Below are 115,343 nucleotides of genomic sequence, written 5' to 3'. Positions count from 1 at the left end.
ATGACCCCCAATACGATACCCGCGAGGATCTGTAATACAAGATTTCCATTGGCATAGCGGGCTACTAGACCTGTGCTTTGCATTGTGTCTGTCCTTTTATCATGTTATTTGATTGATGTGTGTTTGCAGGTCAAATAGTATCCTGACAAAATTATGTGTCCAGTTATAAATGTTAGTTAGATAAAATTAATGTAAATTGAGGTAAATCTGGTGAGTTGTGTTGCATAAAGGTTAAGGATGCAACAGGTTCGCTAAGTGATTAAAAAGCCTCCAACTATCGAATGATCAATTGGAGGCTTAGGTGTTTGAAGGCTATATATGGGGTGACTTTCCATGGGTAGCGATTTCTTGCACTATTTCTTCTGCCAAATATCGGTTTCAATGTCTTCTTTGCCTTCACTCTTTGTTATCTTTATATATTTGATTCTATTGACCCATCCAGAACTGACAGCAATCTCCAACTCAGCGGCAAGCGACAGCGACTTTTCGTATCTAGGCAGTTCATCGGCATTTGGCAGTGTTGTATCCATGTTTTTTGCCATTTTGGTAAGTGCTTCATAAACCGCTTGTTGAAGTGCGTCTTGGTCAACTTCCTGGAACCATGAGACTTTTGCTATGTCGGCCTCTTTGTCTATACTTTCCAATGTTAATGTCATTTTTGCTGGAATGGGGTCTCCCCCGAATATATTCGGTGAAACGCCATCATATACAATAGGTTCATCTAAGTTGTACTTGACTCCCGATGCAACAAAATAAAGCCGAACGCTACGGGTGGTAATATTAATCGCTTGCTCTTTGGTCTCGTACATTGACAAAATTTGTTGTTTTACAGCTTCTAATTGCTCTTTAGATAAGACATCTTCCTTACTAAGAATGCTCATTAGATTATCAACTATCGTAAAAACCCTATCTCTCATTTCTGCCCAGTTTTTAACGTCAAGAAGCTCACCGTAACGGTTAACAACCAGTTTCATCTCAAATCCATTAAGTATATTTGTAATTGTTAGTACAATAGGATTTTCGGTTATCGTAGGATCATCAAATGTTGTTTCACCAAATTTCCAGCCCAATAGATATCCATCGCCTACTCGTTCTAAGACCGAAATAGTGATATCTGAATTAGTTGTGACCTCATAAGGGTCTCCACGAAGAGAAATCTTGCCTATTTTGGTTACGGTATAACTCTGACTGTCACCTACCTTCCAGTTCAGTTTGCTATCAAATGTATTTTGCTGTGCTGAGACCGAGAGTGCGAAACTAAATAGAGAACACAATAAGAAGAAAGCGTATAGGGACTGTTTTATGTGGTTATCGATAATTTTCAATTTTCTATCTCCACTGTCGTTGCATCGTATTTATTACCAACTTTAAGCTTCGACTTTCACAAGTAAAGTGGTTTTCCTATTGTGGTGCGTACTCGATTGAAAATAAGAAAATTACTACTCCAAAGGGCTGATAAAATTCATTTAAAATGCCGCAATACTGACAAAATAATGTGTCTGGTTTTAAGAGAGTGTTAGATAAAATTAATTAAATGGGGGCGGATTTGGTGGACCGACTCGCGTAAACGTTAAGAATGTAACCGGTTCGCTAAGTGATAAAAAGCCTCCAACTATCGAATGAGTCAGTTGGATACTTGGGTGTTTGGAGCTCATTAGCTTACCATCTCTAAAGAATTGTACGCTTATTCGGTTTTAGCGTTCAGCCTGCTAAGCCGCTATATTGGTAACAGTTTTTAATTAATCTTGTAGCGTCACTATTATGCCTAGCTCAATCAACATAAGCAGCTCCTACAATCTTGCGCCATTTCTATTATATTTTGAGAAAAAGGGTATTGAGTGGAAGAAAGTCGCCTTTGAGTATGGCTTCCCAGAAGATTTGAAGGGAAGCAATTATTGGTTATCGTCATTTCAAGTGATGAGTTTTCTGAACGCTATGATGAGGCAATCAAATCAAAATATTGGCTACGATGTTGGACGTTTGATTACAATAGAGCAGATTTCGCCGCAGCTTTTAGACCAGTTTGCACAGTGCAATGACTTGGTTCAGGTGATTCACCGTCTCATGGATGTTATGCCGACCTTGAACAATTATGTTGTCGTGTGGACCGAGAAAATTGATGACAAATGGTACTTATGCCATCGAGGACCTTACCATCCGTCTTTGCCAGGGTACGATCAAGCAGAATGGTTTCGTACCTTTGCGTTAGTGTCTTTGTGCCGCTCGTATATTGATAATGCATGGGATCCAGCTTCGATATACATGAGCTTTTCAAGTCACCTAGCAAAGGGCTATGCCCAGCCATTAAATTCCACAGCGCTATATTTTGGGCACGCTTTTGGTGCGATAGAGATCCCCTTACCCAATGACTTTTCTGCTATCCATTGGGTCGGCAATCAAAACTGGCTAACCGATATCAACGCTTTGATAAGCACTTATGCGGTATTGCCTTGGTTCAATATAGAATGGCTATCACACCTTATTGGCAGTTCGTCTCGCTCGTTGCAGCGCAAACTTGCCGAGCAGGGGCAAACCTTTCGCTGTTTAAGAGACGAGGCTCGCTGTCGGGTAGCAACGAGATTGCTTAGCGAAAATCTCTCCCCGTCTGAAACTGCATGGCGATGTGGCTACAATGACTTATCTAACTTCAACCGCGCTTTTAAAGGGTGGGTCGGGCAAACACCTGCCCAGTATCAAAGACAGGCGAGCAAATAGGAAAAGAACCGTGCCTTGTTAATGAGGTGGACGAATACAAACTATAAAAGCGCCCTTTCTAAATTCAGAAAGGGCGCTTAGTTTTAAAATGTGGCTTAGGAAAAACTAGTTTGCCACTTCACGTCGGATAGCTTGACCCGGCGCGACCTCGGTGAGCAGCTCACCATTTTTCACCACAAACTCACCATTAACCAGTACGGTATCTATACCGGTAGAGATGGCCGAAGGTGCTTGATAGGTCGCTTGGTTATCTACCGTTGCGGGATCAAAAATCACAATATCAGCGTCCATTCCTTCTTGAATACGACCTTTCTTTGCCATTTGTGGTACAAATCCATCGAGTACTGTTGCTGGCATGTAGCTCATTTTACGTATTGCTTCCTCTACCGTTAACAGTCCTCTTTCTCTTACGTAAGAGCCCAAAATCTTGGTAAATGTGCCACTTGATCTTGGGTGTGCAAACGCTTCTTCTGGCAACGGCCACTGGTCACCCTCGTAATAGCTTACTTTACCGTCATCAATCAGCATCCAAGGCATGGAGTCTGACTCAATTAATACATTAGGGTGGATAATTGAGCGATCTAATGCTGACAACTCATTTGGGATGGCTTCGTCTAAGAAGTGCCAATTGATTACCGTGCCGGGATCGCTTTGCTGTCTAGCAAGCATTTGCTCATTGTCTAGGCGCTCAGTGCCTAGCTGAATGCTTTCTTCTTGAAAACCTAAACGCTCTTTCCATTCAGGACCGCTAAACATGGCCGCTCCAATTACAGTACTCGCAGCGCCCCAAGGATAAGCTCCAGCTGTCACGTGATAGCCTTGCTTAGTGGCTTCATCAAACAGCTCTAGGGTTGCATCAATGTCTTTTAGCGACGTACTGTTGATATGATTGATGTGCATTTTTGCACCAGTAAGTGCGGAGTTTGCAATCAATTCTTGAATCGCCTCAAAGCTGCTGCCGGGCTCTAGCATGCTGGCGTATCGTACATGAGTGTATGTCGCGACATTGTGTTTTACCGCCAATTTTGCCAGTGCATGATACTCCTTGCGACCATAACCTGGTGCGTATCCTGCGTTAATACCAATGCCAATTGCGCCTTCGTTTAAGCCCTTTTCAACGTAGTCGATGATCTGTTCAAATTGTTCGTCAGTGGCGATATCATTTTTCCAATTATCGAGCCCTTGTGCCGCCTGGAAGTACTGCAAATTGGCTTCTGGCTCAGTGCCAGTAAAGGTGGCAACACGAGCAAAAGTCCAAGCCGCTGATGCGCCATAGTTAATGGGCAGGTTCTTTTTCGCCTGACCGTCATACCAATCGCCAATAGGCAAAATACCCGACTCTAGCTCCAAAGCGGTTGTCACACCTTGCTGAGCTTGCATGCGGTAGCCACTAATGTTTTGACCGTGGTGGTGAAGATCGATGAACCCTGGTGACACAATGTGTCCACTGGCGTCAATGGTTTGCTTACCCGTTAAAACGTCTTGGCTGATGACTTCAATGGTACCTTTATTAATACCGATATTTCGGACATCGCTAAGACCAGTTTCTGGGTCGATGACGTGACCTCCAGAAATCACAAGGTCGTACGAGGTCGCCAATGCACTGCCGCTCGTGGCGATGAGTATCAAAGGCATTGTGATGACTGGGATTGATCGTTTCATAATGTATCCTAATAGATCGTTACGTGAATGGGGGACTTGCAGGCTCTAAGAGGCTTAGCTGATGACTCCGCATCTAAAATCAGTAGTTTCAAAAACGATGATGTCTCAATGATGACGGGATCATTTAATCAACAAGAACTGGCATACCAAGCGTTTTAACTACTCTACATAGTTGACGGTCGTTGCTTTCATTGTATAGCCAGTACTGACTACTTCGGTGCCATCAACAAATGAAATCGGTAAATCTTGTTCGTAGGCTTTTATGTCGCCCGACACGGTGATGACTTTGTACAAGTCTTGTAAGTTAAAGCCTTGGTCAATATCGACAATTATAGTTTGGTTAGCCGGTGGAGGCGGTGTATGAATACAGGCTCCTGCAATGGGCACCAGCAAAAACTTGGTGGTGAGCATGCCATCCATCTCTAACGGGACAACAAAGCCTGGAATGGTGACCTTTCTTAAATCCAACTTGGTATTTACCGAAGTAAGACGCTGATGCTCGATTTCCAATGCTCGCGCTCGTAGTGCAAGCAATGTATTGGCATCGAATCCAGCTTGTTTAAGTTGTAACGTGTTGTGTTGTAGATCGCGCTTTTCGTCTTCAGTTAGCGCTCGTGTCTGACTGTTGGTTTGATGATTTAATACCGCAAACAACTGGTTCACTTGCTGTTGATTAAGTGCTGGAACCTCAATATTTTCTGACGGAGGAGGAATCAAGTCTTCCCACATGATCAGTTCGTTTGACAGGGCGCAGGTACTCAATAATACAGTCAGCATTGAGCAAAATTTGTAAATAGTGTTCATAAAGTCTCCGAATTCATTAGCAACTTAAAAATCCGTATCCTTTGCTGCGGTATAAGAGAATGTTAGTGGGTATTTGAGAGCTTGCGTAGGTCATTTTGCGCCACAATGCGGAAGTTAGATACACCACCAAAATCAGGACAGGCATATTAAAAGTAAATCTAACAACAACTCCAAATCCATTTTCCTTAGATTCTAACGTATGGTGTTTCTGAGTAAGGTTAAGCTAATAACCTTAAAAAATGAGGGAAATGCTAGAATGACAGCCACGCGAAAGCTCAGCTTTCGTTGCTGATGCCAGTTAGAGGGTTTATCAATGACGTTACGTTATCCAAGCGAGTAGCCACACATCCGCTGCCGTTGCATCTTCGCTATTGCTGATGGAAAGCTGGCTTTGCTGCCAACTAAAGTCGCTCGCTGTCTTTCTAGTTGAGTACACACTTTGAGCCACTCTTGTTGCGTAAGGTTTAGCCTTTCCAAAAGTGGCGGTAAGTCGGCATTAATACTCGTTCTTCCTTGCCTAAATTCTCGTCCAGTCCAGTCGACCAGTTCAAGATAATCCATCAGTCTGAAAGGGATCCCAGCTAACGTTTCATGGGTTGCGTTTCCAATAAATGGGTGAAGACACGGAGCGGTGGGTTGCCCACGATTTAGAGCCTTGAGGCGGTCTTGAACTGAGGTATAGTCTGATGTTTCTGGCTTTTTAGCCGTGCCTGCTCGAACAGGATTTAAGTCGGTATAAGCCATGGCAGCAAGTAGCGCTTTTTCGTCTAATAGTGCCTGACTTTTGTAGCGACTTTCCCAGAAGTGTCCTGTGCAGTCCTCCTCTCGATTCGCCTTCATCGCAATGTCAAAGTTCAGCTCGCGCATGAACCAGCTAAGGCTGTATAAGCGCTCTCGCCACTGCTCCACGATTTCATTGGCTGCGTTTAACTCGGCAACACTTTTTATCTGATTTGAAAGCAAACGCTGGATTAGCACGGGTTTTGTATGAAGCTGACTCCACCGCTCTATCACATCAAAGTCCGACAATGCTTCCGCCTGTTGTTGGTTGATATGTACCACCACATGATAGTGATTACTCATCACAGCATAGGCACAGATGTCGATACAAAAAACTTGGCTTAGTTGCTTGATTCTGGACTGTATCCAGCCCCGTCGATGCTCATAACTGGTTTGTGACTGCTCATCATAACCGCACAGAAATGTACGGCGAACACAGCGGGAAACGCAGTGATAGTAAGGTGTGGCGTCTAAACACACTTGCTGACTTCTGGCTTGGGTCATGATGGGCTCCAGCGGTGGAATTTTCACCAATATAGCCCGCCAGTTGATAAAAATCTGAATCACCACAGAGTTTTACGAGTGAGTTTGAAGTTTTATGAAATAACAGTTTCATATTTCATAATATGCCTGTCCTTTTTGGTGTTTAGTCCTTTTGGGTTTCTTTTTTTGGGCTTGTCCTTTTGGGTTTTGGCTTGCACTAACTTACGCCAGTTAAATTAGCAAGGAGGGTTTAAATAAACAGCATGATGCAACCATTTTTTTTTTGCATGACAAGCTTTAAAACTTTGTCGTGACGGTGGATACATTTGAACTTGCACGGATATCTGAAAAGTTTGGCTGTTATATAGGCGGGGTGCGGAAAATATAATGAAAATTAAAAAATATATAATATTATTCTTACTGTTTAGTATTTTTGGCTGTCAGTCTGAGTCGGAAAAAGATGATAGTAACATAGTAGACGAGGCATTACCGGTGACGATTAATGCACAAAATTTTGTGGTCACCTCTAAATCTGCTCAGTCCTTTACCGTTAATCTAGAGCCTCAAGTTGTGGTGTCGGATGACAGTGAGTTTTCTATCACTCAGGTTGAACGGTTAACCAACGGCAGTGCAGATTGCGCTGCGCCACAAATCCGCAATGCAACCTTGTTGATTCCGTCGCCATCCGACACGGCCACCGCGGTGTGCGACTATCGCTACACCGTCGCCAGTGCCGCCCCTATCACCAACGACTCTGTCACCTCTGGGGTGATGCGTTTGGTCACGCCATCTCCTCGTGCTACCGTCACCGTGGTCGATATGATGCCTATCAGCGCGGCGGTGTTGCTGGAGGGTGGGGCGCAGACCATTAATGTGGGCAGCTTATTGACCGACATGGGCGAGACGCTTACCGGTTTTACCTTGCTATCAACCTATTCACACGCTTATCCTTATTCGGGTGGTGTGACGATAAACGCCAGCGCTCAAACCTTAACCTACACCCCGGCGTCCACCGTGGGTCACGACCGTATTTTATTTACTTATACCAATACCACCAGCAATACCAACAAACTGGGCATCCTTGATGTGGTGGTCGGCGAGGGTAACAACCAAGGGTTGACCATTAAGCCAACTTGTTACCATCCCACTCCAGTGTTGCCCAATACCAACACCCTGATTGATATTAGCGGTTGCGTGACGACGGATCATGACAGTAAAGACTACGGTCTGAATCGTGTGGATTCGTTTTATGCCACCGTCTCCATCGCTTCAGCAGCATGGAATGAAAAACGCCTTAACTTTCAAGCCAGCGAAAGCCGCTATCATGATGTCACTTATATGGTGGATGATGGTAAGGGTGGGACGGAAATGGGGATCCTCCGTGTCGCGGTGGGTGACCCAGACCAGTTGCCGGGTTGGGAGGGTATTGAGATTGGCGTGATCCAATATTTTACTGCCCCAAAGAGTGTTTTAGAGTCGCTCTATTCTGATACCGTCTATTCCGAGTTACTCACCGATAACAGCTATTCTCCTGCCATTGATATCGCGGGTTATCATACCAGTGAAGCGATCGCCTATTGCCAAGCTTTAGGCGCAAGCTTACCGACGACGGCGGCGATGCAAGATTTGGTGAATAACCCAGCAGGCAAACCAAAAGTGCTAAAAGATTGGCCAATAACACATCACTACCTGGCCAACGATGGCACCACGGCCGCGCCAGATTATCGGACCGTGAACCTTGATGATGGGACGGTTGGTTCGGTTGTAGCAGGGCAAGCGTATCAAGTAACCTGTTATAAAGAAGGGTATTTTGCTTTGATGCCAAAACCGAGCCGCTGCGCAGCACCTGGGTATACCGCTAATTTTGAAACCACTGTAATAAAAGGGAGCGGTACACCTTATGCCAGTGAGTACGTCAATTTATCGCTACCACCTCTGTCAACCACGGCGGAGTTCAATCCCAAAGAGGCGGGCGATAACTACTTTACCGATGCCAATGGTCAGTTTGACTTTGGTGTACAAGATAGCACGGAAGGAGAGGTTACCATCACAGCTACAGCCGGAGGTGCAACAGCGTCCAACGGGGCTTATTTTGGGTATGTTGATATTGTACCCCAAAAGCATGGGTATGCTTTTAGTGCGATTAAACCAGACCGGACAGTAGAGAGTTGGGGGTTCTTCGTTGGCAATCCCAATCCACCCGCACTACAATCGCAACTCACAAATGTCGATAAGATTTTTCCTAGTGATGGCGGGGTTTTTGTTGCATTAACCTCGGATGGGCGTGTCGTGACATGGGGGCATAGCGGTAATGGTGGCGATTCATCAGCGGTACAATCGCAGCTCACGAATGTGAATTCGGTTTTTTTCACGGTGCTTGGTGGAGCTGCCGCATTAAAGTCGGATGGGAGTGTCGTGACTTGGGGCGATTCTACTAATGGTGGTGATTCTTCCGCGGTGCAATCGCAACTGACGAATGTGACGACGATTTTTTCTGGTTGGCGGGCGTTTGCGGCATTAAAGTCGGATGGGAGTGTCGTGACTTGGGGCGATTCTACTTATGGTGGTGATTCTTCCGCGGTGCAATCGCAACTGACGAATGTGACGACGATTTTTTCTAATCGATATGCGCTTGCCGCCCTAAAGTCGGATGGGACAGTGGTGACTTGGGGCAATTCTAGTTATGGTGGTGACTCATCCTCTGTACAATCGCAGCTTACGGGTGTGGATACTATTTTTTCTGGTCACTATGGGAGGGCTTTTGCTGCGTTAAGGTCGAATGGAACGGTCGTGACATGGGGGCATAGCTCTTATGGTGGCGATTCATCTGCGGTACAATCGCAACTTATGGGTGTGAAGACGATTGTTTCTACTAGTCAGGCATTTGCCGCCCTAAAGTCGGATGGGACAGTGGTGACTTGGGGCAATTCTAGTTATGGTGGTGATTCCTCCGCGGTGCAATCACAGTTGACGGGAGTGGATACGATTGTTTCCGCCCATCATGGTGCATTTGCCGCCCTAAAGTCGGATGGGACAGTGGTGACTTGGGGGCGCTCTGATTATGGTGGTGATTCATCCTCTGTGCAATCACAGCTTACGGGTGTGGATACTATTTTTTCTAGTGACTATGCGTTTGCGGCCTTAAAGTCGGATGGGACCGTGGTGACTTGGGGTCTTTCTACTTATGGTGGTGATTCTTCCTCTGTACAATCGCAGTTGACGAGTGTAGATACGATTTTTGCCATTGGTGGTGCGTTTGTCGCACTAAAGTCAGATGGGACGGTAGTGGGTTGGGGGAGAAGTGGGGGAACCTCTGCGGTAGATTTGAATTGCTATTAAGCGGATGAGGTCATCACTAGGCAACAATTAGATTCACTGAGACAGACAAGGTCATCGATTTTTCAAGTGTGAGTTGCTAAATAATGGTCGCACTCAGAAGTATAACGATAGTCAGTGACATAGGGCTAGGGAGGCTGTCTTTTACTTGTTTCGATGAAGCCATGAGCAAAACATAAACCCAAATCCACCTCACTGAACTTGGTCGCTTGAGGTGGTTTGGGTTTATCAGTGCCTAGAACCCTTTTTTACGGTGACGACTTTCCGATTGTACCGATTTAATATACTTACCAAATTGCTTAGCGTTGCTGCGCTTTTCTGCCAAGGAGGCGCTGTTGCGGGCTTGTTCGCGGAGCAGTTTGAAGTAGTTGTCTAACCGTCTTTCCTCAATGGAGCCTTGTTGCAAGGCTTTGCGAACAGCGCAACCCGGTTCGTTTTGATGCTGACAGTCACTAAAGCGACACTGTTCTATCAAAGATTCGATATCCGCAAAGGTTTCAGCGACGCCAGTCTCATTACCGGCGAGTTGTATCTCTCGCATGCCCGGCGTGTCGAGTAGCAAGCCGCCATCGGGCATTTTGTGCATAGAGCGTGAAGTCGTGGTGTGACGCCCTTTACTGTCGTCTTCACGAATCCCACCCGTGGCTTGGGCTTGATTACTCAGCAAGCTGTTGACTAGAGTAGATTTCCCCACACCGGACGATCCCATAAAGGCGACGGTTTGGCTCTGTCCACACCAAGATTTTAGCCCCTTGAGTGAATAGTTATCTAAGCTGTTGACCGTTTCAACTACCATAAATGGGTCAAGGGATTGGACCTGTTGACGCATTGATTCAACGTCAGGGCACAGATCCATCTTGGTTAATACGATCACGGTTTGCGCTTGTGACTCATTGACTAAAGCCAGATAACGCTCGATGCGACTAAGGTTAAAGTCGTGGTTGAGTGAGCAGACAATAAACACGGTATCGACATTAGCCGCAATAAACTGTTGCTCTAGCTTTGAGCCGGGCGCTTTGCGACTAAACAGAGACTTGCGCTCTAGTAGTCGTTTGAAACGAAGCTCACTGTCTATCAATATCCAGTCTCCCACCGTCATTTGAGGGTGCGAGATATGATGCTCAAGGTGAAACTCCTGAGTCTCGGTTGCGACAATATAACCACTGCGGTGGTGAGCAATGATACGGGCGACTGAAGTGTCCTCGTAATCATCGAGAGTCAGTTGTTGTTGAAAAAATGATTTCCAACCAAGTTCGGGTAGCGACATTGGATATGAAAAATGAGATGACATTGTAAGTCCTATTGATGGCATAAATTAATTGCGTAAATCAGCAAAAATTCAAAGGGTCAGGAGCTTACTTTTTTGTAAGTGTGCCAAAACTTGTCAGTTTACGAAAAGCGGTAAGTTGACTAAAAGCACGGAGACCCCGGTTATAAACACCGGGTAAATGGGCAGGTAGGATAAGCGACATTGTTGTAAATAGAATGAAGTAACAAAGATTCGCTAAATTAATTAAATAACCGCCACTTTTACCGGGTGGGTGTGCATTACAATCATGAAATCCTCCTAAGCTATGTTTATAAAGAAAGTTTATAAAGAAAGTCTATAAAGAAAGTTTATAAAGAAATTATTATAAACAAGGTGTCAATTGACCACGGGATAATAGCATTCTGGTGATGAATTGCCAGCAGTCGCCCACCGAGGGGAGTGATGATATTGATTATTTATTGTTATTGAGGCTGTCCTTGTTGCTATGCTGGGGTTATGTCTGGAAAAAATCACAAGGCTTACAAGGAGGTACTATGTTTTATCGTTTAAGGTTAACGACACTATTTTGCACGTTATTGACCGCGACGCCGATGGTGACGTACGCGCAACAGAGTGCGGATGCCGTTGCTCCAGAATCATCGACCGAGTTAACCACTCAGCAGTCGGTGACAGGGCAGGATTGGATGGTTGCATCAGCCAATCCATACGCCAGTGAAGCGGGTGCTCAAATGCTGCGTCAAGGGGGCAATGCGATTGATGCAATGGTGGCGACCCAACTGGTATTAGGGTTGGTCGAACCACAGTCTTCGGGGATTGGTGGTGGTGCATTTTTGGTTTATTGGGATCAAAGCCAAAAAGCGATCACAACGTTAGACGGTAGAGAAACCGCCCCGCTTGCCGCGACGCCTGAGCTGTTTTTGGATAAAGAAGGTGAGCCACTGAAATTTTATGATGCCGTGGTGGGAGGACGTTCTGTCGGTACTCCGGGCACAGTGAAATTGATGTGGGATAGCCACCAAAAGTATGGAAAATTACCTTGGGCGGATCTGTTTAAACCAGCGATTGAGTTGGCAACGGCAGGTTTTACGGTTAGCCCTCGGCTTGCCGCGTTGGTGGCGAAAGATCAACAGCGTTTGCAACAGTCAGCCTCAACCAAAAGCTATTTTTTTAATCAAGATGGTGAGCCTATCCAAGCGGGAGCAACACTAAAAAACCCCGCTTATGCCAATACGCTGACGGCGATCGCTCAGCAGGGAGCGCAAGCTTTTTACCGTGGAAAAGTGGCGGAAAATATTGTCAATACGGTCAGCAATCATAGCACTAATCCAGGTGTTCTTAGCCTGACAGATTTAGCGATTTATACCACTAAACAGCGCCCAGCCGTATGTGCTCCTTATCATCAATATTCTGTTTGTGGCATGGGACCGCCTAGCTCTGGCGCGTTAACGTTGGGGCAGATTTTGGGAATGCTTCAACACTACCCATTAGCTCAATATGGTGTCGATAGCATTGATAGTTGGCGTCTTATCGGTGACGCTTCGCGCTTGGCGTTTGCCGATAGAGGTCGCTATATGGCAGACAGTGATTTTGTGCCTATGCCAACAGCGGGCTTGTTAGATGCGGATTATTTAGCACAACGAGCCAAGTTGCTGGCAGAGCCAAAAGCTCTCGCTTCGGTCGCCGCTGGTTCGCCTCCCTGGTCGCATGCACAAAACTATGCCTTAGATGAATCAATAGAGCTGCCATCAACCAGTCATTTTTCTATTGTTGATAGCGAAAGGAATATGGTGTCGATTACGACGACGATAGAGAACGGTTTTGGTTCTCGATTAATGGTGGATGGTTTCCTGCTCAATAATGAATTAACCGACTTTTCTTTCCGAACCCATAAAGAAGGCAATCCAATTGCCAATCGCGTTGAGCCGGGTAAACGACCTCGTTCCTCTATGGCTCCGACCATAGTCTTGAAAGAGGGTCAGCCTTATCTGGCTATTGGATCGCCGGGAGGCAGCCAGATTATTGGCTATGTCGCTAAAACTCTGATTGCGCATTTGGATTGGGGGCTCGATCTTCAGCAAGCGGTGAATCTACCGAATATGAATAATCGTTTTGGTACTTTTGAGTTGGAGAAAGGAACAGACGCAGAGCGTTGGGCGCCGAAGTTAGAGCAGATTGGCTTTAAAACTAAAATTCGGGATTTAAATTCCGGCGTTCAAGTCATTCAGTTGCAAGATAAACAGTTGGTTGGCGCAGCGGACCCACGTCGAGAGGGACTGGTTGTCGCACAATAGCGATCCTTGCCATTGATTCAATAGTCGTCGCGCCTGTTAAATATAAAGGTAACAGGCGCTATTTTTATCAACCTACTGGTTTTGTTTCTGGTCTCAAGTTTATGAATCCAAGCTTTTAAATCAAATCAGCGATCACCTCGCCTTTTCTTTAACATAATCCGTCACGTTATCAGCCTCTTCTTTGCTCAAATACAGCCCCAATTTAGTTCGTCGCCACAGCACATCTTCCCCCGTCATCGCCAGTTCTTGCTGAAGCAGATAATCGATTTCACATTGATAAACGCCGCCGGCCTGTTGCGAAAAGCACAGTCCCAGTTCACTGCTGCAAGTTATGCCGTAAAGCAGGGAATGAACATGGCTGCCGAATTGGTTGAAATATCGGTGTAGTAGCTTTTCATTTAGCCATGGATAACGGGTTGTGAGCGTTTGCAGATACTGCTCTCGACTCATCCCTAAGTCGCCTCCGGGGAGAGGTGTGGCTTGTGTGCAGTTATTGAGCATGGCAGGAAAGCAGGGGCGAAGTTTCTCCGTCGCTGCCATAGCAAGCTTTCGATAGGTGGTGAGTTTGCCACCAAATATGGAGAGTAGTGGGGCTTGCAGCTCACCTTGGTCCATCTCTAAGGTATAGTCGCGAGTCACGGCTTGGGCACTGGATGACTCATCTTCGCACAGCGGTCTTACTCCACTAAAGCTCCAAATAATATCGTCTCGGCTCAGGGTTTGAGTAAAGTGTTGATTGACGACGTCGAGCAAGTAGTCGGTCTCTTGATCCGTGATAGTGACTTGATACGGGTCGCCTTGGTACTCAACATCGGTGGTGCCAATCATCGAAAATTGATCAAGATAGGGGATAACAAATACGATCCGTTTATCGGCATTTTGCAGGATATAGGCCTCTTGTTGTTGAGCCAGTCGCGGCACAACGATATGTGATCCTTGAATCAGGCGAACGTGACGAGGAGAGGCTAATTGGAGTTGTTGCTGAAAGAGATCCTCAACCCATGGACCCGCGGCGTTCACGACGGCTTTAGCGCGAAAACTTGATGACTGTTTGGTCATTTGATCAGTGACTTCAACCTGCCAGAGGTCTCCTTCTCGCCTTGCTTGGTCCACCCTTGAGTAGTTGCAAACCCATGCGCCATCATTTTTGGCTGCGAGGATATTGAGCATCACCAAGCGCGCATCATCGACCCAGCAATCTGAATATTCAAAGCCGTCGGTGAACTCACTTTTAAGTGGAGTGTTGGTTGGGAAACGGATCTGCTGACTCGCAGGTAAGGTGGTACGTTTTCCTAAGTGGTCATAGAGAAACAGCCCACAGCGGATCATCCATTTCGGTCGTAAAAAAGGTCGATGAGGGAGACAAAAGCGCATCGGGTAGGCGATATGGGGAGCCTTTTGTAACAATACTTCCCGTTCAGCCAGTGCTTCCGACACTAATCTAAATTCGTAATGCTCTAAGTACCGCAGACCGCCATGAATCAGTTTGGAACTGGCGGAAGAAGTCGCGCATGCGAAGTCTTTCGCTTCAAACAGCGCAACTTTTAAACCTTGCGCTGCACATTCCGCAGCAATCCCTGCGCCATTGATACCGCCACCGATAACAATAATATCGAAGCTTTTTATTCCGGAACTTTTTGTATCGTGGCTTTTAGTATCCTCGCTTTTTGGGTGTCCTGTTGTTGCGTTTAATTGCATACTTTCCCCCAGTCACTTTTTAATATTGATACCTAAGTGGATGGCTTTTACATCAATATCCGTGCATCAATATCCATGTATCAATAGCGATACATCAGTCTGCATTCTTAGCCCAAAACTGCGCACATTTGATCGCATGTTGCCAGCCTTGATAGCGACGCTGTCGTTTGTCATCGTCAGGATGAGGTTGAAATAAGGTGTCAATCTCAGCCTTGTTTTCCAGTTCTTCAAGAGCTTGCCAATAGCCAACAGCGATACCGGCAAGGTAGGCAGCGCCTAGTGCGGTCACTTCCGTTACCTTAGGGCGCTCGACGAGAGTGTTCAGTAGATCCGCTTGGAACTGCATAAGGAAGTTATTGGCGACGGCACCTCCGTCTACCTTGAGGTGGGTTAGGGTAATATTGGCATCCGCTTGCATCGCTGTTAACACATCATGGGTTTGGTAGGCGATACTTTCTAGCGTCGCTCGAATGATATGATTGGAATTGGTGCCTCGCGTCAGACCGACAATGGTTCCTTGAGCATGGGGTTCCCAGTGAGGCGCTCCCAAACCGGTAAAGGCGGGAACCACATAAACGCCATCGGAAGAGTCGACCTTGGTGGCAAAGTATTCAGAATCTTTCGCGTCGGCGAGAAGTTTCATTTCGTCTCTTAACCACTGGATGGCAGCGCCTCCCATAAACACCGACCCCTCAAGCGCATAGACTGGCTGCCCCTGTTTATCGCAAGCGAGCGTGGTCAGCAGACCGTTTTGCGACAGCACTTTTTCTTTGCCAGTATTCATCAGTAGAAAACAGCCAGTTCCATAGGTGTTCTTGGCTTGACCTGCCTCGACACACAGATGTCCAAATAGCGCCGCTTGTTGATCTCCGGCGATACCCGCGATAGGAATATGCGCGCCGCCTTTACCTCCGAGGTTGGTTTGACCGTAGAGGCATGATGAGGCTTTGACTTCTGGCATCATGCTTAGAGGGATATTGAGTGCATCAAGTAGCGTTTGGTCCCAGCAATGTTGGTCAATGTTGAACAGCATAGTGCGTGATGCATTAGTGTAATCCGTCGCGTGGACACGCCCTTCGGTGAGTTTCCAGACTAGCCAAGTATCCACGGTGCCAAACAGCAGATCGCCGGCGTCCGCCAACTCTCTGGCACCCTCAACATTGTCTAAAATCCACTGAATTTTTGTGGCGGAGAAGTAAGGGTCCAGCAGTAAACCGGTCTGCTCTCGGACATAGTTCTCAAGCCCCTGACTTTTCAATTGGTCGCAAATATCCGCTGTACGACGACATTGCCAGACAATCGCGTTGTATATCGGCTTTCCAGTATGGCGATTCCAGACAATGGTGGTTTCTCGCTGATTGGTAATACCAATCGCCGCCACTTGGTTATTGTTGATACCGGCTTGCGCTAACGCTTCGACGAGTGTTGAGCTTTGAGTCGCCCAAATTTCCATGGGATCATGTTCTACCCACCCTGCTTGAGGATAGAGTTGGCTAAACTCACGCTGTGCGACGCTGACAATATTGGCATCGTGATCGAGGACAACGGCTCTTGAACTGGTTGTGCCTTGATCAAGTGCCACAATATAGGTTTGCTGGGTCATAACTACCCCCTTGTTTTTATACTTCTAGTCTAGCGAGAACAGGGCAAACTTATAGCCAAGCAACTCAAAGATGTGAGTTTTAACGAGATTTACTTGGCTGATAAGTTTGGCTGATAAATAGAGAGTAGTAACGACTTCAAAAGTGGCTGATTTAACATCGCATTTTAGTGTTGGGTAGCATTTTCACATGCACTTTTCTCACGCATGTTTTTCACGTTTTAGGATACGGTCGGTCGACGCACCACGAGGTCAATCTCTACCAAGGCATCGTATGCTAATCCAGTGACTCCAACGCAAGTGCGTGCGGGTAGGCATCCCTCGGCAAAATAGGTTTTGTATTTTGCGTTAAAGCGAGCATAGTCTTGCTGGAAACGAGTAAGAAACACTCGAACCATCACCACATCTTGCAAGCCAAGTCCTAAGCCATCCAGTACTGTGCTGAGATTGCTCATCACATTGTCGGTTTGCTCTTCAATTGTATCGGGCAAGACGCCGGGTGTGCCGGGCTGATCGGGCATTTGACCTGTTACAAAGACAAAGCCTCCAGATTCTGTGGCATGGCTGAATGGTGCAACGGGGGTGGGACCGTTTTCAACCATGTGAAAGGTGATCGCATCGGTAGACATAATAGTAACCCTATTTGAATTTAGATGGAGTTAACTAGGCAATGACTATGCCAAGGTGCGAAATTGAGGCTCTATGGGATGAGAGAGCTAGGTGATTGTATTAAATAAATTTTATTGCACTGTTATTGAGCAGTAATCGTTGTTGTTGCGTCAGTGATGCTTCATCTTCATACCCGCCATCACCTTTTTCACCGGCACCTGTAACGTCACCGTTTCATTGTCGGCAAACGTCAAAGTGATCGCTACCTGTTGCCCTTCTTTGAGTGGACCCAGTAGATCCAGTAGCATCACATGCAGACTGCCTGGCGCCAGCGCAACGGATTGGCTCGCGGGGATGCTAATGCGGCTAATTTGACGCATTTGCATCATATCTCCGTCCATGATGACATCATGAAGCTCGACCACTTGGGCTAAATCTGTCGTTGCACTCACCAGAGTTCGGTCGCGGTCGCTGTTGTTGTGAATGGTAGCAAACATGGCGCTGGTGGTGGCGTGAGGCGGTGTTGCTCTGACATAAGCATTCTCAACCTCCAGCCATTGCGTGGCATTGGCGAATGGACTTAGGGCTAATAAGGTCAGGATAAGGGAGTTGAGCTTCATAAGTGATCCTATTTTTGTGCTTGGCTACTTTAGTTTTAGGTGCATTATTTTTGGATGTATTGTTTCTGGATGTATTGTTTTTGGGTGACGCGACGTATTGCCTCAAGCAATGGAGCGGGTGTCAGGGTATGTGGTACTTTTTCGATTAGCGAGCCATCGGGTTGTAAAATATAGAAATATGAGCTGTGGTCGAGTGTATAGCCCAACTTGGAGTCTTCGAGTTCGGTTTTGCGAAAAATCACACCGTACTGATGAGCAAGCGGTTGAGTAATGTTTAACGGTGCCGACAGACCATCAATTCGTGGATGGAAATATCCGGCATATTCGGACGCGGCTTCTGCGCTATCACGCTCAGGATCGAGTGAAATAAATATCGGCCAAATTTGATCAAGAGTGTCGACCTCCAATTGATTTAGCGCGCCAGCTAACATAGCAAGAGAGGTTGGGCAGACATCGGGGCAGCGGGTAAAGCCAAAATAGAGAATACGGATTCTTGGATCGCTTGCGGCAAATAGCGTGACAGGTCGGTTGTGCTTACCATAAAGCACAGAATCGGGTACTTGCGCCAGTTGATCCATTTTTTTCTGTTGGGTGTGATAATCAAGATAAAGCTTGCTCGAAATCCCTAAAACAAAGGCCGCGAGTGCCAATAATAACCACTTGAATTTCATCGCTCTTTCATCCTCAATGCGGTTTGTACGGTTTTTTGACCATCAGTAATCGACCCATACCAAGTCATTTGCGATTCACTGCAAATAGGGAGCAGGATATCTCCTTGAAACACATCAGGTTTGATCATGGTTAGCTTGACCTGCACTTGTCCCATATTCATTTCAACACCTTGTAAAGACATCGACAGTTCGTCCGTGGTTGCGTTTGGCCAGAAGACCTCGACAGGGGTTGCGGTCAGTGGATGGACATAGACATGGTCGAGCCTGATTTTGACCTCACCTTGCTGACAGACTTGATCAGAGAGCATGCAGTATTGACTGAGATCCGGAGTCGGTTCAGAGATGGATTGCCACACTGTGGGCAGAATAAAACCCAGTCCAGTGGCGAGTACAAGCAGTATGAGTATGTTTTTAATGTTCAATTTGTTATCAAATAGGCAATAAAAAGTAAATCGATACTAACATGCTCGCTGGTCGAGGTAAGAGAAGTAGTTAAAAAAACGGAGCGTTTTGCTCCGTTTTTTGACCCAGTGCTAATAAAAAGCACTATGTTAGGTTCCTTTGTATTAGGTTTCTTTGTCGCCTAAGAATCCACCGGTTTGGTGAGCCCAAAGTTGAGCGTAAATACCTTTTTGTTCAACGAGTTGTTGATGTGTTCCCTGTTCAACAATCTCGCCTTTATCCAGCACGATCAATCTATCCATCGCAGCAATGGTAGAGAGTCGGTGCGCGATAGCAATCACGGTTTTTCCTTCCATTAACTCGTTTAAGCTCTCTTGAATGGCGGCCTCGACTTCGGAATCCAATGCCGAGGTTGCTTCATCCAGAATCAAGATTGGCGCATTTTTCAGGAGTACGCGTGAAATAGCGATACGCTGACGCTGACCACCGGACAGTTTCACCCCGCGCTCACCTACTTGAGCTTGATAACCTTGATTACCAAACGGGTCGCTAAGGGTTTCGATAAACTCGTGAGCATGGGCTTGTTGGGTTGCAGCTATTAGCGCCTCATCACTGGCATCGGGATTACCGTAAAGAATGTTATCTTTAATTGAGCGGTGCAGCAGCGAGGTGTCCTGTGTCACCATGCCGATTTTACTGCGCAATGAGTCTTGGGTGACGTCGGAAACCGGCTGACCATCAATACGGATTTCCCCACCCTCAACATCGTGGAATCGCAACAGCAAGTTGACCAGCGTTGATTTACCCGCGCCAGAGCGACCCACTAAGCCCACTTTTTCTCCGGGTTTGATGTTGAGATTAAGGTGGCTGATGACGCCTTTTTTCTCGCCATAGTGGAAACTGACATTATCAAATTCAATACCGCCGTTATCGACAGCCAGTGGTTTCGCTTGCGGTTTGTCTTGAATATCGACGGGTTTTGATAGGGTTTTCATACCATCAACGACGGTTCCCATATTTTCAAACAGCGCGCCGACTTCCCACATTATCCACATCGACATACCGTTGATACGCAGAGCCAAACTGATGGCAATGGCGATAGAACCCACGGTAAGCGCGCTGCCCATCCATAGCCAGATAGAGATGGCGGCAATAGAAAACAGCAATACGTAGTTGGCGATCTGCACACAGACGTCAAATCCTGTGACTAAGCGCATTTGACGGTGAACGGTATCTAAGAAGCCTTCCATTCCTTGTTCGGCATAGTCCGTTTCTCTGCGGCTGTGAGAAAACAATTTGACGGTAGATATGTTGGTGTAGCTATCGACAATACGTCCTGTCATCAGTGAGCGAGCATCGGCTTGTTCTGAGGCTACTTTCTTTAGCTTGGGGACAAAGTAGATCTGAATACCGACATAAGCGAATAGCCACAACAACATAGGCATCATCAAGCGCCAATCTGCTTGCGCTAGAATAACCAGCATAGAGGTAAAATAGACCGACACATAAACAAATACATCCGCGGTTTTCATCACCGTTTCACGTACTGCCAAAGAGGTTTGCATTACCTTGGTGGCGATACGCCCAGCGAAATCGTCTTGATAAAACGACAAGCTTTGCTTAAGCAGGTAGCGGTGAGCTAACCAACGGATCGACATAGGATAATTGCCGAGCAATGTCTGGTGCGTTAGCAGCGAGTAGACCACGATAAGTATTGGCATGACCAGCAAGATGACTAAGCCGATACCAAGCAAGGTGCTGCCGTTTTCTGCCATAAAGGTTTCAGGATTACTGCTGGAAAGCCAGTCTACTAGCGTGCCCATAAAGCCAAAAAGCGCGACTTCAATGATGGCAACTGTGGTGCTCAGTAGCGCCATAATGACCAAGGGGATCTCGAACCCGCGGGTATAGTGACGACAAAAGGCAAAAATTCCCTGAGGTGGTTGAGAAGGTTCTTGCTTTGGAAAGGCGTCCGTGAATGATTCAAAGCGTTTAAACATGATTCACCTAGTTTAACAAAGGAGAGAGTACTGGTAGCAAGGCTTCCAGTGTGTTATTCGGGTTAAAAATCTATCATCAAAGTTGCTAATAATCTGAATTATTTTTGGTTCCTCTTTCTGTTTCCTTTTAAGGAGAGGTAGTGGAAACATTGAAGTCAAGGAAGAGCAACAAGGGAATAGATGGAGTAAGTGTATAGTTTCCGAACAAAAGCAACAACAAATTCGCTTAGCCAAAGTCGCTATCTCCGCGACCATAAATCGCAGGCTTTTGGTCAGAAGACAAAGTCTCGAGGTCAGAAAAGAAGGCTTTCTCAGCCTAAAATTACATGGATTTGTGCTGGCTAGCAGTAATATTGCTCGTCAATTCGTCATAATTCCGCAAAAGTCGTCACTTAGCCTGCATATTGACGATGATTTCAGTCAATAACCGCGCTTGGGAGCATCTAGAATTTCTAGTAATGATCAATTTCCATTGGATGGACATGTAATGAAGCAGGGAATATTAGCTCAAACCAAACCTTTCATCGGTCAGAGTCGTCAATCGATCCGCCAAAATGCCGACTGTGTAGTGATGGTGCCACCGAAAGAGTTTGGCTTTAATGCCCAGACGGCACAAGACAATGAGTTCCAAACAAGAAGTTCCCTTGATCAAGGGACACTGCGTGCCCAAGCGATGCATGAGTTTGATGCCATGGTTTCTGGCTTACGTGCAGAAGGTGTGCAGGTTGTTGAGTTTGATTATCCTCTCAGCGAGACCCAGACTCCGGATGCGGTATTTCCCAACAACTGGTTTAGCACCACACAAGATGGCGTCTTTTTTTCTTTTCCCATGGCGTGTGAAAATCGACGAGAGGAGGTCAAGCCGGACGCGCTTGTTTCAACTTTGGCACAAGCGGGAAGAGTGGTGAAACAGCAAGACTCTTTAGTTCAGTATGTTGAGCAAGGCAGTTTTCTGGAAAGCACCGGTGTAATGGTGATGGATCATCTCTCTAAAACAATATACGCGGGACTGTCTCAGCGCTGTGAGCGTGAGTCACTACAAGATTACGCTGAGCGTATTGGCTATCCTCATGTGGTGTCATTCCAGACGCAATTACCGTCCAATCAACCGGTCTATCACACCAATGTTATGATGGCGGTCGGCGAACGTTTTGCGGTGATTTGTCTTGAAGCGATCCCTGACTATGAGCGTCGTTTTGTCGCCAAGTCGTTGGCTAAGTCGAAGCAGGTTATTGATATTACCATCGAGCAGATGAATCAATTTTGCGGCAATATCTTGCAATTGGAGACGGTGACGGGTGATAAGGTGATCGCCATGTCCAAGTCGGCCTATATGGCTTTTTCACCCGCTCAGCGTAAGCAATTAGCCAGTCACGGCAAACTGTTACCCTTTGATGTCTCGACTATTGAATCTATTGGTGGTGGCAGCGTTCGTTGCATGTTGGGTGAGGTCTTTCTTCCACAATCCTAGCCGAGTAGTGTTATTGGTTGCAATGACAAAAAGCTTGCCTTACTAGTTAACAAGGCTTCACAAATCAATATTCCTTACATTTATTATGGTTAAATTTTGAGCTAGATAACATCAAAGTGTCAGATTAATGTCTATCGTTTAAGTGGGTATTAACAGCAAGAGGGAATAGTTATGAAATACAAACATATTCTGGTTGCACTTGACCTTTCGGACGAAAGCAAAACGCTGATCGATAGAGCTGTTTTTCTTGCCAACCTTTTGGACGCTGAAGTCTCATTTTCCCATATAGATGTGAGTCACGGCGATCTCTCCATGGGTTTGCTGGATCTTAACTTGTCGCAAAATCAGCAATTGCTTGATGGTGAGACAATGAGTACCCATAGAGTCTTTATGGAGTACGCACAATGCCCAGTGAAACACTTTATTATCGGGAGTGGTGACTTATCCGAACAGCTAAGAGATACCGTTCTTGAATATAAAGTGGACCTTGTGATTTGTGGTCACCACCAAGACTTCTGGAGCAAGATCATTTCTTCCTCTCGGCAAGTTATTCATAGCTCGCCAGCAGATATTTTGGTTGTCCCAATCGAAACCTAACGGTTAAGGTCACTCTAAGTCAAAAGCACACCTTAATCGGTGTGCTTTTTGTTTATTTACTTTCTTTGTTGTTACTGTTGTGAACGGCAATATTCAGTGTGACGGTCTACCCGAATTATTTAAAAATAGCTGCCATTCATAGAGAGATGGACGGCAATGCTTGCCGCATAGCCAAGCATAATGACGGGTGCCCATTTTAGATGTCCAAAGAAGGTGTACTTCCCGTGTGCGGCACCCATCAAGGCGACGCCCGCGGCAGAACCAATCGAAAGCATACTACCACCGACGCCCGCAGTGAGGGTAACCAGTAACCAGTTACCCATGGACAGTTCTGGGTTCATGGTGAGAACGGCGAACATTACCGGAATATTATCAACAATAGCGGATAGAACCCCAACCATAATGTTGGCGGCGATAGGATCCCATTGGGTATACATTACTTCAGAGATCACGCTCAAATAGCCCAGCAGGCTTAAACCACCGACGCACATCACGACGCCATAGAAGAACAACAGCGTGTCCCATTCGGCGTGTGAGACACGGCGGAAAACATCAAATGGCACAATCGAGCCTAAGCGCTGCAGTGCGGCATCATCTTGATTAGCGATAGCAATCGCTTTTTTCTTGGCAATAGAACGAGGAAGTGTTTTCTTGAGGAAAAAGCCAAAGAACTGTAAATAGGCCAAGCCCATCATCATGCCGATAACAGGAGGGAAATGCAGTACTGCATGAAACGCTACTGCGGTTGCAATCGTTAAGATAAACAGACCAACGATGCGGTATGCGCCGCGCTTAAGTTCCACTTCAAGATGCACCGTATCGGGTTGTAGCTTGGGGACAAAGAATGACATGATGACAGCGGGAATCACGTAGTTGACCACCGAGGGAATAAACAAGGGCATAAATTGTGAAAACTCAATATGACCTGCTTGCCATACCATTAAGGTCGTAATATCTCCAAACGGACTAAACGCGCCCCCTGCATTAGCGGCAACCACAATGTTAATACAGGCGATATTGACAAATTTAAGGTTGCTGCCACCGACTTTAAGTACCACCGCACACATCAGCAGCGCTGTCGTCAGGTTGTCGGCAATTGGTGAAATAAAGAAAGATAAAATACCGGTCAGCCAAAATAGGGTTCGAAAGCTAAACCCTTTACTCACCATCCATGATTGCAGCGCGTCAAACAGGCGACGTTCTTCCATTGCTGAAATGTAAGTCATGGCAACTAATAAGAACAGCAGCAGTTCCGCATATTCGAGCAGGTTATGCTCAAGGGCGGCTTTGGCAACGTCAATTTGTCCTGCTTGTTGATACACAAAGCCGATCATTATCCAAATAATGCCAGCCGCGAGCAGTACCGGTTTCGACTTTCTGAGTTGCAGATACTCTTCCAGCATCACCAACGCATAGGCGACACCAAATACGATCAGGCAGACGTAACCGACGGTGGATTGGGTCAGGTTTAACATTCCTTGGGTAGCGCTTTCTGAAGCAAAAGTAGACGTGGCAAAGAAAAGGCAAAAAAATAGGGTTGGCCATCGACTCATTGATAACATGGGTAATCCTTAAAACGTTTCGAACTATCAATTGTTAGTATATTGTTACTTTGGTCGGGCTATTTTAGGAGTTTTCGACAACTTTCTTTGTGAGCTGACTCGAAGTGTTGCAAAATGGTAAAAAATGTAGACTTAGATGTAGCAATAAACGCGGGAATGGAAAATGATGGCGAAAAGAGTGATGAAATTCGGCAGGTTACCGTATTGAAAGCGGAGTCCTTAGATTGCACTCCGCGGGTCGAAAAATAACTTAATAGGCGTAAACACCAAATTCGCGAAGAAGTTTAGGCAGTTTTTCATCCAAGTCATGAAGATCGTTTGGATAAAGCTCAATAAGATGAAAATTATTGTCTTGGTAGACTTGTCGAATCTGTTGCCGTTGTTGTAATTGTTTTTCTGACTTTTCTTCGGGCCAAAACTGAATATAGATTTTGCTTTGAGGCAGATAAAAATCGCTGACAATATCGGCATCAATAGGCAGTTGACGGTGATAAGCGTGCAGCAGCCCTGCCATATAAAGCCAGTTATCAATAACGAGTTCTCCCTGAGATTGCACATAATGACCATCTAAAGTTCGAAATTTAGCAGAGAACTTCTCACGAAAGCTTTCAAGTGATTGGTCGGTCGAACGGCGATCCGCATTGGTCCCTTTAAATTCATGCACCGTCTGTTTTAAGCGAACATTCCGCACAACACTCGCATGCCAAACTACATACTGAGATTGCTTGTTATATTGAGATTGCTTGCTGCTGTCATGACGAATAATCGCGCCGGCTCGAATACCGCTCGGGGTTGCCACCCATTGTTGATCTTCGCGGTTTATCCAGCCGAGTTCATTGAATAGTAAGTTGATTTTTTTGGCAGGCAAATCAAAGTGAGCACCTACTTGCGTGGCGGTTAAGGGAGAGTCACTGATCAGATTTTCGTCAATAACGAGCTGCGGTGGCCAAACAATAAAGCGACCGTACTTTTCACTCTCCACATAGTGTCCGCCAAAGCGACGCCCTGTATCGGTAAGCAGCCACTTAGAATCATGCCAAGTAATATAGTTGGCATGTTTCAATTGGGTGAGAAGCTCCTTGGTCGAGACGTTGAGCTTCTTGGCAAGTGCGGATGCAGAGAGTGCTTGCTGCATAAGTGACCTCAGGTTAAATGGCTTGCATGTATGACAGTATCATAATGCCGATGGCACAAGTAAAGGTAGATACCACCGTAGTGAGGGCAATAATGTTAGCCGCTAAGATTGAGTTGCCACCCATCGCTCTCGCCATGACGTAGCTTGCCGCCGCGACGGGGGCGGCATTCATAAAGAAGATGATACCAAGCTCGATACCCCTAAAGCCAAACAAGTAAGCCGCGGTGGTAATGGCGACCGGAGCAAAAACCAATTTAAACAGGGTCGCAAACCAAGATGGCTTCTGATCATTTTTCATCGTACGCAGATCTAGGGAACCACCGGTACATAACAGGGCTAATGGTAGAGTCATACGAGCAAAATAGTTGCCTGCATCCACGGCAATATCGGGAACGGGGATAGAAAGTACATAGAAAATCATTCCAAGAACAATCGCGATCACTAATGGATTTTTAGTGAGGGTTGTCAGCATAACTTTGCCCGCTTGTAGGCCAGAGGTTTCCCCTTTAGGGGTTAGACAGATAACGGCTTGGATATTATATAAGAAGGTATGAGCTGCAACATAAAGTGCTGCGGTGGCAACACCGGAATCGCCATAAGCGTTGGCGACGTAAGCAAGACCAATGATAGCGGTGTTGGCTCGATAACCCCCTTGCACAACCACGCCCTTGTCTGCCGATCCCTTGAAAAAGAGATTGACGCAGAGTGTGGTGAATATAAAAAATAGAATACTGGCAACGATACCAAAGAGAACGAATTGACTTGCCGCAGAGAAGTCATGTTTGGCGGTCACAATGCTTAGAAATAACATCGCAGGTAGAGTGACTTTAAAAACTAACGCAGATGCCACGTCAATAAAGTTTTCATTGATCAAACCGATGCGTTTGAATACCACACCTAAAATAATCATCAGGCAGATAGGGCCTGCAATAGAAATCGAGAAATAGAGCTGATCAAGAAAAGTCGCCATTAGTGAGTCCAAATTAGTCAATAGAACGGAACTCGGTTATTATTCCACGCTTTGTCAAACAATAAAATATAACTCAACCACTTAATTCGATAGGCTGTTATACCTATACTATAAATCGAAGTCACTTTGTTTCTTTGAGTAATATGAGTATAGCTTTTCGTCACTCAGCTCAAAGAGTGAAACATGGAGTGGTTCTAAAGAAAGTCAGTAAAGGATGATACGTCATGAGTGACAAGATTTATTTCAATACCTCCAATAAACTCAATTTTAAAAAACGGGTAGTGAACTTAACGACGCGCGCCCACCATAAGCTTGCCCCCAATCATGCCAAGCGATCGGCAAAGAATCTCTTGTTGACTCCGGTTCGTTCAAAGCCGAAGAACCAACAGCCAGAGGGGTTGATTAAGGCAGAGGTGCATACCTCTGAGGGCGTACTCAAAACTTATCGGTTAGGTTCGGGACCGGTTTGGTTGTTTACTCACGGATGGTCAGGCACCGCCAGCCAGTTTTATCCGTTGATGTCCTATGTCGCTCAACAAGGCTTTACCGCTTTGGCTTATGATCATCCCGCTCACGGAGAAAGTGAGGGCTTATATGGTCATATTCCAGCCTTTGTTGCGGGCTTAGAAGGCTTGTTAGATAGCGAAGACAATGTGGTTGGTTTGATCGGTCATAGTATGGGCACGGCAGCGGCGATTGAATGTAAACACGCCAAGCTGCAAAACATACCGTTGTTGTTGATTGCGCCAGTTCTGGACTATGTCGATAACCTGTTTGGCAGTGTTGCACGTTCAGGGTATTCCATGCGACTGTTTGAAGCGGTGGTGGGGGATATTCAAGATCAATACCGCTTCCCGATTCAGTCTATCGATCCTTATGGAAAGCTCGCCAAAAGAGTCGCGCCGACGGTCATTGTGCACGATGAGCAGGATCGTTTTACTAATTACGAGGTCTCGCGACAAGCCGCTAATGAAATGCCCAAAGTGACTCTGTTGACGACGCAAGGACAGGGGCATGGGCGTGTTATGCAAAGTTCAGAGGCGCAACAAGCTTTTGATCTTCTCTCTAAATAGTATGATTTCGAGAGAACTGTTTAGAGAGCAATGTTTAGAGAGCAATGTTTAGAGAGCACTGTTTAGAGAGCACTGTTTAGAGAACATGGTTGAGAAAGTGTGATTTAGATAATTTGTTAAAAATATAACCACAATGTTGATATGGTTAACGTTGTGGTTAATTTATAGTGTCGAGATTTATCAAGTTATGGGAACATTGCTGCAACTCATACGCTGGTCATTGATAGAGTCAAGCAAATCGACATCATAATTCATAACATCCTGCGCTTTGCTGCCTGACTAGTCTCTTTGAGGGTCTGTTATCCAGACAACGAATCTTTCCTCGGAGCCGACGTCTGGGTAGGAATTTATGCAGCTTAAGGAAGTTATCGTTATGAACAAAAATGATAGTGTCCCTCTCCCCTCCAATACCCGTGAATGGTTCTTTAACCGTAATAGTCTGATCGTAATCGCTGACATCCTCCTTTTTATGGTGCTTTATCGCACTTTACCTTTTGAAAGTGATGTCGTGCTTGGGATGAGTATTTTGGTTTTTATCGCTGTACTTTGGCTTACCGAAGCACTTCATGTGACGGTGACAGCGATTCTTGTCCCTGTCATCGCAGTATTGTTTGGGGTTTTCGATACTCAAACCGCACTCAACAACTACGCGAACTCAATCATCTTTCTATTCCTTGGTGGTTTTGCATTGGCGGCGGCTATGCATCGGCAGGGGCTAGATAAAGTGATTGCCGACAAGGTGTTGCTATTGGCGCGAGGCAAGATGAATGTGGCTATTTTCATGTTGTTTGGTGTCACGGCTTTTCTCTCCATGTGGATCAGTAACACCGCTACAGCCGCCATGATGCTGCCTTTGGTGCTCGGTGTATTGAGTAAAGTCGACCAAGAGAGTGAGCGTAATACCTACGTGTTTGTGTTGTTGGGGATCGCCTACAGTGCCAGCATTGGAGGCATTGCTACGATGGTTGGCAGTCCGCCCAACGCAATAGCAGCAGCCGAAGTTGGTTTGGATTTCTCAGACTGGATGGCTTTTGGTCTGCCTACCGCTCTGGTACTACTGCCCATCGCTTTGTTTGTGCTTTATACCGTTTTAAAGCCCAAGTTGAATGGGGCATTTGAAGTGAGTCATGAGCCCGTCGATTGGGATAAAGGCAAGGTGGTGACCTTAATAATTTTCTCCGCGACGGTATTTCTTTGGATTTTCAGTAAACCCATCAATGCCATGCTGGGTGGTTATGCCAAATTTGACACCATTGTTGCCTTAGCCGCTATTGTCGCCGTTAACTTCGCCCGAGTTGTTCATTGGAAAGATATCGAAAAAACCGCAGATTGGGGTGTCCTGTTACTGTTCGGTGGCGGTATCTGTTTGAGTAATGTTTTGAAAGCGACGGGTACTAGCGTTTTTCTTGCCAATGAATTGAGTGCGTTGATCGCTCATTTTGGTCTGCTGTTTATTATTTTGATCATCGCATTGTTTGTGGTGTTCCTGACTGAGTTTGCAAGTAATACCGCCAGTGCTGCATTGTTAATTCCGGTATTTGCGAGTGTCGCGGAAGTATTGGGGCTTTCTCCTGTGGTGCTTTCTGTGTTGATCGCGGTATCGGCGTCTTGTGCCTTTATGCTGCCAGTGGCAACACCGCCGAATGCCATTGTTTATGCAACAGGACATATTAAGCAGCAAGAAATGATGCGTATCGGGATCTTGCTCAATATCGCGTGTATTTTGGCTCTCACATTCGTGGTGATGATGCTGTGGGCGTGAGTTGTTTGAGATAGAGATGCATCTGAAATAGAGATGCATTTGAGAGAAAGAGGTATTGGAAACAAAGAGATGTGAAAGACAGAAAGGGCACCTTGCGGTGCCCTTTGTCGTTTTATGTTGGGTATATGTCGTTTTATGTTGGGTATAGCAGGTTAGCCGCTTATTGCTGGTTAACGTATTGCTTAAAGCGGGCTTTGGTTTGGTCATCCGCTTTGTTGTACCAGAACATCAACATCTCTTCCGCGGTATTACCTGCCGCTGGCGCGTTTGACGCGACCGGTGCAGTGGCTACTGTCGCGGTCGTTGCTACAACAGGCGCAGCTGTGACGGCGACGGTCGCACCGAGTGGCGCGATCGCGGCGACTCCGCCCATTCGGTTGTAGTCCTCGGCTTCGCGACTGTAATCACGACCAAGTTGCACGCCATCCTTAGATAGAACGTCGACAACCACAGGGATAGTGTTGCCTGCTTTGTCTTTCAAAGACCAAGTCATCGTTTTGATGTTAGCTTCTGCTTCGCGAGCATTTTTGTACTTAGGTACATCAATCATTAGCTCAACATCTGACGCCTCAAAGCGCGCGATGATGGTTTCGCTCGATACGGTAGCACGCTCATCTCGACCAGAGTCAAAGTAAGGTTGGTACTTGAATACCATCTGATTGACACCATCTGGCATGGTGATCGTCTTACCTGACGTGAATAGCCCACCAGAGGTGACATTCGGCTTTGCTGCATTGATCGCCAATACATCAATAAGGTCGTTGGTTTTTAGCGTCACTTCCGCTGCAGCCATGGTGCTGAAGCCTGCAATAAGCGCACAAGTTACAATCTTTAGTGCTTTCATATATCTATCCTGAATAATGGAGCCAGTTTTAAGCGTACACTAGCTTGCCTATGTTACTGATTGATTGCAATACTTTAGCTTTTTCTTTAGCTAGAGCTCTGTCTTGAGCCAGAGTTTTGTTTTTAGCAAAAGCTTTTCTTTAGCAATAGTTTCGTCTTTAGCGATAGTTTTGTCTTTCGCTAAAGCTTTAGGGTCGAACTGGGGTCAAAATGCAAGATTGCCATCGACATCGGAGCTTGAAGTATTTCGCCTTCAGCATGACCGAGCTCGGTTTCGACAATATGAGTATCACATATTGTACTCCATACTTGGTCACGGTCTTTTGGCAGGGTGAAGCGGGCTGGCGCTTTCGTTTGGTTAATCAAATAGAGCAGTTCTTGTCCATCTTCGCCAATGCCGATATGTAATGCGACGCTACTCAAATGGTTCCAGTCATCCATGCTCATTAATTGACCATCAACGCGACTCCAGAAAATACGATTATCATTACGCTTTTCACCGCTGAAAGCGCGAATAAATGGCACCATATATTTCTGACGAGCTTCAAGCATATCCGCCAACCACGCTTTAAAGTGACTTTTGGCTGGGTTCATATCCCAATTCAGCCAACTGATATCGTTGTCTTGGCAATAGGCATTGTTGTTACCGCCTTGCGAGTGCGATAACACATCAGCCATCAACACGTGGGGAATACCGAAAGAGAATAACAAGCTAGCGGCAAAGTTTCGCTTTTGTCTTTCTCTCGTCGTTTGGATAAGCGGGTTATCGGTAGGACCTTCTTCTCCGTAATTATCTGAGCGGTTGTCGCCATGACCATCGCGATTATTTTCGCCATTGGCTTCATTATGCTTGTGTTTATAGGACACCAAATCCTGCATGGTGAAGCCGTCATGGTAGGTAATATAGTTGACGGTCATTTTGTACGGCCAGTTGGCGGCACTGTAGAGATCTCGTGAACCCATAATACGTGTAGCAAACTCTTTGAGATAACCTTGGTCACCACGCCAGAAGCTGCGAGTAATATCACGTAGGCGATCGTTACACTCATTCCAACCAAACGGAAAGTTACCGACTTGATAACCGTTAGGACCAATATCCCAAGGTTCGGCGATCAGTTTTGTCTGTTTGAGAATGGGATCTTGAGCGACAGCGCGGAAAAATGCAGCTTGAGGATTAAAATTGTCGCCATTACGTCCAAGGGTTGCCGCTAAATCAAAACGGAATCCATCAATATGGAATTCACTGACCCAGTATCTTAGGGTGTCCATCACTAGATTGAGTGTCGGTTGGTGATTGAGATCAACCGTGTTACCGCAGCCAGTAAAGTTGGCAAAGTACTCGCCATGGCGCAGATAGCTTTTTGAATCTAGGGCTTTAAGGTTGAAGATAGGACCGTTGTCGCCCCCTTCTGCCGTATGGTTGTACACCACATCGAGAATCACTTCGATGCCATTGCGATGCAACTCACGAATCGCGGTTTTTAGTTCGCTAACGGCGTCCTTGTCTGCATATCTTGGATCGGGTGCCATGAACACATAAGGGTTGTAGCCCCAGTAGTTCACTTTATTCATCGACTCTTCAAGTAAATGAGGCTCGTGCATACATGCGGCAACAGGAAGAAGTTGTAGCGTGTTGATGTTTTGCTGTTTATAGAAAGAGAGCATTTGCTCGCTAACTAACCCAAGATATTTGCCCTGCTGTTTAGCAGGTACTTCTGGATTAAGTTTGGTAATGCCTTTCACATGAGTTTCAAACAGCACCATTTCTTCACGAGGAATACCGGGTTTAGTCACGCCTTGCCAATCAAACTCGTCTTTGACGACCATACACTTTGGCAATTTAAAGCTGTTGCATGCATTAAAAGGGGGCAAATAGTGCAGTGAACTGTCGAGCGCTTTCGCATATGGGTCAGCGATGTAATAGCGCTGTTTAGCTTTTACCGTTGGGTTGGGGGGCAGAGTCTGTTTGGCGACCTCTACCACATAGCCGTATCGTTGCCCAGACGTGATGCCTTTGAGATAGATGTGTCTTATATCGGCGTATTCGTTAGGCAAATCATAAAGCGTTTGACTACCATCATCAGCATAGAGCGCAAGCTTTATGTCTGGACTGTCGGGTGCATAGATAGAAAAGTTGCATCCGTGATTGTCTAGGGTAGCCCCTAGCGGGTATGGGCTAGATTGTTCTGTTGTCATAGTGTTGTCGTTTTTGTTTGTGAATGACACTGCAAGCCTTAGTTAATCGCTTTGTCAACTCTAGGTCAAGGGTAGCATGCTCAAATTTAGCGTAATTTAATTGCATTTTATTAACGTTTTTTCGCCTTTTTGCCGAAAATTTGCTCGCAATACAGAGTGGCAAGCATAATTTAGACCATGTTTATTGGTCCGTTATTTTTGATTTTAGATGAGCTAGCTCAAAAATTGTCACAACTTATGCCGTTTATTGCACCGAAATCTATTTATACCCAAGTTACCTCTGAACTCTGCATCTTGAGGTAACTTGGGTATAATTGTGTAAACAGATTCAACTTATTGCTTAGGATGCCGATACTGAGTATAGAGTTGGGATTGATAGTCCTTTACACTAACCTTCCACTAGGTCTTATGACCGTAAATGAGAATGTTTGTTCACTATGTCGACGCTTGCCATTGCTATTGCTGCTACTTCTCTTTCGCTAATGCTATTTGTGATATGGATGGTGTCGTTGACGCTGCGGAACAAGCGCATTGCTCGTGAGCGCATTGAGCGTGAAGCGAGATACCGTAGAACCATAGAAAAAGCACGCCAGCAGGAACGCCAAGAACGTCAATTTAAGGCGGAAACCGGGCATATTCCCACCATCTTATATCTCGCAAAAGAAGCAGAACGCACCAATGTGAACGAAGCTCTCTATTGGTATAGCAAAGGTGCGGGTTTAGAAAGCATCAATGCAATGCATGGTTTTATTCGTGTTGCGCAGAAAAAGCCGGACGATGTCGTGGTGTGTGACCAAGCTGGCTACTGGAAACTCTGGATTGACGCCAGTGAGGGTAATAGACAGGCAAAGTTTGAAGCGGGTAAAGCCTGCCTTAATGGACGAGGAACCGAGCAGGATGTCGAAAAAGGTCTTCGTACTATCGAAGAGGCCGCGAAAGAAGGTCTCATGGAAGCGATACTATTTATGGGTGATTGGTTTGTCTCTACAGATAACATGAATCCATCCCCAATAGCATCGACCCAATGGTTTAAACGTGCAGCGGTTCGTGATAACGAAGAGGGTATGATTAAGCTTGGACTGAATTATATCAATGGGATTGGTGTCGAGCCGAATCATGAGCGAGGCTGTTACTGGCTTGAGCGGGTTGCAGAACATGGTAACGCCACCGCGATGTACTATGTAGGCGATGCATGGAGAAACAAGAAACCTAATGGTAACTCTATTGCCTATGTATGGCTTTATATGTCGGCATATCTAGGATTTGATGATGCGCGTCCCCTTCGTGACCTTGTTGGCAATGATCTCGGTGTTGATCTGATCGTTGGTTTACAGTCAATCGCTAAACCTATTTTGAAAAAGATGGAATACGGAGAAGTGGCAAAGCACTCTCTGATTAAGGTGTTTAATCGTATATATCGTCGTAATATTCCTCTGCTTGGAGAGAATGACGGAGACGATGAACGAGAATTAGCGCAATCCGAACAGATACAATCGGCAACGCTGCTAGATGATATATCTGCAGAAAATAATGCTAGCGATTACGCTACGGATAATTCAAATACTCAACACGACCCAATGCCTGCCCCGAAAAAGCCTGATTATTCGATGAATTTCAGCTAGCAATAACGCTAAGCGATTCAAAAGCGCAGGATTCAGAATTGGCGCTGGGGAGGATGCCTGACAATACACGCTCTGTTGACGTGCGGATATTGCAAGGGGCGATCCCTTTATCGCCTTGAGTTGAGCCTCCTGTCGCACTATGCTTTTTGAAGCAACCACACAAATAATACTGACTTAGGTTATTGTTTTTTGCTCAAAGCAAGGTTTTTTGCGTAACGTAAGGTTTTTGGCTTAAAGCAAAAATTTTAGCTGAGAGCGAGCTGATTTTTCCCTGTCAGGGTATAGGTCTAAGTTATGGCTAATGAAAAGTCTAACGACAAAACTAATGACAAAGCACCGACGCAAAGATCATCCCAGTTCAAAACCTCGATGGCACGTCGTCGCTTTTTACGTGATGCAGCAAGAACCGCTGTTGGGGTAGGTGCGGCCGCAACCCTATTAGGTTTGCAGTCTCGACAAGGTCAAGCCGAAACCAGCGGTGGGGTGCCAATTCCTCCTCCGGGTGCGCTCGAGGGGAACTTGTTTGACCAAGCTTGTTTGCGCTGCGGTTTATGTGTTCAAGCTTGCCCCTATGACACCCTGAAACTTGCCACTCTTCTTTCTCCCATCGCTTCAGGTATGCCCTATTTTACTGCTCGAGATATTCCTTGTGAGATGTGTGACGATATTCCTTGTGTCGTTGCTTGCCCAAGCGGTGCACTCGACCATAGTTTGACCAATATTGATGATGCGCGAATGGGGCTTGCGGTCCTTATTGACCATGAAGAGTGTCTGAATTGGCAAGGACTACGTTGTGACGTTTGTTATCGTGTCTGTCCTCTTATCGATGAGGCGATCACGTTAGAGCCAATCCGCAATCAAAGGACGGGCTATCATGCCAAATTCATCCCAACGGTACACTCAGACTTCTGCACGGGTTGCGGCAAGTGTGAACAAGCCTGTGTCACTGAAGTGCCTGTGATCAAAGTGGTGCCTATCGAACTGGCAAAAGGGCAGATGGGTGAGTATTACCAGTTGGGATGGGAAGAAAACGTTGAGTTGCGTGATGGCAATTTCCCATCGACCGATGAGAGTCCTGCAATTGAGAGCTTAAATCTCAATAAGGGGAACAAATAATGGCGAAGAACTTTGCTAAAGACGCAGGTAAAGAAGCTCGGTTTAAGCTGGGCTGGTGGCATGCCTATCGCTTTTTGCTCGCGAGACGTCTGTGTCAACTTTCCATTATGCTGTTTTTTATTATGGGACCGACATGGGGCATTTTGACGGGCAATTTGTCGTCTAGCATGGTGCTGGAGACTATCCCTCTTAGCGATCCATTGATTGTACTGCAAACCATCGTGACCGGGCATTGGCCCGAAGCAACAGCGCTCATCGGCGTTGCGTTGGTGGTCGCTTTTTATGCCGTACTTGCGCCAAGGGTGTTCTGTGCTTGGGTCTGTCCTGTCAATATGGTCACGGATTTGGCGGCTTGGATAAGACGTAAGCTAGATATTAAAACCGGTTTTCAATGGTCACCAACGCTGCGTTATTGGCTCATTCCGGTTATTTTATTGGGCAGTGCTATTTCAGGTTCCCTGTTGTGGGCTTGGATCGACCCAGTAGCCAGCTTGCATCGCGGGTTGGTTTTTGGCATCGGTTCGGGTTGGATACTCGTGGTGCTTGTGTTCTTGCTAGACTTGGTTCTGGTTCAACATGGCTGGTGTGGGCATTTATGTCCATTAGGCGCGACTTACGGCGTAATAGGTCGAAAAAGTATTCTCCGTATCACCGCCACTCAGCGAGAGGCTTGTACTAAGTGTATGGACTGTTACAACGTCTGTCCTGAACCACAGGTGTTGCGGCAACCGCTTAAAGAGGGCGACCGCAAAGTGATGAGCCAAGATTGCATTAGTTGCGGTCGCTGTATTGAAGTGTGTCCAGAAGATGTGTTGCAGTTTAAATCTCGTTTAGGATCTTCCCGTGATAAGAGCTAGCTGCATTACGATTTGGACTTACTTGAACTCACCAAATGCGCCAACACACATTTAATATCGCTATAACTGAACTCTTCATTTAAGGCTTCGAAAAGCTCTTTCAATTTTTTGTTCTCAAAGAAATCAACCTGTTGAGCCATATTGGCGATGGTCTCTATTTGTTGCTCCGTTAAGGTGACAACTTGAGACAGTTCGCATTCGCCGATCTCGATGGCTGCGGCAAGATGGCTGACCACGGTATTGAGCGATAACTCGCGACTTGCTGCAGTTTGTTCGACACTGGATAATTGATGGAAAAGCTGCACTGTTTTGCGTTGTGTTTCTGTCAGGGTGTCTGATGCGCCCGTCTTTGAGGTGATTACTGAGATAAAGCGCTCACCATATTTCTCGATCTTTGTATCACCAAAACCGGAGATGGCGTGCAACTCGGACAGCTTTGAAGGGCGCTCTTTAGCCATTTGTTTGAGGCTGGCATCGTGACAGATTATATAGGCAGGAACATTTTGCTCTTTGGCTAACTCACTGCGCACACTCTTCAAAGCGTCAAATTGTTGCTGGTCATCAGCGGAAAGATCACCGATAGCGCGTTTTTTATTGGTCGACTTTGCTTTTGATTGACGCAGTTCTCTTAGCTCGACCTTTTGTTTTCCCTGTAAAATCGGGCGACACTCAGCGGTTAAAGAGAGTTGGTTATATTCTCCTGTCACCTTAAGTAAATTCATGGCGATTAACTGACGAAAGACGCCTTTCCATTGATTAGCGTTCAACTCGGTGCCAATACCAAATGTTGAGATCTTGTCATGTCCAAAGCGAGTGATGCGTTGATCTGCCTTACCGAGTAGCACATTAGTCAAATAGGTCACGGCAAAGCGTTGATCGCAGCGGTAGACGGTAGACAGAGCCTTCTGTACCGCTTGGGTGGCATCCCAGGTTTTTGGTGGCGCTAGACAGTTATCGCAATTGCCACAGGGCTGCTCAAGAGATTCACCAAAATAGGCAAGTAGACTTTGCCTTCGACAGCTGATCAACTCGCAATACCCCAAGAGCGCATTTAACTTCTGAAGCTGAACCTGCTTGTACTGTTCGCTGCCCTCGGAGTTTTCCACCATCTGTCTTTGTAACACCATGTCTTGCATACCGTAGGACATCCAAGCATTGGCGGGTTCACCATCGCGTCCTGCTCGACCGGTTTCTTGATAATAGGCCTCAATGGTTTTAGGTAGGCTAAGGTGGGCGACAAAACGAACATCAGGCTTATCAATACCCATTCCAAAAGCCACGGTGGCGACGATGATAACACTGTCCTCACGCAGAAAGCGGCGCTGATTTTCTTCACGCTGGGTCGAGTTCATACCCGCATGATAGGGCAGAGCATGACGACCTTGTTCTCTCAACCATTGAGCTGTTTCATCGACTTTTTTACGTGATAAGCAGTAGACCACGCCCGCATCTTGGGGGTGGTTTTCGTTGATGAATGACCAGAGTTCATTTCTTGCGTTGCTGGATTCACTAACATGGTAGCGAATATTGGGTCTGTCAAAACTATGACTGAACACTTGGGCATTGTTAAGACCAAGTTGGTCAATGATTTCCTGTTTGGTCTTTTGATCGGCGGTTGCGGTTAAAGCAATTCTTGGTACTGAGCTAAATCGCTGCTGCAATATCGAGAGTTGCTGATATTCCGGTCTAAAATCATGCCCCCATTGACTCACGCAGTGGGCTTCATCGATAGCAAACAAGGAAATTTGACACTGAGACAGCAGATTGAGCGTGCGTTCCATTAATAGGCGTTCAGGCGCAACGTAAAGAAGTTGTACTTCACCACGATAGACTAACTCTTCGACTTGCTGTTGCTCATAAGGGTCTAAGCTGGAGTTTAAGTAAGCCGCTTGAATGCCGAGTTGCTCAAGCGCGTCAACCTGATCCTTCATCAATGCAATAAGAGGCGATACCACAATACCGACACCCGGACGCACAATAGCGGGTATTTGGTAGCAGAGAGATTTACCGCCGCCTGTCGGCATCAAGGTTAGGACATCTTCACCGGCAACTACACTATCGATAATCGCTTGTTGCTGATGACGAAATTCATCATAGCCAAACACTGAGTTGAGAACTTGCTTTGCCGACAATGTCATACCGATGTTTACCTCTAGTCTGCGTAGATAAAATTTGCTTTGCCATTGTAATGATATTTTGTCGTAACGACAGGGCAGCGTAATAAAAAGCAGTGTATGTTTCGATAAGGATCTCGTGATTTAAGACTTTATAAACATAGATTTACTAAATATAGAGTTACTGAATATAGAGTTACATTCGGGTGCTACGTCTTTATCGGAAATAAACTTGTATTTGATTTGTGTTTGATAAAAAAATGCTTTCGGATTGGAACAGAAAAACCCTTGGCTTTCACCAAGGGTCAGAGTCTTGAACCCGCTTTTTTAGCGATATCGCGGTTTAAAAATCCACACGATACACGGTCGTTGTGCCGCTGACTTCGTTACCTACGGCAATAAAGTGCTGCCCGTAGCGGGTGATGTGAGCGATAGATTCTGGTGCTAAATCACCGGCTTTGGGATTGAATTCGTCATTGTCGCAATCACCGCCATCCACCTTGGTACAGACCGGTTGTTCGAAGTCTCGGTTATTGTGGTAGGCAACAAACGAGGCTTGGCTTGGGTTAGTCACGTCATACACCATGATGCCGCCTTGACGCTCTAGTCCAATAAACGCGTAGAAGCGTCCGTTGATAGCGATTACCTTAATGGCCTCTGGCTCGCTGCCTTTATCATCGCTGCGATCATCTGCAGAATCATTGTTATCACTAGTGCTGTTGAAGTGATCTTTGTCAGTTTCTAGCACTTTACGAGCGAATTCATCACCGCTGTCAAAAACTAGGTTGCCTTTTTCATTCCAAATAGAGAAAGATCTTGCTCCGTAGGCTTGGATAACTTGGTCTGGCTGAACCTTCTGCCTTGGATTGATGACTTTTAATCTGGCGAGTTGCTGCTGATCCTCTAATGCTGCGGAGAGTGGGTGTTCAGGGTCAACGTCAAGTTTCTTACCACGGATTTCATCAATATACGCGATACAAAAATCGGGTTTATTGTCGTAGTCCGCCGTGCCTCTATAGTCGCTCCCATCCCACTCGAAACCTTGCTCGTCGCACTGTTTTTGCGTGGTATCAAAGCCATATTCTCGGCCATCCCCTTCATTTGCAGTGACGATATAGGTTGTGCCATTCACTGTGTAGCTATCAATACTATCCGGCATATATAAACCTTCAAGTTGAGGGTAGCTTTGTAGGTTGCCGATGATTTTATCTTTGTTTGAAGCATCCAATTGAGCGGTTTGCCATGACTTTCCGCCCAGTCCATAAATGGCATCAACCTTAGCACTGGCGACATCAATGACCGCGAGAGCGTTATTCTCTTGCATCGCGACATAGAGTTTACCGTTGTCGGCAAAGGTTAAGTACTCTGGTTCGAGATCTTGAGCAACGGTGGCATTAGGCGCTGAGATCCTGACTTTCGAATCCAACTCACTGTGTCGAGTACCACCTTGGTTGAAGTCTAAAAAGTCAATGTTGGTCACAGATGCTTTGCTAATGCCTGTTGATAGGTCGATAAGAGTAACACTGCCTTCTGGATCAATACGGTAATCCTGACTTGGTTCGCCTTCATTGGCGGTGGCGATATAACGCCCATCGGCTGAAAATGACACCATGTCGGGCAGTGCGCCAGTTTTGTAGGTGGTAATGAGATTAAGATTATCGGAACGGTATAAGGCGACAATGCCTTCTTGTTGTTTGTCGTTGTTTTCGATGGCGATAGCGACTAAACCATGGTGAGTGCTGACACTATTTGCAGCGCCAATCTCGATATTTGCATGTTTGGCAGCGGCGGATAGATCAATATGAAATGCAATGCTTGGGGCAGAAATGGCATCTAGAGTCATAACGTCCACTCTTTGTGCCTGTGAGTTCACCACAAACAGGCTATCGCTGCATTGATCATAGCTGACAATCTCTGCCGCGGATGAGTCGAAAGGTGCATCCGCAATTGCAGTACCAAGCTTAGTGATACCTGTAACTGGCTTGTCACTGATTTGCATCGTAATCGCTTGCTGACATTCTATTTTAAGGGCCGCAATTTCTGCTGCAATGCTGGGATGAGTTTGGGCGGTTGTTGGTAGCGAGTGTATTGCTGCGCCCATTAATGGGAGCAAAGTCCATATCTTATTGTTCATAAATCCTCCAATTTAATTCAACGGAAAACTTATATATAAATTGTTACATTTATTGAGGATAAGTGTGAACTATATATGTAGCGAGTGATATAGGTTAACTATATCGCTGAACCTCGCATCTTGAGGTAACTTGGGTATAAAAGATAAGTTGAGACTGTGGCTGGCAGAGCAGAGTGGGATAAAGCAAAAAAGTGAGCTTTGAGAAAGCCCACTTCTATTGGTGACTTAGGAGGAGAACATGAACACACCGCAAGAAGTAGGCTTAATATTGTTATCTTTTTCAAACACTTAATTAACTATGAACTATTAATTAAGGTGTTGAGTCAGTTTTCGTTGTTAAGCCGCATGTGCGTGAGTCAAATCTGCCTCGTTGCTGTGGTTGTGGTTCCACATTTTTTCGTGGAAGAAGTAGGCAAAAGTATTAATGGCTGGTTCGATAAGTGCCATTGCACCACCTGCAATAAAGTCACCTGTTAATAAATAAACCACACCGAATGCAACACTGTAGTGTACCGTTGCGAAGCTGACGGTTTTGATACGTTCGTTGCGCGCCAACGTTTGCAAGAATCGGTTCTTTTCCCACGCTTTTTCATGGAAGAAAAAAGCAACCGTGTTGACGGCGGGTTCTAACATAGCGATTAAGCTACTTAGTAAGATTTCACCTGTTAATACATAAGCAACAGTGAATGCGATAGTAAAATGGACGGCTGCAAAGCTAATTGTCTTTTTCATGATGTTCTCCTTTTGTTTGGTTGAGTTAATAATAGTTCTCAATTGCATTTATGTTAATTCGATTGAATCTCTCAATTCAATAGGTATTTCTTATCAAAATAAACAAAGCGATGGCTGAAGAAGTTATCAATCTCTCGTATCTGTATTTATTACTTTGCATTAATCTTAAAGTCGGTTAACGTCGACCCTCCCGAGAAAACGGGATGGATAGCGTAGACTACGCTTAAGATATAGTGATTAACTCGTTGCGCTCTTGAAAAGCTGCGCGGTGAACAAGTGATGTGGAGTAAACTCATTGGAAAGACATGAGGATGTTCTGGTCTCGTTGCGACAGATAATTCGCGCAATAGATTTGCACTCGAAAAAACTGAGTAAGGAAGCGGGTTTGACCGGCCCTCAGTTGATATTAATGCGCTCGATTAAAGAGTTAGGTGAAGTGACTATTCGCCAACTGTCTAATCACACCAATATGAGCCCAGCCACGGCAACGACGATACTTGATAGATTAGAGCGTAATGGCTTGATTGAGCGAGTAAGAAGCACGATGGATAAACGTAAAGTGCATGCAGTTCTTACTGAGAAAGGTCATCAGACATTGATGGCTGCGCCTATGCCGTTGCAAGACCACTTCATCAATAAGTTTCAGAATCTTGAAGAGTGGGAACAAACCCTTTTACTCTCTTCCGTACAGCGCATTGCCAGTATGATGAATGCTGAAAGCTACGATGTAGCGCCCGTATTGGAGCTAGGTAGTATTACCGCCCCCGCTGAACCCAGTAAATAGATCAGTCACTTCACCTCGACTATTCGACTATTCGACTATGCAGAAGACGCAGCCAAATTGGCTGCGTTTTTTTTGGTCAAAACAAAACACAATCAATCAAAAGGATAGAGTTGAAACTATTATCCATATTGATAATAAGCGTAATGTTTGCAATCAAATAATTAACACATCGTTCTATTTGTGTTTTTGCTAGCAAATACAATAAGTTATGGTTTATATTTGCTTGGTTAATTTATACATTTTTTCACATTATTTCATCCGCTACAGATGTCAGAAGTTAATAATCATTTGAGTTCGAACGATTTGTTCTATATCCTAAATAGGATTCTTGATAGAAAATAGTTGTTTATAAGGACTTATTATGAAATGGAAGTTAGCTGCGTTAGCACTAGTAACGAGTGTCAGCGCCAACGCTAGTGAGTGTGGCACTGTCACTATCGCCGACATGAACTGGAACTCTGCCAGTCTCCTCGCCAATATCGACAAGTTTATTCTTGAGCACGCCTATGATTGTGATGCCGAACTCGTTCCAGGCGACACGATGCCGACGACTACCTCTATGGTTGAGAAGGGTCAGCCAGACATTGCCCCTGAGCTTTGGACCAATGCGGTTAAAGAAGCGATAGATATGGGTCTAAAAGAGGGCAGACTTGTCAATGCGGGTGAGTCATTGATTGATGGTGGTGAAGAGGGCTTTTGGGTTCCAGCCTATATGGTAGAAAAATACCCTGAGCTAAGCACGATTGAAGGGGTGAAAAAACACCCTGAACTGTTTAAGCACCCAGAAGATCCTTCTTTAGGCGCATTCTATGGTTGTCCTGCAGGTTGGGGTTGTCAGATCTCAGGCGGTAACTTATTTAAGGCGCTTAAGCTAGAAGATGCCGGTTTTGAAGTTGTCGATTCTGGTTCAGGTGCAGGCTTGTCCGGCTCTATCGCTAAAGCTTATGCACGCGAAGAGGGTTGGTTTGGTTACTACTGGGCACCGACGGCTATCTTAGGCAAGTACGACATGGTTAAAGTCGATTTTGGTACTGGTGTTGATGAAGAACATTTCTTGGAATGTGTTGCGACAGACACTTGTGAAGAACCAAAACCGACGATGTTCCCTAAATCGCCAGTAAGCACCATCGTTGCTACCGAGTTTGCTAACAGCCACCCGGTTGCAATGGATTATCTGGGCAAACGAGGTATCAGTAATGCTGACCTTAACAAGCTTCTAGCTTGGATGGAAAATGAGCAAGCGGATGCAGAAGACACCATGTTCTATTTCTTTGAAACTTATCCTCAAGTTTGGAAGGCATGGCTAAGTGATGAAGCAGCGAAAAAAGTCGCGGCTAAGCTGTAATAAGCTGTAAAAAAAATAAATTAACAGGACCAGAGCCATTGGAGACGGTGGCTCTTTATTAATTATAGGATGATGTAATGGCTGATAGCAGTTGGTTGACCAGCTTTCCCGAGATGGACCGTTCTAGCCTAAGAATGATTCGTAAAACTCTTGATGGCGCATATAAAGAGTTTTCTCGTGAATATGGTGACTTTATCGAAGGCCTTTTTGACCCCCTTCTCTCTTTTCTTATTTGGTTTGAAAAACTTTTATTAAGTACCCCTTGGTGGATTGTGCTTATCGTCTGTACCGGGTTGGTGTATGCCGCCAGTCGTTCGGTCAAGCTGGCAGCCGCCTGTGTGGTGTCGTTACTTTTAATTGGCTACTTTGGCATGTGGGAAGATACCATGCGGACGTTGAGTATTATTACCGTCTGTACCTTCCTCGCGATTATTCTAGGTATTCCTATTGGTATCGCGATGGCGCGTTCTAATCGTGTGCAGTCAATCGTGACCCCAATGCTGGATGTGATGCAGACCATGCCTGCGTTTGTTTATTTGATTCCAGTGGTGATGCTACTGGGCATCGGTAAGATCCCAGGTCTGATTTCGGTGGTGATTTATGCGATTCCACCGGTGATTCGTCTAACAAACTTAGGTATTCGTTTGGTCGATAAAGAGGTGATGGAAGCCGCCACCGCATTTGGTGCCAGTAAATGGCAGCGCCTGAAAGGCGTACAGTTGCCTCTTGCGATGCCTACCATTATGGCTGGTATTAACCAGACGATTATGATGGCGCTGTCTATGGTTGTTATTGCCTCAATGATCGGCGTAAAAGGTTTGGGACAGCCTGTACTTAAGTCCATTACTAACCAATACTTTACTTTAGGCTTACTCAATGGTTTCGCCATTGTTGCGTTAGCTATTTTGTTCGATCGCGCTTCTCAAGCATACGCGAAACGAACTCAAGCGCATTTAGGGGACCAAAAACATGACTAAACCACTGATCAGTATTTCTGGCTTATATAAGATATTTGGCCCGAAACCGGAAACCGTTCTGCCTCTAGTAAAGCAAGGTCTGAGTAAAGAAGAAGTCCTTGAGAAAACAGGTCACACTGTAGGTTTAAAAGATATCAACCTCGATATTCATCAAGGCGAAATTTTTGTCATCATGGGACTGTCTGGCTCAGGTAAGTCCACCATGATTCGACACTTCAACCGTTTGATTGACCCGACCGCGGGTAAAATTGACGTTGAAGGCACCGATGTGATGCAGTTCTCTGCCAAGGAACTTGAGCAGTTCCGTCGCCATAAAATGTCGATGGTGTTTCAGCGTTTTGGACTACTGCCACATAGAAAAGTGATTGATAACGTTGCCTACGGATTAGAAATCCAGAACATCGACAAACAAGTGCGCTTGTTGAAAGCGCAAGAATGGCTTGAGACGGTTGGATTGAAAGGCTATGAACAGCAATATCCATCGCAACTTTCTGGTGGTCAGCAACAGCGTGTGGGTCTTGCTCGCGCACTAAGCACTGACGCTGAGATTTTGTTGATGGATGAAGCCTTCTCGGCACTTGATCCACTGATTCGTAGTGAGATGCAAGACCAGTTGATCGAACTGCAAGAAACTTTGCATAAAACGATCATCTTCATCACCCACGATCTTGATGAAGCTCTTCGTATCGGTGACCGTATTGCGATCTTAAAAGATGGCGAACTGGTCCAGCAGGGTGAACCCGCCGAGATCTTACTTGAGCCAGCCACCGATTATGTTGAGGCATTTGTACGCGATGTGAACCGTGCGCGAGCGCTAACGGTTGAAACGGTGATGCAAAAACCGTCTATGCGTATAACGGCAACCACCATTGCTGAAGCGCAGAAACAGATGAAACGCACACAGCACGACTACGGCTATCACGTTACCAAAGATGGTTATCAAGGTTTGATTACCGAAGAGAGTTTGCAAGCGGCAGATGATCCAAGCGAAAACATCGAGTCGAGCCTTTATGAAGATGTACCGACAATCTCACCTGAATCTGCCATTGAAGAAGTATTAACTGATACTATCTCATCCGACTATTCTCTTCCTGTTGTTGACGAAGACGGCAACTTGAAAGGAGAATTGGAGAAAGAGAAAGTAGCGGACATTTTCCTTGAAAAATCCGCTAGCTAAGGAATAATCCGTTAGATTTAACTTGGATAGCAGTAGCAACTTAGATAACAGTAGCAACTTGGATAGCAGTAACGTATGACTCAAGTAATGAAAGCCATTGTGACAACCGGTAACGGTGGTTACGACAAGTTGGTGTACAAAGATGTGCCCATGCCTATCGCAGAGCATGATGAAGTTGTGATTAAAGTGCTTGCCGCAGGCATGAATAACACCGAAATCAATACTCGCCTTGGGTGGTATTCCTCGTCTGTCACCGACGCCACCAATGAGGTGTCTGAAGAAAGTGGACAACCGATCACCGAGAAAACCGATGGCGGTTGGAATGCCGCGACCCCGTTTCCTTTTGTTCAAGGCACCGATTGCTGTGGTGTGATTGTCTCCGTTGGCGCGGCAGAACATTCAGATTTGGTCGGCAAGCGCGTTTTAGTGCGCCCATGCACGCGCGCAACGGATTTTACCTCGATGGACAACATCTGGATGGGTTCGGATTTCGATGGTGCGTTTGCTCAATATGTTAAAGTTCGTGCCACAGAAGCGTTTGTTATCGAATCTGATTGGAGCGATGCCGACTTAGGCTCTATTCCTTGCGCCTACGGTACGTCAGAAAACATGCTGCACCGCGCTCAATTACAAGCCGGAGAAGTGGTGCTGGTTACTGGTGCTTCCGGTGGTGTTGGCTCGGCAACGATACAACTGGCGAAACGTCGTGGCGCTAAAGTCATTGCCGTTGCCAGCAAAGATAAGCATGCCAATCTTGCACAACTTGGAGCGGACCAACTTCTTGACCGTCACGATGATCTGATCGCTATCCTAGGAGAAAGCAGTGTCGATCTCGTGGTGGACAATGTAGCCGGTCAGGGTTTCCCTCAGATGCTAAAGCTGCTGAAAGTCGGAGGACGCTTAGTTTCCTCAGGCGCGATTGCGGGTCCAATTGTCGATTTGGATATGCGTGATATGTATCTAAAAGACATTCGATTAATCGGTACTACCGCATGGGATGAACCGGTATTTGGCAATTTGGTTGGATACATTGAACGCAACGAGATCCAACCGCTCGTGGCGAAAACCTTTCCATTGCAACAGATTGCGCAAGCTCAGCAGGAGTTTGTCACCAAGCAGCATGTTGGTAAGTTTGTGTTGATTCCTGAGCATTAAAGCGATTTTAAGTTCTTACAAATAAAGCTCTTACAAATAAAGCGCTTAGCAATACAGCTAAACGAATTTCTAATAGTCAAAGGGTACACCGTGAATGGTGTGCCCTTTTTATTGCTAGCTGTCTCTTGTTAGCTGTTTATTGTTAGCTATCTATTGTTCGCTATCGCGCGGGGTTAATTTTTTCTACGCTGCACCAGCGCAGACAAAGAAAACCCGGTCACGAGCTTTGTCCCGGTCAGTACCAAAATCGCGCCAACGATGGTGTTTATACCAATCGGTTCATCAAGAAATAGATGTCCCCACAATATGCCAAACATCGGGATCAAAAAGGTCACCGACAGCGCAGAAGCCGGACCAATGTCGGTGATTAGGCGGAAATAGAGTAGATAAGCGATGCCGGTACAAAGCACCCCTAATAGCATCACGGATGTCCAAACTTCACTGCTTGGGACTTCTCTCATTGGAATAAAAGGCACCAAAGGCAACACGATTAGGCAAGCCGCCCACATACTGCCGTGAGCATTATTAAACGCCGAGACCGAAGGCGCATTCTTGGCGTAGTTGGTGGCGATGCCGTAGCAACAGGCGGCCATTACGCCAGCAATAATGGGCAGTGTTGCATTCTCTTCAATGCGCATCGCATCCCAACCCACCAAGATCGCGACGCCAATAACACCAATCAGTAAGCCAAGGATTGCGGCACCATTTAATCGGTTTCTGTGCCAAATCAAGCCGATCACTGCACCCCAGATGGCTGCGGTGGAGTTAAGGATCGACAAGGTTGATGCATTGAGGGTTTGCGCGGCATAAGCAAACAAGAGAAATGGCAGCGCAGTATTAAACAGCCCAATGGTGAAAAAGTGTCGGATGTGAGCAATAAAAGGTAGCTTGCGTTTTAGATACACACTCACGATTAACAGTGCGATTGCGGCGAAAAGCACTCTCAATTCAATCAGTACCGCTGGACCCATCACCGTCGCTGATATGCGCATAAAAAGGAATGAACCACCCCAAATGGCGGCGAGGACGATAAGTTGTAAAACACTGCGGGACGTCATAGGGATAAGCTCAGGTAACGAATTGAAACTTAAGTAAAACCCATAACGCTTTCAGGGGCAATAGCTATATCAAAGACAATAGCTATATCAAAGACAATCGCTATATTAAGGACATTAACTATATGAAGGGCAATTGCTATGTTTCAATCGCTGGGTGAGCGGAAACAAAAAAGCTTTCCCAATTGAGAAAGCTTTTTGTTAATCACGATGGGTTTTAATCGAGACGAACGACACGAACATCCGCCGCACCACCATCAATACTATCGTTGGTAGAGTATGAGGCGTTAGAGTCAGGGTGGAACGCTTGTAGATATTCGGCAAGCGCATCTTGCTCGCTACCCGTTTCAGCAAATGAACTCAACTGTGGATCGGTCGTCATATCGTCACCCAGTTGTACTTGGTTAGTACAATCATCGCCATCACACGGGTAAGGGGCAGAAGACGCAAGGTAATCAAGAGAAACTGTACGATATACCGACGAACCCAACATCATAGTGCCGTCTTTCATTACCACATCATCGCTTGCTTCGTCACACACGCCATTACCATCGGTATCAACAATGATGGTTTGAACTCGCTCACCAGGAGTCGTGACAACATCGGTTTCAGCATCAGCAACACGTGCCGTTTTGCTTGCGTCATAAGTGAAACACACACCGGCAACTTGGTGGAAAGAACCCGAGATATTTTCAACTCCGGCGACACCGTACTCAAGGATATCCCAAAGTTCACTGCCCGTTAGGTCGAAAACAGACAGACCGTTGTTAAACGCGAGAGCCGTTTGAATATCGTATTGAGAAATATCACCCTCTTCTTTACCCGCTGCGGCGTAGGCTGCTGGTGGGTAGTACGTTAGGTCTTCTGGATCTGTCGAACCCGCAGGGTAAGCAGAGTAGCCGATATCAGCACGGATACCGCCACCATTTTTCAGTGACATCAAGACCGTATTGTCATGTAATTGCGCATACCAAAGATTCGCATCGGCAGATAAGTTACCAAGGTTTGTCTCTTCTGTTCTTACATAACCACGCGTACCGTTTAGGTAAACGTCAGTGTGACCGACAATGTTAGATTCACTGGTCACAAGCACATCGTTGATGGCAGTAACAATCGCATCAACCGAGTCATTGGCGACCGCGCCTTCTGTTGCTGCCACCATTTCGTCATCGGTAATCACAGGACCGCTTGTGTCAGAGGAGATAGTATCGGCAAGCAGGTTACCCTCGGCATCAAAACCGACCACTAAGCGACCAAGGTATTTGTAGTCAGCGTCAACGTTGACGACAGCAACATCGTTGCCATTGGCGTCCGTTTTCATAATTGGGTAGCTATCTGCAGCCGTATCGCCATCCCATAGGCGGTCATCATCGTTGGCGAGTAGCGTATTTGAACCGCCTGCAACAATAATATCGACATCTTTAAGTAGCTCGGCTAGCTCAAGCTCGTAGCTGATAGATTGCATGTGGGCGAGAGCAATAATCTTGTTGATGCCCGCCGCAGTTAGCGCATCGACTTCGGTCTGGACAATAGCGGCCAAGTCATTGATATCGTCGTTAGCTGGATAGACAGTGATGTCGTCAACAGTAGTAATATCGTCATTGGTTGGGGTAGTAATACCGACAATACCGATTTTTTCACCATTTACTTCAATCACCGTGCTGGCGGTCAGTTTATTACTCAGATCGGATGCATCCATTCCAGCATCAGCAACAAGACCTGCCGTGTTGCTATCGGTGGTGAAATCTAAGTTCGCACTTAGGTACGGAAACTGTGCGCCGGGATAGTTACCGTCTTGCGAAATAATAGAGGCAAATTCGCTACTGCCACCATCAAGGTCGTGGTTACCCACAGCAGAAGCTTGCAAGCCCATAGCGTTTAGCATCGCGATGTCGGCACGAGCCACTCCGGGAACTTCGATACCCGCAACACTTGCCATTGAATCATCATCGGCAGCATCATAACGAGAGCCCGGGATATAGTTATCGCCCGAGCTTAAAAATAGTGTGTTGTCTGCGTTTTGGCTGGTGAAACCCTCAACCAAAGCGGCGAAGTTGCCCGCGTTTTCCAAAACCGTTGAATTAGAACCATCCATATCTGCGACATGAAGCAACTGCAAAGTAAAGTCGGCAGTAACTCCCTGACTATTGTCATCATCATCTGAGCTACATCCTGCGAGCGCAACAATCACTCCCAAGGCGACCAAACTATGCTGCATCTTATGTTTCATTATAATTATTCCTTTATATTAAATAGACGAACAAGACAATAGTCACTGAATAAGACAATTCGATTACATTTATATTTAATATATTTGTTAATTATAATTTGGTTGTGTTTGTTTCTTATTTGAATTGCTTGATTATTGGGAGGAAAATTCATTGTTTTTATTCTAAATATGGAGAGTGGTTTTATCTTATTGATGGTAATTAATGAAATTTAATTATTGGCTATATAGCCACTATCCTGAACAACGCCGTTATCACCAAGCTTGCTCGTATGTTGAGCTGAAAAATTCAGATTTGGTGCTCGGCAGATAGAAACCGTGGTAGGCGCAGCAATGTTGCCTCGATACAGTAATGTTGCCTCGATAATGCCCCCACTTTGATACGCCTCAGATGCATTTCTGGTTAAATTTCATCAAGATTGTTCACTTGTTGTTCGAACGATTGCTCAAAGCACAGTTTCTTGCTACTAAAGGCTATACAAGGGTTCATCCCTCGGTTAACATCGTTGACCTAGACTGTAAGCTTGGTCATATTGAGCTTAAATTCGATGCCGAGATGGTGAAATTGGTAGACACGCTAGCATGAGGTGCTAGTGCCTTTGGTGTGAGGGTTCGAGTCCCTCTCTCGGCACCATTCAACTTTAGACAAACTTCTATGCCGAACACAGGAAGCCGTTCACCGCAACTTAGTCCGTCTAACTCCTCATCAAGCCTATTATTGCATGAGGTGTCTCTTCACGCCTTGCTCCATCTGGAATTCAAAAAACGCACTTTAAAAACAGGTCAATGCGACCCTGCTTGGTGTAATGATATTTTGATAAAATGGCTGAAACCTAAGCTGAAAAGCCACAAGTATAAAGGCATCAGAAAACAGCTTAAGACGCTGACATTACAGGCGAAAAAGTCCCAAGTTGATTTAGAAAACGTGCTGCTTATTGGCATTGAAGCCAAACCCGAAATTCAGCAACCTCACCTTGATAATTACCTGCTACTGATTCGAGAAATTGAACGTAAGCTAGGAACCACGGCTCTATTGTCCACTCCAGAAGCGGTCGATTTGAAGCATGATGAAAGTGGCTGCTTGCTGTGCGTGCTTTCTTCCGATCTGAATGCCCATTTTGGGCGCAAAAACCAACTGGAAAAACCCATCTCTATTTTGTTTAGAGGCACGGTCAGAGAGAAGCATCTTTTCCTTGGTGCTATCTATGCAAACCCAGTATTCAGCTACCAACTTCAATACGAAGATGAAAACTTCGTCAGAATTATTTTGCAGCTCGCTTAAGCATAAAGTTAATTTTATTTATTTTCTAATAACCGCCTAAATATTAATGATATTATCGTGGTTAATTAGTGATGAAATAAAAATATATCAAATAATTCATGTAATCGATTTCAGCTTAATTGAAATCGATTACATGTTAATTCGCAAACGTTTGCCAGTGTTTTAATTATAGTTCCCATTGCCTAATAATATTGGGAAATAGTTTGTGACATTTAAATTTAACAAAACTCAGTAACCCTAATTCTTTCAAAAGCACCTAAAAATATCACTCAGTCATGCACGGCACACATCATGCTGTTGAGCTTAGTGTGGTGCTCATTATTTTACTAAAAATATTATTCAAGGAATTAGAATGAACAAGTCGCTTATCTCTTGCTCAATTGCGCTCGCTTTGACTGCGCAAGCGCAAGCGAACATTATGATCACAGAGTACGTCGAAGGCAGCAGTTATAACAAAGCGATTGAACTGTATAACCAAGGTTCGGAATCCGTGGATCTGTCAAGCTATTCACTGGTTCGCTACAAAGATGGTGACACATCACCAACTAGCATGGTGACGCTATCGGGAACATTAGCTGCGAACGAATTGATGGTGGTTTATCACTCTTCTAGTGACATTCCTAATCAGGTGGATCTGAGTGGCGTAGCGACTCTATCTACAGGCAATCTTGCCCACAATGGCGGCGATGCAGTCGCTATTTTGAATGGCGATGTTGTGGTGGATATTGTCGGTGATGTGCCAACGACATCGGGATGGGGCAAAGAGGTCACACTGCGTCGTATTGGCGAGACCGCAAGCACGGTATTTGATGAATCAGATTGGAATACCTATGCGCAAGATACGTTTGATGGTTTAGGCAGCTTATCGGACGAGAGCGAAGAGCCGGAAGTGCCAGAGGCGATAGATGCCACCATCATGGAAATTCAAGGTGATGGTTGGTCGTCACCGATGATTGAATCCGGTTATGAGTCAGAAGATTATTATAAAGTGACCGGCATAGTCACCGCGATTCAAGAAGTCGCACTGGGTAGTCATTTGACGGTTGGATTCTTTATTCAAGATCCGGACGGAGATGGCGACGCCAACACTTCTGACGCGATATTTGTACAGAGAACTTCTGTGTCGGATGTCACGGTTGGCGATAGCGTGACAGTGCAGGGCAAAGCCTATGAGAACTACGGCTTTACTCAGCTCACCGATACTTATATCCATAGCGTTGAAGCGACGGATAAGGTGGTGACGGCGACACCACTACGCGAATTGGAAACGGATGAGAGTTTTGATTTTACCCTTGAACGTCATGAAAGCATGCTGGTTGAACTTGATGCGGAAGCCGATATGCGTGTCACGCGTACCTTTAGCTTTGATTATGACTCATACCGTAACAACATGGTGGTGTCTCAAGGTCGAGTCAATCTTCACCAAAACCAACAAAATGTGCCAAATTCAGAACAAGCCCTGACTCAAGCTGAGGAAAACGAAGAGAAGCGTCTATTTGTCGAGTCGTTTGAACAAGCTGAGAATGGCGTTGTGCCTTGGTATCCAGATTTCCTAACCGCCAGCGCGGTGCCAATGGAAGACGGCACGACCACCAGTGACGATTATATCCGTGTCGATGATACTCTCGATGGACTGCAAGGTGTGTTGGGCTATTCATACAGTGAATATCGCCTTTATGTGACCAATGAAGCGACTAAAGAGAACTTTATTCGTAACAATGCACGTACTACAGCTCCAGAGGTTGCAGAGGGTGAACTGAAAGTCGCGACATTCAATGTACTCAACTACTTTAACTCTGAGTTTGGCGGGGCAGAAAACCCATTCGGTGACAATCGTGGTGCCGATACGGAAGAGGAATTTACTCGTCAGGGCGATAAGATCGCCAAGGCGATTATTGCTCTCGACGCCGATATTGTTGGTTTGATGGAAATTGAAAACAACGGCTTTGGTGAAGATTCGGCGGTCAACCATCTTGTTACTAAGATCAATGGGTTGATAGAAGATGAAAGCCAGCACTATCAGTATGTGTCCGGTGATGATGAGTATATCGGCACAGACGCGATTGCCAACCATGTCATTTTTAAACCTGCCAGCGTTTCCCTAGAGACCTACCGCATTATTCAGATGCCAGAACAGCACGCGACCGAAGGTGACGATACCGACAATTACCAACGTGATGCAGTGACGCCAACCTTTACGATTAACCGTACTGGCGAGAACATTACGGTTTCTGTGAATCACTTTAAATCGAAGGGCTCAACCTGCTGGGAAGACGTCAATCTACAAGATGAAGAAGACGCGGATATGCAGGGAAGTTGCGAGAACTTCCGTGTTTCTGCTGCTCAGCAACTTGGTACAGAAATGGCAAACATCGACGGCTATAAGTTGATTCTTGGTGATCTCAATTCCTATGGCAGCGAAGATCCCATTCTCTTGCTGACTGAAATGCCAGAAGGCTACTCGGTGACGCCAGCTCGCGATACCTTTATCGGCGACGAAGAGATGGATGGTTCTGAGCCAAGCGCGTTAACCGAATCGTTTGGTTATATCAATGCGATTGAGGCGTACCATCAAGGTTCGTATAGCTACTCTTACAACGATACGTTAGGGACTTTGGATTATATCCTAGTAGATGCAGACACTATCAACTATGTGATTGATGCCGCCGATTGGAATATCAATGCTTCAGAATCTAGCTTGGTGGATTACAGCACTCAGTATTCTGGTGATTTGACTAAGTACTCCGATATGTATCGCTCTTCTGATCACGATCCTGCGATTGTAGTGTTTGAGTTTAGTGATGATGAAGACGTTCCAGAGTTGGTCGTGCCACCAGCAACACCGGTCGATTTGCCGCAAGATGTGCCAGAGCACGTGAGTCAAGCTGAGCAAAACCAACCGCTAAGTGTCGTTATGTTGTTGACTGACCTTGACGATTTCGATCTTCACGTTGGTGACAAAGCGATGTTAGTAGCGAACAAAACCGAAACCATGCTAGAAAAAGGGACGTTCGCTGCCACGGTCAGCAGTACTGAAACTGAATCGGTTGAACTGACACAGGAAATGATTCAACAGGGTTGGGTTGAACTCTCTACAACACTGGATGAAAGCGGTGACTATCAAGTCAGCAAAGTCATTGAAGGCTATGCAGGGACATACACGTCAGAAGCGATGGATGTGACCGTAGCAGAACAAAGCAGTAGCGATGACTCGGACTCAGGTGGCTCAACAGCGCCATTGGGTTTAGGGTTATTGATGGCGCTGGGTTTGATGCGTCGCAGAAACCGTTAACGTTTGATAAAAGCTGATGTTTGATAGAAGCTAATGTCTAATGAAAGCTTAATGTTTAATATAAGTTAACGCCCGATAAAAGATAGCTTAGAGACAAAGGCAGCGACGATGGAGTCGCTGCCTTTTTTATTGCAGTTAATATCGGAGAGGAGAGCGCCTTTAATGTTAATTAGAGAAATCTAATTAAATAAAAAATAAATTAGACATTGCTAATTATAGGTTTTATTATCATCTTCAGTGTATAAATCTAAGGGTGATGATAATGACCAAAATTGTGATTGTTGGTGGTGTAGCAGGCGGAGCATCTGCCGCGGCGAGAGCGCGTCGTCTTAGCGAAGATGCTCAAATCATTATGTTTGAGCGCGGTGCGTTTGTTTCCTTTGCCAACTGCGGGTTGCCGTATCATATCGGTGGTGACATTACCGACCGCAGCAAACTGTTACTGCAAACCCCAGAAAGCTTTTTAGCGCGCTTTAATGTTGATGTGCGAGTGATGAATGAAGTCGTTGCGATTGATCGACAAGCCAAGCGTGTGATGGTCAAAAATCTACTTGATGGCAGCGAATATCATGAGAGCTACGACTTTTTGTTATTAAGCCCAGGCGCTGCACCCATCGTGCCTCCTATCGCAGGTATTGATAATCCCCTGACGTATTCACTGCGTAACATTCCCGATATGGATCGTATCATCAATGGCTTGGCTGCCCGAAAGGTGCAGCATGCAACGGTTGTCGGTGGCGGTTTTATTGGTCTTGAGATGATGGAAGCATTCCACCAAAGAGGCATTGCCACCACACTGATTGAAATGGCAGACCAAGTGATGATGCCAGTTGATCGTGAAATGGCGGGCTTTGTTCACCAAGAAATCCGTCAAAAAGGAGTGGATTTGCGTCTCAATGTGGCGCTGGAATCTATGGAGTATCTGGCGGGCAAGCAGCAGCTTGAATTGCATTTAAGTAATCAACAGAGCTTGACGACCGATATGTTGATCATGGCAATCGGCGTGCGACCAGAAACCAAACTTGCCTCAGAGGCTGGGCTGCAATTGGGGGCTTTAGGCGGCATCGCCACTAATGACATGATGCAAACCAGTGATCCCTTTATCTACGCAGTCGGCGATGCGGTCGAAGAGCAAGATTTCGTGACCAAGCAGCAGGCTTTGGTTCCCCTTGCGGGTCCCGCGAACCGTCAAGGTCGAATGGCCGCAGATAATATGCTCGGTCGTGAGCAGCGTTATCAAGGCACTCAAGGCACGGCGATTTGTAAGGTATTCGACTTAGCGGTGGCCTCGACTGGCAAGAATGAGAAACAGCTCAAACAGCAGGCAATTGCCTACCAAAAAGTCTATGTGCATACTGCCAGTCATGCCAGTTACTATCCGGGAGCAGAGACCGTCTCTTTCAAGATGCTGTTTGATCCGATCAGCGGCAAAATTCTTGGCGCTCAAGCGGTCGGCAAAGATGGCGTCGATAAACGCATTGACGTGATGGCGGTGGCTCAGCGCGCCGGAATGACGGTTGAACAGTTGCAACATCTTGAGCTCACTTATGCGCCGCCATTTGGCTCAGCTAAAGATGTGATCAATCAAGCGGCATTCGTTGCCAATAACATTATGCAAGGTGACGCGGTGCCCATCTTCTTTGATGAGATTGACGATTTGAATGATGATCAAGTATTGCTCGATGTTCGTAATCCAGCAGAGCTTAAGAGCGTGGGCTATATTGACGGCGCTATCAACATCCCTGTTGACCAACTTCGTCAACGCATGGATGAACTGCCAAAAGACAAAGAGATCATCATCTATTGCCAAGTCGGCTTACGCGGTAATGTAGCGTATCGTCAATTGGTGAATAATGGCTTTAAGGCGAAAAACTTGATAGGTGGTTATCTCAGCTATCGGGTTGCGAATATTTAAGAAATAGGCAATAGGAACTAGGTTGTAGAAACTAGGTTGTAGAAACTAGGGGAGCGTCAAAATTGTTAGACCATCATCCGTGTTCGTGGTCTATTGATTTGAAACAGCAAACGCTCCCCTTGTCCTGCTTCACTTTGCATTCATTGATTAGCAGCGTTTTTAGCTCAATGCGTGCTCGGCGTAGGCGGGCTTTGGTGGCGGGTAGGCTCAAGCCATGTGAGGTTGCATAGTGTTGTTGCGTCATGCTGTTAAGGTCGCACTGCTCTATAATATCGCGCTCTTGGTCGGAGAGTTTTACCAGCACTTTCGGCAGGCAGCGCTGCAACTGCACCATTGCGGGCGTCACCTCGCTGGGTTGAGCCAGTTCGTTGATTTCTTCCGATTGCACCTTACGTCTTAGCTGGTCGATAAACAGATTTTTCGTCATTTTGAATAGCCAAGACTTGCCATCTTGCAAGGTACAAAATCGTTCGCTGTTACTCATTGCCTTTAGAAACACTTCCTGCATGATGTCTTCGGTTTCATGGGCGTTGTTTGTCTGTTTTAGCAGCCAGCCATATAAACTGGCTTCAGCGTCATCCCAAGCAGTCATTAAGCACTTCATGATATTCCTTCTCGTGAAATAGGACGCCCCTTATGTTTACTATCCATAGTAATCATCAGGGCGTTTTCATCTTAAGCTATGTTTATTCTAAGCTATGTTCATCTTAAGCTATGCTCACCCTAAGCTATAGCATCTTGCGACAGCAATTCACGAACCAGATCAATACTTGGTACTGAACCGGTATGCTTTACTTCGCCATCAATACCCACGCCCGGCGTTTTCATGATGCCAGCTTTCATAATAGCTTCTAAGCTGGTGACTTTCTCAATCTGGACTTGTTGCCCCATTTCCTGTGCCACGTTTGCGAATCGCTCTGCGGTCACGGTGCAGTTTTTACAGCCAGAGCCGTAGACTTGAATCGTTTTCATAATGTCTCCTTATCAGGATAGTGTGAGTTTGGTCATGTAATTAAGGTCGATAGACCAAGGGTTAATAAAAAGCGTTAAACAGCCATCCCACAACAGAGATAGCAACAAACAGGTAGCCAACGAGTATCGCAAGCAGACGCCACTGCATGACTTGTTTCAGCATCATAAATTCGGGCAAACTGACCGCGACAGCGCCCATACAAAAGGCGAGTGTGGTTCCTAACGGCATCCCTTTATCGATCAACGATGCCATGATGGGAACAATGCCCGTGGCATTGGTATAAATAGGGATCGCGCTGATGGTCGCTACCGGGACAGTCCACCATTGCCCTTGCGATAGATTCTGTTCAAACCATTGCGCAGGCACAAAGCCATGAATAAACGCGCCAATACCGACACCAGCAATCACCCAAATCCAGATCCGTTTGACGATGGTTTTGGTCTCGTTGACGGCAAACTCATGTCGCTGACTAAAACTCAGCGGATTTACCGTAGAGGCGGAAGCAGGCGTATCTTGGCCGTTGCTGGCATTTTGATACGCTTCGGCGAGAAAAGGCTGTAACCAACGACTGGCATTAAGTTGATCAAGCACCGCTCCGGCAATAATGCCTAATAGCAAACCAGCAGCGATGTAGCTCAACGTGAATTTAATCCCCAGCGCGCTACCGAGCATGATCACCACCACCTCATTAATCAAAGGTGAGCTCACCAGAAACGAGAGGGTGACACCGATAGGAATACGCGCGGAGACAAAACCCATAAACAGCGGTATCGAGCTGCAAGAGCAGAACGGGGTGATTGCGCCAAACGTCGCGCCAAGCAGATACCCAGTTGCTCTATGCTTGCCTTGCAGATAGTTGCGCACTCTCTCTACGTCGAGATTGGCACGCAGTATGGAGATACAGTAGATGAGGATCACCAGTAACACTAAGATTTTACTGGTGTCTTCAATAAAAAAGTGCAGCCCATTAGAAACGGCAGTATCGGGAGGAAAGCCGAAAACTTGGTATGTTAACCAGTCGGCAAATACGGTAAAAACGTGCAACATAACGGCATCCTATTAGTCATCTATTCCTATCACGGATAGCGTCTTAAAAGGATGCAGAAAAAGTGAAAATAATTTGCCGCTAGCTCGCAGCCTTAGCTGATGCCACAAATGCTTGAATATGTTGATCGTTCACCGATGAGTCTCGCACCACAATATTGATCTGCTTACTCACCCCATGCTCCCCAAGGCGCACTGCCTCGATGTTTAATGTGTTTTGGTAATCGTCTACCAGCCAGAGAGGCAATGTGGTCACGCCTCTCCCAGCGGCGACCATCTGTAACAACATATCCGTGTCTTCTATGGTCTTATGTCGCTTGGGTTGGCAACCTGCGGGTAACAGAAACTGTTGGAACACATCGAGCCTTGTGGCTTCGATTGGATAGGTGTAAAGGGTTTCGGAGGTGAGCGCTTGTGGAGTGATAAAGTCTCGCCCTGCAAGTGGGTGCTCACTGGCAACAACTAATACTTGTTCGTAAAGAAAAACCGGCAGGTGTGTGATGCCTGAAGCGTAAACAGGATCCGGAGTGATCAGAATGTCCACCTCATTGTTAAACAGTGCTGCAACACCGCCGAATTTGAAGCGTTGATTGATGTCGATATCCACCCCTGGCCACTGGAGCAAAAAAGGTTTGATGACTTGTTGTAGCCAGTGATAGCAAGGGTAGCACTCCATACCGATGCGCAAAGTGCCTTTCTCGCCCGACGCAAATTGATTTAAGACCTCATCAATGCGCTCCAACTGTGGCAAGACGCGAGTTGCTTCACGTTGCAGGTACGCACCGGCTTGAGTCAACTTGAGCGTTCTGCCCTCTTTGACCCATAAAGGTGTACCCAACTGATGCTCCAATTTTTTGATGGTATGACTGAGAGCCGATTGGGTGAGGTACAGGCTTTTCGCCGCCGCCGTTAATGAACCTTCGGTCTCAACGGCTTTTAAAATACGCAGATGGATTCTTTCGATCATAAAATAACTCATGAGTAAAAATAATCATTTAATTAATTTATACCATTATTCATCATGAATCGACTCAATTAGTATCAATAACAACAACAGTGAATGGAGACACAGAAATGGCATTGATACACAACCTTGGTTTTCCCCGCATTGGCGCGCAGCGTGAACTCAAATTTGCACTAGAGAAGTTTTGGAGAGGCGAATCCAATCAAACCGAATTACAAAACCAAGCACAACAATTGCGTAAGCAACACTGGCAAGTACAGCAATCTCTCGACTTTGTCCCAGTGGGAGACTTTTCCCTTTACGATCATGTATTGGACACCAGTTTTCTTGTCGGTAATGTGCCAGAGCGAGCGCAGCAATTATCAGGCAGCGAGTTAGATAACTATTTTCGTGTTGCCCGTGGACGCTCCGCTGATGATACGCCGTGCCAGCAGATCTTCGCAGGCGAAATGACCAAATGGTTCGATACCAATTATCATTACATCGTGCCGGAAGTGACGGCGGATACGCCGTTTTCTCTGAACTCAGATAACCTGATTGCCCAAATTGAACAAGCAGAACAACTTGGAGTGAAGGCAAAGCCTGTGATTGTTGGACCACTGACTTACCTTGCACTGAGTAAGGAAAAAGACGCCTCTAGTCGACTTGAATTATTGCAGCGCTTACTGCCGGTTTACCAACAATTACTCAATCAGTTGTCACAAAAAGGTGTGCTGTGGGTACAAATCGACGAGCCGATTCTGGTGACCGAATTAGACAGCGACTGGCAAAACGCCTTTCACACGGTGTATAACGCGTTAAGTGCCTGTCCCATTAACATCTTGCTGGCGACCTATTTTGGCACTCTGCAACAAAATCGACAGTTGGTAGCGGAACTACCGGTTGCTGGTTTCCATTTAGATGCAGTGCGTGGGCGACAAGAAGTGGAGGCATGTGTCGAGCAGTTATCTTGCCATCAGGTACTCTCTTTAGGGGTGATCGATGGACGCAATATCTGGAAAACGGACCTCAATGCTGTGCTGGATTGGTTAGAGCCCATCAGTGAAAGCTTAGGTGATCGTCTGTGGTTAGCGCCATCTTGTTCGCTGCTTCACGTACCCGTTGATCTAAATAGTGAAGCGAAATTAGATGCGGAGATTGTTAACTGGCTTGCGTTCGCAAAACAGAAATTGCTGGAACTTGAGGTGCTGGGTAAGGCGCTTAATCAGGGCAGAGATTCTGTCGTCAACGCGTTGGCAGACAATGCTGCTGCGATTCGTAGTCGGCAGACATCGAGTCGGGTACACAACCCAGCGGTAAAGCAAGCGGTCACTGAGGTGACATCGAATTGGGGGCAGCGTTTATCACCCTATGATCAACGTATTGCACAGCAGCATCAGAAACTGGATTTGCCACTGTACCCAACAACAACGATTGGTTCGTTTCCCCAAACGCCAGAGATCCGCAAGATTCGACGAGCGTTTAAAAATCAGCAAATTTCAGCCAACGAATACACTGATAAAATGCGTTCAGAGATTGAATATGCGGTTCGAGAGCAAGAAGCACTAGACCTAGATGTATTAGTTCATGGTGAAGCGGAACGTAATGACATGGTGGAGTACTTTGGAGAGCAACTGGATGGTTACGCCTTTAGCCAATTGGGTTGGGTGCAATCTTACGGTTCTCGTTGTGTCAAACCGCCGATTCTATTTGGAGATATCAGTCGCCCGCAACCGATGACGGTCGCTTGGACTCAATACGCGCAATCCATCACCGATAAGCCGATGAAAGGCATGTTGACAGGACCGGTAACCATACTTAATTGGTCTTTTGTACGCGACGATCAGCCAAGACGTAATTCTTGCTTGCAACTTGCCTTAGCGATTCGCCAAGAAGTGCAGGATTTGGAAGCGGCAGGAGTGAATATTATCCAGATTGATGAAGCGGCACTGCGTGAAGGATTGCCTTTGCGACAATCGGAGTGGCCGTCCTATCTTGATTGGGCAGTAGAATCCTATCGAGTATCCGCGAACGGTGTCGCGGACACGACTCAGATCCACACTCATATGTGCTATTCGGAGTTCAATGACATTATTGAAGCGATTGCCGCCATGGATGCCGATGTGATTACCATAGAAACCTCTCGCTCTGACATGGAACTGTTAGATGTGTTTGAGCAGTTTGACTACCCTAATGAGATTGGTCCTGGTGTTTATGATATTCACTCTCCCAATACCCCCTCAGTTGAACAGATGGTGAAACTGATGGAAAAAGCAGGGCAACGGATACCCGCTGAACGTTTATGGGTTAATCCAGACTGCGGACTGAAAACTCGCCAGTGGTCAGAAGTGCGACCGGCGCTCAGTAATATGATTGATGCGGCCAAGCAGTTACGAAAACGTGCCGATAAAGACCACGACTCGGCGCAGTCAAATATTGAGTCACAGTGTGTAAGCTAACACGAGTCATCGTGGATCGCTGTTTGGAGTATTGCACTGATTGCATGCAAGTTGAACTCACTTAATAGAACCGCCTGAAAGGGCGGTTTTAGCTGTTTTGGCAGGGATAGAGACTCGTCTATTGCCGATTCACTGTAAATTATTGTAAATACCTCTCATTTTTATCCAATGTTCACTATCTTTGATTGAACAAAAATATAAAAACGATCGTACAAATGTCGGCTCATAACGTTACAACAATCAAAGAGGAAGAAAAGGATGTCAGACCCTACTAAAGATAAAGCTCAAACCGAACCGCGAGTGATCCCACAAGAAGCATTCGATTGGTATGATGAGTACGCGCATGGATTGATCGACCGTCGCGAGTTTTTCTCGCGCCTTAGTGGCTTGGTTGCTCTAGGTTTTACCATGACCACATTAACCTCAGCACTGATTCCAAACTATGCCGCCGCCGAGCAGGTGTCTTTTAATGACCCGGCGATCAAAGCTAGCTATGTTAAGTTTGATTCTCCAAAAGGGCACGGTGCAGGGCAAGGCTATTTAGTGGTGCCGCGTGAACTTAAAGGGACGGCACCCGTGGTGTTAGTCATCCATGAAAACCGTGGTTTGAATCCTTATATCAAAGACGTAACACGAAGACTGGCGATGAAAGGCTTTGTTGCCTTTGCGCCCGACGCACTCTATCCACTTGGCGGCTATCCGGGTAATGATGATGAAGGGCGAGCCATGCAAAAAAGCATGGATAAAGCCAAGATTGAAGAAGACTTTCTTGCCGCGGCAACGTTCTTAAAATCTCACGAACTCAGCAACGGAAAGTTGGGAGCGGTGGGTTTCTGTTTTGGTGGCTACGTCGTCAATATGCTGGCTGCAACGATTCCAGACCAGTTGGATGCGGGTGTCCCATTCTATGGTACGCCAGCCGCTGTCGATCTTAGAAAGAATGTCAAAGGTCCGTTAGTGGTTCAACTCGGCAGCCTTGATAAGCGTGTTAATGCGACGTGGCCCGACTATGAAGCCGAACTAAAAGCGATTGGCGCTGACTATACGATGTATATGTATGAAGGTGCCAATCATGGCTTCCACAACGACTCCACGGGTCGATACTCCGAGCCAGACGCGGAACTCGCATGGACTCGAACCGTCGACTTCTTCGCAGACAAGTTAAAAGCGTAAAAGTTGGAACTTGAACAAATCACAAACCGCTCGAAAGAGCGGTTTTTTACTTTAATAGCATTACAATCAATAACATAACTTCGCAATCAATAACATAACGTCATCCCTTGCGAAGGCAGGGACCTACCCAAAGCGATCGCCAAACACCCCCAGTCAGTGATCATCTGCCTAAATTAACCCAATTTCCCCCACACGATAGTAGAAAATGAATTGGGCAACGACTACAATTCCACTCTTCTTATATTCATCAGGTTAATACAATGAGCGAAAACAACGCAAAACCCGCTTTACCGGATCATCTATCAGGCGACCCTCGCAGCCCACACTTTGTTGAAGAGTGTTTTCAGCATGAGATTGGTATTCGTTTAAACGGTAAAGAGCGTAACGACGTTGAAGAGTACTGCGTCAGCGAAGGTTGGGTAAAGATCCCATCACCAAAAGCGAAAGACCGTTGGGGTCACCCAATGCTGATTAAATTGAAAGGTGAAGTAGAAGCTTTCTACAAGTAAGCGCTAATTCATGGTCAGCAATACCGTTTAAGCTGAGCTAAACGGTATTGCTGATTCTTAGTGGTTAAATGACCGCGATCTTTTGTCAAAATACGAAAAGCGTGAAGTAACCAAGCCATAAAGCAATGATCACAAAAAGTATGCTGGCTACGGCTTTCGTGATCTTCTCTTCAAGATCAACAAAGGATGGGTAGAGATAAGCTAAGAATAACCCGCTCGGCAGCCCCGCAAACAAACTGCCTATTCGACTGTTCGTTGGGATCTCAATGAGAAAGCTCACAGACAATGCGTATAGGGTGTAGATTACACATACTAGCACTTCATCTTTCTCAAGTTTCTTTGGAAAGAGGACAAAAACAACCAGCAAGGGCAGTAAAGTTAGAATCATTTCAAATTACTAAAACGGTTAAATATTGATATCACCCACCATTGCGACACACGTTTTAACAAACGTGAATGACAGCAGATAAGCACTTTTTTAGGCAAGCTTGGCCGACTTCAGAGGCACTCTATATCAAACCGATGTTAAAATCATTTTGAATTCTCATAATAAACATAATAACGACTATTCGATATGTGACTTTGGTTTCCAATCACGGGGAATGACACAGGTTTTGATCAGCCACCGCCCATAGGTAGTCAAAATAATAATGCTCCAGTTTCAATAAAAAAAGGCCCCATAAATTGATTATGAGGCAAATATATAAATACAAACAAAGGGAAAGAGTTGTCAATCAGCTAAGCGCTAGAAATGTTATCTTCATATAAAATACCACACTGCGCTTAAACTAAAATTAAAAATAGTAAGTAATACCTACACGGGTACGTAATTGACGACTGCGATAGTCATCACCACAACCGCTACTAGAGCTACATTGGATGTTACCTAATTCAAAGTAAGGACGCCATTTCCAATCTTTCTGCTTATAACCGACTTTCAAGTTATAATCCCACTCATACTCTGCGTTGGTTCCTAGCTTCCACTCTTTATTGATAAAGTCTTCAACATAGTTACCCTCTAATCCAAATTGCCAATCACCCAACTTCCAGTCTAGGTTTGCGGTCAATTTACTGCTGTTAAGAACAGAGTGTTGTTCACCGTCGCGCCCTGTGGTGCTGTTGTCTTCAGCGTAGTTTCGGAATTGGTGGCGGTAACGCAGTTTAGCGACCACGCCACTATCAAATTTGTACTGTACGCGAACTTGCGGTTTAAAAGTGACATAACCGCTAGAAAAAGTAATCGGCATTGATGGTGTAACGCGCCATTGCTTATCTAGGTCAAATCTATAACCATATTCAAATTCATTATCGCCACGTTCCCAATCGGTAAAAGGTTTACCTTTTTGCTTGGCTTCTAAACCAAAGAAATGTTTGCCAACACTTGCGCCGATTTTAACTCGGCTTTGATATTGGTCTTGGTTATCTTGCTCATTTCTATATTCTTGACGAAAGTCTACGGATGCTGCTGAGAGACCAGTGCTTATAATTGTTGCTGCTATTAATGTAGCGATCTTATTAAATTTAAACATTATAATTTCCTTATTTATACCCGTGTCTTAAACACGCAAAATATCCTATCAAATAAAAATTAATATTAAATACTTGGCGGATTTTAATGACAGGAATGTAATATCAAAAATTAAATAGCCAGGCTTATATGACAAAAATGTCATGGTTTAGTACAGCGTGATCGCCACACTCGCTGCATCACTCAAACCCTTTTACGATACGGGGAATGCGCTTTTACTTAGCGAACCGAACAGTACTCAGTGAACCGAATTGGAGAGATGCGATGATCAAATTAACCAAACTTGCCTTAGTGACGGCAATGGGGTTAGCCAGTCTAACCATGCACACTACGGCTATGGCTAACGATGTTAAACCACGCCCTGCAAAGCAATACAATTTGAAGCAAGCTATGTCGGATAGAGCGCAACTACACACTATCGCGTTTGCGGGTCTTGCCTTTATTACTGGCGACTTTGGCTACGATACCTTTTTGCCACCCGGTAAAGTCTCCGACTATTTTGGCTTCCAATATATGCGCGATATCGACTCGGGCAGCAAAGGGCATAACACCTCCTTCTTAACCACGATCGCCAACAATACCCTTGCGGTTCTCAACGATAGCCAAAAACAGCAACTGCTGGATCTTGCCGAGCAGCAACAGGCGGATATTGAGCGTTTTGCGTTGCTACGCTTGCCTTTAATTCAAGCTTTCCGTCAAAACCTAGAAGGTGAGTTTGCCGACAAACCGATGCAACTTGATCAGCAAGCGGTGATGCAATATTCCGCAGAACTTTATGAACTGGATGGTGAGTTAGCGTATCAGCGCGCCAAAGTGATGGGAGACATTATTGTTTCTTTGAGTGATGAACAGAAACAGGCGTTAGATAAACTCAAATTTGGTGATTCAACGACTTGGCCACAGGTTGAACGTCAGTTTAAAAGGCGTGGTCAGCCTCATCTGGTCAATGTCGCAGTGATGACTTATGCCAGTGAGATGTTCTCATGGTATGCAGGCTCTTTAGAGGCTGATACCTATTTTTGCCCTGAACGTCATGGGATGTATTTTGGTGGCTTTGGTATGAAAACTGCTCCGGCGATGGGTAAGAAAGACTACGCGATCAGCACTTCTTTAACTGGAGATAGTGGTCGAGACTTCTTAACCGTTCTTAATCCTGAGCAGCGTCAAGACATTACTCAAATCATTGAACTTCAGCGTCAGTCACTGACTGAGATCGCCAAGGTTCGTCGTGACATCTCACAAGAGTTGCGTCTGTTCCAACAGGGCAAGACCGCTGACAAGCAAAAAGTGATCGCTTGGTCTAAGCGTTACGGAGAGTTGGATGGTGAGCTTTCTTACCTTTACGGTGATGCTTTTGCCAAGGTTGGACAGACCCTGACCGATAAGCAAAGAGAGCTATTGATGAGCATGAGAGCGGATAATCCAAAGGATGTGAAAGGTCCATTCCTTTATTCGCGTCCGTTGAAAACCACTCAGACTATCGAATCGGAGTTTTTGTTTTCTCCGAGTAAATAAGCGAACCAATTACCGTCTAATTGATAGCCGTTGATGTAACACGTTGTGATGTAAAGAGTAGTACAGGGGTTAATGATGAGTGTGTTTGCCACGTTCGGACGCACAGCAAAATGGTTGAGCTGTGGTTGGTGTATTTTATGTGTCAGTTTTGCGAGCGTCGCAGAGCCTAAAAAAGTCAAAAAGCTTAAGGGACCGCCTCAGCCAGTCCCACAAGCGGTGCCCTATCAAGATCTGGATGTGATCTTGGGAGCAATAACGGATGATGCGGTGACGGTGAGCTTGCTTCGCTATGATAGCAGCGCCCCTGTAACGATTCTTATTGGCGAGCGTTTGGATAACCTTGCAATCGAGTCTGTGGTTGAAAATATCACCAAAGGCACTCCCTATGAGCATAGGATTGACGGTCTAAAAGCCAACACTCGCTACTACTATCAATTACAAGATAGCGGGCAGTTACAAGATAGCGGGCAATTACAAGATAGCGGGCAGTTACAAGATAGCGAGTCGAAGCGTTTATTCGCTCAAGGTAGCTTTGTTACTCAGCGTGCCAAAGGTGAAAACTATATCTTTACGATTACCGCCGATTCTCACCTCGATCACAATGCTGATGTCCCGATGTATCTGCAAACGCTGCGCAATGTGGCGAGTGACCGCTCAGATTTCCATATCGATCTGGGCGATACCTTTATGACACGCAAACACGCCAACCGCGACAATGCTATGCAGCAGTATTTGGCACAACGACACTTTTTTAGTCAGTTGCAAACACCGCTCTATTTAGTGTTGGGCAACCATGATGGTGAGAGTGCCAAAGAGCGTCGCGGCGGACCAGACAGTTTGGCGAACTGGGCGAGCAAGGTGCGCACCGATTATTTTCCTAACCCGACGCCTGACGGTTTTTACACGGGCAACACGCAATCGCAGCCGCATCTAGCCAACCTAGAGGACTATTTTGCTTGGGAATGGGGAGATGTGTTGTTTGTGGTGCTTAACCCTTATTGGGAGGCACAACACAATAAACGCGCAGGGCGCTTTGCGCTTTCTTTAGGCGGGCTGCAATATCAGTGGCTTAAAGAGACGTTAGCCGACAGCCAAGCTAAGCATAAATTGGTGTTTATCCATCAATTGATAGGCGGCATTGATCGTCAAGGTCGAGGCGGTGTTGCCGCGGTGCCCTATGGCGAGTGGGGAGGTAAAAATGCGGATGGGACGGAAGGGTTTGCTCAATATCGTCCTGACTGGGATATGCCAATCCACGCGCTACTAAAGAAACACGAGGTTGATGCGGTTTTCCACGGGCATGATCATCTTTACGCTAAGCAAGAGTTAGATGGCATTATTTATCAAACCGTGCCACAACCTGCCCACCGAGGCATGTCAGTCCCTCAGGATTCGGCGGAGGCTGGTTATACTTCAGGAACGATACTTGGCGGCTCGGGACATTTAAGAGTGACGGTGAACGCTGATAATCTCGATGTGGAGTTTGTGCGCTCTGCTCTTGAAGACAACGGGCAGAATCACAATCAACAAATCTTGGATCAATATGTTATCCAGTAAGTAAAACCGGCATCTTGTCGTTGGGGGAAATAAGCAATGGCGATACAATTCTCTCACTCTCTGCCATTCAGAGTGAAACTGAGTAGAAAATGTCGTTAGGTTTAAGGGAAACAATGAAGGTTTTGGTAATAGAAGATGAGCAAAAAATTGCTCATCTAGTCACTGAAGGGCTAGAGGCAAGAGGCTTTAGCGTGACGCAATGTGCCGATGGTCAGTTGGGGTATGAACTCGCGCTACAGCAGCAACATCAGGTGATTGTCCTCGATATTATGCTGCCTAATCGAGATGGTCTCGATATTCTCGGTTCCATTCGAGCGCAGAAAATTGCGACGCCGGTGATCTTGTTGACCGCCCGCAATGAGCTTGGAGACAGAATCAAAGGCTTGGAACTTGGCGCAGATGACTACTTACCCAAACCGTTTTTTGTTGAAGAACTGGTGGCGAGGATCCAAGCAGTATTGAGACGAGTGGAGGGCGTGCAAGAGCATATCTTGACGGTTGGTGAGTTGAAACTCGACTGTATTAGCCGCAAGGCTAGCTGTTATGGACACTCTGTCGATCTAACCAGTCGAGAATTTTCATTGTTGGAGTACTTGATGCGTTCACCAGAACAGATCTTCACTCGCGGTCAAATTCTTGAGCATGTTTGGGGCTATGATTTTGACCCTTGTACCAATGTTGTGGACGTCTGTATCAAACGGATTCGCGCTAAAATTCGAGCCATTGATAATCAGGGAAAAACATCCGGTGCTATTCAGTCGGTGCGCGGCACTGGCTATCGCTTAATTCCTCGTTAGGCTGCTTATTATGTCTTATCGTTTTCGACTGTTTATCACTTCAAGCTTGATCGTCAGTGCTGTGCTGGCGGTGGTGCTTTTGTTCGGCTGGAATCGAATGCTGAAGTATGAAGTGGCAGGTCTCGATACCCAGCTTTGTTACGAAGCGAAGCGACTCATTACCCTGAATAAACACCAAGCGACTAATGACGGGTTTATTACCGATTTGGGTCGAAAGTTGGGGCTTAAAGGTCCTCAACAATTTTTGATGTTACTGGAAGGCCGAGACGGGAAAATCAAAACACAGTTAAACAACTGGCCTAAGGGAATGACGTTAAATGATTTTAGCTGGTCAAAGCCAAAGCCCTTCAAGGCACAAGAGAGTAATGGCACATCGGTAGTGAGTGATAGCAAAGAAACGTGCCAGCAAACTCTGTTTCAAGTCGGAAACAGCGATTGGCGCGGCAGTCTTTATGTGCGAAATCACAGTCGAAGTTTTATTGCGGTTGATCTACAAAATACAGAAACAGAGCTCAGAGGCGCGATGCACTCCGCCTTGATTGTGATTGTGCCTCTCGCTTTGGTGTTGTGTGCCATCAGTGCTTGGTTGATCGCCATGATTACCGTGAAACCAATCAACCGTCTGACCCGAGCAATGCAAAGCGTCAATCATAATGAACTCTCCCAACGCTTGCCGATTACCGATCAAGATGACAGGGAGTTTCAGGTGTTGATTGAGTCCTACAATCGGATGTTAGAGCGTTTGGAATTGAGTTTTCTACAGTCCTCGCGTTTTTCTGCCGATGCTGCTCATGAACTAAAAACGCCGTTGACGATTTTGCGGGGCAAACTTGAGTTGGCGATCAATCAGCAGCAGAATCAGGAGATTGATCTGCCAAGCCTGCTGGATGAAGTGGGTCGACTATCCTCAATTATTCGCAAACTGCTGTTGTTATCGCAAGCGGATGCGGGAACCTTATCGCTCCATCTCACCACGATCAATTTGAGCGATGGGTTAAATGAGTTGCTGGACGATTTAACGCTCTCCTTTGATGACGAAATCTTTGTTCGCAACATCGATCAAGACATTGAATTGTGCTGTGACGAGCTATTATTAACACAGTTGCTCAACAATATTTTGAGTAACGCGGTCCGTTATAGAGTCCCTGATACTTCTATTCAAATCGAAGCGGAAAGCGTTGGACAAGAGATAACGGTGTGCGTGATCAATCAATGCCCAACCTTGTCTGAAAAAGTTAGGGCGCAACTGTTTGAGCGCTTTTATCGCGGTGAACATGCTCAAAACCAAAAAATTGATGGTAGTGGGCTTGGCTTGAGTCTATCCAGAGAAATTGCTCGAGCGCACAGCGGAGAGTTGAGCTTGCTAGAGAGTCAACCCGATGAGTTTAAAATATTGCTGCGATTACCTATCGCCGCTGGTGACTAACTAAAACGGTGTCAGTGCTTGTTGTACCTGTAAAGAAAAGACCATTTGGGTATAGAAGCACGATTATTAATGTCACCCCAGCCTATCAAGGCACACTCGCTTGATGGGTTTTATTGATTCAATAAATAGGAGAGAACATGGTTATTCGTCGCTTCACATTTGCGTTAATTCTCTTAGTGTCTCCGATGATTTCACAGGCGGCAGACAGTGAGATGATTCGAGATATCAGTCAGATGCAGGTCAGTGAAAAAGCCCTGAATGATGCCGTTGCGTCCCGAACCTTATCTTGGTTGACGGGAAGTTCATCCAATAATGACTATATGTCCGTGGGACGCATGGCCAATTACTTCGGTTTTGTCGGACTGCGCGTTGCCAGTGGGCACAGTTTATCTCGTAGTCAGGTTGCTAAGCATACCCTTGCGGTGCTTGATAGTGATCAGAGAGAGATATTGATTGAGTTGGTTACAGAACAAAAAGCGCCATTTAATAAAGCGGTTGCCAGTCGCTCTGCGATGAACCGAGCGCTAGAAGGGCTACTGGTAGGAGAAACGATCTCCGAAGCGGCGTTTATCCGTTTGGGTGAGACCTACGGAGCCGATGAGGCGTTACTGGGGCAAGTGATTGCTCAGCGCTTAGGCGAGATTATTCAAACGCTGGATAACGATCAAAAACAGCAATTGAATCAGATCCGCGATGCTTATCTTAACGGTAAAGGTCAGGATTTATCTCTGTCTAGCAGCAAAATTAAAATGAGCAAAGCGGATAAGAAAGAGTTGGTGAATTTGGCGGCTCGCTTGCTAAGTTGGTCAACAGGTGATCAAGAGTTTAATGATTTTGAGGTGGTGGGCAAACCGAGTCAGCACTTTGGTTTTGTGAGTTTGCGTATCGCATCGAATCACGGCATCAAGCGCGGTCAGGTCGCGAAAGAAGTGAGAAGCCTGCTCACGGAACAGCAGAACGCGTTGTTGCAGCAATCAGCCCAAAATAATATCGCAGAATTTAACGACTTTCTTGAGCAGCGCGGACAGTTGATGCGCACGCTTGAGGCGGCACAGCAAGGAAAAACCATCTCCACAGATAAGGTGGTAGAGTATGGTCAAGCAACCGGTGGCATTGAAGCCAGCATGACATGGGATCAGGCACAGGCAATGCTTAAAGTGAGGGCGCTACTCACAGACTCTCAATCACAAACGCTACTCACGATACGCAATAAATACACTGCTGGCGGTAACGACACCTTACCAGAGAACAGTATTGAGCGTGGTCGCCAACTTTACTCACAATGTACGCTTTGTCACTCGGAAAACTCGTCGATTGCCCCTAACATGAACCAAATTGTCGGGCGTAAAGTCGCCTCAGACGACCGTTATCAAAACTATTCAAAAGCCATGTTGGAGTTTGCTGCAAAAAATCCAGTTTGGAGTGAATCATTGATCGAACAGTTTTTAGCGTCGCCGAAAGATCTGATCCCCGGGACTTATATGGGCTACACCGGTCTAAAAAACAAACAGGATAGACAAGCCATTGTTGAGTATTTGAGTACTTTAGATTAGCGCAATGGCGATTGATTACTGATTGTTAGGGGCGACCCGATTTTTGTCTGAATAATGGCCTGAGCTATATACATGAGCTATGTACCGAGGTTGGGGATCGGAGTTTTGTTTCCTTCGATGCTAACCGCTTCCGTTAGTCGATGAGGTTAAGCGTTTTTCTTAAGCCAATGCGATAGTGTCCTTTAGGAAAATTATCAAAGCGACTAAATTCAACAAACCCTAGGCTCTGGTAAAACGTTGGCGCTTGCCAGCTTTGCGTCCAGAGCCACAATCCCGCGAGTTTTTCTTTACGCGCATATTGTTCCGCATGCTGCATCAGTTTCTTGCCCATTCCCTTGCCACGGCACGCGTCATCGACCCAAAGTTCATCGATGTATAACCAGTCCCAAAGCAAATGAGAAGTCAATGCGGCAATCAATTTGCCTTGGCTGTCTTGCAGCATCCAATTGAGTTGTTGCTTCTCATAGCTGGGCGCTTGCTGAAACTGGCTATGATGGTCGAAACCAGCACTCAGTTGCTGCTGCAATTGGCTATCTAGTTCACCGGAAGAAAATTCAATTATGGGCATGGTAGAAACCTTAAAATGGTAGAAAATCTAAATGAACGATCGAGGCTTTAAATTGTGAGCATTTAAATTTAGTGAGATTTTAAATATAGTGATTAGAGTCAATAGCTCGCCAAGTAAGCCTAAATAAAATAGCAAGCCATGAATATAGAGCTTGATTTTATTCTCCGAGATTATTGTGAGAACTTGCAATATATTGCAAGTTCTGTGAGCAATTAGCCAACAAAAAGGACGTTATGATGTGGCTTTACCCGATTGAACTAGAAGCAAAAACGGTCAAATTAGTGACACTAGAAAAGGGGCATGCATCCGCACTGGTTGCCGCGGCCAGTGATGGTCAGTTATGGGATCTCTGGTATACCTCAGTGCCTAGTGGAAGGACCATTGAATCGTATATTCAACAGGCTTTGGATAGCCAACAGCAAGGGACAGCGTTGCCTTTTGTGGTTATCGATAAATTGACTGATACGGTGATTGGAACGACCCGCTTTTGCAATGCAGATAGTGCGAATCAGCGAGTGGAAATTGGGTATACTTGGTATGCTCAATCTTATCAACGCTCAAGTGTTAATACGGAATGTAAGCAGTTACTTCTTCGTCATGCCTTTGAAAATCTTGGTGCTATTGCTGTTGCGTTTTGTACACATTGGCATAATGAGAAGTCTCGAACGGCGATCGCTCGACTGGGCGCTAAACAAGATGGTGTGCTTCGTCAGCACCAAAAAATGGCGAATGGTGGCTACCGTGACACCGTAGTGTTCTCCATCATTAATAGTGAGTGGCCTACCGTGAATCAGCATCTTAGCGAAAAACTGAAACGTTAGTTTTTATTGCCAAAAGGCGATGTTCGAAGCACTGCTATGCAAGCAAAATAACGCTCTCCAAACAAAACAACGCAAGCAAAACTACCGCGACGAAAACTCTGTAATTGACGGGGTAGAATGATTGTTCTACCCTGCAGGGTAGAACATTCATTCTACCTGATGAGTCTCTTATGCTTAAACACAACACACTGAAACAAGCCATTGCTGCTGATCTCGAACAAGCGTTTAGTCAGATGGGGTTTGCGAATCCGAGTGTGGCGCAACTCAAAGATGCCTGTAATGTCAGTCTACGCACTCTGTATAAACACTACCCGTCAAAAGAGGCGATGGTTATTGCTGCCCTTGAGCATCGTCATGTGCGCTATCTTGAGTTTTTATCGCAAGACAGTGGCTCGCAAGATATTCACCAACAAGGCGTCGAGGCGTTACAAGCCACTTTTTCGAAACTAGCACATTGGATGTCGACCAATGCCCCTCATGGATGCATGTCAACGAGCGCAGTGGCTGCGTTTCCCGATCATAATGAAATTAATCAAGTTGTAATGAAGCATAAGCTTGAAGTCCGTGACCGACTCGGCCAACTGAGCCAACGAGCCGATTTAGCCACTCAATTTTTTTTACTTCATGAGGGAATCGCCGCCGCGTGGCCTGTATTAGGTCAAACCGCTGTGGTTGAAGCGAATCATGCCTTAACGATATTTATGGAGTCATAAAATGATGTTTACCGTTCCTGAAAACATGAAAGGGGTTCAACTGGTCGGCCATGGAGGTCCAGAACAACTGGTGTATCGCGATGACCTTAAAGTGCCTGTCCCTTTAAAAGGAGAGGTGTTGATTAAAGTCGCCGCGGCAGGGGTGAATAACACCGATATCAATACTCGCACTGCTTGGTATTCAAAATCAGACAATGGCAGTGACGATGCATCTTGGTCTGGAAATGCTTTGGTCTTCCCTCGAATTCAAGGCGCGGATGTCTGTGGTTATATCGTTGCGGTGGGTGAAGGTGTCGATTCAAACCGTATCGGAGAAAGAGTGATTATTGAGCCATGTCTGCAAGAGGGTAATGGTGAAGCGCTTGCTCAGGCTTGGTATTTTGGTTCCGAATGCGATGGTGGCTTTGCGGAATATACCAAAGTGGCTGCCAAGCATGCCTACAGAATTGAAACGGCGTTGTCTGATGTTGAACTCGCCTCATTTCCTTGCTCTTATTCAACGGCAGAAAACATGCTCACTCGTGCTGATGTTCAACGTGGCGAGACGGTTTTAGTGACCGGCGCTTCAGGCGGTGTTGGTTCGGCTGCGGTTCAGTTGGCAAAGGCGCGTGGCGCTACGGTGATCGCTGTAACCAGTGAAAGCAAACGTGAGTTATTGATGCAGTTAGGAGCAGATCAGGTCATCAATCGCGGTGACAATCTTATCGAGGCTTTAGGTCACAACCATGTCGATGTGGTGGTTGATCTGGTGGCGGGCAATCAGTGGCCTGAGCTATTGGATGTGATGAAGCCGTTTGGTCGTTATGCGGTTGCTGGGGCTATTGGCGGCGCAATGGTGAACCTTGATGTGAGAAGCCTGTATCTAAAGGACCTATCACTATTGGGTTGTACCGTGCTACTTCCTCAAGTGTTTGCCAATTTGGTCACGCGTATCGAACAGGGGAAAATTAAGCCATTGGTTGCTCAGAGCTTTGCTTTAAAAGATATTGCACTGGCACAACACGCTTTTGGAGACAAACAGCACGTAGGTAAACTGGTGCTGAGGGTTGATGCAGAGTAAGGCTTAATCTCGGTCACTTTTTAGGATGCTCGAATATGCTAGCATCTGCTCAGTTATTACTATTGATGGAATCGGAAATATGGCGTCAGATTATTACGGAACCAGTGCAGCTTACGCTCGTAAAGAATCGGATTATCGTGAAAAAGCACTAAAACTTTATCCTTGGGTGTGTGGCAATTGTGCTAGAGAGTTTGTCTATTCTAATTTGCGTGAATTGACCGTGCATCATAAAGATCACGACCATACCAATAACCCTGAAGATGGAAGCAACTGGGAATTGTTATGTCTTTACTGTCACGACCACGAACACAGTAAATACCTTGAGCATGAGCGCTATGGCAGTGAAGTGAAGCCGGGGGAAGACAACCACCAAGGGGCAACCTACAACCCGTTTGCTGATCTCGCTAACATGATAAAGAAATAGCAATATATTCAAATAGCAATATATTCAAGTACCCTTATATTCAAATACCCAGCACTCAATACCCACCAACCCAACACCCAAGTCTATGACTTGGGTGTGTTTTATTGTGCAACCCCTCAGTTTCCCATCTTGATGTTTGTGTTGTGGGCTAACTTTTGAGCAACCAAAATCTGGTCTAGGTCACTTTCTGCTTGTCTAGATGAGATGTTCACCGTTTAGTCATAAAACTATCCAAAATAGTTAAAACTTCTCCGTTCTAATAACCATTAATTTATATATTGTTGGATTGGAGAACAGACATGGCCATGATCGCGCCTGAGCTGATTATTGATAATGACGCAACGGAAGCTTGCAATGCTAACCCAGGTCGTAAAGTACTTGCGGTAGACAAGCTGACCAAGTCATATCAAGAAGGGAAAGTCGTCCTTAACGGGATCAGTCTAGAGCTACGTGCCGGGGAATTTGTTGCCGTGATTGGTCGCTCTGGTGCAGGTAAATCCACGTTATTGCACACGTTAAACGGGACTATACCAGCCACCAGCGGCAAGATCCTTAACGTCCACCGTGACAACACCACCGATGATGTGTTGACGATGACACGTAAAGAACTACGCGCTTGGCGTACTCACTGTGGCATGATCTTCCAGGACTTCTGCTTAGTGCCGCGTTTGGATGTCATTTCGAATGTGCTGTTAGGTCGTTTGAGTCATACCTCAACCATCAAATCACTGTTTAAAGTCTTTAGTAAGCAAGACAAAGCTAAAGCGATCTCGTTGCTTAAATGGCTCAACATGCTGCCATATGCGCTGCAACGTGCCGAAAATCTTTCTGGCGGTCAGCAACAGCGTGTTGCTATCTGTCGTGCCTTGATGCAGAACCCAAAAATTCTGCTTGCCGACGAACCGGTTGCCTCACTTGATCCCAAGAACACCACCAGAATTATGGAAGCGCTGCAGAAAGTCAGCGATGACGGAATCGCTGTGATGGTGAATCTCCATTCAATTGAACTGGTGCAGCAATATTGCACCCGAGTCATTGGCCTAGAAAAAGGCAAGGTTATCTACGATGGACACCCATCAGGACTGACCGAAACCATTTTACACCAGCTATATGGTGATGAAATTGATCAGCTTGACTGATCGCCTTTGTAAACTTTTTAGCAAAATCACAATGATGTGAACAGAATAAATACGATTAGGAACTAACATGAAAAAGCTACTTACTACAGGTCTGGCACTCGCGGCAGCTATCTCATTTAATACTCAAGCGGCGGCTCCGGAAGAAATTAACCTAGGTATTCTTGGCGGTCAAAACGCGGCAGACCAAATTGGTGATAACCAATGTGTGGCAGACTTTTTAAATGCTGAGCTGGGTGTGAAAACGAATATCCGTAACTCAAGCGACTACAACGCGGTCATTCAAGGTCTACTGGGTAAGAAAATTGACCTTGTGATCAATATGTCGCCAAAGTCTTATGCTGAGATATACCTGAACGATCCAAACGCTGTAGACCTCGTTGGTATTACTACTGACAACACCGATAACTCTCGTGGTTATCACTCGGTTATTTTGGTCAAAGCAGACAGCCCTTATCACTCGATTGAAGATTTGAAAGGACAGGCATTTTCGTTTGCTGATCCAAACTCAACCTCTGGCTACCTGATTCCAAACAACCAGTTGGAGCAATCGCTAGGTGGCAATATGGATAACAAATACAATGACTTCTTTGAGTCGGTCACGTTTTCTGGCGGTCATGAGCAAGACATTGTTGGCGTGTTGAATGGTCAGTTTGATGCCGCAGTAACATGGGCGTCTTTGGTCGGTGAAGAGAGTGAAGGCTATTCTGCTGGCGCACTTCGTCGCTATATGGAGCACGACGCTGATTTGATGAACAAGATCCGCATCATCTGGAAGTCGCCACTGATTGCCAATGGTCCGACTATCGTCAGCAACTCTCTTGACCCAGAGTTTAAAGATAAACTGGTTGCGGCAGTGAAAAAACTAGATAAAGAAGATAACGCATGTTTCGCAAAAGCGGCGGGCGGTCAACTGCACCTTGCTGAAACAAGTGTTGCGGAATATCAGTCAATTATCGACCTGGTAAAAGCCACTAAGTTTGCTCAACGCTAACTTGAGTTTGATGGCGGTCCGAGCTTTCGGACTGCCATTTGCCATTTCATTGTATGTCTTCTGACATGACCTCACGAGCGAGTTCTCGTTTCTACACTCAATACATATTCACTGGTTCTTATCATGCAGTTTGAACAATATTACGGACAGATACGACGTAAGCAGAAAGTCGATGCCTTTATGTGGTCTTCGTTATTTATGGCGCTTTATCTGTTGTCTGGCCATTATGCCGAATTTAGTGTTAGCAAAATCATCACTAATGCCCCTGCTTTCTTTGATTACATTTATGACACTTTGCCTAACCTGTCATGGGATACACTGTTCGCCGGTCGTGATGAGGCAGGAAGAGCGGTACCAGGCTCTTTGGTGTATTGGGGTTACAGACTTCATATTCAGGTGCCGTTGCTATGGGAAACCATCAATGTGGCGATGGCAGCGACGCTCGTGTCTGCGTGTATCGCGATTGTATTGGCTTTTTTGGCGGCAAATAATGGCTATGCGCCTGCGCCAGTCAGAGTGGCGGTTCGCTCCTTTGTGGCGTTTTTACGCACCATGCCAGAGTTAGCTTGGGCGGTGATGTTTGTTATGGCTTATGGCGTGGGAACCTTTCCCGGTTTTGTGGCGCTGGCTTTGCATACGGTGGGCAGCTTGACCAAGCTATTTTACGAGTCGATTGAAACCATTTCCGATAAGCCGATCAGAGGCTTAACGTCAAGTGGTGCAACGCCGGTGCAGCGTATTCGTTTTGCATTCTGGCCTCAGGTAAAACCGATTGTGCTCTCCTACGTCTTTTTGCGTTTTGAGATTAACTTCCGTTCATCGACCATTCTTGGTTTAGTGGGCGCGGGCGGTATCGGACAAGAATTGATGACCAATATTAGCCTCGGTCGCCATGACCAAGTGAGTATTACTCTGATGCTGATTATTTTGGTGGTCGCGATTATTGATGTGCTCTCTGGGATGTTGAGAAAGAAAGTCATTAGTGGAGATGTTAGGTAATGACAGCAGGTACTTTGGCTCAGATTGAGCAAGATAATAAAGAAATTTTCGCGCAGCAGAATCGTTATCTGGGGCGTGTTGGATTAGCTGCTGTGGTTGTGGTGGCTTACTACTTGATCTTCTTTGCTCACTTTGGAGTGAGCGCAGAACAGTTCGCCATGGGCAACGAGAAGATCGGCAGTTATTTTCTGCATATGTTTATCTGGAAAGATTTCTGGAACTGGCCATTTGGCTATTACTTCTCGCAAATCGGCATTACGTTGGCGATTGTGTTTGGCGGCACACTCACCGCATCGGTTGTGGCACTGCCTCTCTCTTTCTTAGCTGCGCGCAACGTGATGACGGGTCCATTCCGTTTTGTTGCTACCTTGATGCGCCGCTTGTTTGATGTGCTGCGCGGCATTGATATGGCGATATGGGGCATGATGTTTGTACGAGCAGTCGGCTTGGGTCCACTTGCCGGTGTGATGGCAGTATTTGTGCAAGATCTGGGTCTGTTTGGTAAGTTATTTGCCGAAAGCCATGAGGCGGCAGATAAAAAGCCAACGCGAGGGTTAACCGCACTGGGTGCGACTAATTTACAAAAATATCGTTTTGGTATTTTTACCCAGTCGTTTCCCACATTCTTAGCGCTCAGCCTTTATCAGTTGGAATCTAATACGCGCTCAGCGGCGGTACTGGGTTTCGTGGGCGCGGGAGGTATCGGCTTAGTTTACGCAGAGAATATGCGCCTCTGGAACTGGGACGTCGTGACCTTTATTACACTGGTTCTGGTGGCGATCATTATGGTGCTGGATAAGGTGTCGAGTATATTGCGTCACAAGTACATCATTGGTGAGCAAATCAAAGTCTATGAACAGACTAAGCCGCAGTTGAAGGCACAGCCTTAGCGATCGGTTTATTAGCTATTGGTTATTAATGATTGGCTCAGTAGAGGTCAGCAGTTGAATAGCCAGCAGCGGAATCATTAGCCGCTTCATCCGGCTTGCGTTACGCCAAAAGGGGATGATCGCGCCAGCAGTCATGTCGAAAATAATTTCGAAAACACAGCCCATGCAATCTTATGTTTGCATGGGCTTTTTGTTGTGCGGGTTATTTGCCGTTTTTCGTCCACACTCGACAGCAAAATTGATTATCAACAGTTTGTGAATATCGACGCTATACATGTCTATACAAGCTTGGCGTGCAATTAACTTTAATCTCATAAAATCAATCACTTAACTTATCTATATAAGTCATCCCCTATCCGTTTTCATGACAAATATGCAAGAAAAACGACATGTTAGCGTCATAAATCTTGGTCAAAGTAACCTACATAAACCAAGCAGTTAATAACCGTTAGTTAATTGTTGTTATTGCTGCTTTATTTATCACCGCTTATCACTGGTAAAGATGTCTATTGGCATAAGGAAAGTGTCCAAACTTGTCTAGACAGGTTCGGGATAAGCAAAACGGAGAGTTGAATCATGCCAGTCTACTTAGATATCGCCCAAGTGCTAGAAAATGAAGTCAAGCAGCAGTATCAGCCTGGCGATTATCTACCCTCAGAAGGTCAATTGGCCAAGCGTTTTGAGGTCAATCGACACACGCTACGCAGAGCGATTGATGAGCTGGTGACCAGCGGTATGGTTCAGCGTCAGCAAGGCAAAGGCAACATGGTTGTGCGTCAACCTAGCGAGTATCGCATTCATTCCGGCGCTCACTTCACTAAAAACTTGCTAGAGCAAGGAGCGAGACCAAGAAGTGAGGTGATCTCGAATCGCATTATCGCCGCGCCGACAAAAATAGCGCGTCATTTGGGTGTCACGGAAGGGGCAAAGATCATTCATATCCGCACCCTAAGACGCACCGAAGATATTCCACGTACTGTGATTGACCATTATTTGTCGCAGATCGAATGGTGGAGCATTTTGAAGAATTATCAAAACGGCTCACTGCACGAGTTTATCAAGCGAGGTTTGGATATTGAGTTGATTCGTAAAGAGACCCGTGTGGGCGCGAAGATGCCAACCAATGAAGAGTGCAAACTATTGCAGATAGATAACACGACACCGATTTTAAAAGTGAACACCAAAAACCTAATCAAAGGAACCTCTGTTGTGGCCGAATTGTCAAGCTCCAACAGCCGTTCCGATGCAACTGAAATCTTAATGGAGCATTAATTTAATGACGACTGTGACCGAGCGATCAACTTGGATGTCTGTACTGGCACAAAGTCAATTCGGCGACTTGGAACGCCTTTGGCTGCAACAGCAGATCGAGGCTGACTATCAAATTATTCGTCAACCAGAAATGGGGTTGGCGCAGGTTCGTGCCCGTATGGGAGGCACTGGGCGCAGCTTCAATATGGGTGACACCACATTAACCCGAGCCGTGGTAAAGCTGAGTTCGGGCGAGATGGGATATAGCTACTTGCAAGGGCGCAACAAAGCGCACGCTGAGTTAGCCGCTGTGATCGATGGGTTGCTACAGACCCAACGTTTTCACGAGTCGCTTACCAGCACGCTGATTGAGCCTCTCGCCGCCATCAAGCAAGAGCGAGACCAACAACGTGCGAAAGAGGTTGCGAGCAGCAAAGTGGACTTCTTTACCATGGTTCGCGGCGAAGACTAATAACTAATTTAGGGATAGAATAATGACCACCATCACTACCGCATTTTCTGATGCGGTTCATGACAGCCAACATTGCTTTAGACAGCTGTTAAAAGCCATGTCTGAGCCAGGACAGAAAGTGTCGCTGGATCGCTGTGAAGGCTTTGGAACGATGCACAGCGCAACCTCGCAACTACTTCTGACTATGGCCGACAATGCCACACCGATTTGGCTATCACCAAGCTTGTTAACGCAAGATGCCGTTGTCGACAATCTGCGATTCTATTGTGGCTCTCCGCTGACGACATCGTGCGAGCAATCTGCTTTTGCCGTTATCTCTGCGGTAGATATCGCCACGTTTGATTGGCAATCTGCCGTGTTTAACCTCGGCACGGAAGAGTATCCCGATCAATCGACCACTGTCGTTGTCGAAATCGAAGATCAAATGATGGGGCAGACCGTCTCTTTGAGTGGTCCGGGTATCGAGCGCAGTCACTCCCTTGAGTTAGGCGGCGCTCCGGCTGAGTTTATTCAGTTTTTACAACAGCGTCAGGAGCGATTCCCGTTCCCACTTGGCATTGATTTGATTCTGGTTAGCCAGCGCCAAGTGGTTGCTATTCCACGCACAACAAAAGTGAAGGTGATGCCATGTATGTAGCGGTTAAAGGGGGTGAGAAAGCGATCAGCTGTGCTCATCAACTGCAAGCAAAGAAACGCAGAGGTGATACCTCATTGGCAGAGCTTTCGGTCGCACAAATTGAGCAGCAATTGGCGGGCAGTGTTGACCGTGTCATGACCGAGGGCGGTATCTATGACAGAGAATTAGCCGCGCTTGCTGTTAAACAGGCGAGTGGTGATCTGGTTGAGGCGATCTTCTTGTTACGAGCTTATCGTACCACCTTGTCGCGTTTGGCTGTGTCTGAACCCGTTAATACCAGCGAAATGCGTATCGAGCGTCGTATTTCCGCCACCTATAAAGATCTTCCCGGCGGTCAGGTGTTGGGTCCCACTTACGATTATACCCATCGTCTATTGGATTTTGCTTTGTTGGCTGAGGGCGAAACACCTCAAGTGCCAAAGGCGGATGAAGCGATGGAACCTTGCCCGCAAGTGATGGGGATCTTGGAGCATCTCGATTTGATGCAACAGGAACAAGATAACCAACAAGTACCAGAAGACATCACCTTGAATCCAGTGAACTACCCCTGTGACCGCAGTGCCCGACTGCAAAACTTGGTGCGTGGTGATGAAGGATTCTTATTGGCGTTAGGTTATTCGACTCAGCGTGGTTATGGTCGTAATCACCCCTTTGCCGGTGAAATTCGCACGGGTCATTGCACCTTGTCGTTGATACCGGAGGAGTTGGGTTTTGCCATTGATATCGGTGAAATTGAGTTGACCGAGTGTCAGATGGTGAATGGCTTTGTTGGCAGCAAAACGGAGAAAGCAAAATTGACGCGAGGTTACGGCTTAACGTTTGGCGCCACTGAGCGTAAAGCGATGTCGATGGCCTTGGTGGATCGCTCTCTACAAGCTCCCGAGTATGACGAAGCCGTCGATGGACCGGCGCAAGATGAAGAATTTGTACTTTCTCATTCGGACAATGTTGAAGCTGCGGGCTTTGTTTCTCACCTAAAACTTCCTCATTACGTGGATTTTCAATCAGAACTTGAGTTGCTTCGCAAGATGCATAAAGAGCATGAAGAATTGATGCAGGAGCAAAAATCATGAGTGCCAATCAAATACCAACATCCCATGCCCAAGGGGTAAGTGGCTACAACTATGGCTATCTGGACGAGCAGACTAAACGAATGATTCGTCGCGCGTTACTCAAAGCCGTGGCTATTCCGGGTTATCAGGTGCCGTTTGGCGGTCGCGAGATGCCAATGCCATACGGCTGGGGCACGGGTGGCGTGCAAGTGACCGCGGCGATCATCGGCGAGACGGACACGTTGAAAGTGATCGACCAAGGGGCGGACGATACCACCAATGCGGTTTCAATCCGTGAGTTCTTTAAGTCGGTGGCGAACGCCAACACGACAGAGAAAACGGTGGATGCGTCCATCATTCAGACGCGCCACCGTATTCCAGAAGTGGCGCTGAAAAAAGATCAGATCCTAGTTTATCAGGTGCCGATCCCTGAACCGCTGCGTTTTATCGAGCCTCGTGAAACCGAAACGCGCAAGATGCATGCGTTGGAAGAGTACGGAATCATGCATGTGAAATTGTATGAAGATATCGCTCGTTTTGGTCATATCGCCACTTCATACGGTTATCCGGTGCGCGTCAACGATCGCTACATTATGGATCCGTCACCGATTCCAAAGTTTGATAATCCAAAGATGGACAATATGGCTGCTCTGCAACTATTTGGCGCGGGGCGAGAGAAGCGCATTTACGCCATTCCACCGTTTACTCAAGTGAAGAGTTTGGACTTTGATGACCACCCATTTGAGGTACAGAAATGGGATCAAGCATGCGCGATTTGCGGTGCGGAAGATACCTTCCTAGATGAAGTGGTTATGGATGATAAGGGAAGTCATATGTTTGTTTGCTCAGATACCGATTACTGTGGCGAACGCCAACAAGAGCAAGGGCTCTTGGCTGAGGAGTGCCAATAATGAGTGTGTTACAGCAAGTCGTAGAGAATAACGACACACAGATTGAACAGCCGTTACTTTCAGTGCGCGAACTGACCAAGTTATATGCGCCGGGTAAAGGGTTTAGCAATGTGTCTTTCGACATTTACCCCGGTGAGGTGCTAGGCATCGTCGGTGAATCTGGTTCGGGAAAAAGTACCTTACTGAAATCACTGTCGGGTCGCCAAGCGCCGGACAGTGGCAGCGTGATCTATGTGAAAGGCACAGACAGCGATCAACTGGCGCAACTGGAAAGCCTTTACGACATGGCCGAAAGCCAGCGTCGCCAATTGCTGCGTACCGAATGGGGCGTAGTGCATCAACATCCCATGGATGGTTTGCGCAGCCGTGTGTCTGCGGGCGGCAATATTGGTGAACGCTTGATGGCGGTAGGACAGCGTCATTATGGTGATATTCGCCAGCAAGCGAGCCAATGGTTGACCGATGTTGAGATCCCACTTGACCGTATTGACGATATGCCGACGACCTTTTCCGGCGGTATGCAGCAGCGTCTGCAAATTGCGCGTAACTTGGTCACCCATCCAAAGTTGATCTTTATGGATGAGCCAACCGGAGGACTTGATGTGTCGGTACAGGCTAAGTTGCTAGACCTGCTACGCCGCTTGGTCACGGAATTGAATCTCGCGGTGATTATCGTGACTCATGACTTAGCGGTGGCGCGTCTGCTTGCGCACCGTCTTATGGTGATGCGTCGTAGTGAAGTGGTGGAGACAGGATTAACCGATCAGGTATTAGATGATCCTCAGCATCCTTACACTCAGCTTCTTGTTTCGTCAGTACTGCAAAACTAGGGAACCCTCACAATGTCAATGGAAACAAAAATTAACGTAACCAATGTCAGCAAGACATTTGTGTTGCACAACCAGAGTGGTGCCAAGATCAACGTATTGGAAAACGCATCATTTTCGGTCGCTAGCGGTGAGTGTGTGGTATTAAATGGACGCTCTGGCTCCGGAAAATCGACCTTGCTACGAGCGCTATACGCCAATTACTTGGTGGATGCGGGTGATATTGAAGTCGTGCATCAAGGTCATTGGGTCAATCTTGCTACCGCGCAGCCAAGAGACATTATCAATGTGCGTAAACACACCATCGGTTGGGTCAGTCAGTTTTTGCGCGTTATTCCTCGTATCAGTGCCCGTGAAGTGGTGATGCAGCCCATGATCGAGATGGGCGGTTGCTGCGAAGCCGCCAAGGCGAAAGCTGAGGATTTATTAACTCGTTTAAATGTGCCTGCCCACCTTTGGGATCTCGCTCCGGCGACCTTCTCTGGTGGTGAGCAACAAAGGGTTAATATTGCTCGCGGCTTTATTGTCGATTATCCCATCTTGTTGCTTGATGAGCCGACAGCCTCTTTAGATGCCACCAATAGTGCGGTAGTGGTTGGGCTGATTGCCGAAGCCAAGTCACGTGGGGCTGCGATTGTCGGTATTTTCCATGATGAGGAAACGCGTAATCAGGTCGCAGACCGTCTTTATGATGTGAAGAAGTCAACGCCAGCATGCACCAGTCAGGAGAGTGCAGCATGATTATCACCAATGTGAATCTCGTTTTAGAAAACGAAGTGGTCAAAGGATCGCTAGAGCTACGTGACGGCAAAATTGCCAGTATGTCAGACACACCGAGTCAAGTATCGGGCGCCTACGATGGCGAAAATGGTCTGTTGATGCCCGGCTTTATTGAGCTGCATACCGATAATCTGGAACACTACTTTACGCCACGCCCGAAAGTGGATTGGCCACCATTCTCAGCCATGAGTGCTCATGATACTCAACTGGTCGGCTCGGGTATCACAACGGTACTGGACGCCGTGGCTCTGGGGGATTTTAGCGACGAGAAACGCAAGACCGATCTGGATCTATTTATCAATACGGTGGTGGAGAGTCAAAGACGTAACCTGACCCGTATCGACCACCGACTGCATTTGCGCTGCGAAGTGCCTCATGCCAGCACACTAGAACTGTTTGAGCGCTTTGTTGATTACCCTCAAGTGCAGCTTGTCTCGCTCATGGATCATGCGCCGGGTCAGCGCCAGTTTGTCGATGTGGAGAAATACCGAATCTATTATCAAGGGAAACATAACCTCTCTGATAGCGAAATGGCAGCGTATGAAAGCAAACAGGTTGCCTTGTCGCAAACCTATTCTGAGAAACACAGAAACGAGATTTGTCGCCAGTGTCACCAACGTGGCATTTCTACCGCCAGTCACGATGACGCCACTATTGAGCATGTGTTGGAATCCAAACAGTTGGGCATGACGATTGCTGAATTTCCGACCACGGTAGAAGCGGCGAAGAAATCCCATGAACTCGGCTTAAAGGTGTTGATGGGAGCGCCCAATGTTGTGCGGGGTGGTTCACACTCAGGCAATGTGGCAGCCCATGAACTGGCTTCATTGGGAGTACTGGATATTCTGTCTTCTGATTATTACCCGATTAGCTTGTTAGAAGGGGTGTATAAATTGGCGGAAGATGAACGAAACAGTCTAACCTTGCCACAAGCCGTGCATTTGGTGACGAAGAACCCGGCGGAAGTCTTAAAATTGAACGACCGTGGTCTGATTAGCGAAGGCAAGCGAGCCGACTTAGTGCTGGCGAGAATGGTTGATGGTCATCCGCTGGTTGATCGTGTTTGGCGTCAGGGTAAAAAGGTGTTCTAAACAATGGCGAATATGGCTGGAAAACTCTATTACGTGATAGGTCCGTCTGGTTCGGGTAAGGACACGTTGATTGACGCGGTGAGGGTTCAATACCCTGATGATCTCATTGTTGCTCATCGCTATATCACGCGGTCCGCAGATTCTGGTGGTGAAAACCATGTCGCTTTAACCGTTGAGGAGTTTGGCTCACGCAGAGACAAAGGGCTGTTTGCGCTTTATTGGCAAGCTCATGGTCTTGAATATGGCATTGGTCAAGAAGTCATGGAGTGGCTTGCCAAGGGTTTTTCAGTCGTGGTTAACGGTTCCCGAGCCGAGCTTTCACAAGCAAGGCGTTGCTTTGGTGCTCAATTGATTCCGGTTGTGATTCAGGTTGAGCAAGGGGTTTTACGCCAGAGGTTAGTTGATCGGGCGAGAGAGACGGAGCAAGACATTGAGCGTCGCTTAGCCCGCGCCGCGCAATACACCCTGCCTCAGACTCAGGAACTTTGTGTGATCGACAACAGTGGCAATATTGAACACAGCGTTCAGCAATTTTCGCTGTTGCGAGCAGAATTTGAGTCAGGAGAAACCGCATGAAATCAACAGACTTAAAATTGACTATGTTAGGGACAGGCAATAGTGCCATGATGCCGGTTTATGGTTGTGATTGCAGTGCCTGCCAACAGGCACAAAACCAGCCCCAATTTCGTCGCGAAAAGTCGTCAGCCTACATTGAGCACAATGGTCGCATTCTGCTGTTAGATGCCAATGCTCCGGATCTGATGCAGCGTTTTCCCGCTGGTAGCATTGATAGGATTTTGTTGACTCATTATCACATGGATCATGTCAGCGCCTTATTTGATTTGCGTTGGGGCAAAGCGCCGACATTGCCGGTTATTTCACCCGAGGATGAGCAGGGCTGTGATGATCTCTACAAATACCCCGGTATGTTGGATTTTTCTCAGCGAATTCGACCGTTTGAGTCTTTTGTGTGGCAGCAAGTGACCATTACCGCGCTGCCCTTAAATCACTCGCGCCCTTGCCTTGGTTACGCATTTGAGTGGCAGGGAGGTTGTATTGCTTATCTGACCGATACCAACGGGCTACCTGAGGAAACGGCGTCGTGGCTGAAAGAGCGAAAGGTCGATTGGATAGTGACCGATTGCAACTACCCACCTATTGAATGTGAGCAGACGCGGTTGAGTAAAAACCATAACGACATCATTCAAACCAAAGCGATTTTTGAGCAATGCCAGCCAAGCAATATAGGGCTGATGCATGTCAGTCATGATGTGATAATTTGGGCCAATCAGAATCCAGAACAGTTTACGCCAAATTTTCAAATTTTATCCGATGGACAGGAGATAACTCTATGACGGAGCCAACAACAGCCGCACTCAGCCCTGAACCTAGCGTGGCTGCCAGCAGTCAATTACATGGTGAGGCGTTGGGGCGCTGGACGGAAATCGGTGATCGCTGCATTCTAAACAATGTGGTCGTAGGGGATTACAGTTACATTCAAAATGACTGTAATCTGATGTATACCGAGATTGGCAAGTTCACGTCCATTGCGGCGCAAGTTAGGGTCAATCCGAGTAATCATCCTTGGTGGCGACCCACCTTACACCATTTTACTTATCGCCCTGGAAAGTTTGGTTTAGGCAGCCACTCGACCTCAAGTAACCCGACGTCAATTGACGATGAAGTGTTTAGTTGGCGCAAGGAAGACAAGGTGAAAATTGGTCATGATGTTTGGATTGGTCATGGTGCCATCGTGTTGCCGGGGGTGACGATTGGCAATGGTTCGATTGTCGGCGCGGGCAGTGTCGTAACGAAAGATGTGCCGCCGTACACCATTGTGGTGGGCAATCCAGCGCGTGTTTTACGACCAAGATTTGACGACCCGAGCTTTGGACCTCGTTTAGAGGCTCTAGCGTGGTGGGACTGGAGTGATGAGCAGATTACTCAAGCTCTGCCGCTGTTTCAAAATGATTGCGAAGAATTTTTAAAACATTTCGAAGCGCAAGTATCAGTATCCGTGGTGTAAGTGATGTTAATTGACGGTATGACTTTCTATCACTGCGTCTGAACAATGGCTATTGCTCACAGAGCCTGGCTATCGGGCTCTGTTTCTCTTTAGATGGTGTTTCTTTAGATGGGACAGGCATATTTTCATTATTTTTAGATAGGACAGGCATATCAAAAGCACTGGCATATCAAAAAGCACTCACAGAGCCCAACTGCCGGCTCTGTTTTATTATGGCGCTAATTATCCATAATAAATGGATTAAATAGTCCTTTATCTCTAGCTGGATTCCCCCTATCATGAGCTCCGTCAACCAAGACTGGTTGTGGGTAACTCCCTCTTTCTGTAATTATTTTTTGGAGATGCAGCTCGTGACTCATCAAATTATCAAAGATCTAAATAGCCGTTACACAGCAAAGAAATACGATGCAGCTAAACGTATTAGCGCAGAGGATATGGAAGTCATCAAAGAATCCATCCGTCTGTCCGCATCTTCAATTAACTCACAGCCGTGGAAGTTTATTGTTCTTGAGTCTGATGAAGCGAAACAGCGTTTCCATGATACTTTTGAAAACATGCACCAGTTCAACCAACCTCATGCGAAAGAAGCGTCACACACGATTTTGTTCGCTCACAACCCTAAGTACAACAAAGATGACTACCGTAAAGTGGTTGACGCTGAAGTTTCTTCAGGTCACTTACCGGCAGACATGTACGACACCATGCTAAATGGCGCGTTTGGGTTTGCTGAACTGAATACGGACGAGACAGGTTTCAACGGTAACTGGACCAAAGCTCAGACTTACATTGCACTTGGCAACACACTGCATGTTCTTGCGCGTCTTGGCATTGCGTCTACCCCAATGGAAGGCGTTGACCCTGAATTGATCGGTGACGTGTTTAAAGATGAGCTAGACGGCTATGTATGTGATTTTGCTCTAGCATTGGGTTATCACAAAGATGGCGAAGATTACAACTACGGCAAGCCAAAAGCACGTCTTGCTGTGGAAGATGTGATTACCACGCTTTAAGCAACAGGTTTGAATTTGAGAGGAGTCCCAAGGGGGCTCCTTTTTTGTCTTGTAAATCATCATCTTAGATAGGGCGGGCATATCAAAAGCAGGCATGTCAATATTATTATCTGTGTCTCAAATCAAGACAGGCATATTATTATTTGGGACAGTCATAACAAAAAGTAGCAACGCCGAACTTACCTTTCTTAGGCGTTAAGGCATGGTGTTTATGAGCAAGGTTGAAACGCTAACCTTCAAAAACGAGGGAAATTGAGGTAAATGCTAAAATGGTAGCCACGCGAAAGCGCAGCTTTCGTTGCTGATGCCAGTTAGATGATTTATCAATGACGTTACATTATCCAAACGAGTAGCCATACATCCGCTGCCGTTGCATCTTCGCTATTGCTGATGGAAAGCAGGCTTTGCTGCCGACTAAAATCGCCCGCTGTCTTTCTAGTTGAGTACACACCTTGAGCCACTCTTGCTGAGTCAGGTTTAGCCTTTCCAGAAGTGGCGGTAATTCGGCATTAATACTCGCTCTTCCTTGCCTAAATTCTCGTCCAGTCCAGTCGACCAGTTCAAGATAATCCATGAGTCTGAAAGGGATCCCAGCGAACGTTTCATGGGTTGAGTTTCCGATAAACGGGTGAAGGCAAGGTGCGGTGGGTTGCCTCCGATTCAAAGCCTTGAGGCGGTCTTGAACAGAAGTGTAGTCTGATGTTTCTGGCTTTTTAGCCGTGCCTGCTCGAACAGGATTTAAGTCGGTATAAGCCATGGCGGCAAGCAGCGCTTTTTCATCTAATAGCGCCTGACTTTTGTAGCGACTTTCCCAGAAGTGTCCAGTGCAGTCCTCCTCTCGGTTTGCCTTCATCGCAATGTCGAAGTTCAGCTCGCGCATGAACCAGCTAAGGCTGTATAAGCGCTCTCGCCACTGCTCCACGATTTCATTGGCTGCGTTTAACTCGGCAACACTTTTTATCTGATTTGAAAGCAAACGCTGTATTAGCACGGGTTTTGTATGAAGCTGACTCCACCGCTCTATCACATCAAAATCCGACAATGCTTCTGCCTGTTGTTGATTGATATGTACCACCACATGATAGTGATTACTCATCACTGCATAGGCACAGATGTCGATACAAAAAACTTGGCTTAGTTGTTTGATTCTGGACTGTATCCAGCCTCGCCGATGCTCATAACTTGTTTGTGATTGTTCATCATAACCGCACAGAAATGTACGGCGAACACAGCGGGAGACGCAATGATAGTAGGGTGTTACCTCTAAACACACTTGCTGACTTCTGGCTTGGGTCATGATGGGCTCCGGCGGTGGAATTTTCATCAATATAGCTCGCTACTTGATAGAAAACTGAATCACAACAGAATTTTACGAGTGACTTTGCGAAGTTTTATGAAACGACTGATTCATTTTCATAATAGTGCCTGTCCCTGCAACTTCCGCGCCTGCAACTTCCGCTGCAACTCTCCAACTCGCTCGTTATCTATAATGACAAACCAAACTGGGTAAATAACGTCTCTTTGACTTCGGATTCGGGTACTTGTTTTTCTTTCTGAATACCTGACTTTTCTGTGATCACAAGTCGGTTTCCAGAAAGTGTAACGCGCTTAGAACCGTTGTAGACAGTCGAGAGTAGAGCCTGTGTAAAGGGTGAATCCGGCGAAGTTTCAATGAATGTACTCACTTTTTTAAAGTCTGTTAGCGATTTAGAGGCAAGCCTGAAAGCATAGCGAAATTTCCAACCATCATTGTCCTCGAAACAAAGTACAAAATCGTCATCGGCATACTTTGATATCTTGTAGTTTGTTCCTTCACCGACAGTTACCGCACTGGATAAGATGGACATAGGCTGACCGAAATATTTGCCATTACCCACATCGACTAAGTACTCCACTTCATCCATTGTTACAATCAAAGCCATGTGGTCAAAATGTCCCTTAAACTGTGCTTTGGGAAACATTTCCGCTTCGATAATTCTTACGTCAAACCCGATTTCAGAGAGTGCCCAAAAAAATAAGCTGTTGTTTTCAAAACAAACACCGCCACGCTTACGCTCCACTATTTTTTCGTAAACTGCACTGGTTGAGAAATCGAGTGCTACCTTATTGATAATATCGATATTCTCAAAGGGCACAGAGCCAATAAAGGTTTCTTGAAGTTGAGATAGGCATTCATATGAAATTGAAACCTTTCCTTTGTAACCAATTCGTTCCAAAAATCTTTTAATGTTCATTCGATTCCTATTTTCTGGTTATCTAGTGGTCGATTAACTAGCTGATAGCTTTCGAGATTTTTTGTTGTATACGTTGCTTTGGGAGCTTCCCTTCTTCAGGGCTTGACGGCATTTTTTATGGCATGTGAGACAGGACTATGGCTTAAGGTTCAGGGTACCATCAATGTCTTTAGTGCAAAATAAGCCATTTTTGTAATGATGCCTGATGAGATGTTTCTGTCCTCGTTGCTTTTTAAACTCGATATCAAGTTGAACTAATTTCCTATACTTGCCGTAAAGTATGCCAAGTATGAATAGCGATTCTAGGAGTTTGGCTATGACTGAGCGAGTAGGTGTTTACTGGTTTAGCAACGATTTGCGCGTAGAAGACAACCAGTTATTGCTGAGCGCTTCGACGCAGGTGGACCATTTGGTTTGTGTTTTTACCATGCCGACGGTATCACCCTATTTAAAGCGATATTCTCAATCAGAGAGCTTTGGCGAGTATAAACTCACGTTCTTACATCAAGCCCTGCTCGATCTGACAAAGTCGTTAGCTCAGCGAGATCAGCAATTGTATTGCACTGCGTTATCTATTGCGGAAATATTGGACATTATCGAGTCAAAATATGGACTGCATGATCTTTTTGTCTCTGCATCAGCGGGCATTGATGAGAGGAAAACCCTGTCTTCTATTCAAGCCCAACACCCGTTATTGACGATTCATAGCGACTATGTGTCCAGTTTGTTCTATCCCAATCAGTTGCCGTTTGATTGTCAACAGTTGCCTGACAGCTTCTCTAAGTTCAGAAAGCGTGTCGAGACATTGCCTATTGATGAGCCGGCATTAGCCTGTCGGTTCCTTCCGCCGAGCTTGCCAGTTGAATTGAAACATATTGATATCGCTTCGCTGAATACCATCAATAGTGATGCGGATACAGTCCAGAATATCAATGGGTTTGTTGGTGGGGAACACACTGGTCAGGCGCATTGCCGTCAGTACTTTGCGGGTAGTTTTGCCAGTCATTATAAGCAGACGCGCAATGCGATTGATGGCGAGAATTATTCCACTCAATTCTCTCCTTGGTTGGCGCTCGGGTGCGTATCGCCAAAATGGATATTACGTGAACTCAAGCAGTATGAAACAGTGAATGGCGCCAACGATTCTACCTACTGGATATATTTTGAGTTGCTGTGGAGAGAGTATTTTTTTTGGTATGCGATGAAGTTCGGCCCTCAGCTATTTAGGTTTAAAGGTATTAAACCGAACCCCCCACACACCAGTCTCTATCCTCAACGCCTTAAAATGTGGCAGCTAGGTAATACACCTTATCCTTTAGTTAATGCTTTGATGCATCAATTGGTGGCGACGGGCTATATGTCGAACCGAGGAAGGCAAATTGTGGCGAGCTGCCTAGTTAATGAATTGCAATTGGATTGGCGTTACGGCGCGGCGTTCTTTGAGGTACACCTTATTGATTACGATGTCGGTTCTAACTGGGGGAATTGGCAATATATTGCTGGCGTAGGCGCCGATCCCCAGCCTTCGCGACACTTCGACCTCAACAAACAGACAGAACAGTTTGATCCGCAGCGTATGTTTATTAGCAAATGGCATGGTGACGCCACCACAATGTCACTCAATAGCGTCGATATCACGGATTGGCCAATAGACAGTATGGAAACAGAGAATGAGTATGGAAAAACATATTGAAACACTACGTTTTGTATTCGGCGATCAGTTAAATGCTCAACACTCTTGGTTTGAAACGGTCGATTCAAGCGTGATGTACATTGTGGCCGAGATGCATCAAGAAGTCACGTACACCACGCATCATATTCAAAAAGTGGCCGCCTTTTTCTTGGCTATGCGTCGCTTTGCTCAAGAGAGACAAAACGAAGGGCACAATGTGTTGTTATTAACGCTGGATGACACGGCTAATTTTACGGACTTTTCGGGCTTAGTGACTCACTTGGTTGATGAATATCAACCATTTAAAGTTGAATTCCAGCGACCTGATGAATATCGACTGTTCATGAAAGTTCTCGACCTAACGCTCGCTGATATTGAAATCGAACTAGTTGATAGTGAACATTTTTTTCTGGATTACCAGCAGATAGAAAAGTACTTCCCTCATGGAAAACACGTCAAAATGGAGTTTTTCTATCGTCATATGCGAAGGCAGACAGGGTTTCTTATGCAACAAGACCAACCTCAAGGAGGACGTTGGAACTATGATGCCAATAATAGAAACAAGCTGACCAAGTCTGCCATCGCTAAAATTCCAATGGCTCTGCTGTTCTCCCATGACATTACAGATATTAAGCAGCGACTCGACACTCACGGCGTACAGACCATTGGAGAGGCTGAGGGGGACTTGATTTGGCCCACAAGTCGCGAAGAGGGCATGTTGCTACTGGCGCACTTTTGTGAGCAGTGTTTACCCAACTTTGGTCGTTATCAGGATGCAATGACTGAAAATAGTTTAGACAGTTGGACCCTCTATCATAGTCGACTCTCGTTTTCGCTTAATTGTAAGCTAATTCAGCCCATAGAAGTGATTGAAGCCGCCATCGCGGCCTATCAAGAAAACCCAGCAATCGACTTGTCTCAGATAGAGGGCTTTGTGCGGCAGATTTTGGGGTGGAGAGAGTATATTCGAGGAATGTATTGGGCAAACATGCCCGAGTACAAGACGTTAAATGCTTTGGTGGCTGAACGGAATTTACCTGAGTTTTTTTGGACCGGTGACACCAAGATGTCGTGTATGAAAGCGGCGATTGGGCAGTCTTTAAAATATGCTTATGCCCACCATATTCAAAGGTTGATGGTGACAGGGAATTTCTGTTTGTTGGCAGGTATTGCGCCCGATGAAGTGGATGCTTGGTATCTGGGGATTTATATAGACGCCATAGAATGGGTAGAGATGCCTAATACTCGAGGTATGGCGTTGTTCTCTGATGGTGGAATGGTTGCGACTAAACCTTATGCGGCAAGCGGCGCTTATATCAACAAAATGAGTGATCACTGTAAGGGGTGTCATTACGACGTGAAGCAGAAAGTCGGTTGTGATGCCTGTCCCTTCAACAGTCTGTATTGGAATTTTATGGTTAAACATCGACAGAGAATTGGCGTCAACCCAAGGGTTGGCATGATTTACCGCTACTGGGATGGGCTAGAGGACAGTCAGCAATCGGAGATCCTTGCTCAAGCCCAAAGCGTGTTATCCAATATTGAGGCGTTGTAATGAATATATTGATTCTAGGTGCTTCAGGGGCGATAGGGTTTGCATTGCTGCAACAGACATTCAAGCAATTTCCGGATGCCAAGATATGGGGCACTTACCATAGAAGCCAGCCAGAATCTGCAACATTAGATCCTGAATCGAGGGTAACGTGGGTGAAACTGGATTTGACGGATGAGCGACAGATTGAACGACTTTCTAGCAATATCGAAAATTTGGATTGGTTAATTAATTGTGTGGGCATATTACATAACGAACAAGTAAAGCCTGAAAAGAGCATCGGTAGTTTTGACGGCGATTTCTTTATGCAAAATATTCAGATTAATACACTGCCAACCTTGTTACTCGCTAAGCACTTCACACCCGCACTGAAAAAAAGCACCCATCCACGTTTTGCTGTGATTTCGGCTCGGGTTGGCAGCATTGAGGATAATCGTCTTGGGGGTTGGTATAGCTATCGATCTTCCAAAGCGGCGTTAAATATGGCGCTCAAGACTCTGTCGATAGAGTGGGGCAGAACGGTTCAGTCAGGTGTGGTTTTAGCGCTTCATCCGGGGACGACAGATAGTGAACTCTCTAAACCATTCCAAGCTAATGTTCCTCAAGGTAAGTTGTTTCGACCCGAGAAAGTGGCGTGCGACATCATCCATATTTTGCAGTGTCATCGGCCAGAAGCCAGTGGACAGTTTATCGCCTACGATGGGACGATTGTCCCGTGGTAGAGGTTTTATTTAGGGTTGATTTTTTAGTGGCTCGGCATCGCTGGGAACAGTAAATGACCTCTTCCCAGCAGCGTTGCCATTTTTTGCGCCACACGAAATTTCGTAAGCAAACCGGGCAGAGTTTGCAAGGCAGATGTGCTTTGCGGTGCATGTCTATCCATATGTAAAAATACTACCTTGTGGATACGTCAAACCTAGCGGATTTGATCACCCTAGCTAGAATCTTCTAGGCTCTAGGCTCTAGGCTCTAGGCTCTAGGCTCTAGGCTACTTTTACGGGTCATATCAACCTACACCCTAGAACCTAAGACCTAGCACCTAAAACCCAAAACCTAACAAATATTTGATACGACATGCGAATGTTGGTTACGGCTTCAGACTTAGAATATCATCAATATCTTTCGCGCTATGACGTTCAATGACTTTTTCCCACTCTTCACCAAAGGGTCTGTTGACAATGCGCCCTCTTGCAACGGCTGTCCTCTCATCAATCATTTTGGCCCAACGTACTACATGGTGATAAGACTCGACCTGTAGAAACTCAGCGGCGTCATAAAGTCGTCCTAAAACTAAGTTGCCATACCAAGGCCAAATCGCCATATCCGCGATGGTGTACTCTTCGCCAGCGACAAACGTGTTATTAGCGAGTTGCTTATCGAGTACATCCAGCTGTCTCTTCGCTTCCATCGCAAATCGGTTTATTGGGTACTCTTGTTTGACATCAGCATACGCGTAGAAGTGTCCGAAGCCACCCCCTAGAAATGGCGCAGAACCTTGTGCCCAAAAAAGCCAATTAAAGGTGCTGGTGCGCTCCGGACCATTGGTGGGAAGAAACTGGTCAAATTTCTCAGCAAGGTAGACCAAAATGGACGCCGATTCGAACACGTTGACCACCTCTTTAGTGGACGTATCGACTAGAGCAGGGATCTTTGAATTCGGGTTGACGTTAACGAAACCACTAGAGAACTGATCTCCCTCACCAATCTTAATTAGATGAGCATCATATTCCGCTTCACTGATACCCAAGGCTAATAACTCTTCCAACATGATGGTGACTTTTTGCCCGTTGGGTGTGCCTAAGGAGTAGAGCTGCAGAGGGTGTTCACCAACGGGAAGAGTTTGTTCATGTCTCGCGCCAGCCTCAGGGCGATTGATGTTGGCCCACTTGTTGCCGCCTTGCGTGTCGTTTTTCCAAACTTGTGGTGGTGTGTATTCGTTGCTCATGATCTCTCCTTAAATTACAACCAGAGTGTAATGTTGTTTAGAAACTTTATACCCAACCGTAACTAAGCTCAAGATTCAGTTAGTTATGAGATATAAGAACCTAAAGCGAATAGCAGGGGGAAGGAAATTGAACAAGATGGTTTGGACGTGATATTGCACTATGAAAATAACTGCCCACAGTTGGGGTGGTGGGCAGTTATTGCAGGTTTAAGCCGAGATAGGCTCTGAAGGTGTAGCAGGCTTGACGGGTTTATCTTGCGAGTGGAACATTTCAGAACTGACTAGAACAATACCTTCTTCAGTGACGGTATATTTGTGCTTGTCTTGCTCAAGGTCGAAACCGATCTCAACACCGTCAGGGATGGTGCAATTTTCACCGACGATGACTTTATTGAGTTTGCAGTTTTGACCCACTTTAGCCCCAGGGAGCAAGATGCAGTCGGTTACTTCGCTGAAATCTTCAATGCGAACATCATAGGAAATTAAGCTATGTGTCACTTGAGCGCCGGAAATGATAGCGCCTGCACCGACAACGGAATCAACCGCGAAACCTCTTCGGTTTGGATCGTTGAAGAGGAACTTCGCTCCTGGGCGTTGTACCTGGTTGGTCATGATTGGCCAGTTGGTATCATAGATATCGAGCTCAGGCGTGGGTGCTAGCAAATCCATTGTTGCAGCATAATATTCGTCGACATGACCCACATCGCGCCAATAGCCATTTTGACCAGGGTGCCCGCGCTCGGTAAACACGTAGCCTTTAATCTTGCAGCGTCCAATCAAACTCGGAATGATGTTGTGACCAAAATCGTGCTTATAGTCTGGGCTATGCAGTGCGTTTTTTAGTTCCTCATCTAAAACATCAAGATTAAAGATGTAAATACCCATTGAAATGAGCGCTTTAGATGAGTCGTTTGGCATAGGTGTTGGATTAGCGGGTTTTTCTACGAAGTTAATGATATCGCCTTCGTCGTTAAGACCCATGACACCAAATTCAGACGCCTGTTCGATAGGTTTTTGGATACAAGCGACGGTGACATCAGCACCGCTCTCAACATGAAAGTTGATCATTCGAGAGTAATCCATCTTGTAAATATGATCGCCACCCAAGATAAGAATTCGCTCGGTATGCGCTCTGCGCTTAATGATATCTAAGTTTTGATAGATAGCATCCGCAGTACCGCGATACCAGTTTTCATCGATTCGCTGTTGAGCGGGAATAATATGTACACCTTCTCCTAAAGCAGAGTAGGTTGATTGCCAGCCTGACTGGATATGTTGGATAAGATCTTGTGCCATGTACTGGGTTAGAACGCCAACATTGCGAATACCGGAGTTAATGCAATTGGATAGAGCAAAGTCAATAATTTTGAATTTACCACCAAATGAAACCGCGGGTTTGGCAATGTTTGAAGTTAGCTCTTTGAGCCGAGTTCCCTTTCCTCCTGCAAGGATCATTGCAGTGGTATTACGGAGTCGGGCGTTGCTCGAAATGTGTGAATATTGGTTTTCCTTTGGCATTGTATAACTACTCCTTCTATTACAAGCACAAAAGACGTGAAGAGCTGCGTTAAACCGGTATAAATATGAAAGTTAAACCAGCTAGATTGTTAGCCACACGCAATTACGTCAATAATCTTTCTCAGCTATTAGTACAGCTGCTAGTTATGCAATTCATCCCATAAAATGTAACAAAGGATAAATCCACTATGGCGTCAGTAAGTTAACAAATTGATAAGGTGTAACTTACTGTAAAACATCGTCATGAAATTCGTCAGTACAGCTTACCTAGTTCAGGTAGTACAAAAACCTAACGCTATACGCACGTTGTTACATAACCATTACAGGTGGGGGGATGTCCAGACAAGTTTTAGGGATTTATTGGTGGTAAGACCACGAAGTAAGGGAGCTTTTCGGCTTTCAGCGCTAGAGAACCGTATAATATCTTGAGTTATGGGGATAAATACATAAACTTGCAATGTTTAAGTGTGAAAGCACGACGGTCCCAAAGCAACGTAGATTAGGTGAGTAATTAGGGATGCCAAATAAAGATTATTATGGTGTGTTAGGCGTTTCGAAACAGGCGTCTGAAACAGAAATTAAAAAAGCGTACAAGAAATTGGCAATGAAATTTCATCCCGACAAGAATCCGGGGAGTGAGATAGCTGAAGCGCGTTTTAAAGAAATTAAGCAAGCCTACGAGATACTCTCAAACAAAGAAAAGCGCCGCCAGTATGATCAATTTGGGCACTCGGCATTTGAGTCCGGCGGTCAGGGCGGTTATCAAGGTGGTCACCAAAGCGGTTTTGATGACATATTTGGTAGTGCTTTTCGTCAGCGTGGGCAGGGTTTTGGTGGTTCTGGCTTTGGTGGATCGAGCTCGGGTGGTTTTGAAGATATTTTTTCTCAGGCTAGAAGTCGTCAAGCAAGACCTGAGAAAGGCGCCAATAAGGAGTTTACCCTTACTGTGGATTTGATCGAAGCGATTAAAGGCACAGAGAAAGAAGTAGAACTCCCAATTGCTGGGGCAACCAAGAGAATCAACGTTAAAATTCCAGCGGGCATCCGTGATGGTGAGAAAATTCGCTACGCAGGTAAGGGTGAACCTGGAACTCATGGTGGTCCCGCAGGTGATTTGTTGCTTATTGTGGCGACTCGACCACACCCCTATATTGAACGCGAAAATGACGATCTTATTGTCACAACGCCCATCGATATGGTGAAGGCTGCATTGGGCGGCGAGGTGGAGGTTGACGCCTTTGATAGTCGCTTTAAGCTAAAAATACCGGAAGGCACTCAAACGGGTCGTAAGTTTAAGATAACCGGCAAAGGGGTGACGAACCGAAAAGGCAACGCTGGCGATCTTTTAGTCAAAATTCAGGTGCAAGTACCGACGAATTTAAATGACCACCAAAAAGAGTTGCTACGTCAGCTTAGTGCCAGTTTAGCGTCCTAATTAAAGTGCTTAAATTGACCCGCGGTTAAAGCGGGTCACTCTTCAATCTCAGCAATATTGAGAGTGACGACACCAACTTCAATCGGACGCGGTCATGTTGCACTAGTCTAAATGATAGGAAAAATGGTGGCTGACAATATTGAAATCTTCTCGTAGATAGAACTTGTGTGCCGCAAAACGTTGTACGCCAGAATCTAAATGAACTTGGTCACAGTTCAGTTGTTTGGCATAACTTTTGAGCCAATCGAGAAGAAACTTCCCCACACCTTGTGAGCGAAAGTGGTGGTTGGTGACGAGTTCGTCGATGTATAAGTATTTCCCCCACGCCAGTTTTTCCCCCGTGTTAAACCCCGCAACCGCTAAGATCCCTTGTGCAGAAGTGACATAAACTATCTGGTAACCGGACGCTTTCTGTCTTTCAATTTGCTCTGCGAGTACGCTAACATCATAGTTGCTACGCAGTTGGCGCAGGACTTCTAAAACGGCTGGGTATTCGTTATTAAGCTGTAAAAATTTAACTTCCATATTTTCCTATTGATTCATAGTGACTAATACATAGCTCCTAATACATAGCTACTGACGCATCGTAACGGATACTTAGCAACTGATCATAGCAACTGACACATAACGACCTATCAATGATCTGCTACCAACCCCAATTAATTTGGTTTTTTGTCACGTTTAGTTACTCTTGGTTGCGACAAGCTTGCATTAAAAAAACATGCCATACTATCAATGAATTATTATGGGTATATGTCATTGTGATGACGAACTAGAACTTCAAACCACAGTCACTTGAACAGCCATAACATCGACAAGCGAAAAGCAAGAAATGAAAAACAAGAAATGAAAAACAAAGGTGAACTATGAACTGGCGAATCATAATAATTTTAACGTTGCTGTCTTTAGCGGGTTGCAGTCGACCAAATACAGAGGAACCTGTGGAGGTAGGAGGCACTCAGCAGCAACATATTATCGTGGTACATGGACTCGCCAGAAGTGCTTGGTCGATGAAAACGATGGCGTCCATTTTTAAGGAGCAGCACTATCAAGTCTGTGTGGTTGACTATCCCACTATCCGCCAAACACTGCAGCATACCTTGGACAGCAGCGCCAATGAACTAACACGCTGTATTAATGACTGGTATCCCGATTACCCTGAGGAAGAGCAACAAGGCAAAATTCATTTTGTTGGTCACTCATTGGGTGGTTTAGTGATTAGAGATTATTTGGACAAACACACCGATTTTGTTGACTCGGAGTTAATGGGCAGGGTGGTGTTACTGGGTACACCAAACCACGGCAGTGACGTGGCTGATTTCTTCTCCGGATCTTGGCTGATTTCTTTGGTTGGAGGCACCGCGGAATCGTTGACGACAGATGACGCGAGTTTTCCTAATTCTTTGCCTGAGCCAAACTATGCGTTTGGTGTTATCGCTGGTACTCGAACCTATCCAGCATTGAGTGGGATGTTTGAAGCCACGAATGATGGGTTGGTTTCTGTATCATCAGCACAACTGCAAGGAATGACAGATTTTATCGAGGTCAATGTAAAGCACGATAGACTTAGAAGAGATCCCCATGTAGCAGGATTGATACTGAACTATTTCAGGACAGGCACTTTTACGCCTGATCGATTCAGCGAACAGAAGACACAATAAACACTAAATAGCCCGTCAGATGACGAGCTATTTAGTGTTGGCTTGAACTGTTTTGGTTTGCAATTTTAGAGTGAGCGCTTTTTTGAACAGAGCTTTTTCAATCAGTGCTTTTTCAATCAGAGCTATTTTGATAAAAGTTTTTTGATAAGAGCTAAGGGCGCTGGTTCGCCTGTAAGCGCGCTTCAATATCGCGAATAACTTCAGGTAGTTCGGCGATGGTGTCGATCAAATAATGCGGTTTCGCCTTGCCGAGTTTAACTCTGGCACGTTCTCTTGCTTGCTCCAGCGTGTCGGCATCGGCATTAAGATATTCATCGTAGGTCAAACCGGCTTCATTGCCTGACAGCAGTAACCCGACGGTCCACATACCGGCATTATGCCCTTCCTCGATGCCGGGCGCTGCATCATCGACTTTAACGCAGTGAGCCACACTGCCAATGCCTAATTCAATCACATTTTTAAGCGCCATAAATGGAGCCGGTCGCCCACCTTGTGGCAAGTCATCGGTGGCAACGATACAGTCTGGCTTATATCCATAGTCTGCCGCGACAGGAGAAAGTACATCCATCACCTCTCTTGGATAGCCAGAACATGAGCCAATTTTTATCCCTTGCGCTTTAAGGCTTTCCACTACGTCGACCGCATTTAAAATTGGTTGTGCATGGTCAGCTACTTTGGCTTTTTGCAGTGGCATAAACGCCGCGTAGATTCGGTCGATGTCGTCATGACTCATCTCTTGACCAAATTGTGCTATCCAACGTGCTTTTACTGATGGAAGTTGACCCACTGCTTTAATGTGGTCCCATTTTCCGATGCCCATCGGCTCACGCGCTTCATCCAAAGTGATCTCAAAATCGAATCCTTGCTTAAATGCCTCGACAAAGATGCTGGTGGGTGCAAAGGAACCAAAATCAACAATCGTACCTGCCCAGTCGAAAATAACCCCTTCAATGGGTGAGTTGTTTTTGTGTTTGTTCGTTGTGTGATCATTCATAATTAAATTCCTTATTTACCGTCGCAATAGCGTGTTCAAACATATCAAGGGCTTGGTTAAGTTGCTGGCGTGAGATAATCAGCGGTGGACTCAGTTGGATGACATTACCTTGTGAGACTTTGAAACTGAGTCCTTGGTTTAAGCAGTGGTAGAGAACCTGTTCGGCTTCATCGTAAGCACGTTGCTTGGTGACTCTATCGGTGACCAGTTCGACTCCCCAAAGTAAGCCCATCCCACGAACATCACCGATAACGGAATAGCGGCGTTTCATCTGTTCTAAGCGTTGCTTTACCAACAGAGCGTGTCGTTGAACCTTATCTAACAGTTTTTCTTGTTCAATGGTTTCAATCGTGGCGAGTGCAGCAGCGCAGCCTAGCGGGCTTTTTTCATGGGTGTAGTGACCTAATGAAAGCTCCGCCGCTTGATTGTATTGGTCCTTGGTGACCATCGCGGCAAGAGGAACCAACCCACCTCCAAGTCCTTTACCAATGCACAGAATGTCGGGTTCGATGTCGAAGGCTTGGTAGGTAAACCACTCTCCGCAACGCCCCATTCCGTTAGGAATATCGTCGATAATCAACATAACGTTGTGTTTATCGCAGATCTCTCGGATGCGTTTCCAATAGGCTTTACTCGGGATCTGCACGTCAGTATTGCGAATACCTTCGGCGATAAATGCCCCAATGCCGCCTTCTTTCTCAATCACATATTCAAGATAATCAGCATAATGAAGATCGCTGCCTTCTGGATGCGGGAAAGCGCCGCGATAAGCTATCGCAGGAGGGATACGTTCAACACCTGCCATCAGAGGTCCCATACCTTCACGAAAACACGCTTCACCACCTACGGAAATGGCATCGAGTGAGGCACCATGAAATGAATCCCACAGAGAAACCACTTTGGCGTTACCGGTGATAAAGCGCGCCAGTTTTAATGCCATACCGACGACGGATGTACCACCGGGCGCAAACAACACCCGATTGAGTTCGCCCCCACAAATCTCAGTCAGCTTCTCGGCACAACTAATGGCGGTATCATTAGTGAAACGACGAGGAGAGAAAGGCAGTGCCTGCATCTGCTCCGTTACACGTTGAATGACGTTGGGATGCCCATAGCCGAGTTGATGGACGTTGTTACCGTGAAAGTCCATATAACGCTTGCCACGAGTATCCTCGATATAGATGCCATCAGCGGCTTGTAATGAATCAAGGCACGGAGTCGACATGGATTGATGTAAGAATACATCGCTATCCCGTTTAAGTAAGGCTTGGGTGGCCTCGTCTTGGATGCTCTGCGTCCATTCGGCTCGTGCGGGTGTATTGTTGACATCCCCTTCACTGCGCAGGTGGTTGGCTTGGTTGTGTGCAACGACCATTATTTTTGCTCCCAATACATCATTTTTGCTCCCAATACATCGCGTTCTGCACAGCGACAATTAAGCGTTCAATGTCCGAAGGATGAACATCGCCAATGTTTCCGATGCGGAAACAATCGGCATGTGACACCTTGCCGGGATAGATCACAAAGCCCTGCTGTTTGAGTAATTCATAAAACGTTTTGAACTCGAATTCATCCTGTTGCGGAGCATAAAAAGAGGTAATGATGGGCGAGTGCAATTCTGTGGGTAACAGTGGTTCAAACCCGAGTGATATCATGCCATCTACCAGCGTCTGCTGATTGCGGTTGTAACGTTGATGCCTGCGGCTTATACCGCCTTCTTGCTCAAGTTCGATAAGCGCTTGATAGAAAGCTCGCACAGTGTGTGTCGGGGAGGTAAAGCGCCATTTACCGTGGTTGGTGTGCATGCAGTGCCATTGGTCGTAAAGATCTAAGCTCAGTGAGCGCGCTTGACCTTGGCATTTTTCAAGTTCGGTTTGTTTAGCGATGACAAAACCAAATCCGGGTACGCCTTGTATACACTTGTTGGCAGAGCTGATCATAAAGTCGATCTGCAAATCCCCAATATCCATTGGGATCCCACCGAAACTAGACATGGCATCTAAAATGACAACTTTGCCGTATTGCTTGGCGAGGGTGGCAACTTTCTCAATCGGATTGAGCATCCCTGTGGTGGTTTCACAGTGTACGATAGCGACATGGCTAATCGCTTGGTCTGTTTTCAAAATGTCTTCAAGCTGTTGAAGATCCGGCTGTTGCACTTCTCCCGGAGCAATTCGGAGGTTGGCGATGTTCAGGCAATCGGCAATCTGTGCCATGCGAGCGCCATAGGCACCATTGTCCACCACCAGCAATTTGTCATGCTTACCCAAAGCACTGCCAATGGTCGCTTCGACAGAGGCGGTGCCGCTGCCTTGCATCAAGACACTGGTGTAGCCGTCATGGTTTGTTGCGAGCTTGGTGAGCTTATGGCGAATCACTTCGACAATATCTTTATTGTATTCATCATCCCAAGTACACCAGTCTTTTAACATGGCTTCGCGCACACTTTCAGTCGTGGAAAGTGGCCCAGGGGTTAAGAGCAAATATTCGTTTTTCATCTTGCTTATCCATTTTGGACTATACCAGTTTGGTTGTTATTGACTTTAGCAAGCGTTTTGGTTGAAATCAAACCCATCCATTTAGATTTAATAAAAGTTTAATCCAAGCAAATCGACGTAATTCAACCGATAAATACCGCCATTTTTGTGTCATTTAATGGTAATGTTGGCTTAATAAAGTGAGTTTTAACTCTGGTTCATACCAAGTTGATTTTGGCGATAAAATGTAGACATTGAAATTCGATGGATACTCTTGCAATCATTGTCCGGAGCTTTAACAACGACCGCTAAATTAGGCGCTGCGGGACAGGTAGGCTAGGCGTCAGTGGTCAGTGCAAGAAAATCAGTGCCAAAGCAATGGCGCAAGAGCATTGGCGCCAGAGCATCAGCGTAAAAGCAATAGAAAGGAAAAACAGTGCAATACGTAAAAATAAAAGAGGCATTAGTTGAGCAGATCGAAGCGGGTATGTTGGCTCCAGCGCAGAAACTACCCGCAGAACGAAAACTGGCAGAGAGTTTCGATACCACTCGAGTGACGCTGCGCGAAGCGCTTTCGTCCCTTGAGGCAGAAGGGCGTATTTACCGAGAGGATCGAAGAGGGTGGTTTATTGCGCCGATGCCTTTACGGTATGACCCAACGCAAACGTTGAATTTTTCCAGTATGGCTAAGCGTCAAAATCGGGTGCCTCGTACCGAGTTATTGGAAGCGAAAGCGATGATGGCGACCAAAAAAGCCGCAGAGTTATTAGAACTGCCACCGTTTAGTGATGTGTTTAGGATCGAAAGGGTACGTTATCTTGAGCAGCGTCCAGTCATGTTTGTGACTAACTTTATTCGACCCGAGGCTTTTCCTAACTTACTGGAACAAGATCTTGAAAGTGCCTCTTTGACTGATATTTACCGTGAAAGCTATAACACCACATACAGTCGCGTTCGGTATCGGATTACCATTACCTCTTTGACTGGTGATATTGCCCAAGCACTGCGTGCGACACAAGGAGCATCAGCAATTAAGGTGGAACGGGTCAACTACAACCAACATGGTGAATTGGTGGATTGTGATATTGAATATTGGCGACATGATGCGATTAGCATCGAATCAGTCGCCCAAATAAACGGAGGCGGGGAACAGAGTTAAAGCTGTTCCTCAATAGGTAGAATCCCACTGAACCAGGCACCAAATCGACGCCAAATACTGGCGTCAGGTTCTGATGTGAACACTTGGTCGTTTTCATGATCGATCCAGACCAATTCATCATCCACTATTTTTAATTGGTAGGCGCCAATGGGTAGTCCTTGCTTGAGCTGTTGATAGCCCTGTTCTGCGTACTGGGGGTGTTTAATTAACACACCCATTTCAGTATTAAGAAGTGCCGATCTCGGATCCCAGTTCATCGAACCGACAAACAGTTTTGTTTGGTCAATAATCATCGCTTTGGCATGTAGGCTAGAGCGACTGCTTCCTGTCCAACTCCAGTTTTTATCAATATAGGCTTTTGATTTGACCTCCCAAAGCTGAATACCCCCTCGGATTAAGCGTTCACGATATTTTGCATACCAACCATGCACCGCAAACACATCATTTGAGGCCAGTGAGTTAGTGACAATGATGATCTCTCTTCCCTCTTTAGCGGCATTCACCAACATTTCGGTTCCTGCGTCTGTTGGAACAAAATAAGGAGAAATAAGCACAAAGGAGTGGTTGCTTTGTTTGAGCACTTCCGAGAGGCTATCAATCAAGGTGCTATGTTTGCTCTCTGGTTTGTTGGGTAAGTCGTAGAACAGTTCCCCTTGTCCCCACAGTAGAGCAACCTCCCCTTTTATCATCTGGTCATAAAATGGCAGTTTGGCAAAGCTATACTGTCCGCTGGAAAACTTTTGCAGCAAATTTCGTTGTGATACTTGGGTTATTACCACTTGATCTAGGTTGGCGTCACTGGGCTCTGCTAGCCACTCGACGGGGATGCTGTACTCGCTATTCCAATACAGATCGAATTGTTGATTGACTTCATCGGTGGCTTTGCCAACCATCATTACATCAAGGTCTGAAAATTCGACCGCAGACTCGACTGAGTAGTACTCGTTACCCACATTGCGTCCTCCAACGATGGAAACATAGCTGTCTACCGTGAGAGATTTATTGTGCATGCGATGATTGAGACGATTAAAGTCGTTTACCATTGCCAGTCCACGAGCGGTTCGGTATTGATGCGGGTTAAACAGCCGCACTTCAATGTTAGGATGTTGACTAATCAGTATCAGATCTTGGTCGCGACGTTTTTGCATATCGTCGAGCAAAATTCGCACACGAACACCTCGTTGAGCCGCCTCGTAAAGTCGCCATGTAAGCACACCACCGGATTCATCGTTGCGAAAAATGTAATATTGAACGTCGATGGATTGCTCGGCAGTTTCGATGATCGCGAGGCGAGCTAATAGCGCATCATGTCCCTTATCGAGAGGGTAAAACCCGGTGTCAGCGTCTAATGCCGTTTGGTCTACTTGTGGAGCGAAGTAGCGGACTATTTTGCTATCATCCTGAACGGACATATGGTAAGAAGCCACTTTTTCATACCGATCTGGATCGATACTCGAAGAGGCACATCCAGTGATAAATAAGCAGTGGACAACAAAGATACAGGTGTAAAGAAAACGTTGAGACATAAGCGTAGTAGTAATGAACGATGTATCAAGCTTAGACTAAGGCAGATTGTGATTCTATTTAATTTGCTAAAAACAGCTATTTTTCGGTTACTTAGCGCTATCTATACCCAAGTTACCTCTGAACTCTTCATCTTGAGGTTGCTTGGGTATAGTCTTTAGGCTCTCTTTGTTTATTACTTTTTGCTTGTTTTTTTGTTTGTCTGTTTTGTTGATAAGGACGACTCGATGATTCACCGACCTTTAAACCCAGCGACCTTATTGGGTATTGCGGCTATTTTACTTTGGAGTTGCTTGATTGCGTTGACTCGTAACATTGCTGAGTTATTTGGACCAATAGGTGGCGCGGCGATGCTCTACAGCGTCAGTGCCATTGCATTGGTGATGGTGATGGGTTTACCCAACTGGGAACAGTTTAGTACTAAGTACTTACTGATTGGTGGGGCACTGTTTGTCTGTTATGAAATCTTTTTATCCCTTGCTCTCGGGATGGCAAACGATCGCCATCAAGCGATGGAGATGGCGGTAATCAATTACCTTTGGCCTGCTTTAACGGTGCTGTTAACCGTAATGACCAGTCGACAAAAAGTGAGTTTGTGGGTCTATCCAAGTGTGCTTTTAGCGTTTATTGGGGTTTGCTGGTGCATATCCGGTGACCAAGCGTTATCCGTTTCGGTGCTCAAGCAAAATATTGCGACGAACCCCGCTACCTATTTGATGGCGTTCAGTGCGGCCTTTATCTGGGCGTTTTACTGTCACGCGACCGCCAATCTTAGCGAGGGGAAAAACGCCATCGTACTGTTTTTTATCGCTACGGCGATCACCCTCTGGATTCAGTACTTTCTTAGCAATGAGTCGGGAATGACGTTTTCCTTGTCATCAGTGTCAATGTTGTTGTTGGCGGGTGTGGTGATGGGGGCGGGTTACGCCTGTTGGAACTACGCGATTTTGAAAGGAGACATGGTGCTATTGGCGACTTTTTCTTACTTTACGCCCGTGATATCAACCCTGTTCTCATCGCTGTTTCTTGCGGTCGCATTGACCGATTCCTTTTGGAAAGGGGTGGCAATGGTGACAGTAGGCTCACTTATTTGTTATTGGGCGACAAGAAAAAGCCCCGATAAACGTCAAGCTATCGAGGCATCAATCAATGATTGAGGGTTATCTCAGAACAAAAGGTCGCTCAACGTCCATCAGCACTGCGCTTTGAATAGTCGGCGTATCGGTGAGCAATGAGCGGTGCGCTTGGCGAAGCATGTCCGCCGGCACTTTGATGAAATACACGGACATTAAGATCATCATCATAGGGTCGGCATAATGGCTGAAAGAGGCAAACGGTGACAGTTCAACGGCATAAGTAGCAATAAAACCGATGGTCACTGCCACGCTAAGCAGCGTATCCATTTTCCACTGTTTCGATTCTGCATCAACCAGCACCGAGTTCATCACGTCGGCACGTTGGGCAATATACCACCAAGCGTAACCACAACCGACGACGTTAACGAGACCAAATAGTGTTGCTACCGAGGTATTGACGGGTCGACCGCCAGTAAACATCGCTTCGATCGCGGAATAAAGTGATGCGATAACCAGCATTAAAATGACACTGGCTTTAACAATCACCACGACCGATTCCACCTTGTGGCGAGCGAACTCACTAAGTTTAGACTTCGGTTGCTTCAACTGACCCGCTACAGTCAGTGACAATAAAGTTAACAGCAGGCTAATGAGAGAGTAGACGCCATCAAACGCAATCACTAATGAGCCCATTAGTATTCCAACGACTAAGCCACCAACCGCGAATGCGGTCGCAATAAGGGCTGAGAAGGTAAGAATACGCGTCTCTTGATGTTGGAATTGCAGTTTCATGGAAAAATCCTTGGTTAAAGTATGCCTCTATTCTTGTAAGACTGAGGCGAGTTTTCAAACTGCAAATTGCTTTGGATTAACGAGCGCTGGTTATGGATTGGCGAATTTATTATAAAATCAACAAGATAAATTGATATTTTACTGTCAAAATAAATGACAGTCACTGTGATGAGTATTGTTGTTGTGACGGTTTTCTGGGTAATGATCGGCGAGAGAGGGCTGAAATCAACGCCGATCAAAATGTAAACAAAAAGTCTGCGATTTGGTCGGCTAGCCAACTCATCGCCGGATGCTCAGACATGCCCGCAGAGGTGTACATACAGTAATCAGCTTGTGTTAATCCATAGGTATGTTTGATGACAGAGAGTTGTTGTTCACGTAAATATTGACGAATCAATGGCTCAGGCAATACGCCCCATAAACCTTCCGACAGAATTGTTTTTAGCATGTACTCAAAGCTGGAGAAGCCAATGTACTGGAGGGAGAACGGCTGAAGTTCTGGATTGTCTTTTTCATTGAGATAAGCCAGCGAAACCTGCATCGCGTCACGTAGCACTTCATCAGAAACCCGTGGCAGTTTTGACAGCCTATGATCCGCTCGGCAAACTGACATCATGCGAATTTTACCCAGAGGTTGATAGATCAGCCTTGGATCATCAACGGCTTCATAATCCACGCCAAAGGCAAAGTCCACCTGACTGGTTTCAACTAAATTGGCTAAATCACCCGACGACGCTAACACTACGTTAAATGAAATGGCTGCATAATGTTGGTTCAAGGCAATGGTTAGATCTTGCCAAAGTTTGTCGGGCAAAGAATCGTCGTGGGCAATCCACACTTCAGTTTCATACTCACCCGAAACTTGTGCGCAGGTCTGCTTAATTCTGGAAGCGGTGACCAGCAAGTTTTCGCAGTCCTTATAGATCGCTTTGCCTGTCTCCGACAAGGTGACATTGTTCTTGCTACGCACAAATAGTGAGGTATCGAGTTCTTTCTCAAGTGCTTTGATTGCCATACTTAACTTAGTGCGGTTGCAGTCAAGCACTCGTGCCGCCTCCGATACCGATCCAGTATCAGCAACAGTACAGAAAGCTTCGATTTGAGAGAGGTTCATGTTGGGCTCTGTATTATGAAAATGATCAATACCTTTGGAGTGATGGGAAATCATAGCGGTTTAAGCTAAAGAAAACATCATCCGTTTACCTGCAATCATTCACTTACTTGCGCGCAGTGACTTACATGCGGTCAGTGACTTACTTGCGAGCGTTAGCCCACTTGTGAATGATAATCGCTACCTAGTGCGCTGCATACGAAATTAGCACAATATTGCCAGATGAGGACTAAAAAGTTGAATTTACGCTAGAAAGTGTCACTGGGTTTGGTTTAATCTTGATTCTAGTTTTTATTGTTGATGATATGAAGATAATGGGGTATCGAATGTCAAATCAATGGGATGAATGTGCGGCAACATGGGAAGGCAACAGCGCTACTGCGGATTTTGCTCGCGCCTGTTTTCGTCATTTACAGCAAACCACCAAACTTTCCGGAAAAATCGTTCTTGATTTTGGTTGTGGCACCGGATTATTGAGCCAACATATGGCGTCAAAAGTAAAACAAGTCGTGGCATTAGACAGTAGCGAAGCCATGATTGAAGAGTTGGAGAAAAAAGGTCTCGACAATGTTGAACCTGTTGTAGACAGTTTAACTCGCGGTCTTATTGCACAGCATCCGGCTTTTCGCCCTCAATTTGACATTGTTGTGGCATCGTCTGTGTGTGGCTTTGTTCCAAACCTACAAGAAACGGTCAATTTGATTTATACCTTATTGGATGAATATGGCGTATTTGTCCACTGGGATTGGTTGGCACAGGAAGGAGACGAAACTGGGCTCACCCTTGAGCAGTCTCAGCTGACTCTCGAAAAAGCAGGGTTTTCAGAGGTGGTCGTGACGACACCGTTTTCTATTAAAACCGAGTTTGGAGAGCAAGCGGTGCTCATGGGTGTTGCGAGAAAATAACCCAAAACAGTTCAAAAAATAAGCAAACAGGCTCAAACCCACACCAAATCACTAAATTGCCATATTAATTCAGCTAAACTCTAGTTAAATAAGGAAATTAATGAGGAGCTGTGTATGGCAATACAGCATTTAGAGGCTCAACAACTTTACCATTCAGCGGAGCTGGAAAAGCTGCCTTGCAAGTCGACCAAAGAACTTCCGCCGATCGATGAAATCGTAGGGCAAGAACGCGCCCAAAAAGCGGTCGAGTTCGCCATGTCTATCAAAGAGAAAGGTTATAACATCTATGCGATAGGTCAGAATGGCCTTGGCAAGCGTACCATGATTTTGCGCTACTTAAGCCGTCATGCTCATGACTGTGGCGCGCTCTTTGATTGGTGTTATGTGACTAACTTTGACGATCCTCGTACTCCTCAAGTACTTAAACTGCCGTGTGGAACGGGTGTTAATCTTAAGAGTGACGTTGAAAAGTTGATCGCTAAACTGGTTAAAGCTATCCCAATGGCTTTTGACAACGAACTCTATTTTGGTCGTGCAGAGCGACTCAAGAATGATCTCGCCCGTAAACAGCAAGCGGAGCTACAAAAGCTCTCTGATGAAGCCAAAGAAAAAGAAATAAGCTTAACGGTAACCCCGCAAGGTGATTATCAGTTTGTGGCGATGAATGGTGAAGATCTTCATACCGAAGAGACGTTTGATGAATTGCCGGCTGAGCAACAAGAGCACTTTGGCAGCACCATTGATGAGTTAGAAATCAGCTTGCGCAATATGGCGAGAGAGTTGACCACCTGGGAAGAAACGTACACCGATAATATTCAGAAACTGAATGAAGAAGTGACCTTGGGTGTGATTAGCCACCTCATTAAGAAACTGAAAAAGTCCTATAACGGCTATCCAGAGATAAAAAAATACGCCTCAGCTTTGCAAAAAGATATCTGTGAAAATGTCGACATCTTTCTGGAACAAGGCCTGGAGCAGGGGGAAATGGCGACGGCCTCTTTGGATAAAAAATTCCCAAGACGCTACAAGGTAAACGTATTAGTAAGCCAATCATGCCAAGATTTTCCTATCATCGTGGAAGAGAATCCGAACTATCACTCCCTGTTTGGCTATATTGAAACGGCGACCTTCAAGGGAACGGTGTTTACCGATTTTTCACTGATTCGTGCAGGCAGTTTGCATAAAGCGAATGGCGGTGTGTTGTTAATGGATGCGGTGAAAGTGCTGGAACAGCCTTATGTTTGGGATGGTTTGAAGCGCGCATTACGTTCCCGTCAGCTGAGTTTCACGTCTCTGGAAAAAGAAGTCACATTGACTGGTACTGTGTCTCTGGATCCTCAACCTATTCCTCTTGATGTAAAGATTATTTTGTTTGGCGACTATCGCACTTATCAGTTGCTGCAGCATTATGACGCTGAGTTTAGCGAACTGTTTCGTGTTACTGCTGATTTTGAAGATGAAATGCAGAGAACGCCAGATTCTGAATTGCATTACGCCCGTTTTATTTCCAGTATTGTCCACGACAACGCGATGTTGCACTGCGACCGTAAAGCGATTGCACGCATTATTGAGCATAGCGCTCGCCTTGCAGGTGAGCAGAATAAACTCTCCCTACATTCTGCGCATATCGCTAACTTACTGAGAGAGTCGAACTATGTGGCTCGAAATGCCAAATCTAACCTTATTCGAGCGGGGCATGTTGAACAGGCACTGGAATATCAGAAAATGCGAGTCAACCGTCTGCAAGATAGTGTGATGCAAGGGTTTATCAATGGCACCACTTTGATCAAAACCGACGGGGAAGCGATAGGTCAGGTCAATGCTCTTTCTGTGCTTGCGACCAGCGACCATATGTTTGGTGCGCCAAACCGTATCACGGCGACTACTTCCTATGGAGACGGTGAGGTTATTGATATTGAAAGAAGCGTCGATCTTGGTGGGAGTATTCACTCCAAAGGGGTCATGATTTTGACGGCCTATTTATCCTCGGTGTTTGGTAAAACAGCCAAAGTCCCACTCACGACGACGATTACCTTTGAGCAGTCTTATGGTGGCGTCGATGGCGACTCTGCCAGCATGGCTGAGTTTTGTGCGGTCGTATCGGCGTTTTCTGGACAACCTAATCGTCAAGATATTGCCATAACTGGCTCAATGAATCAGTTTGGAGAATCTCAACCTATTGGTGGCGTCAATGAGAAGATCGAAGGCTTCTTTGATGTCTGTAAGATTAAAGGACGGTCTTCCACGCAGGGTGTGGTGATACCAAAATCGAACGTCCATAACTTGATGTTACGTGCTGATATCGTTAAAGCGGTCGATAAAGGTGAGTTTCATATCTGGGCGATTGAGCATGTGACCGAGGCCGTTGAGTTATTTACGGGTAAGTTAGCGGGCACACCTTCTTTAGAAGGAAGCTATCCGATTGATACCGTATTTGGTATTGCTCAAGCAAGGCTGAATGCGCTTAAGAAGTAGCTATGTAGCTATGTGCAATGTAGCAATAATGACCTGAAAGTAACGCCAATGAAGTGAAGAAGAGAGCAAAAAGGCTCTCTTTTTCATTTTCAGCCCTAAAGCACCGACTTCAGTAGGTGGTTATCATTTCGAACCTTGCTAGGATCGGAGTTTCAATTTAGTGCCATCAAATTTTAATTGCGCCAATAGCGCTTTCCCATTGCGCTCTCCCGGCGTATCAAATTTAATTCCATACGCGATGTAGTGATTGAATTTTTGTAGGTTACAAATCAGTCCAGAGAGAGGAGGGAAAAAACGGGATTTGCCCGCCGAAGATTGGACATGGATCGCAACAGGTTGTCCAATATCGAGCGATTTGCCCAGAGCTGGAAGAATAAAGCGGCAACCACTTTTTGACATGTCTCTGAGTTCGCACTGAACTCGGCGTTCACCTACCTCTAATTGCCCACCAAGATTTAAGTCATACCTTGGCTCTTTGCGTAGATTCGTCACTTGCATTGATTGAGGGACTGAGAGTGCGAGTAACCTGATCGGCTCCTCAATAATGTGCATGAGTTGCGAACGAAACTGCACCACACCACCTTCGCCACGTTGAGAGATAGCACGAATGGTGAGCCAAAAGCCTTCTTGAAAGAAATATTTGACATCGCTGTCGTCAATATTGGGTATTTCAATCAGGATCTTGTTGTCTGTGTGACAGCCGATGAACTGACTGTTACAACGAAATGATGTTCCAACCGGAGTGGTGATCGTGATCGTGATGTCACCACCATGTTCTATCAGTGATAGAGCATCGGTACTGTTTAAGGTTTGAGCCGAGCGTTGTATCGGAGTATCGGAGTCTTGTTTGGTATTATCTTGCGCCACTAGTCTAATTTCCTGACGATGGGGTGTTTGTCGTTAAGAATTTTTAATTTTTATCCATCACGAAAAGTGTATTTATTCATGTATCAATATGCAAACAGAATTAGTGTAAATCATGCGGTTTATTTTGTTGCCTGTACAAGTCATGAACAAACACATGAACAAAGGTCAGGCATGATTAGCATGTGGCTGCCTAATCTATCGTCAAACGAAGCTGGCGATAAGGTCTATCCCAAGTTACCTCTGAACTCTGCACCTTGCGGTAATTTGGGGATATATCAATGGATAACATGGTCTTATCCATACCGGTATAAAAAACCAAGAATTTGTGGTGAATAGCTTGCTTAGAAGCAGGTTTCTTGGGAACATTTGCCACTATCCCCAAGTGACCTCGCATCTTGAGGTTACTTGGGGATATGTCGATGGAATAAGTTAAGGGTTATCTAATGTCTAAACTCTCACTACAAGAGCAGATG

98 protein-coding genes, 1 tRNA gene and 1 pseudogene (2 of these 100 cut by a window edge) are annotated in these 115,343 nt (G+C 45.9%); 57 read left to right on the top strand and 43 right to left on the bottom strand.

Annotated elements, in window-relative coordinates:
- Both sstT and L9Q39_RS19715 read right to left on the bottom strand, forming a co-directional pair.
- Positions 1-83: the 5' end (the start) of a serine/threonine transporter SstT gene (gene sstT / locus L9Q39_RS19720; RefSeq protein ID WP_237486913.1), read on the bottom strand. It extends 1,135 nt beyond the left edge of the window; only the first 83 of its 1,218 coding nucleotides appear in the window; the start codon lies at positions 81-83; the stop codon falls past the left edge of the window.
- 270 nt (positions 84-353) lie between these two features.
- A complete protein-coding gene (locus L9Q39_RS19715) occupies positions 354-1,325 on the bottom strand; it encodes a hypothetical protein (protein ID WP_237486911.1) in 972 nt (323 codons plus the stop codon).
- Positions 1,326-1,935: 610 nt separating this feature from the next.
- Here L9Q39_RS19715 and L9Q39_RS19710 point away from each other — a divergent pair.
- On the top strand, positions 1,936-2,715 hold the full coding sequence (locus L9Q39_RS19710) for a helix-turn-helix domain-containing protein (RefSeq protein WP_237486909.1): 780 nt from the start codon (positions 1,936-1,938) through the stop codon (positions 2,713-2,715).
- A gap of 105 nt (positions 2,716-2,820) precedes the next feature.
- Here L9Q39_RS19710 and L9Q39_RS19705 read toward each other — a convergent pair whose 3' ends face one another.
- From L9Q39_RS19705 to L9Q39_RS19695, 3 genes are all read right to left on the bottom strand, one after another.
- Complete coding sequence (locus L9Q39_RS19705; protein WP_237486908.1) at positions 2,821-4,377, bottom strand: amidohydrolase family protein; 1,557 nt, start codon at positions 4,375-4,377, stop codon at positions 2,821-2,823.
- 159 nt (positions 4,378-4,536) lie between these two features.
- Positions 4,537-5,181 (bottom strand): DUF3299 domain-containing protein, encoded by a 645-nt coding sequence (locus tag L9Q39_RS19700; RefSeq protein ID WP_237486906.1) that lies wholly within the window; start codon positions 5,179-5,181, stop codon positions 4,537-4,539.
- Positions 5,182-5,505: 324 nt separating this feature from the next.
- Entirely contained in the window at positions 5,506-6,465 is a 960-nt protein-coding gene (locus L9Q39_RS19695; RefSeq protein WP_237486904.1) for a transposase, read from the bottom strand.
- Between the two features lie 366 nt (positions 6,466-6,831).
- On the opposite strand from L9Q39_RS19695, the gene L9Q39_RS19690 reads away from it, so the two are divergent.
- Positions 6,832-9,783, top strand: coding sequence for a hypothetical protein (locus L9Q39_RS19690; RefSeq protein ID WP_237486902.1), 2,952 nt, complete (start codon positions 6,832-6,834; stop codon positions 9,781-9,783).
- A gap of 232 nt (positions 9,784-10,015) precedes the next feature.
- Here the strand turns inward: L9Q39_RS19690 and rsgA are convergent, their stop codons facing one another.
- Positions 10,016-11,071, bottom strand: coding sequence for a ribosome small subunit-dependent GTPase A (rsgA, locus tag L9Q39_RS19685; protein ID WP_237486900.1), 1,056 nt, complete (start codon positions 11,069-11,071; stop codon positions 10,016-10,018).
- 512 nt (positions 11,072-11,583) lie between these two features.
- Between rsgA and ggt the strand changes: the two genes are divergently transcribed.
- Positions 11,584-13,341, top strand: coding sequence for a gamma-glutamyltransferase (gene ggt, locus L9Q39_RS19680; protein ID WP_435532857.1), 1,758 nt, complete (start codon positions 11,584-11,586; stop codon positions 13,339-13,341).
- 132 nt (positions 13,342-13,473) lie between these two features.
- Here the strand turns inward: ggt and glpD are convergent, their stop codons facing one another.
- The 7 genes from glpD to L9Q39_RS19645 form a co-directional block, all read right to left on the bottom strand.
- Positions 13,474-15,039 (bottom strand): glycerol-3-phosphate dehydrogenase, encoded by a 1,566-nt coding sequence (glpD, locus tag L9Q39_RS19675; RefSeq protein ID WP_237486898.1) that lies wholly within the window; start codon positions 15,037-15,039, stop codon positions 13,474-13,476.
- A gap of 94 nt (positions 15,040-15,133) precedes the next feature.
- On the bottom strand, positions 15,134-16,642 hold the full coding sequence (gene glpK, locus L9Q39_RS19670; RefSeq protein ID WP_237486896.1) for a glycerol kinase GlpK: 1,509 nt from the start codon (positions 16,640-16,642) through the stop codon (positions 15,134-15,136).
- A 218-nt stretch (positions 16,643-16,860) separates the two neighbouring features.
- Positions 16,861-17,268, bottom strand: a complete 408-nt coding sequence (locus L9Q39_RS19665) for a RidA family protein (RefSeq protein WP_237486894.1) — start codon at positions 17,266-17,268, stop codon at positions 16,861-16,863.
- Positions 17,269-17,418: 150 nt separating this feature from the next.
- On the bottom strand, positions 17,419-17,868 hold the full coding sequence (locus L9Q39_RS19660; protein WP_237486893.1) for a copper chaperone PCu(A)C: 450 nt from the start codon (positions 17,866-17,868) through the stop codon (positions 17,419-17,421).
- 44 nt (positions 17,869-17,912) lie between these two features.
- A complete protein-coding gene (locus L9Q39_RS19655) occupies positions 17,913-18,539 on the bottom strand; it encodes an SCO family protein (RefSeq protein WP_237486891.1) in 627 nt (208 codons plus the stop codon).
- Complete coding sequence (locus tag L9Q39_RS19650) at positions 18,536-18,961, bottom strand: hypothetical protein (RefSeq protein WP_237486889.1); 426 nt, start codon at positions 18,959-18,961, stop codon at positions 18,536-18,538. The genes L9Q39_RS19655 and L9Q39_RS19650 overlap by 4 nt, the downstream gene beginning before the upstream one ends.
- A gap of 144 nt (positions 18,962-19,105) precedes the next feature.
- Complete coding sequence (locus L9Q39_RS19645; protein ID WP_237486887.1) at positions 19,106-20,941, bottom strand: ABC transporter ATP-binding protein; 1,836 nt, start codon at positions 20,939-20,941, stop codon at positions 19,106-19,108.
- A 487-nt stretch (positions 20,942-21,428) separates the two neighbouring features.
- Here L9Q39_RS19645 and L9Q39_RS19640 point away from each other — a divergent pair, with 487 nt between their 5' ends.
- Both L9Q39_RS19640 and L9Q39_RS19635 read left to right on the top strand, forming a co-directional pair.
- A complete protein-coding gene (locus tag L9Q39_RS19640) occupies positions 21,429-22,412 on the top strand; it encodes an arginine deiminase-related protein (protein ID WP_237486885.1) in 984 nt (327 codons plus the stop codon).
- Between the two features lie 171 nt (positions 22,413-22,583).
- Positions 22,584-23,009, top strand: a complete 426-nt coding sequence (locus L9Q39_RS19635) for a universal stress protein (RefSeq protein WP_237486883.1) — start codon at positions 22,584-22,586, stop codon at positions 23,007-23,009.
- Positions 23,010-23,128: 119 nt separating this feature from the next.
- Here L9Q39_RS19635 and nhaD read toward each other — a convergent pair whose 3' ends face one another.
- The 3 genes from nhaD to L9Q39_RS19620 form a co-directional block, all read right to left on the bottom strand.
- Entirely contained in the window at positions 23,129-24,571 is a 1,443-nt protein-coding gene (gene nhaD / locus L9Q39_RS19630) for a sodium:proton antiporter NhaD (RefSeq protein WP_435532856.1), read from the bottom strand.
- Between the two features lie 250 nt (positions 24,572-24,821).
- Positions 24,822-25,706 (bottom strand): glycerol kinase, encoded by an 885-nt coding sequence (locus L9Q39_RS19625; protein ID WP_237486880.1) that lies wholly within the window; start codon positions 25,704-25,706, stop codon positions 24,822-24,824.
- 13 nt (positions 25,707-25,719) lie between these two features.
- Positions 25,720-26,676 (bottom strand): AEC family transporter, encoded by a 957-nt coding sequence (locus tag L9Q39_RS19620; RefSeq protein WP_237486878.1) that lies wholly within the window; start codon positions 26,674-26,676, stop codon positions 25,720-25,722.
- Positions 26,677-26,900: 224 nt separating this feature from the next.
- Between L9Q39_RS19620 and L9Q39_RS19615 the strand changes: the two genes are divergently transcribed.
- Positions 26,901-27,749, top strand: coding sequence for an alpha/beta hydrolase (locus tag L9Q39_RS19615; protein ID WP_237486876.1), 849 nt, complete (start codon positions 26,901-26,903; stop codon positions 27,747-27,749).
- A gap of 373 nt (positions 27,750-28,122) precedes the next feature.
- Positions 28,123-29,511 carry an SLC13 family permease gene (locus L9Q39_RS19610; protein WP_237486874.1) on the top strand — a complete coding sequence of 463 codons (1,389 nt, stop codon included), beginning with the start codon at positions 28,123-28,125 and terminating at the stop codon, positions 29,509-29,511.
- Positions 29,512-29,671: 160 nt separating this feature from the next.
- Here L9Q39_RS19610 and L9Q39_RS19605 read toward each other — a convergent pair whose 3' ends face one another.
- Complete coding sequence (locus L9Q39_RS19605) at positions 29,672-30,355, bottom strand: DUF2057 family protein (protein WP_237486872.1); 684 nt, start codon at positions 30,353-30,355, stop codon at positions 29,672-29,674.
- A gap of 179 nt (positions 30,356-30,534) precedes the next feature.
- Positions 30,535-32,550: a glycogen debranching protein GlgX gene (gene glgX, locus L9Q39_RS19600; RefSeq protein ID WP_237486870.1), complete on the bottom strand. Its 2,016-nt coding sequence runs from the start codon at positions 32,548-32,550 to the stop codon at positions 30,535-30,537.
- Between the two features lie 437 nt (positions 32,551-32,987).
- On the opposite strand from glgX, the gene L9Q39_RS19595 reads away from it, so the two are divergent.
- From L9Q39_RS19595 to napH, 3 genes are all read left to right on the top strand, one after another.
- The gene (locus tag L9Q39_RS19595) at positions 32,988-34,172 is read left to right on the top strand and encodes a tetratricopeptide repeat protein (protein ID WP_237486868.1); all 1,185 of its coding nucleotides are present in this window, start codon (positions 32,988-32,990) and stop codon (positions 34,170-34,172) included.
- Between the two features lie 369 nt (positions 34,173-34,541).
- Complete coding sequence (gene napG / locus L9Q39_RS19590; protein WP_237487091.1) at positions 34,542-35,288, top strand: ferredoxin-type protein NapG; 747 nt, start codon at positions 34,542-34,544, stop codon at positions 35,286-35,288.
- Positions 35,288-36,145, top strand: coding sequence for a quinol dehydrogenase ferredoxin subunit NapH (gene napH, locus L9Q39_RS19585; protein ID WP_237486867.1), 858 nt, complete (start codon positions 35,288-35,290; stop codon positions 36,143-36,145). Before napG ends, napH begins: the two co-directional genes overlap by 1 nt.
- 5 nt (positions 36,146-36,150) lie before the next feature.
- On the opposite strand, the gene recQ is transcribed toward napH, so the two are convergent.
- From recQ to L9Q39_RS19570, 3 genes are all read right to left on the bottom strand, one after another.
- Positions 36,151-38,283 (bottom strand): DNA helicase RecQ, encoded by a 2,133-nt coding sequence (gene recQ / locus L9Q39_RS19580; protein ID WP_237486865.1) that lies wholly within the window; start codon positions 38,281-38,283, stop codon positions 36,151-36,153.
- Between the two features lie 319 nt (positions 38,284-38,602).
- Positions 38,603-40,393: a choice-of-anchor I family protein gene (locus tag L9Q39_RS19575; RefSeq protein WP_237486863.1), complete on the bottom strand. Its 1,791-nt coding sequence runs from the start codon at positions 40,391-40,393 to the stop codon at positions 38,603-38,605.
- A gap of 336 nt (positions 40,394-40,729) precedes the next feature.
- Positions 40,730-41,125, bottom strand: a complete 396-nt coding sequence (locus L9Q39_RS19570) for a DUF2061 domain-containing protein (protein WP_237486861.1) — start codon at positions 41,123-41,125, stop codon at positions 40,730-40,732.
- Between the two features lie 295 nt (positions 41,126-41,420).
- On the opposite strand from L9Q39_RS19570, the gene L9Q39_RS19565 reads away from it, so the two are divergent.
- The 5 genes from L9Q39_RS19565 (at position 41,421) to L9Q39_RS19545 (ending at position 46,563) form a co-directional block, all read left to right on the top strand.
- Complete coding sequence (locus tag L9Q39_RS19565) at positions 41,421-41,909, top strand: MarR family winged helix-turn-helix transcriptional regulator (protein ID WP_237486859.1); 489 nt, start codon at positions 41,421-41,423, stop codon at positions 41,907-41,909.
- 361 nt (positions 41,910-42,270) lie between these two features.
- On the top strand, positions 42,271-43,254 hold the full coding sequence (locus L9Q39_RS19560) for an ABC transporter substrate-binding protein (protein ID WP_237486857.1): 984 nt from the start codon (positions 42,271-42,273) through the stop codon (positions 43,252-43,254).
- A 77-nt stretch (positions 43,255-43,331) separates the two neighbouring features.
- Positions 43,332-44,231, top strand: a complete 900-nt coding sequence (locus tag L9Q39_RS19555; protein ID WP_237486855.1) for an ABC transporter permease — start codon at positions 43,332-43,334, stop codon at positions 44,229-44,231.
- A complete protein-coding gene (locus tag L9Q39_RS19550; RefSeq protein WP_237486853.1) occupies positions 44,224-45,408 on the top strand; it encodes a quaternary amine ABC transporter ATP-binding protein in 1,185 nt (394 codons plus the stop codon). The genes L9Q39_RS19555 and L9Q39_RS19550 overlap by 8 nt, the downstream gene beginning before the upstream one ends.
- Before the next feature lie 75 nt (positions 45,409-45,483).
- On the top strand, positions 45,484-46,563 hold the full coding sequence (locus L9Q39_RS19545) for an alcohol dehydrogenase family protein (protein ID WP_237486851.1): 1,080 nt from the start codon (positions 45,484-45,486) through the stop codon (positions 46,561-46,563).
- Between the two features lie 173 nt (positions 46,564-46,736).
- Here the strand turns inward: L9Q39_RS19545 and L9Q39_RS19540 are convergent, their stop codons facing one another.
- Together L9Q39_RS19540 and L9Q39_RS19535 are read right to left on the bottom strand one after the other, a co-directional pair.
- Entirely contained in the window at positions 46,737-47,621 is an 885-nt protein-coding gene (locus tag L9Q39_RS19540; RefSeq protein WP_237486849.1) for a DMT family transporter, read from the bottom strand.
- A 214-nt stretch (positions 47,622-47,835) separates the two neighbouring features.
- Positions 47,836-49,848 (bottom strand): bifunctional metallophosphatase/5'-nucleotidase, encoded by a 2,013-nt coding sequence (locus L9Q39_RS19535; protein WP_237486848.1) that lies wholly within the window; start codon positions 49,846-49,848, stop codon positions 47,836-47,838.
- 547 nt (positions 49,849-50,395) lie between these two features.
- Here L9Q39_RS19535 and L9Q39_RS19530 point away from each other — a divergent pair.
- The 4 genes from L9Q39_RS19530 (at position 50,396) to L9Q39_RS19515 (ending at position 56,334) form a co-directional block, all read left to right on the top strand.
- Positions 50,396-50,479, top strand: a tRNA-Leu gene (locus L9Q39_RS19530).
- A gap of 21 nt (positions 50,480-50,500) precedes the next feature.
- The gene (locus tag L9Q39_RS19525) at positions 50,501-51,127 is read left to right on the top strand and encodes a DUF2913 family protein (protein ID WP_237486846.1); all 627 of its coding nucleotides are present in this window, start codon (positions 50,501-50,503) and stop codon (positions 51,125-51,127) included.
- Between the two features lie 352 nt (positions 51,128-51,479).
- Positions 51,480-54,419, top strand: coding sequence for an ExeM/NucH family extracellular endonuclease (locus L9Q39_RS19520; protein WP_237486844.1), 2,940 nt, complete (start codon positions 51,480-51,482; stop codon positions 54,417-54,419).
- Positions 54,420-54,681: 262 nt separating this feature from the next.
- Positions 54,682-56,334: an FAD-dependent oxidoreductase gene (locus tag L9Q39_RS19515; RefSeq protein ID WP_237486843.1), complete on the top strand. Its 1,653-nt coding sequence runs from the start codon at positions 54,682-54,684 to the stop codon at positions 56,332-56,334.
- A gap of 73 nt (positions 56,335-56,407) precedes the next feature.
- On the opposite strand, the gene L9Q39_RS19510 is transcribed toward L9Q39_RS19515, so the two are convergent.
- The 4 genes from L9Q39_RS19510 to L9Q39_RS19495 form a co-directional block, all read right to left on the bottom strand.
- On the bottom strand, positions 56,408-56,926 hold the full coding sequence (locus tag L9Q39_RS19510) for a sigma-70 family RNA polymerase sigma factor (RefSeq protein WP_354004662.1): 519 nt from the start codon (positions 56,924-56,926) through the stop codon (positions 56,408-56,410).
- A 131-nt stretch (positions 56,927-57,057) separates the two neighbouring features.
- Positions 57,058-57,306 (bottom strand): thioredoxin family protein, encoded by a 249-nt coding sequence (locus L9Q39_RS19505; RefSeq protein WP_237486839.1) that lies wholly within the window; start codon positions 57,304-57,306, stop codon positions 57,058-57,060.
- Positions 57,307-57,367: 61 nt separating this feature from the next.
- Positions 57,368-58,354, bottom strand: coding sequence for a permease (locus L9Q39_RS19500; RefSeq protein ID WP_237486837.1), 987 nt, complete (start codon positions 58,352-58,354; stop codon positions 57,368-57,370).
- Between the two features lie 79 nt (positions 58,355-58,433).
- Positions 58,434-59,318 (bottom strand): LysR family transcriptional regulator, encoded by an 885-nt coding sequence (locus L9Q39_RS19495; RefSeq protein ID WP_237486835.1) that lies wholly within the window; start codon positions 59,316-59,318, stop codon positions 58,434-58,436.
- Positions 59,319-59,425: 107 nt separating this feature from the next.
- On the opposite strand from L9Q39_RS19495, the gene metE reads away from it, so the two are divergent.
- From metE to L9Q39_RS19480, 3 genes are all read left to right on the top strand, one after another.
- Positions 59,426-61,753: a 5-methyltetrahydropteroyltriglutamate--homocysteine S-methyltransferase gene (gene metE, locus L9Q39_RS19490; protein ID WP_237486833.1), complete on the top strand. Its 2,328-nt coding sequence runs from the start codon at positions 59,426-59,428 to the stop codon at positions 61,751-61,753.
- Between the two features lie 258 nt (positions 61,754-62,011).
- Positions 62,012-62,926: a dienelactone hydrolase family protein gene (locus tag L9Q39_RS19485; protein WP_237486832.1), complete on the top strand. Its 915-nt coding sequence runs from the start codon at positions 62,012-62,014 to the stop codon at positions 62,924-62,926.
- A 260-nt stretch (positions 62,927-63,186) separates the two neighbouring features.
- Complete coding sequence (locus L9Q39_RS19480; RefSeq protein ID WP_237486831.1) at positions 63,187-63,435, top strand: DUF3297 family protein; 249 nt, start codon at positions 63,187-63,189, stop codon at positions 63,433-63,435.
- A gap of 85 nt (positions 63,436-63,520) precedes the next feature.
- Here L9Q39_RS19480 and L9Q39_RS19475 read toward each other — a convergent pair whose 3' ends face one another.
- Together L9Q39_RS19475 and L9Q39_RS19470 are read right to left on the bottom strand one after the other, a co-directional pair.
- Entirely contained in the window at positions 63,521-63,823 is a 303-nt protein-coding gene (locus tag L9Q39_RS19475; RefSeq protein WP_237486830.1) for a hypothetical protein, read from the bottom strand.
- A gap of 406 nt (positions 63,824-64,229) precedes the next feature.
- Positions 64,230-64,964: an oligogalacturonate-specific porin KdgM family protein gene (locus L9Q39_RS19470; protein ID WP_237486828.1), complete on the bottom strand. Its 735-nt coding sequence runs from the start codon at positions 64,962-64,964 to the stop codon at positions 64,230-64,232.
- A gap of 263 nt (positions 64,965-65,227) precedes the next feature.
- On the opposite strand from L9Q39_RS19470, the gene L9Q39_RS19465 reads away from it, so the two are divergent.
- The 5 genes from L9Q39_RS19465 (at position 65,228) to L9Q39_RS19445 (ending at position 71,811) form a co-directional block, all read left to right on the top strand.
- A complete protein-coding gene (locus L9Q39_RS19465; protein WP_237486826.1) occupies positions 65,228-66,478 on the top strand; it encodes a hypothetical protein in 1,251 nt (416 codons plus the stop codon).
- 72 nt (positions 66,479-66,550) lie between these two features.
- On the top strand, positions 66,551-68,035 hold the full coding sequence (locus L9Q39_RS19460) for a purple acid phosphatase family protein (protein WP_237486824.1): 1,485 nt from the start codon (positions 66,551-66,553) through the stop codon (positions 68,033-68,035).
- A 113-nt stretch (positions 68,036-68,148) separates the two neighbouring features.
- Positions 68,149-68,832, top strand: a complete 684-nt coding sequence (locus L9Q39_RS19455) for a response regulator transcription factor (protein ID WP_237486823.1) — start codon at positions 68,149-68,151, stop codon at positions 68,830-68,832.
- Between the two features lie 10 nt (positions 68,833-68,842).
- The gene (locus L9Q39_RS19450) at positions 68,843-70,258 is read left to right on the top strand and encodes an ATP-binding protein (RefSeq protein WP_237486820.1); all 1,416 of its coding nucleotides are present in this window, start codon (positions 68,843-68,845) and stop codon (positions 70,256-70,258) included.
- A 137-nt stretch (positions 70,259-70,395) separates the two neighbouring features.
- Positions 70,396-71,811: a c-type cytochrome gene (locus L9Q39_RS19445; protein WP_237486819.1), complete on the top strand. Its 1,416-nt coding sequence runs from the start codon at positions 70,396-70,398 to the stop codon at positions 71,809-71,811.
- 133 nt (positions 71,812-71,944) lie between these two features.
- Here L9Q39_RS19445 and L9Q39_RS19440 read toward each other — a convergent pair whose 3' ends face one another.
- Positions 71,945-72,379 (bottom strand): GNAT family N-acetyltransferase, encoded by a 435-nt coding sequence (locus L9Q39_RS19440; protein ID WP_237486817.1) that lies wholly within the window; start codon positions 72,377-72,379, stop codon positions 71,945-71,947.
- 233 nt (positions 72,380-72,612) lie between these two features.
- On the opposite strand from L9Q39_RS19440, the gene L9Q39_RS19435 reads away from it, so the two are divergent.
- The 20 genes from L9Q39_RS19435 (at position 72,613) to L9Q39_RS19340 (ending at position 89,473) form a co-directional block, all read left to right on the top strand.
- Positions 72,613-73,200 carry a GNAT family N-acetyltransferase gene (locus tag L9Q39_RS19435; RefSeq protein ID WP_354004661.1) on the top strand — a complete coding sequence of 196 codons (588 nt, stop codon included), beginning with the start codon at positions 72,613-72,615 and terminating at the stop codon, positions 73,198-73,200.
- Between the two features lie 170 nt (positions 73,201-73,370).
- Positions 73,371-73,913, top strand: a complete 543-nt coding sequence (locus L9Q39_RS19430) for a TetR/AcrR family transcriptional regulator (RefSeq protein ID WP_237486815.1) — start codon at positions 73,371-73,373, stop codon at positions 73,911-73,913.
- Between the two features lies 1 nt (position 73,914).
- Entirely contained in the window at positions 73,915-74,973 is a 1,059-nt protein-coding gene (locus L9Q39_RS19425) for an alcohol dehydrogenase family protein (protein WP_237486814.1), read from the top strand.
- Between the two features lie 79 nt (positions 74,974-75,052).
- The gene (locus tag L9Q39_RS19420; protein ID WP_237486812.1) at positions 75,053-75,397 is read left to right on the top strand and encodes a YajD family HNH nuclease; all 345 of its coding nucleotides are present in this window, start codon (positions 75,053-75,055) and stop codon (positions 75,395-75,397) included.
- A gap of 299 nt (positions 75,398-75,696) precedes the next feature.
- A complete protein-coding gene (gene phnC / locus L9Q39_RS19415) occupies positions 75,697-76,536 on the top strand; it encodes a phosphonate ABC transporter ATP-binding protein (RefSeq protein WP_237486810.1) in 840 nt (279 codons plus the stop codon).
- Positions 76,537-76,603: 67 nt separating this feature from the next.
- Complete coding sequence (gene phnD, locus L9Q39_RS19410; RefSeq protein WP_237486808.1) at positions 76,604-77,527, top strand: phosphonate ABC transporter substrate-binding protein; 924 nt, start codon at positions 76,604-76,606, stop codon at positions 77,525-77,527.
- Between the two features lie 123 nt (positions 77,528-77,650).
- Positions 77,651-78,526: a phosphonate ABC transporter, permease protein PhnE gene (gene phnE / locus L9Q39_RS19405; protein WP_237486806.1), complete on the top strand. Its 876-nt coding sequence runs from the start codon at positions 77,651-77,653 to the stop codon at positions 78,524-78,526.
- Positions 78,526-79,416: a phosphonate ABC transporter, permease protein PhnE gene (phnE, locus tag L9Q39_RS19400; RefSeq protein ID WP_237486804.1), complete on the top strand. Its 891-nt coding sequence runs from the start codon at positions 78,526-78,528 to the stop codon at positions 79,414-79,416. Before phnE (L9Q39_RS19405) ends, phnE (L9Q39_RS19400) begins: the two co-directional genes overlap by 1 nt.
- 576 nt (positions 79,417-79,992) lie before the next feature.
- Complete coding sequence (gene phnF, locus L9Q39_RS19395; RefSeq protein WP_237486802.1) at positions 79,993-80,688, top strand: phosphonate metabolism transcriptional regulator PhnF; 696 nt, start codon at positions 79,993-79,995, stop codon at positions 80,686-80,688.
- Positions 80,689-80,692: 4 nt separating this feature from the next.
- The gene (phnG, locus tag L9Q39_RS19390) at positions 80,693-81,139 is read left to right on the top strand and encodes a phosphonate C-P lyase system protein PhnG (protein ID WP_237486800.1); all 447 of its coding nucleotides are present in this window, start codon (positions 80,693-80,695) and stop codon (positions 81,137-81,139) included.
- Positions 81,140-81,161: 22 nt separating this feature from the next.
- Positions 81,162-81,776, top strand: coding sequence for a phosphonate C-P lyase system protein PhnH (gene phnH / locus L9Q39_RS19385; protein WP_237486799.1), 615 nt, complete (start codon positions 81,162-81,164; stop codon positions 81,774-81,776).
- On the top strand, positions 81,767-82,849 hold the full coding sequence (locus L9Q39_RS19380) for a carbon-phosphorus lyase complex subunit (protein ID WP_237486796.1): 1,083 nt from the start codon (positions 81,767-81,769) through the stop codon (positions 82,847-82,849). Before phnH ends, L9Q39_RS19380 begins: the two co-directional genes overlap by 10 nt.
- Positions 82,846-83,739 (top strand): alpha-D-ribose 1-methylphosphonate 5-phosphate C-P-lyase PhnJ, encoded by an 894-nt coding sequence (locus tag L9Q39_RS19375; protein WP_237486794.1) that lies wholly within the window; start codon positions 82,846-82,848, stop codon positions 83,737-83,739. The genes L9Q39_RS19380 and L9Q39_RS19375 overlap by 4 nt, the downstream gene beginning before the upstream one ends.
- Positions 83,739-84,569 carry a phosphonate C-P lyase system protein PhnK gene (gene phnK, locus L9Q39_RS19370; protein ID WP_237486792.1) on the top strand — a complete coding sequence of 277 codons (831 nt, stop codon included), beginning with the start codon at positions 83,739-83,741 and terminating at the stop codon, positions 84,567-84,569. The genes L9Q39_RS19375 and phnK overlap by 1 nt, the downstream gene beginning before the upstream one ends.
- An 18-nt stretch (positions 84,570-84,587) precedes the next feature.
- Positions 84,588-85,307: a phosphonate C-P lyase system protein PhnL gene (gene phnL / locus L9Q39_RS19365; RefSeq protein WP_237487088.1), complete on the top strand. Its 720-nt coding sequence runs from the start codon at positions 84,588-84,590 to the stop codon at positions 85,305-85,307.
- Positions 85,304-86,437: an alpha-D-ribose 1-methylphosphonate 5-triphosphate diphosphatase gene (phnM, locus tag L9Q39_RS19360; protein WP_237486791.1), complete on the top strand. Its 1,134-nt coding sequence runs from the start codon at positions 85,304-85,306 to the stop codon at positions 86,435-86,437. The genes phnL and phnM overlap by 4 nt, the downstream gene beginning before the upstream one ends.
- A gap of 3 nt (positions 86,438-86,440) precedes the next feature.
- Positions 86,441-87,013 (top strand): ribose 1,5-bisphosphokinase, encoded by a 573-nt coding sequence (gene phnN, locus L9Q39_RS19355; RefSeq protein WP_237486789.1) that lies wholly within the window; start codon positions 86,441-86,443, stop codon positions 87,011-87,013.
- Positions 87,010-87,792 carry a phosphonate metabolism protein PhnP gene (phnP, locus tag L9Q39_RS19350; RefSeq protein WP_237486787.1) on the top strand — a complete coding sequence of 261 codons (783 nt, stop codon included), beginning with the start codon at positions 87,010-87,012 and terminating at the stop codon, positions 87,790-87,792. The genes phnN and phnP overlap by 4 nt, the downstream gene beginning before the upstream one ends.
- Positions 87,789-88,463, top strand: coding sequence for a DapH/DapD/GlmU-related protein (locus L9Q39_RS19345; RefSeq protein ID WP_237486786.1), 675 nt, complete (start codon positions 87,789-87,791; stop codon positions 88,461-88,463). Before phnP ends, L9Q39_RS19345 begins: the two co-directional genes overlap by 4 nt.
- Before the next feature lie 350 nt (positions 88,464-88,813).
- Positions 88,814-89,473, top strand: a complete 660-nt coding sequence (locus L9Q39_RS19340; protein ID WP_237486784.1) for an NAD(P)H-dependent oxidoreductase — start codon at positions 88,814-88,816, stop codon at positions 89,471-89,473.
- Between the two features lie 337 nt (positions 89,474-89,810).
- Here L9Q39_RS19340 and L9Q39_RS19335 read toward each other — a convergent pair whose 3' ends face one another.
- Positions 89,811-90,770 (bottom strand): transposase, encoded by a 960-nt coding sequence (locus tag L9Q39_RS19335; protein WP_237486782.1) that lies wholly within the window; start codon positions 90,768-90,770, stop codon positions 89,811-89,813.
- A gap of 187 nt (positions 90,771-90,957) precedes the next feature.
- The gene (locus L9Q39_RS19330; RefSeq protein ID WP_237486781.1) at positions 90,958-91,707 is read right to left on the bottom strand and encodes an arylamine N-acetyltransferase family protein; all 750 of its coding nucleotides are present in this window, start codon (positions 91,705-91,707) and stop codon (positions 90,958-90,960) included.
- A 316-nt stretch (positions 91,708-92,023) separates the two neighbouring features.
- Here L9Q39_RS19330 and L9Q39_RS19325 point away from each other — a divergent pair, with 316 nt between their 5' ends.
- Genes L9Q39_RS19325 through L9Q39_RS19315 form a run of 3 tightly spaced genes read left to right on the top strand, consistent with a single transcriptional unit; the run spans position 92,024 to position 95,653 of the window.
- Positions 92,024-93,400 (top strand): DASH family cryptochrome, encoded by a 1,377-nt coding sequence (locus L9Q39_RS19325; RefSeq protein ID WP_237486779.1) that lies wholly within the window; start codon positions 92,024-92,026, stop codon positions 93,398-93,400.
- Positions 93,378-94,934 carry a cryptochrome/photolyase family protein gene (locus L9Q39_RS19320; RefSeq protein WP_237486776.1) on the top strand — a complete coding sequence of 519 codons (1,557 nt, stop codon included), beginning with the start codon at positions 93,378-93,380 and terminating at the stop codon, positions 94,932-94,934. Before L9Q39_RS19325 ends, L9Q39_RS19320 begins: the two co-directional genes overlap by 23 nt.
- Positions 94,934-95,653 (top strand): SDR family oxidoreductase, encoded by a 720-nt coding sequence (locus tag L9Q39_RS19315; RefSeq protein WP_237486774.1) that lies wholly within the window; start codon positions 94,934-94,936, stop codon positions 95,651-95,653. Before L9Q39_RS19320 ends, L9Q39_RS19315 begins: the two co-directional genes overlap by 1 nt.
- Here L9Q39_RS19315 and L9Q39_RS19310 read toward each other — a convergent pair.
- From L9Q39_RS19310 to glgC, 3 genes are all read right to left on the bottom strand, one after another.
- On the bottom strand, positions 95,619-95,804 hold the full coding sequence (locus tag L9Q39_RS19310; RefSeq protein ID WP_237486773.1) for a DUF2256 domain-containing protein: 186 nt from the start codon (positions 95,802-95,804) through the stop codon (positions 95,619-95,621). The genes L9Q39_RS19315 and L9Q39_RS19310 overlap by 35 nt on opposite strands.
- 214 nt (positions 95,805-96,018) lie before the next feature.
- Positions 96,019-96,876 carry a glutathione-dependent disulfide-bond oxidoreductase gene (yghU, locus tag L9Q39_RS19305; protein WP_237486772.1) on the bottom strand — a complete coding sequence of 286 codons (858 nt, stop codon included), beginning with the start codon at positions 96,874-96,876 and terminating at the stop codon, positions 96,019-96,021.
- A 207-nt stretch (positions 96,877-97,083) separates the two neighbouring features.
- A complete protein-coding gene (gene glgC, locus L9Q39_RS19300) occupies positions 97,084-98,394 on the bottom strand; it encodes a glucose-1-phosphate adenylyltransferase (RefSeq protein WP_237486771.1) in 1,311 nt (436 codons plus the stop codon).
- A 517-nt stretch (positions 98,395-98,911) separates the two neighbouring features.
- On the opposite strand from glgC, the gene L9Q39_RS19295 reads away from it, so the two are divergent.
- Positions 98,912-99,829, top strand: coding sequence for a DnaJ C-terminal domain-containing protein (locus tag L9Q39_RS19295; RefSeq protein WP_237486770.1), 918 nt, complete (start codon positions 98,912-98,914; stop codon positions 99,827-99,829).
- Between the two features lie 102 nt (positions 99,830-99,931).
- Here the strand turns inward: L9Q39_RS19295 and L9Q39_RS19290 are convergent, their stop codons facing one another.
- The gene (locus tag L9Q39_RS19290) at positions 99,932-100,354 is read right to left on the bottom strand and encodes a GNAT family N-acetyltransferase (protein ID WP_237486769.1); all 423 of its coding nucleotides are present in this window, start codon (positions 100,352-100,354) and stop codon (positions 99,932-99,934) included.
- 341 nt (positions 100,355-100,695) lie between these two features.
- Between L9Q39_RS19290 and L9Q39_RS19285 the strand changes: the two genes are divergently transcribed.
- On the top strand, positions 100,696-101,490 hold the full coding sequence (locus L9Q39_RS19285; protein ID WP_237486768.1) for an alpha/beta fold hydrolase: 795 nt from the start codon (positions 100,696-100,698) through the stop codon (positions 101,488-101,490).
- A 151-nt stretch (positions 101,491-101,641) separates the two neighbouring features.
- Here L9Q39_RS19285 and phnX read toward each other — a convergent pair whose 3' ends face one another.
- The 3 genes from phnX to phnW are packed head-to-tail and all read right to left on the bottom strand — an operon-like array spanning position 101,642 to position 104,982.
- Positions 101,642-102,484, bottom strand: a complete 843-nt coding sequence (gene phnX, locus L9Q39_RS19280; protein WP_237486767.1) for a phosphonoacetaldehyde hydrolase — start codon at positions 102,482-102,484, stop codon at positions 101,642-101,644.
- Positions 102,477-103,859 carry an aspartate aminotransferase family protein gene (locus L9Q39_RS19275; protein ID WP_237486766.1) on the bottom strand — a complete coding sequence of 461 codons (1,383 nt, stop codon included), beginning with the start codon at positions 103,857-103,859 and terminating at the stop codon, positions 102,477-102,479. The genes phnX and L9Q39_RS19275 overlap by 8 nt, the downstream gene beginning before the upstream one ends.
- Before the next feature lie 19 nt (positions 103,860-103,878).
- Positions 103,879-104,982 carry a 2-aminoethylphosphonate--pyruvate transaminase gene (phnW, locus tag L9Q39_RS19270; RefSeq protein WP_237486765.1) on the bottom strand — a complete coding sequence of 368 codons (1,104 nt, stop codon included), beginning with the start codon at positions 104,980-104,982 and terminating at the stop codon, positions 103,879-103,881.
- Between the two features lie 415 nt (positions 104,983-105,397).
- On the opposite strand from phnW, the gene phnR reads away from it, so the two are divergent.
- The gene (gene phnR / locus L9Q39_RS19265) at positions 105,398-106,120 is read left to right on the top strand and encodes a phosphonate utilization transcriptional regulator PhnR (RefSeq protein ID WP_237486764.1); all 723 of its coding nucleotides are present in this window, start codon (positions 105,398-105,400) and stop codon (positions 106,118-106,120) included.
- Here the strand turns inward: phnR and L9Q39_RS19260 are convergent.
- Positions 106,117-107,646: a phospholipase D family protein gene (locus tag L9Q39_RS19260; RefSeq protein ID WP_237486763.1), complete on the bottom strand. Its 1,530-nt coding sequence runs from the start codon at positions 107,644-107,646 to the stop codon at positions 106,117-106,119. The two genes, phnR and L9Q39_RS19260, sit on opposite strands and share 4 nt — an antisense overlap.
- A 225-nt stretch (positions 107,647-107,871) precedes the next feature.
- On the opposite strand from L9Q39_RS19260, the gene yddG reads away from it, so the two are divergent.
- Positions 107,872-108,801, top strand: coding sequence for an aromatic amino acid DMT transporter YddG (yddG, locus tag L9Q39_RS19255; protein WP_237486761.1), 930 nt, complete (start codon positions 107,872-107,874; stop codon positions 108,799-108,801).
- Between the two features lie 54 nt (positions 108,802-108,855).
- Here the strand turns inward: yddG and L9Q39_RS19250 are convergent.
- A pseudogene (locus tag L9Q39_RS19250) lies at positions 108,856-109,512 on the bottom strand (cation efflux transmembrane domain-containing protein); the annotation flags it as partial.
- 235 nt (positions 109,513-109,747) lie between these two features.
- Entirely contained in the window at positions 109,748-110,626 is an 879-nt protein-coding gene (locus L9Q39_RS19245) for a LysR family transcriptional regulator (RefSeq protein ID WP_237486758.1), read from the bottom strand.
- Positions 110,627-110,949: 323 nt separating this feature from the next.
- On the opposite strand from L9Q39_RS19245, the gene L9Q39_RS19240 reads away from it, so the two are divergent.
- Together L9Q39_RS19240 and L9Q39_RS19235 are read left to right on the top strand one after the other, a co-directional pair.
- Entirely contained in the window at positions 110,950-111,528 is a 579-nt protein-coding gene (locus L9Q39_RS19240; protein WP_237486756.1) for a class I SAM-dependent DNA methyltransferase, read from the top strand.
- Positions 111,529-111,642: 114 nt separating this feature from the next.
- Positions 111,643-114,003: a Lon protease family protein gene (locus tag L9Q39_RS19235; protein ID WP_237486754.1), complete on the top strand. Its 2,361-nt coding sequence runs from the start codon at positions 111,643-111,645 to the stop codon at positions 114,001-114,003.
- Positions 114,004-114,141: 138 nt separating this feature from the next.
- On the opposite strand, the gene L9Q39_RS19230 is transcribed toward L9Q39_RS19235, so the two are convergent.
- Complete coding sequence (locus L9Q39_RS19230) at positions 114,142-114,870, bottom strand: flagellar brake domain-containing protein (protein ID WP_237486752.1); 729 nt, start codon at positions 114,868-114,870, stop codon at positions 114,142-114,144.
- 443 nt (positions 114,871-115,313) lie between these two features.
- Between L9Q39_RS19230 and L9Q39_RS19225 the strand changes: the two genes are divergently transcribed.
- Positions 115,314-115,343: the 5' end (the start) of a DUF2058 domain-containing protein gene (locus L9Q39_RS19225; protein ID WP_237486750.1), read on the top strand. The gene runs 492 nt beyond the window's last position; 30 of the gene's 522 nt are visible here — the first part of the coding sequence; its start codon is at positions 115,314-115,316; its stop codon lies beyond the right edge, outside the window.

The organism is Vibrio hippocampi (genome assembly GCF_921292975.1).
In the GTDB taxonomy this organism is placed as follows: domain Bacteria; phylum Pseudomonadota; class Gammaproteobacteria; order Enterobacterales; family Vibrionaceae; genus Vibrio; species Vibrio hippocampi.
Note: the sequence above shows the minus strand (reverse complement) of the source record. Positions and strands in the feature narration are given on the sequence as shown.

What these genes read in the sequence shown, in the direction of transcription:
- L9Q39_RS19710 (WP_237486909.1), top strand. Translation starts at nt 1,936, where the DNA reads ATGATGAGGCAATCAAATCAAAATATTGGCTACGATGTTGGACGTTTG.
- L9Q39_RS19705 (WP_237486908.1), bottom strand. Translation starts at nt 4,377, where the DNA reads ATGAAACGATCAATCCCAGTCATCACAATGCCTTTGATACTCATCGCC.
- L9Q39_RS19700 (WP_237486906.1), bottom strand. Translation starts at nt 5,181, where the DNA reads ATGAACACTATTTACAAATTTTGCTCAATGCTGACTGTATTATTGAGT.
- L9Q39_RS19695 (WP_237486904.1), bottom strand. Translation starts at nt 6,465, where the DNA reads ATGACCCAAGCCAGAAGTCAGCAAGTGTGTTTAGACGCCACACCTTAC.
- L9Q39_RS19690 (WP_237486902.1), top strand. Translation starts at nt 6,832, where the DNA reads ATGAAAATTAAAAAATATATAATATTATTCTTACTGTTTAGTATTTTT.
- rsgA (WP_237486900.1), bottom strand. Translation starts at nt 11,071, where the DNA reads ATGTCATCTCATTTTTCATATCCAATGTCGCTACCCGAACTTGGTTGG.
- ggt (WP_435532857.1), top strand. Translation starts at nt 11,584, where the DNA reads ATGTTTTATCGTTTAAGGTTAACGACACTATTTTGCACGTTATTGACC.
- glpD (WP_237486898.1), bottom strand. Translation starts at nt 15,039, where the DNA reads ATGCAATTAAACGCAACAACAGGACACCCAAAAAGCGAGGATACTAAA.
- glpK (WP_237486896.1), bottom strand. Translation starts at nt 16,642, where the DNA reads ATGACCCAGCAAACCTATATTGTGGCACTTGATCAAGGCACAACCAGT.
- L9Q39_RS19665 (WP_237486894.1), bottom strand. Translation starts at nt 17,268, where the DNA reads ATGTCTACCGATGCGATCACCTTTCACATGGTTGAAAACGGTCCCACC.
- L9Q39_RS19660 (WP_237486893.1), bottom strand. Translation starts at nt 17,868, where the DNA reads ATGAAGCTCAACTCCCTTATCCTGACCTTATTAGCCCTAAGTCCATTC.
- L9Q39_RS19655 (WP_237486891.1), bottom strand. Translation starts at nt 18,539, where the DNA reads ATGAAATTCAAGTGGTTATTATTGGCACTCGCGGCCTTTGTTTTAGGG.
- L9Q39_RS19645 (WP_237486887.1), bottom strand. Translation starts at nt 20,941, where the DNA reads ATGTTTAAACGCTTTGAATCATTCACGGACGCCTTTCCAAAGCAAGAA.
- L9Q39_RS19640 (WP_237486885.1), top strand. Translation starts at nt 21,429, where the DNA reads ATGAAGCAGGGAATATTAGCTCAAACCAAACCTTTCATCGGTCAGAGT.
- L9Q39_RS19635 (WP_237486883.1), top strand. Translation starts at nt 22,584, where the DNA reads ATGAAATACAAACATATTCTGGTTGCACTTGACCTTTCGGACGAAAGC.
- nhaD (WP_435532856.1), bottom strand. Translation starts at nt 24,571, where the DNA reads ATGTTATCAATGAGTCGATGGCCAACCCTATTTTTTTGCCTTTTCTTT.
- L9Q39_RS19625 (WP_237486880.1), bottom strand. Translation starts at nt 25,706, where the DNA reads ATGCAGCAAGCACTCTCTGCATCCGCACTTGCCAAGAAGCTCAACGTC.
- L9Q39_RS19620 (WP_237486878.1), bottom strand. Translation starts at nt 26,676, where the DNA reads ATGGCGACTTTTCTTGATCAGCTCTATTTCTCGATTTCTATTGCAGGC.
- L9Q39_RS19615 (WP_237486876.1), top strand. Translation starts at nt 26,901, where the DNA reads ATGAGTGACAAGATTTATTTCAATACCTCCAATAAACTCAATTTTAAA.
- L9Q39_RS19610 (WP_237486874.1), top strand. Translation starts at nt 28,123, where the DNA reads ATGAACAAAAATGATAGTGTCCCTCTCCCCTCCAATACCCGTGAATGG.
- L9Q39_RS19605 (WP_237486872.1), bottom strand. Translation starts at nt 30,355, where the DNA reads ATGAAAGCACTAAAGATTGTAACTTGTGCGCTTATTGCAGGCTTCAGC.
- glgX (WP_237486870.1), bottom strand. Translation starts at nt 32,550, where the DNA reads ATGACAACAGAACAATCTAGCCCATACCCGCTAGGGGCTACCCTAGAC.
- L9Q39_RS19595 (WP_237486868.1), top strand. Translation starts at nt 32,988, where the DNA reads ATGTCGACGCTTGCCATTGCTATTGCTGCTACTTCTCTTTCGCTAATG.
- napG (WP_237487091.1), top strand. Translation starts at nt 34,542, where the DNA reads ATGGCACGTCGTCGCTTTTTACGTGATGCAGCAAGAACCGCTGTTGGG.
- napH (WP_237486867.1), top strand. Translation starts at nt 35,288, where the DNA reads ATGGCGAAGAACTTTGCTAAAGACGCAGGTAAAGAAGCTCGGTTTAAG.
- recQ (WP_237486865.1), bottom strand. Translation starts at nt 38,283, where the DNA reads ATGACATTGTCGGCAAAGCAAGTTCTCAACTCAGTGTTTGGCTATGAT.
- L9Q39_RS19575 (WP_237486863.1), bottom strand. Translation starts at nt 40,393, where the DNA reads ATGAACAATAAGATATGGACTTTGCTCCCATTAATGGGCGCAGCAATA.
- L9Q39_RS19570 (WP_237486861.1), bottom strand. Translation starts at nt 41,125, where the DNA reads ATGAAAAAGACAATTAGCTTTGCAGCCGTCCATTTTACTATCGCATTC.
- L9Q39_RS19560 (WP_237486857.1), top strand. Translation starts at nt 42,271, where the DNA reads ATGAAATGGAAGTTAGCTGCGTTAGCACTAGTAACGAGTGTCAGCGCC.
- L9Q39_RS19555 (WP_237486855.1), top strand. Translation starts at nt 43,332, where the DNA reads ATGGCTGATAGCAGTTGGTTGACCAGCTTTCCCGAGATGGACCGTTCT.
- L9Q39_RS19550 (WP_237486853.1), top strand. Translation starts at nt 44,224, where the DNA reads ATGACTAAACCACTGATCAGTATTTCTGGCTTATATAAGATATTTGGC.
- L9Q39_RS19545 (WP_237486851.1), top strand. Translation starts at nt 45,484, where the DNA reads ATGACTCAAGTAATGAAAGCCATTGTGACAACCGGTAACGGTGGTTAC.
- L9Q39_RS19540 (WP_237486849.1), bottom strand. Translation starts at nt 47,621, where the DNA reads ATGACGTCCCGCAGTGTTTTACAACTTATCGTCCTCGCCGCCATTTGG.
- L9Q39_RS19535 (WP_237486848.1), bottom strand. Translation starts at nt 49,848, where the DNA reads ATGAAACATAAGATGCAGCATAGTTTGGTCGCCTTGGGAGTGATTGTT.
- L9Q39_RS19525 (WP_237486846.1), top strand. Translation starts at nt 50,501, where the DNA reads ATGCCGAACACAGGAAGCCGTTCACCGCAACTTAGTCCGTCTAACTCC.
- L9Q39_RS19520 (WP_237486844.1), top strand. Translation starts at nt 51,480, where the DNA reads ATGAACAAGTCGCTTATCTCTTGCTCAATTGCGCTCGCTTTGACTGCG.
- L9Q39_RS19515 (WP_237486843.1), top strand. Translation starts at nt 54,682, where the DNA reads ATGACCAAAATTGTGATTGTTGGTGGTGTAGCAGGCGGAGCATCTGCC.
- L9Q39_RS19510 (WP_354004662.1), bottom strand. Translation starts at nt 56,926, where the DNA reads ATGACTGCTTGGGATGACGCTGAAGCCAGTTTATATGGCTGGCTGCTA.
- L9Q39_RS19505 (WP_237486839.1), bottom strand. Translation starts at nt 57,306, where the DNA reads ATGAAAACGATTCAAGTCTACGGCTCTGGCTGTAAAAACTGCACCGTG.
- L9Q39_RS19500 (WP_237486837.1), bottom strand. Translation starts at nt 58,354, where the DNA reads ATGTTGCACGTTTTTACCGTATTTGCCGACTGGTTAACATACCAAGTT.
- L9Q39_RS19495 (WP_237486835.1), bottom strand. Translation starts at nt 59,318, where the DNA reads ATGATCGAAAGAATCCATCTGCGTATTTTAAAAGCCGTTGAGACCGAA.
- metE (WP_237486833.1), top strand. Translation starts at nt 59,426, where the DNA reads ATGGCATTGATACACAACCTTGGTTTTCCCCGCATTGGCGCGCAGCGT.
- L9Q39_RS19485 (WP_237486832.1), top strand. Translation starts at nt 62,012, where the DNA reads ATGTCAGACCCTACTAAAGATAAAGCTCAAACCGAACCGCGAGTGATC.
- L9Q39_RS19480 (WP_237486831.1), top strand. Translation starts at nt 63,187, where the DNA reads ATGAGCGAAAACAACGCAAAACCCGCTTTACCGGATCATCTATCAGGC.
- L9Q39_RS19475 (WP_237486830.1), bottom strand. Translation starts at nt 63,823, where the DNA reads ATGATTCTAACTTTACTGCCCTTGCTGGTTGTTTTTGTCCTCTTTCCA.
- L9Q39_RS19470 (WP_237486828.1), bottom strand. Translation starts at nt 64,964, where the DNA reads ATGTTTAAATTTAATAAGATCGCTACATTAATAGCAGCAACAATTATA.
- L9Q39_RS19465 (WP_237486826.1), top strand. Translation starts at nt 65,228, where the DNA reads ATGATCAAATTAACCAAACTTGCCTTAGTGACGGCAATGGGGTTAGCC.
- L9Q39_RS19460 (WP_237486824.1), top strand. Translation starts at nt 66,551, where the DNA reads ATGATGAGTGTGTTTGCCACGTTCGGACGCACAGCAAAATGGTTGAGC.
- L9Q39_RS19455 (WP_237486823.1), top strand. Translation starts at nt 68,149, where the DNA reads ATGAAGGTTTTGGTAATAGAAGATGAGCAAAAAATTGCTCATCTAGTC.
- L9Q39_RS19450 (WP_237486820.1), top strand. Translation starts at nt 68,843, where the DNA reads ATGTCTTATCGTTTTCGACTGTTTATCACTTCAAGCTTGATCGTCAGT.
- L9Q39_RS19445 (WP_237486819.1), top strand. Translation starts at nt 70,396, where the DNA reads ATGGTTATTCGTCGCTTCACATTTGCGTTAATTCTCTTAGTGTCTCCG.
- L9Q39_RS19440 (WP_237486817.1), bottom strand. Translation starts at nt 72,379, where the DNA reads ATGCCCATAATTGAATTTTCTTCCGGTGAACTAGATAGCCAATTGCAG.
- L9Q39_RS19435 (WP_354004661.1), top strand. Translation starts at nt 72,613, where the DNA reads ATGATGTGGCTTTACCCGATTGAACTAGAAGCAAAAACGGTCAAATTA.
- L9Q39_RS19430 (WP_237486815.1), top strand. Translation starts at nt 73,371, where the DNA reads ATGCTTAAACACAACACACTGAAACAAGCCATTGCTGCTGATCTCGAA.
- L9Q39_RS19425 (WP_237486814.1), top strand. Translation starts at nt 73,915, where the DNA reads ATGATGTTTACCGTTCCTGAAAACATGAAAGGGGTTCAACTGGTCGGC.
- L9Q39_RS19420 (WP_237486812.1), top strand. Translation starts at nt 75,053, where the DNA reads ATGGCGTCAGATTATTACGGAACCAGTGCAGCTTACGCTCGTAAAGAA.
- phnC (WP_237486810.1), top strand. Translation starts at nt 75,697, where the DNA reads ATGGCCATGATCGCGCCTGAGCTGATTATTGATAATGACGCAACGGAA.
- phnD (WP_237486808.1), top strand. Translation starts at nt 76,604, where the DNA reads ATGAAAAAGCTACTTACTACAGGTCTGGCACTCGCGGCAGCTATCTCA.
- phnE (WP_237486806.1), top strand. Translation starts at nt 77,651, where the DNA reads ATGCAGTTTGAACAATATTACGGACAGATACGACGTAAGCAGAAAGTC.
- phnE (WP_237486804.1), top strand. Translation starts at nt 78,526, where the DNA reads ATGACAGCAGGTACTTTGGCTCAGATTGAGCAAGATAATAAAGAAATT.
- phnF (WP_237486802.1), top strand. Translation starts at nt 79,993, where the DNA reads ATGCCAGTCTACTTAGATATCGCCCAAGTGCTAGAAAATGAAGTCAAG.
- phnG (WP_237486800.1), top strand. Translation starts at nt 80,693, where the DNA reads ATGACGACTGTGACCGAGCGATCAACTTGGATGTCTGTACTGGCACAA.
- phnH (WP_237486799.1), top strand. Translation starts at nt 81,162, where the DNA reads ATGACCACCATCACTACCGCATTTTCTGATGCGGTTCATGACAGCCAA.
- L9Q39_RS19380 (WP_237486796.1), top strand. Translation starts at nt 81,767, where the DNA reads ATGTATGTAGCGGTTAAAGGGGGTGAGAAAGCGATCAGCTGTGCTCAT.
- L9Q39_RS19375 (WP_237486794.1), top strand. Translation starts at nt 82,846, where the DNA reads ATGAGTGCCAATCAAATACCAACATCCCATGCCCAAGGGGTAAGTGGC.
- phnK (WP_237486792.1), top strand. Translation starts at nt 83,739, where the DNA reads ATGAGTGTGTTACAGCAAGTCGTAGAGAATAACGACACACAGATTGAA.
- phnL (WP_237487088.1), top strand. Translation starts at nt 84,588, where the DNA reads ATGGAAACAAAAATTAACGTAACCAATGTCAGCAAGACATTTGTGTTG.
- phnM (WP_237486791.1), top strand. Translation starts at nt 85,304, where the DNA reads ATGATTATCACCAATGTGAATCTCGTTTTAGAAAACGAAGTGGTCAAA.
- phnN (WP_237486789.1), top strand. Translation starts at nt 86,441, where the DNA reads ATGGCGAATATGGCTGGAAAACTCTATTACGTGATAGGTCCGTCTGGT.
- phnP (WP_237486787.1), top strand. Translation starts at nt 87,010, where the DNA reads ATGAAATCAACAGACTTAAAATTGACTATGTTAGGGACAGGCAATAGT.
- L9Q39_RS19345 (WP_237486786.1), top strand. Translation starts at nt 87,789, where the DNA reads ATGACGGAGCCAACAACAGCCGCACTCAGCCCTGAACCTAGCGTGGCT.
- L9Q39_RS19335 (WP_237486782.1), bottom strand. Translation starts at nt 90,770, where the DNA reads ATGACCCAAGCCAGAAGTCAGCAAGTGTGTTTAGAGGTAACACCCTAC.
- L9Q39_RS19330 (WP_237486781.1), bottom strand. Translation starts at nt 91,707, where the DNA reads ATGAACATTAAAAGATTTTTGGAACGAATTGGTTACAAAGGAAAGGTT.
- L9Q39_RS19325 (WP_237486779.1), top strand. Translation starts at nt 92,024, where the DNA reads ATGACTGAGCGAGTAGGTGTTTACTGGTTTAGCAACGATTTGCGCGTA.
- L9Q39_RS19320 (WP_237486776.1), top strand. Translation starts at nt 93,378, where the DNA reads ATGAGTATGGAAAAACATATTGAAACACTACGTTTTGTATTCGGCGAT.
- L9Q39_RS19315 (WP_237486774.1), top strand. Translation starts at nt 94,934, where the DNA reads ATGAATATATTGATTCTAGGTGCTTCAGGGGCGATAGGGTTTGCATTG.
- L9Q39_RS19310 (WP_237486773.1), bottom strand. Translation starts at nt 95,804, where the DNA reads ATGCACCGCAAAGCACATCTGCCTTGCAAACTCTGCCCGGTTTGCTTA.
- yghU (WP_237486772.1), bottom strand. Translation starts at nt 96,876, where the DNA reads ATGAGCAACGAATACACACCACCACAAGTTTGGAAAAACGACACGCAA.
- glgC (WP_237486771.1), bottom strand. Translation starts at nt 98,394, where the DNA reads ATGCCAAAGGAAAACCAATATTCACACATTTCGAGCAACGCCCGACTC.
- L9Q39_RS19295 (WP_237486770.1), top strand. Translation starts at nt 98,912, where the DNA reads ATGCCAAATAAAGATTATTATGGTGTGTTAGGCGTTTCGAAACAGGCG.
- L9Q39_RS19290 (WP_237486769.1), bottom strand. Translation starts at nt 100,354, where the DNA reads ATGGAAGTTAAATTTTTACAGCTTAATAACGAATACCCAGCCGTTTTA.
- L9Q39_RS19285 (WP_237486768.1), top strand. Translation starts at nt 100,696, where the DNA reads ATGAACTGGCGAATCATAATAATTTTAACGTTGCTGTCTTTAGCGGGT.
- phnX (WP_237486767.1), bottom strand. Translation starts at nt 102,484, where the DNA reads ATGAATGATCACACAACGAACAAACACAAAAACAACTCACCCATTGAA.
- L9Q39_RS19275 (WP_237486766.1), bottom strand. Translation starts at nt 103,859, where the DNA reads ATGGTCGTTGCACACAACCAAGCCAACCACCTGCGCAGTGAAGGGGAT.
- phnW (WP_237486765.1), bottom strand. Translation starts at nt 104,982, where the DNA reads ATGAAAAACGAATATTTGCTCTTAACCCCTGGGCCACTTTCCACGACT.
- L9Q39_RS19260 (WP_237486763.1), bottom strand. Translation starts at nt 107,646, where the DNA reads ATGTCTCAACGTTTTCTTTACACCTGTATCTTTGTTGTCCACTGCTTA.
- yddG (WP_237486761.1), top strand. Translation starts at nt 107,872, where the DNA reads ATGATTCACCGACCTTTAAACCCAGCGACCTTATTGGGTATTGCGGCT.
- L9Q39_RS19245 (WP_237486758.1), bottom strand. Translation starts at nt 110,626, where the DNA reads ATGAACCTCTCTCAAATCGAAGCTTTCTGTACTGTTGCTGATACTGGA.
- L9Q39_RS19240 (WP_237486756.1), top strand. Translation starts at nt 110,950, where the DNA reads ATGTCAAATCAATGGGATGAATGTGCGGCAACATGGGAAGGCAACAGC.
- L9Q39_RS19235 (WP_237486754.1), top strand. Translation starts at nt 111,643, where the DNA reads ATGGCAATACAGCATTTAGAGGCTCAACAACTTTACCATTCAGCGGAG.